Below are 114351 nucleotides of genomic sequence, written 5' to 3'. Positions count from 1 at the left end.
GAAAGCCCGCGACTCGATGATGCGGCGCCAGACCTGTAGCGGCATTCCCGCAGCCGGATGCCTAGCCGTGAAGGCGACAAGAGCGCTGGTCGAAATAAACCTTATTTCAAAGCTTATCTCAAATTGAGATAGACGCAAGGGTCCTCCGAAGAATCTACGCCTTCCTGTGACTAGCGTTCACTGCGATCGCGGCCGCTGCCGTACGGTTCTCAACGCGGAGCTTGGCGCAGATCTGTTCCAGATGTTCATCGACCTTACGCGGGCTAAGGCCCAGGATCTGGGCGATATCACGGTTGCTCTTGCCCTTGCTGAGCCATGACAACACCTCGCCTTCGCGACCGGTGAGGCCGAGGTCGCGGCTGAACTCCGACGGCAGATAGGCAGCATTGTCCTTAACCCGACCCGCGTGCCCGGCCTCGCTAACCCGCCGTTCGGCCCGACCGCCCATATGGGCCGGCTGAAAGGCGACGCCCGCGACAAGGCCGCGGCCGAGGGCGCCCGCACCGTGCCGCCGCGCGAGCATGGCGGCAATTGCGACATCCAGGATCTGTCGCGCGGCTCCAAGGTGTACCTCCCGGTCTATGTGCCGGGTGGCGGTCTCTCGATGGGAGACCTGCACTTCAGTCAGGGCGATGGCGAGATCACCTTCTGCGGCGCCATCGAGATGGCCGGCTGGCTTCACATCAAGGTCGATGTCATCAAGTACGGCGCGTCGAAATACGCTATCAAGAATCCGGTGTTCAAGCCGTCGCCGATGACGCCGAACTACAATGACTACCTGATCTTCGAAGGCATCTCGGTCGACGAGGCCGGCAAGCAGCATTACCTCGACGTCCACATCGCCTATCGCCAGGCGTGTCTGAACGCCATCGAATATCTGAAGAAGTTCGGCTATCCCGGCGCCCAGGCCTATTCGATTCTCGGCACGGCGCCGGTGCACGGCCATATCTCCGGTGTCCTCGACGTGCCCAACGCCTGCGCCACACTATGGTTGCCGACGCAGATCTTCGACTTTGATATCAACCCGTCGTCAGCCGGACCCATCAAGCACATCGACGGAAAAATCCAGATGCCGCTGTCGCCGGACAAATAGCACCTTGGGCTGCGGGACACTTGTCGCCGTCTCGTAGCCTCTTTTTTCACCGCACTATCCGCGTCATTGCGAGGAGCCCTTGCGACGAAGCAATCCAGTCTTTGCGTGCTGAAGCAAAGAACTGGATTGCCGCGTCGCTTCGCTCCTCGCAATGACGGGGATAGGTCCTTGCTTCAGCGTTGGATACTCACATGCCGGTCTATGAATATCTTTGCAATGATTGCGGCCCGTTCACCGAGATGCGGCCGATGGCCGAATGCGAAGAGCCGCATGACTGCCCGCAATGCGCTGCCGAAGCGCCGCGGGTGATGCTGATGGCGCCGGCGTTCTTCTGCATGCCCGCGGACAAACGCAAGGCCCACGCCACCAACGAACGCAGCCGCCATGCGCCGAAGAGTTCCGCGGAATACAAGGCCGCGCATGGCGCCGGCTGTGGCTGCTGCTCCGGCAAGAAGCCGTCGCGGCTGGTCAAGCAGACGTGATCGGGAGCGAAAAGCTCCCGACGGCGCGGCCGTGGATGATCAGCCACTGAGCCCCAAATGTCGTCCCGGCGAACGCCGGGACCCATAACCCCCGTCCTTCGTGAGGTGCGATGGCCTCAGCGTTTCGGCAAAGCAGGCCTGCACGGCGTTTGGATCCCGGATATGCGTTCGCTGACGCTCACTTATCCGGGATGACAGGGGAGATGGCGGCGACACGTATGGCAGAATCCGCTAGATACTGGTCCCCGTCGTCGAACATCGGACGCACGGTGCAGCGGAGGCGTGCGTGCGGCAGCAGAAATTCGGCAACGGCCCCAACGTCTCCGTCATCGGGCAGGGCACCTGGTACATCGACCGCGGCGATCTCGCCGCCGCGACGGCGGCGTTGCGTCACGGCCTCGACCTCGGCATGACCCATATCGATACCGCCGAGATGTATGACGACGCCGAACTGGTCGTGGCCGATGCCATCCAGGGCCGGCGCGACGACGTGTTCCTGGTTTCCAAGGTGCTGCCAAGCAACGCTTCTAAGCGCGGTACGATCCAGGCGTGCGAGCGTTCGCTGCAACGTCTTGGCACCGACCACCTCGATTGCTATTTGCTGCACTGGCGAGGCCAGACGCCGCTCGCCGAGACGGTCGCCGCCTTCGAGGAACTGAAAGCCGCCGGCAAGATCCGCTCTTGGGGCGTCAGCAATTTCGACGCCGACGATCTTGCCGCCGTGGCAAAGGTCGCGGACAAGGGCGCGATCGCCTGCAACCAGGTGCTGTATCACCTGCAGGAACGCGCCATCGAGCACCGCGTCATTCCATGGTGCGAACAGCATGGTGTGGCCGTCGTCGCCTATTCGCCGTTCGGTCACAATGAGTTCCCGAGCCCGCGTTCGCCGGCGGGACAAGTGCTGGCCAGCATCGCTGCCGCGCATCAGGCAACGCCGCGCCAGGTCGCGCTGGCGTTCCTGACGCGGCAACCTGCGCTATTCGCGATCCCGAAAGCCTCCTCGGCCGCGCATGCCGCCGATAATGCCGCGGCTGGCGAACTGCAGCTCAGTGCCGGAGAACAGGCCGAGATTGACAAAGCCTTTCCGCTCGGTCGCGAGCCGTCGAGCCTGCCGATGCTGTGATGGCCGCCGGTTGGTCTGTTGCGGGGCGGCGGTAACCGCGAATGGGCAGCCGGGTGCATATTAGCTGCCTGATATCGGCAGTTGTCGCGAAACCGGGATCGTCGTCTGGTGCTCTGGCATCTGATTCGGGCTGGCGCTGTGCGGCGAGCCCGCAGCCCACGATTGGTTTCCCGTGACCACCCATGTTCCGCCGCCAAAGTCCGTTGTCCGCGCCGGGGTGAAGGGCCACGCCGATCGGCCGTTCCGCGGTATCGCGATGGTGATGGGCTCGACCATCTTCCTGGCGTCATCGGACGCCATGGCGAAATATTTGTCGCGCGATCTGCCGGCGATCGAGATCGCTTGGCTGCGCTTCACGGTCTTCGTGCTGATCATGCTGCCGGTCGTGCTGGTCACGCCGGGCGCGATGCGCTCGACGCGGCCGGTGTTCCAGGTGCTACGCGGCGTAGCGATGCTGTCGTCCTCCATCTTCTTCATCCTCGCGCTCGGCGCGCTGCCGATCGCCGAAGCCACCGCCACGGCCTTCGTCGCGCCGATCTTCGTCACCGGCCTGTCGATCGTCTTTCTCGGCGAGAAGGTCGGGCCGCGGCGCTGGGCGGCGACCATTGTCGGGCTGATCGGCGTGCTGGTGATCGTGCGTCCGGGCAGCGCGGCATTCCAGACGACGGCGATCCTGCCGATCCTGTCGGCGCTGGGATGGGCCGGTGCGCTGGTGCTGACGCGGCGCATTACCGGACATGACAGCGCCGTCACCACGATGGCCTTCGCGGCATTGGTCGGTTTCCTGATCCTGTCGGTGTTCGTGCCGCTGGTCTGGGTCAATCCGGGCTGGCGCGAACTCGGCATCGGTTGCGCGATCGGCGTGTCGTCGACCATCGGCCACTGGATCGTGGTGCGCGCCTTCCGCTATGCCGACGCCTCGGTGCTGGCGCCGTTCTCCTACAGCCAGCTGCTGTGGGTCTCCATCCTTGGCTTCCTGATCTTCGGCGAGCTACCGGACCTGTGGACGCTGGGCGGTGCGGCGATCATCATCTCCAGCGGCGTCTATACCGCGCACCGCGAACGCGTCCGCCGCGCCGCCATCGCGATGCCGGCGGAGCCCTATCCAGGCGCGTAGCCGGCCGTCCCCCGAAGCCCCGCACTCAGACCGGCAGGGCGATCGTGTACTTCACCTGACTGAGCGCGAAGCTGGATTCGATCGAGGCGATGCCGTCGAGCCGCGTCAGCCTGGTCTTCAGGAAGGTCTCGTAGGACGCCAGGTCGGCGGCGACCACGCGCAGCAAATAGTCGCGGTTGCCGGTCATCAGGTAACACTCCAGCACTTCCTCCCAGCCCGAAATCGCCCTGGCGAAACGCTCGAGGTCTTCTTCCTTCTGCCGCACCAGCTTGATCGAGATGAACACGCTGACGTGAAGGCCCAGCGACTTCTGGTCGACCAGCGCCATGTAGCGGCTGATCACGCCGCGCTGCTCGAGCAGCTTGACCCGGCGGTGGCAGGGCGAGACCGACAGCCCGACCTGTTCGGCAAGGTCCTGCATGGTGGTCCGGCCATCGGCCTGCAACACCCCGAGAATCTTGCGGTCGATGGCGTCGAGCGAAGTCATGGAAAGAATTCCCGAGATTGAGGGTTGTGGCGCCCAGTTTATCCCAATTTACTGCCACTTGTCGCCGATAATTGAGAAGTTTCGCGCGGGCGCGCTGCTAGACTGGCAGCAACAACACCCACCAAGCGAGAGCGCCATGCCGATCGAGCCCCGCCGGCTGCAGACCCTGACCGCGCTGGCGCGCAAGGTGCTGTGGCTGTCGTCCTGGACCATTCACAACGCCAACCACATCCGCCCCAACGCCGATGGCCTCAAGGTCGGCGGCCATCAGGCCTCGTCCGCGTCCCTGGCGACGATCATGTCGGCGCTGTACTTCGCGGTGCTCAAGCCAGAAGACCGCGTCGCGGTGAAGCCGCACGCCTCGCCGGTGTTCCATGCCATCCAGTATCTGTTCGATCACCAGACGCGGGACAAGCTGGAGAGTTTCCGCGGCTTCAAGGGCGCGCAAAGCTATCCGTCGCGCACCAAGGACATCGACGACGTCGACTTCTCCACCGGCTCGGTCGGGCTCGGCGTGGCGCAGACGCTGTTCTCGTCATTGGTGCAGGACTACGTCAGCGCGCATGGCTGGCTGAAGGACCGCCGCGAAGGCCGCATGATCGCATTGGTCGGCGATGCCGAGATGGACGAGGGCAATATCTTCGAGGCGCTGCTGGAAGGCTGGAAACATGGCCTGCGCAACACCTGGTGGATCGTCGACTACAACCGCCAGAGTCTGGATGCCGTGGTCCGCGAGGGGCTGTGGGAAAAATTCGAATCCATGTTCCGCAATTTCGGTTGGGACGTGGTGATCGTGAAATACGGCCGGCTGATGCAGACGGCGTTCGCGGAGCCCGGCGGCGAGGCGCTGCGCCATTGGATCGATAACTGTCCGAACCAGATGTATGCGGCCTTGTGTTTTCAGGGCGGCGCCGCATTTCGCAAGCGCCTCAGTGACGAGATCGGCGATCAGGGTCCAGTGTCACGGCTGATCGAGGCGCGCTCCGATGAGGAGTTATTGGCGCTGATGTCCAATCTCGGCGGCCACGACATGGCCAGCATGGTGGAGGCCTTCGAGGCGATCGATCATGACCGCCCGGTGTGCTTCATCGCCTACACCATCAAGGGCGTCGGCCTTCCGTTCCAGGGCCACAAGGACAACCATGCCGGCCTGATGACGCCGACCCAGATGGAGAAGTGGCGCGAGACGCAGCACATCCGGCCCGGGCATGAGTGGGACAAATATGAGGGGCTGACTCAGGATGCGAGCCTGCTCGACGCGTTCCTGAAAGACGTGCCGTTCATCCAGCAGGGCAAGCGCCGCCTGAACGCGCCGGCGATCGAGGTGCCCGCGCAGCTCGCCTTCAAGCCGGCGCCGTCGATGTCGACGCAGCAGGGCTTCGGCCTGGTGCTGCATGAACTGGCGCGCGGCGACACGGAGTTGGCGTCGCGCATCGTCACGGCGTCGCCGGACGTCACCGTCTCGACCAATCTCGGTGCCTGGGTCAATCGCCGCGGGCTGTTTGCGCGCGCGGAGAAGGCCGACCTGTTCCGCAGCGAAAAGATCCCCTCGACTTTCAACTGGGATTTTTCGCCGAAGGGCCAGCATCTCGAACTCGGCATCGCCGAGAGCAACCTGTTCCTGCTGATGTCGGCATTGGGCTTGTCGTCGTCGATCAACGGCGTCAGGCTGCTGCCGATCGCGACCTTGTACGATCCGTTCATCAGCCGCGCGCTCGATCAGCTCAACTACGCCTGTTATCAGGACGCCCGCTTCATGGTGGCGGCGACGCCGTCCGGCGTGACGCTGGCGCCGGAAGGCGGCGCGCACCAGTCGATCGTCACGCCGCTGATCGGCCTCGCGCAGGATGGGCTGGCCGCGTTCGAGCCGGCCTTTGTCGATGAGTTGGCGGTGATCATGGGCTGGGGCTTTGCGCATATGCAGGCGGATGACGGCGGCGCGGTCTATTTGCGGCTGTCGACGCGGACGATCGAGCAGCCGCAGCGGATGATGACGCCGGAATTGCAGCAGGGCATCACCGACGGCGCTTACTGGCTGCGCAAGCCTGGCGCCAATTGCGATCTGGTGATTGCCTATACCGGCGCGGTGGCACCGGAGGCGATCGAGGCCACGGGCCTGCTCGGCGACAGCCACCGCGACATCGGCCTGCTGGCGATCACCTCGGCCGACCGGCTGCAGGCCGGCTGGACGGCCGCGCGAAAAATCCGCCGCGGCCGGCGCGACAAATCGCATCTCAGCCATATCGAGAAACTGCTGGCGCCGCTGCCGCGCGATTGCGGCATCGTCAGCGTGATCGATGGCCATCCGGCGACGCTGGGCTGGCTCGGCAGCGTCGGCGGCCACCGGCTCGAAGCGCTGGGGGTCGAGAGCTTCGGCCAGACCGGCACCATCGGCGATCTCTACCGCCACCACGGCATCGACGCCAATGCGATCATCGATGCGGCCGAAGGCCTCAGCGGCGTTCCGGTGCTGCACCGGAAGATGGCGGTGTAGGCGAGACGGCTGATGCTCAGCGCACCTCTCCCATAGGGAGAGGTCGGATGGCGGAGCGTAGCGAAGACATCCGGGTGAGGGGTTACGGACTATCGATGGCGCGGCGCCCCCTCACCCGGCGCTTCGCGCCGACCTCTCCCCGGCGGGGAGAGGTGAAGAGACCGTCTCAGAACGCCTTGAACGTGATGATCGTGTGGGTGTCCTGGATGCCCGGGATGGTCTGCACCTTTTCGTTGACGAAATGGCCGATGTCGGTGGCGTTATCGACGTAGAATTTCACCAGCAGATCGTAATGCCCGGCCGTCGAGTAAATCTCCGAGGCGATCTCGGCTTCGGCCAGCGCATTGGCGACGGCGTAGGACTGGCCAAGCTTGCACTTGAACTGGACAAAGAAGGGGACCATCGGGATTCTCCGCAACGTATTCGATTTCGCCGCCATCAAGCCCAAAACGGGGGGCCGTGGCAAGCCGCGGCGGCGCCCGGTTGCCGCTCCGGGCTCGCCGGGCTAGGACTCATGGATCAGGCGGTATCCGCCGGCTTTCAAGCGAGTTTCCATGCCCACGCCCGTAGCATTGACGATTGCCGGTTCGGATTCCTCGGGCGGCGCCGGCATTCAGGCCGATCTAAAGACCTTTGCCGCCTGCGGCGTCTATGGCGCCTCGGCGATCACGGCGCTGACGGCGCAGAATACACGCGGCGTCACCGGCGTGTTCCCGGTGCCGGCGGGGTTCGTCACCGAGCAGATCGATGCGGTGTTCGGTGATCTCGAGGTCGGCGCCGTCAAGATCGGCATGGTGTCGCAGCATGACGTGATCGCTGCGATCGCCGCCGGGATCGTGCGCTGGACGCCGAAGCATGTGGTGCTCGATCCAGTGATGGTCGCCACCTCCGGCGATCGCCTGCTGGCGCCCGAGGCCGTCGAGGCGCTGCGCGCACAGCTCATTCCGCTCGCCGATCTCATCACGCCCAATCTGCCGGAGGCCGCCGCTTTGCTCGACGCGGCGATCGCGGTGAGCGAGACGGAGATCGAGGCGCAGGGAAGGCGGCTGCTGACGCTCGGTTGCAAGGCGGTGCTGATCAAGGGTGGCCACGGCACGGGTGCGCAGAGCATCGATTATTTCGTCACATCCGATGCCACGCTGGCGCTGCCGGCGCCGCGCGTCGAGACGCGAAACACCCACGGCACCGGATGCTCGCTGTCCTCGGCCATCGCTGCGGCGCTGGCGAAGGGGAAGTCGCTGGAGCGCGCGGTGCGGTTCGGCAAGGCCTATGTCAGCGCGGCGATCGAGGCCGCGGATCGCTTCACGGTCGGGCACGGCCACGGGCCGGTGCACCATTTTCACAAGTATTATTAGCGCTCTTTTGTAGCCCGGATGAGCGGAGCGACATCCGGGGAAAGCGCTTCTACCGGACTGTCGACCCCGGATTTCGCTGCGCTCCATCCGGGCTACGAAGGTGCGCTGCGACATCCTGTCGTCGCTTTGTCGCACTCGCTTGATACCACCCGGTCAGCCAACGAGGTGTCCGATTCTCCCGGACCCGCTGAACGGATGGGCGCATGACGACGCTGGATCTAGATACGTCGGTAGTCGCGAACGCCTATGCGAAGTGGGCGCCGATCTATGATGCGGTGTGCGGTCCGGTGATGCTGAAGGGCCGTCGCGCGGCGGCTGCGGCGGCTCGCAGCGTCGGCGGCAAGATCCTCGAGGTCGGCGTCGGCACCGGCCTGTCGTTCGACGACTACGATGCCACGACCGAAATCACCGGCATCGACCTCAGCGCGCCGATGCTCGACAAGGCCCGTGCCAAAATGGCCAGCGGGCGCTATCCGTGGGTCCGCTCGGTGCAGCAGATGGATGCGCATGCGATGGAATTCGCTGACGCGACGTTCGAATGCGTCGTCGCCCAATTCGTCATCACGCTGGTGGAAAATCCCGAGCAGGTGCTGTCGGAGTGCCATCGCGTGGTGAAGCCGGGCGGTCGCATCATTCTGGTCAACCATCTGTATTCCGAGACCGGCCTGGCCGCCGCGGTCGAGCGCTGGGCGGCGGTAAAGACCCGCGCGATGGGGCTGCGCCCGGAATTTCCCTTCGCGCGGCTGCAGGCGTGGTCGCAGGCCACCTCGCAATCCATCCTGGTCGAGCGGCGCAGACTGGCGCCGTTCGGCATCTACACCCTGGTAACGTTCGAACGCGAGGAACAAGCGGCCTAGCGTCACCATGATGTCATGAGACTCCGCTAGTCGCTCTTTATGGAAACAGACGTGATGAGTGAAGGCAACGAACGACGCTTTCGCACCTTGTTTATCTCCGACGTCCATCTGGGCGCACGGGGATCGCAGGCCGACCGGCTACTGGATTTTCTGCGCACCCACGACGCCGACACCATCTATCTCGTTGGCGACATCGTCGATGGCTGGGCGCTGAAGTCCGGCTGGCACTGGCCGCAATCGCATAATGACTTCGTGCAGAAGATGCTGCGCAAGGCCCGCAAGGGCGCCAAGATCATCTATGTGCCCGGCAATCACGACGAATTCCTGCGCAATTACTACGGCACCCATTTCGGCGGCATCGACGTGGTCGAGACCGCGATTCACACCGGCGTCGACGGCAAGCGCTATCTGGTGATCCACGGCGATATCTTCGATCTCGTGGTGCAGAATGCACGCTGGCTCGCCCATCTCGGCGACAAGGCCTATGATTTCGCGATCCAGATGAACCGGCTGGTCAACGCCTTCCGGCGCTGGTTCGGCGTTCCCTACTGGTCGCTGTCGCAATGGGCCAAGCTGAAGGTCAAGAACGCCGTCAACTTCATCGGCGCGTTCGAGGAGACGCTGGCGACGGAAGCCCGCCGGCAGGGCGCCGACGGCGTGATCTGCGGCCACATCCACACCGCCGCCATCCGCGACAATCACGGCGTCCGCTATATGAATTGCGGCGACTGGGTCGAGAGCTGCACCGCGCTTGCCGAGCATGAAGACGGCCGCTTCGAGATCATCACCTGGACCGATCCGCTGCGGCGCGCCGTGCCGGTGCGTGCGGTCGCCACCAGGGCGGCGTGATGCGCGTCCTCGTCGCCACCGACGCCTGGCACCCGCAAGTCAACGGCGTCGTGCGGACGTTGACGATGATGGCGGAAGCCGCGAAGGGCCTCGGCGTCGAAGTGAGTTTTCTGACGCCAAAATCGTTTCGTACCTTCGCGCTGCCGAGCTACGCCGATTTGCGCGTCGCCTTTCCGGGACGTCGCAAGATTGCGCGGCTGATCGAGGAGGCTCGGCCCGACAACATTCACATCGCCACCGAAGGCCCGATTGGATTTGCCGTGCGGGCCTATTGCCGGCGCCGCCGCATTCCCTTCACCACGAGTTTCCACACCCGCTTTCCGGAATATATTTCGGCGCGGCTGCCGATCCCGGAATCCTGGATCTGGGCGGGGTTGCGTCGCTTCCATGGCGCCAGTTCCGCGGTAATGGCCGCGACGCCGGCGCTGGCCAACGAGTTGCGCGGCCGCGGCTTTCGCAACGTCGTGCTGTGGTCGCGCGGCGTCGATGCCACGCTGTTCCATCCCCGCCCGGTCGATCTCGGATTTCCGAAGCCGATCTTCCTGTCGGTCGGCCGCGTCGCCGTCGAGAAGAATCTCGAAGCCTTCCTCGACCTCGATCTGCCGGGCAGCAAGGTTGTTGTCGGCGACGGCCCGGCGCGAGCCATGCTGGAAGCAAAATATCCCAAGGCGATCTTCCTCGGCGCGCTGCAGGGCGAGGCGCTGGCCGCGGCCTATGCCGGCGCCGACGTCTTCGTGTTTCCCAGCAAGACCGACACCTTCGGGCTGGTGCTGCTCGAAGCATTGGCGAGCGGCGTGCCGGTCGCGGCATTCCCGGTGACGGGACCGCGCGACGTGATCGGCGCCGCCCCGGTCGGCGTCCTCAGCGACGACCTGCGGGAGGCCTGCCTCGGCGCCTTGCAATTGCTGCCGCAGGCCTGCCTGCGGTTTGCCGCTTCTCACACCTGGGAGGCCTCGGCCCGGGCCTTCATCGGCAATATCAGCCGGGTCCGCGCCGAGCCGGGCGGAAATGCCAAACCGTCGCCGGAGCATCCCGCGATCGCGACTTGATCGCCTGCGACGGCGCGCGATACAAAGCGGCATGACACATGCCCCAATGCCGATCTCCGTCGCCGATATCGATGCCGCAGCCGAGGTGATTGCGCCCTATGCGGTGCGGACGCCGTTGCTGACCTCGCCTGCGCTCGATGCGCTGACCGGCGGGCGCATCTTCATCAAGCCCGAAGTGCTGCAGCGGACCGGCTCGTTCAAGTTTCGCGGCGCCTTTAACAAGCTGGCCTCGATCCCGCAGGCCGCGCGCGGCGGCGGCGTGGTGGCGTTCTCGTCTGGCAACCACGCGCAGGGCGTCGCCGCGGCGGCGCAGATCCTGGGCATGCAGGCGACCATCGTGATGCCCGCCGATTCGCCCGCCTCCAAGCGCGAACGAACCCGCGGCTATGGCGCCGAGGTCGTGTTGTACGATCGCTATACCGAGGACCGCGAAGCCATCGCCAGCGCGATCGCTGGCAAGCGCGGCGCGACGCTGGTGCCGCCCTATGACGATCTGTTTGTGATGGCCGGGCAGGGCACCGTCGGCCGCGAGATCGCCGAAGACCTGGCGGTCTTGGGCGTGGCGCCGGATATCGTCTCGGCGCAAGCATCGGGTGGCGGGCTGATCGCCGGCATTGCCCTATCGGTGAAGGCGAAGTTTCCGGAGACGTCGATCATTGTTGCGGAGCCGGCCGGCTTCGACGACCACACGCTGTCGCTGCGTGCCGGCCAGCGCGTGGCGCATCCCAATGATGGCAAGACGTTCTGCGACGCGCTGATGGCCATGATGCCCGGCGAATTGACGTTTGCAGTCAACAGCCAGCTGCTTGCCGGCGGCGTCAGTGCGACGGATGAAGAAGTTGCCAAGGCGATGGCCTTCGCGTTCCGCGATCTCAAGCTGGTGGTCGAGCCCGGCGGCGCGGTGGCGCTGGCGGCCTTGATGACCGGCAAGATCGATGCTCGCGGCAAGGTCGCGGTGATCGTATTATCCGGCGGCAATGTCGATGCGGATCTGTATGCGAATGTGATCAACGCGAATTGGCCAGGCAATTGATCTTCTGGATCTAATTTCGCCGTTAGGCAGCACGGCCGACATGGACGGAGTTGCGCAGGGGGAAGTGCTGCGATTGCCCCGCAACGGACGTGCGGGCAGAGACAGCCCTGCATCGACTTCTTGAGACAGCCGGCCAGAGTTATTGCGGTCTCTTATGGTTTGCTAAGCGGGATAGCTCGGCGAAGTCCCTCAATCAGATTAGCTAGATTCGGGTCGGGTGGCCCGACCGTCGCGAGTTGTTCCGCGTAGCCGAGCGCCGCAGCTGCATCCCCGGCGTTGCGGCTGAACGAGACGAGGGCCTGAAGGACCTCGCGATCGGTCGGATGGTTGCGCAGCGCTTCCTTCAAGACGGTCATCGCTTCCTCATAACGGCCAGCGGAATGCAGCGCGACGGCATAGACGTAGCCATAGCGCGGCTGGTTCGGCTCGAGTTCCCTGGCTTGACGCAACTCGTCGAGCGCACTTTCGGGCCGTTTCAGTCGTGTCAGTACCAGGCCCAGCGCATGGTGGAGGGCTGCGTCGCGCGGTGAGACCGCGAGCGCCGTGTTCAGGACTATTTCGCCTTCACCGTCCCGGCCGCGTTGCCGATAGAGATCTGCGAGGTTGATCGCCGCCGTGGTATGGAGCGGACTGAGCCTGAGGGCAGCCCTGTATTCGTCCTCGGCTTCCTGCATCCTGGCCCGCCGCACAAGAAAATCCCCGAGCGTGGTCCGGGCTTCCGGTCTCATCGCGTTGGCGCGCTGATCGGCGATGAATTCGGCCGCGGCCTTATCAAAGCCTGCACGATCCGGTGGAGGCTGGCTTGCGGAAGCGACGCCCGCGAGCAAAGAAACCGCTCTGATGCGAACGCCCCGGACGGGATCTGACAACAGCGGTGCCACAAGCGACCAGACCGGCTCACCGGGCAAGTTTTGCAGCATGTTAAGGGCGCTGATCCGCACCATTGGATCGGGATCGACGAGCGCCGTGCGGGCCGTCGCGACGGTCTTCGGTGTAGCGCGCGAGGCCAGTTCGTCGAGTGCGCTGGAGCGCGCCACGGCCGGCGCCTGGCGATCTGCCGCCAACACCGAGAGCAGCGCGGCGGCGTCGGCCTGGTCGCTGCGGGCGGCGTGAAATGCCGCACCAAAAGCCTGGAATCCCTTGCGGTCTGGCCCGAACCATCGTTCGACGGCAGCAGCCGACCATTGCGGTGACTTGTCACGGTGGCAGTCGTTGCAGGCGTTCGGCGTTCCCAGCGTGACCGAAAGATCGGGGCGAGGGACCCTGAAGCTGTGATCGTGTCTGGTATCGACCACCATGTATGTTCGGACCGGCATGTGGCAGGAAATGCAAGTCGGCGCCGCGTCGCCCGCGGCGTGACGGCGATGTTTCAAGTCGGAATATTTGTCGGGCGCGTGACATTGCAGACAGACAGCCTCGCCCGACAGCCGAAGCTTTGCGCTGTGCGGATCGTGGCAGTCGCTGCAGGTGACGCCGGCAGCAAACATCTTGCCTTGCTTGAACGGCGTATAATTATACGGCTCCTCGATGTCGCGGATCTGCCCGTCGGCATGATAGGTGCCGCGCGCGAGCGGCTCAACCACGTGGGTTTGCGAGAGCCATTCACCGGGTATCCAGTCCTCATGAGACCCGGCCCGCCGGGCGTGACAGAGGCCACAGGTCTCGACTTCCTTGCGGAGCGTCGCCGGCTCCGCGGAGCGCCGTGCGTTTCCGGTCCGGTGATCGATTGGCCAAGTGATGCCGGATCGCTCGTCAAAACGAACCAGCAGTCCCTTGCTAGGGTCCTGGCGCTGGCGAAATACCCACCGGCTGCTTTGCTCGCGCGCCCAGGCGGCGTGGCGCGAGCCCTGCCCATGACAGGCCTCGCAACCCACGCTGATCTCCGCCCACGTCGTGGCAAAGCGGTCCGTCCGGGCATCGTAATTCTTGCGCAGGCCGGTCGAGTGACATTCCGCGCACATGAAATTCCAGTTCTGGTTCAGCCTGGTCCAATGCAGAACATCGTCGTGCTTGATTTCCTCGGCCGGAGACAGGTGCAACCAGCGTTGTCCACCGCTGTCCTTGGACCGACTGTCCCAAGCGATCGGAAGCGCCTGAATGCGACCGTCAGGGAATTCAACAAGATATTGCTGCAGCGGATCGACGCCAAAGGTGTATTTCGCCTCGAAGATGGCAAGCTTGCCATCGGGGCCGTCGGTCTCGACCAGGAATTTGTTGTCCTTGCGAAAGAAGCGCGAGCGAATTCCGTAGTGGTCGAAGCTTACATCGTTGAAATTTCCGAGCACAGTAGCGTCGGTCGCATGTTGCATCGCCGCCTTATGTTGCGATGCATTCCACAGCTTGGCCTCCCCCTGGTGACAGCCAGCGCATGTCTCACTCCCGACGAAGGTCGCGACCGAAGACTCTTTTCGGTTCAAGGCCCATTCGCTGCCGCCGAGGAAATAGAGAACAGCGCAGAAGGCGAACCCAACCGCCGCAATGACTGTCACCGCAGTCCATATCGCGCGCTTCGGCATCAACTCGCCATCTGAGTTCACTGGAGCTCGCGCTGACGCCAATACCACCGGCGACGGCTCTCCAGACGGCCCTCTCTCCGATCCAGATTTAGAGACTGATCTGCGTTTTCTGCGTGCCACGACACCGCCTAGCGCTGAGAACGGAAGGCTATGACCAAGCCGTTCCCACGAAGATCGTCCGTATCATCGGCTAACTCGGCTTCAAGTCAAGCATCGGCGCAGAGCGCTCGCGCCGGATCGTTGACACACGTCAATGTTAGGTCGTTCGGATCGTAGCAGTTTGAGAAAAAATGAAACTGGAGGTACCCAAGATGAAGCTATCAGTCGCATTTTCGGCATTTCTAACGACTGTGGTCGTCACGGGATTTGTAGCAGCGAGCACGGTAGACGCGCATGCAGTAGTATATTGCCAGTACGTTGCATACCCCGTCGGATGCATTGTGAGACCCGGCGTCGTGCTAGGGCCGCGACCGGTGGCGCGCGCTGTCGTCACTCCCGGCGTTGCGGTGCGGCGAACGCCGATGAATCGCGGCGGTCCCGTCAATCGCATTGGCCGTCGCTGATTGCTGATTCCGGTCAGTGTGTCCGTTGCCGAACTGACGAGACGCGCGAATGCGCATACTATTACTGCATATTGCGAAAAAACTTTTTGTTTATCTACATTCTGGAGGTCGCTGATATGAGACGTATTTTTATCACGTCTATCGTCGCGCTGCCCTTGCTCGCGCCATTGGGAATTCCTGCGAATGCGCAGCAAACAAAATCTCCAAGTGTCGTGTATCCGACCGATCGAACCGTGCTCCCGATTCCGGAGCCGCAGTATCCGCACTCCACTGAGTTCGACGCCCGAAATGCAACGCCGCCGCCCCGGTTCGAAGTAAAGCCACCTGCAGCAGCGCCCAACGTTCTCATCGTTCTGATCGACGATATGGGCTTTGGGCAATCCAGTGCTTTCGGCGGTCCGATCAGCATGCCGACGGTAGATCGTCTGGCTGGTGAGGGTCTTCGCTACAACGAGTTTCATACCACGGCGCTCTGTTCGCCGACCCGATCGGCGCTGCTGAGCGGCCGTAACCATCACATGAACAATTTTGGATCGATTGCCGAAACTGCGACGACCTTTCCGGGACAGACCGGGCAGCGCCCGAACAGCGTAGCCACTGTTGCAGAGATGTTGAGGCTCAATGGCTACAGCACCGCTCATTTCGGAAAAAACCACGAAACCGCGGCATGGGAAGTAAGCCCATCCGGCCCGACCGACCGGTGGCCCACCCGTCAGGGCTTCGACAAGTTTTACGGATTCATGGGCGGCGAGACCAACCAATGGGCGCCGCTGATCTATGACGGAATGACCCAGGTCGAGCCGTCGAAAGATCCCAAGTACAACTTCATGACTGACATGACAAACAAGGCGATCGACTGGATGCAGTACCAGAAGTCGCTGACACCCGATAAGCCGTTCTTCATGTACTTTGCGCCCGGCGCTACCCATGCCCCCCACCACGTGCCGAGGGAATGGATCACCAAGTACAAGGGAAAATTCGACCAGGGCTGGGACAAACTCCGCGAGGAAACGTTGGCCCGTCAGATACGTCTCGGCGTGGTTCCGGCTGGTACCAAGCTCGCTCCCAAACCCGAAGCCATCAAGGATTGGGTGACGTTAAGCCCTGACGAGAAAAAACTCTTCGCGCGCCAGATGGAAGTGTTCGCCGGCTTTGCCGAATATGCCGATACCGAAATCGGACGGCTGGTCAATGCCATCCAGGCGACTGGGCAACTCGATAACACGCTGGTGTTCTACATCCTCGGCGACAACGGCGCGAGTGCGGAAGGCGGCATGAACGGGTTGTTCAACGAGATGACCTATTTCAACGGTGTACAGGAGACGGTCCAAGACATCCTCAAGCACTACGATGAACTCGGCAGCCCGATGACCTACAGCCATTACGCGGCCGGATGGGCGGTCGCTGGTGACACGCCCTTCACATGGACCAAACAGATCGCCTCAAGCTACGGCGGGACCCGCAACGGCATGGTGGTTCATTGGCCGAAGGGAATCGCGGCGAAGGGTGAGGTGCGGTCGCAATGGCATCATGTCATAGACATTGTACCGACCATCCTCGAAGCCGCGAAGCTGCCGGAGCCGAAGAGCGTGAACGGAACGGTGCAAACGCCGATTGAAGGCGTGAGCATGGCCTATAGCTTTGCCAACGCCAGGGAACCGAGCACGCACACTACCCAGTATTTCGAGATTTTCGGCAATCGCGCCATCTACAGCGATGGTTGGCTCGCCGGCACAATCCACCGGGCGGCGTGGGAAACCAAGAATCGCAGGCCGCTCGAGCAAGATGTCTGGGAATTGTACGACACGCGGTCGGACTTCAGCCTTGCGAACGATCTGGCCGCCAGGAATCCCGACAAGCTCAAGGAGCTTCAGGAGCTCTTTCTGAAAGAAGCGGTCAAGTATTCGGTGCTGCCGCTCGACGATAGAACCTTGGAGCGTCTTAATCCGGCTCTTGTCGGACGGCCCGACCTGATGGCCGGCCGCACCTCGCTGACGGTGCACGACGGCATGCTCGGAATGTCCGAGAATGTCTTCATGAATACGAAGAACCGCTCGCACACGATCACCGCCGATGTGGAAATTCCGAAGGCAGGAGCTAGCGGGGCCATCCTTGCGCAGGCCGGCCGGTTCGGCGGCTGGAGCCTTTATATCAAGGACGGCAAGCCGACATACACTTACAATTTCCTCGGTTTGCAGCGATTTACGGTAGCAGCCAAGCAGGCGTTGCCTGCAGGGAAAGCCACGATCCGCTTTGAGTTTGCCTATGACGGCGGCGGCATCGGTAAAGGCGGGATCGGTTCGCTGTTTGTCAACGGCAAGCGTGTCGCCACCGGACGTATCGAACGTACCCAATGCTGTGGATTCTCCGCCGATGAAGGCGCCGATGTTGGCGCCGATGAAGGCACGCCGGTCACCGAAGCCTACAAGGTGCCTTTCAAATTCACCGGCAAGATCAGCCAGGTGACGATCGAGTTGAAGGAAATGAAAAAGGCCGATGGGGAAGAAGCCGTGCGGGCCGGAAAGGAAGCCGTCTTGAAGAAGGGGTTGTCCGATTGATGAGACGCGCAGCGTGCCCTGACCGGATTCTTGGCGCCGCGCATACCTTTTAGAATTGGGAGTTGGCTGGCGTTTGAAAGGCAGGATGGCGATGAAATCGATTGGACTGACATTCTCCGTACTATCGTTGATGGCGCTCTCCGGATTTCCTGTACATGGCCAGCAGTACAAGATGCAAACGCCGGTCCCTCCAGGCGTCGCTATTCCCGACAAAGTGGAAACCCGCCTTGGGACTCTGAGTTTCTTCGGCGGCTTCCCTGACGCGGCGACCGTCGACAAGCTATACGAAAATCTCGACTTCCAGCGAGCTGTCCAGGCCTATCTGCTCGCGCTTCCCGTGGTGAATCAGGTCGCCAACCGCGACAACATTCTGCAGCTCGGCCCCGCCAACAGGACTGTGCCGATCTGGGAGAAGCTGGTCGACTCTCGTACCACTGAACTCACTGCCAACAACAACACACCCTATACCTGGTTCTGGCTGAACCTTCGTGACGGGCCTGTTGTCGTCGAAGCGCCCCCCAAGGTGCTCGGGCTGGCTGATGACATTTGGTATAACTGGAATGGTGACATCGGCCTCACCGGTCCGGATCGCGGAGCAGGTGGGAAATATCTCTTCCTGCCGCCGGGCTACAAGGGTGAGGTGCCGAAAGGCTACTTCATCATTCGTCCAAACTCGTTCAGCGTCTGGACGGCATGGCGGACTTTCCTGGTGAATGGCGATCCGAAGCCGGGTGTAGAGGCCGTCAAGAAATTCACGAAGATTTACCCGCTCAAGCAGGCGGCCAATCCGCCAAAGCTGACTTTCATCGATATGTCCGGCAAGCCGTTCAACATGGTCGGACCCGCGGACTATCGGTTCTGGGAGCTTCTCAACAAGGTCGTGCAGGACGAGCCAACTGACAGCGTCGATGCGACGACGCTCGGATTCTGGGCGTCAATCGGTATTGCGAAAGGCAAGCCGTTTGCGCCCGATGACCGCATGAAGAAAATGCTGACGGAAGCCGCAGTCGTTGGCGACGCTACAGCGCGCACCATCATGTACAAGTGGCGCGGGCCAGACGGCTATTATTACCCTGACAGCAAGAGCAATTGGCGGCTTGGCTTCATTGGCGGCTATAAGTTCGCGGAAAAAGGTGCCCGCCAATTGAACGGCTACTCGGGCTTTTTCTTTTACGCCACAGGGGTCACACCAGCGATGGATTCAAGAACCGTTGGTGAAGGATCGCAATACATGGCGGCGTTCGTCGATTCGAAGGGCGATGCGCTTGATGGCGGCAAGTCGTACAAGTTGCATTTGCCGCCGAACATTCCGATCAAGAACTTTTGGTCGGTGATCCTCTACGACAACCAGACCCGGTCGATGATCCAGATCGACCAGCAATTCCCGACAGTCGGCAGCCAGACCGAAGGCCTCAAGGTGAACGCCGACAGTTCGGTTGACGTCTTCTTCGGCCCGACGGCTCCCGCGGGACTGGAAAAGAACTGGGTGCAGACGGCCCCTGGAACGAGCTGGAATACCCTTCTGCGCCTCTATGGGCCGACACAGCCGTGGTTCGACAAGACCTGGCGGCCCGGAGAAATTGAGTTGCAGAAGTAGCTTCGTCTTCGCTGACAAGGGTTAAAAGGTGGCGCTGAAGCAGAGGCCGATCCGATTGATCGCACAGAGTCTGAAAGCAGTTGATTGTGTACCAAAGGGATTAGCTAAGACCGTTAAATCTGAAAGGCGATAACCATGAAACGCGACCTTCTTAGCTGGCCACGGCTGATTGGCGCTGTTGCCGCCGCACTTGCCTTGCTTGCTCCGAAAATGTCTGTCGCCGACGAGAACGGCATTTCGTTCTGGTTGCCGGGGCTGTACGGCAGCCTTGCTGCAACACCGACGACGCCAGGATGGTCCATAGGCGCGATCTACTACCATGCGAGCCTGGATGCATCGGGCGCCACTGCGGCGTCGCGGCAATTCCAGGCCGGACGGCTTTCGCCGAACGTCAATATCAATCTGAATGTGGCATTGGGCGCTCAGGCCGACCTCGTGCTCCTTGCGCCGACCTACACCTTCGCGACCCCGATTCTCGGCGGCCAGTTGTCGGCAACGCTCGCCAGCGTCTACGGCAGGAACGCTGCCAGTCTCTCGGGTACCCTGACGTCTGCCGTTGGCCCCATCGTGACCACGCGAAATGGATTTCTGGAAGACGATCTCACATCCTATGGAGACCTCTTTCCGACCCTGAAGCTGAAATGGAATAACGGCGTTCACAACTATATGGCCTACGCTGCTGGCGGCATACCGGTCGGAGACTACAGTCCCGGCCGTCTCTCCAATATCGGTCTCGGTCACGGTGCGCTCGACCTCGGCGGAGGTTACACCTACTTCAATCCCGCAACCGGGATCGAGTTTTCCGGCGTCGGCGGCTTGACCTACAACTTCAAGAACCCGGATACGCAGTACCAGAGCGGCGTCGATTTCCATTTCGACTGGGGAGCGTCGCAATTTTTGTCGAAGCAGGTCTTCGTCGGCCTCGTCGGCTACGCCTATCAGCAGATTACGGACGACTCAGGACAGCCGGCCATTCTCGGCAGCTTCCGCTCCCGGGTTTTCGGTGTCGGCCCGCAAGTCGGCTATATTTTCCCGATCGCAAGTAATCAAGCGTTTCTCGGACTGAAAGGATATGGCGAGTTTGCCGCCGAAAACCGGCCATCCGGCTGGAACACCTGGCTGACGTTCGCGATCTCGGAGGCCGTCCCCGCCACCACAGTGACGCCGACCAAACATCTGGTGCGGAAGTAGTCCACCGCAGCCCGTGCACTTCCGACCGACTATGAAAAGAACGCGATCTTTTCGGACTGGCTCATGCGGCGGATCGCGGCCAGCGGATCGGCGGCCGGCGCGTTGGGGTTGGAGATCACGCCACTGGCGATCAGCGCCGCACCCAGCGAGGGATGATAGGCAGGCTCGGCCTGAGGCTTTGGCTGAGGCGCGGGCTCCGGGATCGGTTCGGGCGCCGGCGCCAAGGATACGATTGCGGGGATTGGTGTCGGCATGACGGCCGGCAGTCTGGCGGCAACGGCTGTGGGGGGCGCAATTTCCGGCTCGTCGATCTGCAACTCGTCGATCTCCGGAGCATCCATCTCCGGCTCGAGCGTATCGAGCTCCGAGGTTTCCGGCTCGCTCGGGTCCTGCACGGCCATTTCCATCGCTACCCGGTCGAGCACCGCGAGATCATAGGCATCGGCTTCGAGCGCCGTCTCCAACGCCGTCTCGGCTTCGGCGACGGCACTTTCACCGGCCAGTTCTGCCCGCGACGTTTCGGCGATGCTCACGGCTAGCTCGGCCGTCGATTCCGCGATCGGTGCGATGGCGGCCGGGGCCATTTCAACGGCCGGCGCGATCATCCGCTCGACCGCCGGCTCGGGCATGGCCGCCTGCTCGACGACAGACTCCGGCAGCTCCGCGGCTTCGGCGACAAGATCGGGCGCCGGCGCCTTGAACAGCGGGGTGACCGAGGCCCGCGCTTCTTCCGGCGTCGGCATCTCGGCGGCGGGTGGGGTATCGGCTTCTGCGCCCGCGGCCGTCGTGCGGCCGTCAGCGAGCTGTTCGATCGTCTGCATCAAGACGTCGTAGCTCGCCAGCACCGCTTCGCGGCCGTCGTCGCCGGCATTTGGCTGGCCGGCCTCGATCGCCGTAACCTGGGTGTCCAGCAGATCGCAGATCCGCACATCGGCGCCGCATTCGCGCAGCGTCCAGGCGATCTCGCGCACGATGCGCGCGCCGTTGCGGGCGGCCGTCAGCGTGTCGTCGATGTCATGGCGCGGCAGCGACTCGATCGCGGTGGCCTTGGCCTGGCGCAGGGCGGAACGGATGCTGCCCAGCGCCTGGCTCAGGCTGAGGCCGGCGGGCGTCTGCTTCTGCGCCTTGAGGCCGGCCTCGATCCGGGCCACGGCTTCGAGCACCATGCCGGTGTCGGCGTGGCGGTTGCGCTTGGCGTATTCATTGAGAAACCAGCGGCCCCGCGCGGTCTCCATGAAGGCCTCGCGGATCGCATCGTAATCCGCCTCGCCCGGGACGTTGGGTCGGGCGGAAATCGGCGACAGGGCAAATGCTTCTTCGGCCATGGATCAACTCGCGGCGCAGAACTTTGCGCGATATGTAACGATCACCACGATCCCCAGCGAATCGCAATGGACTGATGATAGCCGAATCCGCGCCCCCGATCGCTTCGCAAATGGCTGGCCGGCGCTTCGCCACGCGGCTGGCACTGTTCTACGGCGCGGTGTTCGGCTCCGTCGGCACTTACCTGCCATTCTTTCCGGTCTGGTTGAAGGCAGTCGGCATCGATCCGTCCTGGATCGGGCTGATCACCGCGGTGCCCTCCGTGACCCGCTTTACGGTGCTGCCGTTCATCACCGGGCTGGCCGAGCGACATCGCGCGTTGCGCGGCGCCATGATCGGCACGGCATTCCTCACCGCGCTGGGTTTTTCGGTGGTCGGCCTGCTCGAGACGCCGATCCTGATCCTGATCGCCTTTGCGCTCACCGCCTGCGCCTGGACGCCGCTGGTGCCGCTCACCGACGGCTACGCGCTCAAGGGCGTCGCGCGCTATGGCCTGGATTACGGGCCGATGCGTCTGTGGGGCTCGGCGGCCTTCGTGGTCGGCGCGCTGGCCTGCGGCCTGCTGGTCGAGGTGATTGCGGCCAGACATCTGATCTGGATCATCGCCGGCATGGCCATGCTGGGCGCGCTGGCCAGTCTGCGGCTCGAGCCGGTCTCGACACCCGGCCCGGCGCGAACGGCGGTCTCGTCCAGGTCGCTGCTGCGCGAACGTGGCTTTCTCACCATCATGGCGGCCTCGGCGATGATCCAGGGCAGCCATGCTGCCTATTACACTTTCGCCTCGATCACCTGGCAAAGCGCCGGGGTAGGCGGACTGACCATCGCCGGCCTGTGGTCGCTCGGTGTGCTGGCCGAGATCGTGGTGTTCGCGGCCTCGCCGCGCTTTACTTGGGCCCCGCCGCTGCTGGTGGTGCTGGGCGGCCTGTGCGGCCTGATCCGCTGGGTGATCACCGCGCAGCAGCCGGACATCGCAGTGCTCGCGGCCGTTCAGGCGATGCACGGCCTGACCTTCGGGCTGACCCAGGTCGGCATCATGGGGCTCTTGGTGCGGCATGTGCCGGGCCACTTCACCGCCACCGCGCAGGGTTATCTCACCGCCTGCACGGGCATCGTGATGAGTTCGGCGGCGATCGTCTCCGGCCTCATCTATGCGCGCTACGGGCAGGGCGCCTATTACGCGATGGCGGCGCTGGCGCTGGCGGGGGCCGCTGCGATGTGGTTCGGGCGGCACCGCGCCGATGCGCCCTATGTCGCCCGCGATCAGCCCCAGAGTGCAGCGTCGGGCGGATAGACGGTGCTTTCCTCGTAGCGCAGCCCGTCGTCACGGTCGGCGGCGAGTAGCAGCGGACCGTCGAGATCGACGAACCGCGCCTGCGGCGCCAGCAGCATGGCCGGCGCCATCGACAGCGAGGTCGCGACCATGCAACCGACCATGATCTCGAAGCCCAGCGCTTCTGCCGCATCCGCCATCGACAGCGCCTGGGTCAGGCCGCCGGCCTTGTCGAGCTTGATATTGATGGCATCGTAGCGCCCGCGCAGCCCGGCCAGCGACGACAATTCATGCACGCTTTCGTCGGCGCAAACCGCCATCGGCCGGCGAACATGCGCGAGTGCGTCATCCTGTCCGGCCGGCAGCGGCTGCTCGACCAGCGTGACGCCGGCTTCCTCGCAGGCGGCGAGATTGCGTTCGAGGTTCTCCGGGGTCCAGGCCTCGTTGGCATCGACGATCAGCTGGCTCTCGTGCGCTTCGCGACGCACAGCCTTGATGCGGGCGGCATCATCGTCGCTGCCGAGCTTGATCTTGAGCAGCGGGCGATACGCCGCTTTGGCGGTCGCCGCCGCCATCGCGTCGGGGGTGCCGAGCGAAATCGTATAGGCGGAGGTGCAGGGGTGCGGTTCGTTCCGGCCCAGCACGTCCCAAATCCGCCTTCCGGCCGTCTTGGCTTCGAGGTCGAGCAAGGCGCAATCCAGCGCGTTGCGGGCGGCGCCGGCTGGCATGACGGTCTGCATCGCCAGCCGGTCCAGCCCGGCGCCGAACCGGTCCTGCATCGCCAGGATCGCGGCCAGCGTCGCCTCCGGCGTCTCGCCGTAGCGCGCATAGGGCACGCATTCGCCGCGCCCGGTCACATCGCCGCGGCGGATCTCGGCGACCACGGTGACCGCCTCGGTCTTGGCGCCGCGGCTGATGGTGAAGGCACCGGCGATCGGCCAGTGTTCGATCCGGGCGGTGAGAAGGGTGAGGTTCGGCATGTCGATACCAGGCAAGGTGTGGTCTCCGAAGGAGCCCTATCGGATCACCTTTAACGTTAACAAAATAGAACTATCCATTGCGTATAGGTATGTCTGGACCGGCCGTGAACTTGTTTGGGACGCATTATCCGTGTCTGTCAGGGCGGAACCGGCCCCAGCGGCTTGAAAATCGCGGGTGCGGACGAAATCCAGGAGCAAAGTGTGAGCGGCGGGCCGAACCTTGAACAGATCGCCAGGGGCGATGGGCTGGCGCTGTGCGCTTCGGGATCGTGGACGGCGCGGTTCGCGCCGGATCTCGAGCAGATCGTCTCCGACGCCGAAAAGCTCACCGGCAGCCGCCCCAATATCTTCATCGACGTCTCGGAGGTGTCCAAGCTCGACACCTTCGGCGCCTGGCTGATCGAGCGCCTGCGCCGCAGCCTCACCAATGGCGGGGCCGAGGCGGAGATCGCCGGGCTGTCGGCGAACTATTCCAGCCTGGTCGACGAAGTCCGCCGCGTCCAGCCGGCCGGCGCCCCGGAGCCGACGCCGTCGGCGCTGACCGCCATGCTCGACCGCATCGGCCGTGCCGTGTACGGCGTCGGCGCCACGGTGATCGCGCTGGTCGGGATGATCGGCGCGGTGCTGGCTGCGCTGACGCGGGTCACCCTGCATCCGTCGCGGTTCCGCTTCACCTCGATGATCCACCACCTCGAACAGGTGTGCTGGAACGCGGTGCCGATCGTGGTGCTGATCACCTTCCTGATCGGCTGCATCGTCGCGCAGCAGGGCATCTTCCACTTCCGCCAGTTCGGCGCCGACGTGTTCGTCGTCGACATGCTCGGCGTCCTGGTGCTGCGCGAACTCGGCGTGCTGCTGGTGGCCATCATGGTCGCCGGCCGCTCCGGCAGCGCCTACACCGCCGAACTCGGCTCGATGAAAATGCGCGAGGAAATCGATGCGTTGCGCACCATGGGGTTCGATCCGATCGAGGTCCTGATCCTGCCGCGCATGATCGCGCTGGTGATCGGCCTGCCGATCCTGACCTTCCTCGGCGGCATTGCCGCTTTGTACGGCGGCGGGCTGGTGGCGTGGGCCTATGGCGGCGTCGATCCGGAAGCGTTTCTCGCCCGGCTGCGCGATGCGATCTCGATCAACCATTTCACCGTCGGCATGCTGAAGGCGCCGGTGATGGCCGCCGTGATCGGCATCGTCGCCTGCGTCGAGGGTCTCGCCGTGCAGGGCAGCGCGGAGTCGCTCGGTCAGCACACCACCTCGTCGGTGGTGAAGGGTATCTTCTTCGTGATCGTGATGGACGGCGTTTTCGCGATCTTCTTTGCCGCGATCGGGATCTGACATGCCGGCTGCGACACACGAACCCATCATTCGCGTCAACGGCCTCACGGTGAAGTTCGGCGAGCGCCGCGTGCTGGATGGCCTCGACCTCGACGTGGCCCGCGGCGAGATCCTCGGCTTCGTCGGCGCCTCCGGCGCCGGCAAGTCGGTCCTGATGCGGACCATCATCGGGTTGGTGCCGAAGCTGTCCGGCCAGATCGACGTGTTCGGCATCGACCTCGACGGCGCCGATACCAAGGAGCGCCGCGGCGTCGAGCGGCGCTGGGGCATCCTGTTCCAGCATGGCGCGCTGTTCTCGTCGCTCAGCGTGCGGCAGAACGTGCAGTTCCCGATCCGCGAATACCTCAAAGTATCGGAGCGCCTGCTCGACGAGATCACCATCGCCAAGCTGGCGATGGTGGGTCTCAAGCCGGAGGTCGCCGACCGGATGCCGTCGGAACTGTCCGGCGGCATGATCAAGCGCGTCGCGCTGGCCCGCGCGCTCGCGCTAGATCCGGAGATCGTGTTCCTCGACGAGCCGACCTCGGGCCTCGATCCGATCGGTGCCGGTGAGTTCGACGAACTGGTGCGGACGCTGCAACGAACTTTGGGCCTGACCGTATTCATGGTAACCCATGATCTGGACAGCCTGCATACCGCTTGCGACCGCATCGCGGTTCTCGGCGACGGCAAGATCATCGCGCACGGCACGATGAACGACATGCTGGCGTCGGAGCATCCCTGGCTGCGTGAATATTTTCACGGCAAGCGCGCACGCGCTGTCCTCGTTTAGTTACTGGAGTTGGTTTGATGGAAACGCGGGCGAACTTCGTCCTGATCGGAACATTCACGCTGGCGGTGATTGCCGCGGCGTTCGGCTTCGTGCTGTGGTTCCAGAATCTGCACTCGACCAAGCTGCGCACCCCGCTGCGGATCGTGTTCGAAGGCGCGGCCTCGGGCCTGCGCAACGGCGGCAGCGTCAATTTCAACGGCATCCGGGTCGGCGAGGTCGTATCGGTCAAGCTGGACAATCCTAGGCGCGTGGTCGCGCTGACGATGGTCGAGAACAACGCCCCGATCCGCAAGGACACGCTGGTCGGCCTGGAATTCCAGGGCCTCACCGGCGTGGCCGCGATCTCGCTGAAGGGCGGCGACGAAGCGGCGCCCGCCGTGCCGACCGACACCGATGGCGTCCGCGTGCTCACGGCGGATCCGGATTCGGTGCAGGACATCTCGCAGGCCATCAAGGCGACGCTGCAGAACGTCAACCGCATGGTCAACGAGAACCAGGAATCGCTGAAGAACTCGCTGCGCAACGTCGAGACCTTCACCGCCACGCTGGCGCGCAACTCCGAAGTGATCGACGGCATCATGCTGAAGATCGACAGCGTGATGGGCAAGACCGACGGCATCATGAGCAAGGCGGACGGCGTCGTCGCGCGCACCGACAACATCCTGCTCGGCCTCGATACGCTGGCCGGCGGCAAGGATGGCGGCCAGCTGACGGCGGCGGTGAAGTCGTTCTACGAGCTGACGGAAAATCTCGACAAGCGCTCCGGCGCGCTGATCCTCGACGGCCGCCGCACGCTCGCCGACATCAGCCGCGCGGTGAACAATCTCGACCGCAATCCGACGCGCCTGCTGTTCGGTGCCAGTACCGGTTCTGGCACCCAGCCTGCGCCGGCCGCGGCGCCGCCGTCGCAGGCGGCTGAACCTGCTCCGCCAAGAAGGCGGCGACAATAATTTGGGGTGACGCATGGATGAGATGGACCGATACACCATCAGTAACGGCCGTGTCACCGCGACCATCAAGGCCAATGGCGCCGAACTCTGCTCACTGAAGAACATCAACGGTTTTGAAGTTCTGTGGCAGGCCGGTCCGGAATGGCCGCGCCACGCGCCGATCCTGTTTCCGATCGTCGGCCGCCTCAACGGCGACGTGCTGCGCCACCGCGGCCAGACCTATGCGATGACCCAGCACGGCTTCGCCCGCGACCAGCGCTTCGCCTGGGCCGGGCAGGGACGTACCTCCTGCTCGCTGGTGCTGCGCGACAACGAGGCCAGCCGCGCCAAATACCCTTTCGCGTTTCAGTTCGACGTCACTTACGCGATCGAGGGCGACTATCTCGTCATCACTTACGCGATCACCAACTCCGGCCACGAGATGATGCCGGCCTCGATCGGCACTCATCCGGCGTTCAACTGGCCGCTGATGGCGGGCGCCGACAAGGAGGATCATTGCATCACCTTCGGCACCGCCGAGCCGGCGCCGATCCGTCGCCTCACGGACGGGCTGCTGCGCGCCAGGTCTGAGCCGACGCCGGTGCAGGGCGGCGCGCTGGCGCTGTCGGAAGCGCTGTTTGCGCAGGACGCGGTGATCATCGACCAGCTTGCCTCGACCTCGCTGAGCTATAGCGGGCCGGGCGGCCCGACCATCCTGATGGACTGGCAGGGTTTCCACGAGCTCGGCATCTGGTCGAAGCCGTCGGGCGCGCCGTTCATCTGCATCGAGCCGTGGCAGGGCTGGGCGAGCCCGGTGGACTTCGACGGCGAGTTCGCCGACAAGCCCGGCGTGATGCACATCGCGGTGGGCCAGACGCGGAATTTCACCCAGCGCATCGGGTTTTTGTAGGCGCGATTGCTTCGGCAATTGGAGCGCGAACGACTCCGCGAGCGCGGATCTTTTCCCATCCCCCTTGCGGGGAGGGTGGCGCGTTGAGATCCACCGGGTCCGGCTTCGCCGGCCCGATGATAAACTCCGCGAACAAACGTGACGGGTGGGGGTAGCCACAAGCTCTGTCGCCCCGTGGCACCCCCACCCCGGCCTCCACTCTCGATGATGCTATTGCATCATCGCTCGTTCGGCCGACCCTCCCCGCGAGGGGGAGGGGGACCATGCGCCGCGGCGCGTTCCATGTTTTCGAATGTCTACGACACAAAAAAGCGGAGGCATCGCTGCCTCCGCTTTTGCATTTGATAGTTGCGCCGAACTTAGCCCAGCCGGCCCGCGGAATGCGCGAGCAGCGTGTAGACGAGCCCGGTTTCCGAGGTCAGGTGGCTGCGCAGCGCCGCCGGGCCGCGTTCGTCGCGGGCGACTTCGTCGAGCAGGCGTTCGAACTCGGTGATGTAGCGGTCCACCGTCTGCTTGAATGGGCGGTCGGCGCGGTACTTGCGGCTGACTTCGTCGAACGCCTTCTGGCCGGCCGGCGTGTAGAGCCGCTTGCTAAACGCCTTGCGCTCACCGCGCTGGTAGCGATCCCACATCTCGGCCGCCAGCGTACGGTCCATCAGCCGGCCGATGTCGAGCGACAATGAATCCAGCGGATTGGCAGAGGCGGCGGGCTGCGGCGCCGGCGCGCGACGCGGCGGCTCGCGGTCTTCCTCGCCATGGTCGGCGCGGCCAAGCAGGTCCGACAGCCAGCCGTCACGGCCCTCGTCGGAGCCTGAGGGGGCGACCGGCGGCGCTTCGGTGCGGCGCGGCGCGGGGCCGCCGATATCCGGCATCGGCAGGCTCGAAGAGCTTCCCATCGCCGGCCGCGGCGCCGGACGCGGGGCCGGCTCGTTGCGGGCCACCGGCTCGCTGCGCGCGTTGGCGATAGCCATCACCGGCTCTTCTTCTCGCATCACGCTGGCCCGATTGGTCTGCACAACATCGGCGCCGCGGCCGTGGCGGGCGACGATCCGGTTCAGTTCGGCCAATGCCTCGATCTGGTCGACTATCACCTTGCGCATCTGCGCGGTGCTTTCGGCGGCCTCCTGCGGCATCTCGAACACGCCGCGGCGCAATTCGCTGCGGGTGTTCTCCAGCTCGTTATGCATTTCGGCGGCCATCGACTTCATGCTCGCCACCATCGAGGCGAACTTGTCGGCCGACTGCTTGAACATCGCATCGGCTTCCTGGGTGCCTTGCTGGTAGATCTCGGCCATCGCCTGCGAGGTCAGGCGACGCTCTTCCTCGGCGGCGCTGCGCACGGCCTCGAACTGGCGGTTGATCGCGGTCGAGCCGGCGCCGGCGGTTTCGGCGACGACGCGGGCGATGTCACGGGCGCGCTCCTCGGCGGCGGCCAGCGATTCATCGAGCAGGCCGGTGAAGCGGGTCAGGCGCTGATCGAGGTCGTTGGTGCGGGCGTCGATGGTGGTGACCAGCGATTCCAGCGCCGCCTTGCGCTCGTTTACCGAGACCGAAGTGGTGCGGTTGCTCTGCTCGACCAGGCTCGAGGCATCGACCAGCGCGCGGCCGTGGCTTTCGAACTCGGTCGACAGCGAACTCAGATCTTCCAGCGCGCGCGAGGTCTTCGCGGTGAAGGTGGTGAGTTGATCGTCCAGCATCTGCGTCGCCACGCCATTGCGCGAGGTGACGTCGTTCATGGTCGAGACGAAGTCGGCGACGCGGGTGACCAGCGCACGCTCCAGCGAGTTGAGGTTGTCGTGCGCGCCGGTCAGGACTTCCTGCAGCAGGATGTTGCCCTCGCGCAGCCGCTCGAACAGCGCAACGGTATCGGTGCGCAGGATCTTGCTGGTTTCCTGCATCTCGGTCACGGCCGCGATCGACACCTGGCGGGACTGCTCGATCGCCGCACGCGAACTGGACTCGAGGTCCTTCAGCGACTTGTTGACGGCGCCGGAGGCCAGTTCGCCGGCAGTGGTGATGCTGCGCGCGACATCCGAGGAGTTCGTCACCATCGATTGCGCAAAGGTGTGGCCGCGGCTCTCGATCGCCTTCAGCGCATCGGCGGTGACGCGATCGATATCGATCGTGAGCTGATTGGCCTTGGAGCCGAGCGCCTCGACCAGCGAGCCGCGCTTGGCATCGACCATCTGCGACAGCCGGTCGGTCTGCTGCTGCACGTAAGAGACGATCTCGTCGGTCTTGCCGGTCATCGTGGTGCCGAAGCTGCCCGAGGCGGCGAACACCGAACGCTCGATCTCCGACGAGGTGGTCTTGATCTTGGTGCTGATCTCGTTGGAAGCGGCGACCAGCGAGGTCTGCGCGGCGAGGGCGCTGGCCTGGATGTTTTCCGTCGTGCTGGCGGTGGTGGCCGAAAGCAGACGCTGCATCTCGGCGGAGATTGCCTTCATCTGTTCGGCGGTATCGGCGGAAGAGGTGGTCAACGAGGATTGCGCGTCGCGGGCGCTGCCGACGATCGAGGCGGCAGCATCCGCGCCTGCGGCGGCGAGGCTGCGCTCGACGTCGATCGCCAGCGACCGGACCTGGGTGGTGGCGTCCGAGGAGGCATTGACCAGCGTGGTCTGCGCTTCGCGGGCACCGGCAACGATGGACTCCGCGGTGGCGTTGCCGGCCGCGGTGAGGCTGCGTTCGACGTCCGCGGCGAGGTTGCGAACGTGGTCGGCGGCTTCGGTGGAGACCTCGGCCAGCACCGACTGCGCTTGGCGGGCGCTGGCGATGATTGCATCGGCGGTGGTGCTGCCGGCGCCGGTCAGGCTGCGCTCGATGTCGGCGGCGAGGTTGCGGACGTGGTTGGTAGCTTCCGACGAGGCGTCGATCAGCGACGTCTGCACATTGCGGGTGCTGGCGAGGATCGACTCCGCGCTGGCGTTGCCGGCAGCGATCAGCGTGCGTTCGACATCGGCGGCCAGTGTCCGGACCTGCTGCGAGGTGTCGGTCGAGGCGGTGACCAGGGTGCTCTGCGCGGCGCGGGCGCCGGCGAGGATGGAGTCGGCGGTCGCGGAGCCGGCGGCGGTCAGGGTGCGCTCGACGTCGGCCGACAGCGACTGGATCTGCTGGGCGACCTCGGTGGTGGTGGCCAGCAGGGTAGACTGCGCGTCGCGGGCGCCGCTGGTGACGGACATCGCGGTGGCGGCGCCGGCCGCGGTCAGGGTGCGCTCGACATCGGCCGACAGCGACTTGATCTGCGCCGACGCCTCGGACGAGGAGTCGATCAGCGTGGCCTGCGCTTCGCGGGCGCTGGACAGGATCGAGCTCGCAGCATTGGCGCTGACGGTCGATAGCGTGGTCTCGACATCGGTCGCCGTCAGGCGGAGCTGGGAGCCTACATCGCCGGCCACCGACAGCAGCGAATCCTGCGCGGCGCGGGTACCGGCCTGGATGGTTTCGCTGGTCGATACCACGAGCTGCGTGAGCGAGCGTTCGGCGCTCTCGACATGGCTCTTGATCCCCGTCGAGAGTTCTTCGGCGCGGGCCATGAGCTGGTCGCTCGCGGTGCGGCCGGAGGTTTCGATGCGTCCGGCGACCGCCTCGATGCGCGAGCCGAGCAGCTCCTCGAACTGGCCGACGCGGGTATCGATCTCGGTGGCGACGACGCCGATCCGGCCCTCGAAGCCGTGGTGGATCGCCTGGAAGCGCGCCGTGACGCTGTCGGTCAGGTGATTGCTGCGATCGTCGATCGTCTCGCTGACGCTGGCGATGCGTCGGTCGATGGCTTCGATCGCCTGCGTGGTGCCTTCGGTCAGGGTCGTGGTGAAGTAGCTGAGACGATCGTCGATCGCATGGATCGCATGCACGGCGCCTTCGGTCAGCGACGACGTCAGATGGGTGAGGCGGGCATCGACGGTGCTGACGGCGTGGTTGGTGCCTTCGGTCAGCGTCGAAGTGAGGTGGGTCAGGCGGGCATCGATCGAATTGACGGCCTGGACCGCGCCATCCGACAGCGACACCGAGAGATTCTCAAGGCGGTTGTCGATGGTCTCGGTCACCGACTGCGCGCGGGCATCGAAGGCCTGTTCGAGGTTCTTGAGGCGGCCATCGACGGTCTCGTCGAAGGTCCGGATCTTGTCGTCGAGCGAGGCGTCGAGCGTGGTGACGCGCGAACCGAACACGGTCTCGAACTCCACGAGGCGGGCATCGAGCGTCGCGGAGAGCGCGCCGCTGTTCGAGGTGACGCGGGTGTCGAAGGTGTCGACATAGGTCTTCAGCGTTTCGTTGATGTCCTGGGTGCGCTGGCCCAGGCGATCGACGACTTCGCCGCCGAAGGTTTTGACGGTGCGGTCGAATTCGGAGATGTGGCGGGTGATCAACGCACCCAGCGTGCCCGAGTCGCGCGAGAACTTCTCGGCGAGTTCGGAGCCCTGGTCGCGCACCAGTCCGTCGAACGCGCTCATCTGCAAAGCCAGCGAGTCGTGCGCGGTTTCGGTCTGGCTGACGACCTTGGCGACCAGCGCGTTGACGGTGACGTCGAGCGCTTCGGAAGCCTTGTCGCCGCTGTTGAGGACCTGGGTCGCCAGCCGGTTGCCGGCCTCGTCGATCTTGCTGACCAGATCGCCGCTGCGCAGCTCCAGTTCCAGTAGCAGCGAGTCGCTCGAATTACGCAGCGAATCGTGCATGAGTTCGGTGCGGTCGGAGACGCGATCGACGATGCCGGTGGAGCGTGCCTCGAAATCGCTGGTGATGCGGTCCAGGCGCTCGTTCAGCATGTCGTGGACGCGATCGGCAAGGTCGACGAATTCGTCGTGGACGTGGCCGGTCTTGAAGTTGAGGCTGGAGGTCAGGCGTTCGCTGGCATCGAGCACGGCGCGCGTGGTTTCCGCGCTGGCTTCCTCGAGCCGGTCGAGGAGGTCGCCGCCGCGCTCGCCGAGCGCCAGGATCATGTTGTCGCCGGCGTGGCTCAGCGCCTGGGTGATGTGGGTGCCGCGCTCTTCCAGCGCGCCGGTGATCGACTTGGCGACCTCATCGACGCGCGAGGCGATGGCGTCCGAGATCAGCGCGATGTCGTGGCGCAGATCGATCTGCACGCCGGAAATCGCCGAGCGCACCTGCTCGGCCTGGCCGACCAGGTTGTCGCGTTGATGCGCGATGTCCTGCAGCAGCGCGCGGATGCGGACTTCATTGTCGGAGTAAGCGCGTTCCAGCGCGGAGACTTCGTTGGTGACAAGCGCTTCGAGTTCGCCGGCGCGCGCGATCGCGCGTTCGACGCCGTCGCCCATGGCGGCTACTTCGCGGCGGATCGCCTGGCCGACGGTGACCATCGAATCGCTGGCGGCCCCTTCGGGTTCGGAGAACCGGATTGCGACCTGCGCCATCGACTGCGCGATCATGCGCAGTTCCTGGCCGCGCCACGCCAGACTGGCGAGGAAGTAGAACAGCAGGACCGGCGCGAAGAACAAGACGGCAAGGCCGGCCAGCGCCAGCGTGCCGCCGGAACCCTGGCCGATGAAGGCCTGCAGCGACGGCAGGAACGCGACGGTGAGCAACCCGGCGCCGGCCACCCAGACGCCGGCAAACAACGTCGCCAGCGTGTAGACGTTGCGGGCGGGGCGGCCCTTCTGGATCGCCTGCAGGATCTGGCCGATGGTCTCGCGATCGTCATTGGCCGGGCGGCGCGAAAACCGCGCCTCGTCGGGCGCGTCGAAACTCGGCCGGTCGGTGATGCGCGGCTCAAAGGCGCTCTCGTCGTAGGCGGAACTGGAAATCGGACTGTCGTGGCGAACCGCCGGAGCATCGCGATCGACCGGCGCGTCGCTGATGTTCAAGGCTTCCTGAATGGCAGACAGCGCAACTTCCGTCGGATCCTTGGCCTTCTTTGTGTTGTTTGCCATCTTCGTCCCACGCCCCTTGTTTACGCATCCGGAACACCGCGCAATTCTCGCTACACAAGGGAACTTGCCCCATGTACCCCGCGAGAGATTGCCGCGAACGGCCGGTCGCTCGGCTTGTCCGCTATTCCCGCAAACATCCTATTGGCTTGGTCGCGCGAATGAAATGGATTCGGTTAAGACATTCTTAATCATCGTTAACAGGACAGACCGGTAACGCATTGCCGCCGCTGGATTAACGCCGATCCAAGCGCAATCGTGGCGAGTTTTCGGCAAAACCGCGTCCAAGCTGCGGCATGTACGTGAAACGTTCCGTTAACCAATTCCGTGGTTCGCTGCCGAAATCGCAGCGCGTGTGCGCCGCGGCGGATCATCCGGGGCATAACATGGCGTTGCACATCGAACAGGTCCAATGGATGCCGTCGCCGCCGCTCGCCCCCGATGATGGTCCGATCGACCTTGCGCACCTGCGCCGCATGACGCTCAGCGACGCCAGCCTCGAGCGCGAAGTGCTGGCGCTGTTCGCCGCGCAGTCCGTCGGCCTGATGCGGGAATTGTCCGGCATGCCCGGCAATGTCGGCGAACTCGCGCACAAGCTCAAAGGTTCGGCGCGCGCAATTGGCGCGTCACGGGTGGCGGACGCCGCCGAGTGGCTGGAAACCGCCGGCCATGATGCCGCGCAGGCGCTGCGGGCGCTGGACGAGGCGGTTTACGAGGCGCGGGCGGCGATCGACGGTATTCTCAAGCGCTCCTGAACGCACAGCAGCTTTTCGCGCAGGCCCGCTGGCGCGATCCGGATCGAGCCGTTATACGACAATCGTATCTTCCTTCCGGCAGCGCGAGCATCATGGCCAAGATAAACTTCATCGACCATTCCGGCGAAACCCGCAGCGTTGACGCCGAAGTCGGCTCCACGGTGATGGAGGTGGCGATCCGCAATTCGATCCCGGGTATCGAAGCCGAATGCGGCGGCGCCTGCGCCTGTGCGACTTGTCACGTCTATGTCGATGAAGCCTGGCGCGAGAAGGTCGGCGCGCCGACGCCGATGGAAGAGGACATGCTGGACTTCGGCTACGACATCAAGCCGAACTCGCGGCTGTCGTGCCAGATCAAGGTCACCGATGCGCTCGATGGCCTCGTCGTCATCACGCCGGAGCGTCAGGCCTAGTTTCATTTGACGGAATGCCGCGGCGATCAGGTCGCCGTGGAATGATGCAGCATCCAGGGTTGGAAACGCGCGATTACCGCATCGGGGATCGGCGTCGGCTGCCGGCTCTCGAGACCGACCATCACGGTGGTCGATGTCGCCGAGGCCACGCATTTGCCTTCCGAGAACACCACTTGCGAAAACGTCGCCGAGGTCCGGCCGAGCTTGCTGACGCCGAGGCCGAGTTCGATCGTGCCCGGCCAGTGCAGTTCCGCACGATAGTGGATGTCCAGCCGGACCAGTACCCAGCTCAACCCCGACGGCATCAGCCCGTGGCGCGGATCCTTTACCAGCATCACCCGGCTGGTCTCGAAGTAGCTGGCATAGACCGCGTTGTTGACGTGCTGGTTGGGATCGAGATCGGCGAAGCGCACATTGTCGCTGAGGCGGTAAGGAAAGTCCTCGAGCAGAGGTTGCGGCGCGCGGGCAGGTGCATTCACGAAAACGTCTCCAGTCTATAGTTCTTCAGATCCCGTTCGAGCGGGGATGAGACCGGATCCGCCGCATGATGTGGCGAAGCCGTGGCATGTCACAATTGGAAATATGCGGTAATCTTGTAAAAGCCATTAAATCCCTCCACCCTGCTACCAGCATTGATAGTGGATGTAACCGCTTGGACGTGGTTACGCTTTCCAAGGGGATGATTATGATACGAGTTCAATCCCGGCTGGCCGTCACGGTCGCTTCCGGTATCGCCGTTCTGGCCACCCTCGCCAGCCCGTTGAAAGCTGCCGAACCGACCGCTGCGGGTCTCTGGCAGAAGGTCGAAAAAGGCAAGCCGGTGGCATGGTTTCTCATGATCGACCGCGGCGGCGTCTTCGAAGGGGCGATTGCCAAGACGTTTCCGAAGCCCGAAGAGCCCGCCAACCTCACCTGCGTCAAGTGCGTGGACGACCGCAAGGATGCGCCGGTGCTCGGCATCTCCTTCATTCGCGACATGAAGCAGGACGGGCTGAAATACGAGAACGGCAACATTCTCGATCCGCGCGATGGCAAGATCTACAAGGCCAAGATGAGCGTCAGCGAAGATGGCCAGGAGCTGACCGTGCGTGGCTTCTGGGGTATTTCGTTGCTGGGCAAGAACGAGGTCTGGTTTCGGCTGCCCGACACCATGACCGCGCAGCTCGATCCCGCCGTGATTGCAAAATACCTGCCGGCCCAGGCCGCTGCGATGAAGCCGGTCGCTCCGACCAAGCCGACGGTGGCTGTCGTCAAGAAGAACGTGGCGCCCGCTGCCCCGCACTGAGTCCGTTGCCCCCGCTGTGCTAGCCCGCGCCTGCGCCGAAGCCGTAGCCCGGATGCCAATCCGTGGCCGACTCATCCACCATGAAAGCTGTGCCCCGGATTACGTCGCCCCGCCGCAGGGCGGCGGGACTACTTCATCCGGGCTAGGCCTTTAATACTACCGGGTCTGCACCGGCTCGCCGAGCGGCTCGCTGGTGACTTCGGCCTCCGCGCCGAGCCTCAGCACGGCGGCGGCGGCGGGCAAAGCGGCGTCGGCCATGGCCGCGTGGCCTTCGGCGGTCGGATGGATCGCGCCGCCATAGACTGCCGACAGGATGCCCCAGGTGGCGTCGTGGATATCCGCCGGCTGGATCGTCGCCGAGATGCCCTGCGGATAGGTCATCGCCGCGAAGTAGCTGTCATTGGCGTCGCGGATCCAGCGGGCGCGCGGCAGATAGGCGCGGAACTGGCTGGCGCCCAGGCCGCACAGCATCGGCTGCGAAGATGCGGCCACGATGTCCGGATCGAAGCTCTGGCCCTTCGGAGAGAAACAGGCGCGGTCGAATTCCGGATCGGTCGATGCGCGGGCGCAGAAACCGTGCGTCGCAAAGGCTTGCTGGTGCGCATCGACATAGGTCATGCGATCGGCTTGCGGGTTGCGGCACAGCACGCCGCCCTGGCACAGCGCAATGGCCTTGAGCTGTGGCAGAAACTCGCTCTCGACGAAATTGGCGACGTTGGCGAGCCGCCGCGGATTGGCATTGAACGCGGGGTGCACGTCGAAGCCGGCAGGGCCGCCGGGGCAGGGCGCCCCATTCGAGAACGTCGGGTTGGCATAGGCCGTGAAGATCACGCGCGACAGGTCGCCGGACAACAGCGGCTTCAGCGCCTCGCGCAGCTTGCCGAATCCGGCCGGCAGTTCGCGCACCAGCGCGCTGCGGGAATCGTCGACCGATCCAAGGATGCCGCCGCGCTTGAACAGTGCGCGCTCGGTATCGTTTTCGACGATGACGTCAGCGACGAGATTGGAGAAGCCAATGTCATTGGCGCCGATCGACAGCAGTACGAGATCGAGCTTGCGGCCGGGCTGGCGTTTCTTAACGGCCGCCATCGCCTCGCGCAATTCCGTCATCTGCGCGGCGACACTGCCCTGGCAATTGGTCGATGTCTTGGTGGTCAGGCATTCCTTGGCCTGCTGCTTGCCGAGCAGCCCTTCGGCAATCGTTGCACCGGAGCAGGCGAGCGGCAGATAGGTCACGGCGATGTGCGGGTATTGCACCGCCATCGCGATCGCGGTGCGGGTCTGGTAGCTGTATAGCGAGCGATGGCACGGCGCGCTCAGCCACTGCGCGCCCTGGGCCTGCCAGGCCTGTAGCGATTCATAGCTTTCACAGGCGCGTCCGCCCTTGAATCCGGCGCGGCTCGGCCGATAATATTGTCCCGTGTCGGAACCGATATAGGAACGGTAGCAGAAGCCTTCGTCCGACAGCGCCACCGGGCGGTCCGGATTGCCTTCGCCGGAGGCGATGGAATCGCCAAGGCCGGCGATCAATACGTCGCGCACCGTGATGTCGGTGGTGACGCGCTGCGGCGCCTCGGCGCCGGAGGTGACATCGACGATCGCCACCGTGCGCTTGCCGTAGACAGCGCGGAAGTTCACCGGCTCGGCGCAGTCGAAATTGGATTGCCGGGGGCCGTCGCCATCATCGAACGTCCAGGCGCACACCGCGCCGACCGGCACTTCGCCGGTGAGCCGCACCGTGACCGGATGCTCGGTCGGCGTCAGGTAGCTTTCCTTGACGCTGTCGCGGGTGCAGGGCTCGCTGAACTTGCCGGCCATGTCGACACACAGCCGACCCACCGTATTGCGCGCCCAGCCGCGGCCGTCGCTCTGGACGCCCAGCGTCTGTTCGGACGCCAGGATGGTCTGGTTGCGCAGCGTGTCGGCGTGGAGCTGGAAATCGCGCTCCTCGCGGAACAGCCGAAAACGATTGCGGACTTCCCAACTGATCTGCATCGAGCCCGTGGTCCCCTGTGCGGCGGCCCATTCGACCGGCAGGGCTGCGCAGGCGGCTAGCAACAGAAGGGAGTGGAGCACGAGACGTCGGATGCGAACAAAGGTCATAACGCGTTTCAACGTCACATATGGGGCGGAAGTAAGAGGCGCTGACCAGTGAGTGATATCGAGCCGGGTTTCAGAGCTGAGCCTGGCGTTTCGTCGGCCGGGTCGGAACCGTGGCCGCTGCCGTGGTGGCGAGCGCTTCGGCCTGTGCGACGGCGCGGCCCCGTTGCCATGGGAGCACGACGTTCAGCCAGAGCTCGCGGGTTCCCATGATGGCGATCGCAACGGCGAACGGAATCATGAAATACAGGATCCGGAACATCACCAGGGTCGCCACCAGTTGTTCCCTGCCGAACTGCGGCAGCGCCACCAGCATCGCGGCGTCGAACACGCCAAGGCTTCCCGGCGCATGGCTGGCAAAGCCGAGCAGGGTGGCCAGGATGAACACCACCGCCAGCGAGACGAAATCGATGCCGGGCTCGTTCGGCATCAGCAGGTACATCGCCAGCGCACAAAATCCGAGATCGACGACGCCGATCAGGATCTGCAGCAGCGTGACCCGCGCCGAGGGCAGCACGACCTTCCAGCCGTTCTGGCCGAGTTCGCGGCGCTGCTTGCCGACCGACAGCCAGACCATGTAGGCGGCGATGCCGGCGAGGCCGGCGGCGCCGATCAGCCGGTTCACGGCATCCGGCAGCATGTTCATCGCCGACGCCGCCGCCGGATGCCAGATCATGCCGATGCCCAGCACGAATGTATTGCCGAGCCAGAACGTCAGGCCGGAGATGAAGCAGATCTTGGCGACGTCGATGGCGCTGAGCCCGTAATCCGAATAGATCCGGAACCGGATTGCGCCGCCGGTAAAGACGGTGGCGCCGAGGTTGTGGCCGATCGTGTAACTGGTGAAGGAGGACAGCGCCGCGATCCGGTAGGGGACGTGATTCTTGCCGAGCGTCCGCAAGGCGAAGAAGTCGTAGAACGTCAGGGTGCCGAAGGCGCCAAGCACGCACAAGGCGGCGAGCGCGATCTGGAGCGGCGGCTTTTCAGCCATCGCCGCCAGGATCACCGCCAAGTCCACGCCCTTCAGCGTGCGTACCAGATGCGTAATCGCCAGGCCGATAATGATGACGCTCGCCACCACACCGAGCCGTTTCCAGCCGATGTGCTGCCTGAAGCCGCGCCCGAGCGCGGTCAGCATACGTTGCATTCGTCCTCCCGGCGGAGCGCGAACAGGTGGAAAGCTGATCGGGTCAGAAGATGGCAATGGGCGACCAGTTCACTCATACGCGACGTTCATTCATGTCCGGAAACCCTTACGGCAAAAACGGCGCGTTGTGCAGTCCTTGACAAGCCGGGTTGGTGTCCGCTGCCGCGCCATCTTGCCGCTGCGGGCGATCCGGTTCGTCATATAGGCCCGAAAAGCGCTATTCCCTGCCGCAAATCAAAGCCCGCCAGGAACATCGATCGGTTCCGATCGCACGGACGAACGGCCGCGATCTTTTGTTACGCCTTGCGCAAGGCGAAGTGTGCGCCGCAAAACGCCATCAGGCCGCCGAGTAGCAGAGCAGCGAGACCGGCCACCACGCCCGCAACGGTCGGCACCGGGCTCGGCGCCGAGGCTGCCTGTCCGGCACCGGCAAGGACCAGGACACCGACCGTAATCAGAAACTGGCGCATCCGCGGCGGGATCGCGCCGCCCGCGGCGCTGTGCAGCAGCGTGGCGGTCACGTAGCCACCGACAAAGCCCATCGCGGCGATCAGCCACCAGGCGACCGCGGCGCCGGCCGGCATGAAGTCGCGGGCATCGCTGCGCCACAACCCGCCGAGGTCGAGCCCGAACCGCTGACCCAGCATGTGCACGGCCAGCGCCAGCAGCAGTCCTGACATCATTGCGCCGGCGAGGATCAGGTGGCGCGGAAAGGGGCTGGTCTCGGCCATCGGGGAACCCTGCTGCGGGGCGCGTCGCCTTGCGCGCACGGCCCTCTCCATGGCTTGTAAGGGACGTCGTGGCGCACAGGCAAGCGCCCCCCGGCGGCGACGATAGGACAGGCTCTGTTCAGGACGCTTTTCACGGCAAGGAACGCGCCGGTGGCCGAGGCTGCCGAGCCGGGCCATGCCTATGCCTACAAGGCGTCGCTGATCGGCGCCGCGCATCGCTATGAGCTGACCGCTGACGGGCTGTCGTGGCGCACCGGCCGCCGGACCGGGCTGTGGCGCTATGGCGACATCGCGGAGGTGCGGCTGTCGTACCGGCCGATGGGGATGCAGGTGAAGCGGTTCCGCGCAGACTTGCGCCACGACGATGGCAGCCGGATCGTGATCATGTCGACCTCGAAGCAGACGGTGGCCCTGATGCAACCGCAGGCCGAATACCGCGATTTCATCTTTGAATTGCACCGGCAAATGGCGGCGGCAGCAAGCACGGCGTCGCTGCGCGCCGGACTGCGGCCGGTTCTGTACCGGGCGATCGTGGCTGCGTTGGTGCTGGTCGCTTTGGCCATGGCGGCGTTGCTGGTGCGCGCGCTCGTGACCGGCGAATTCGCGGGCGCGGCGTTCCTCATCGGCTTCTGTATATATGCGGGTTGGCAGCTCCGCGGCGTGCTCCGCCGCAACCGGCCGCGGGACTACACGTTTGCAGATGTGCCTGTTGATCTGCTGCCGTGAGCTGCTATCTGCTGGTTCAAGCGCGTGCGGCCTGGATGTAGTGGGTGAAGTTCGTGGAGCTGTAGCCTGCTTTGAGAGCTGCGACATGCAGGGCAACGTCCGCTGTGAGAAGATGGACGTCATGTTTTGCGAATTCTAGAAGCGCGCAGTCGGTCAACCCAAGCCATTTGAACTCCGGGCGTCTCGCGGCGTCGGCACTGACGATGTACTTTTCTTTGGCGCGCGACAGGAAGATGGAGAATTTATTCAGAATACTGCGCGCGTGTTCATCACCCTCAAAGCTGAGTAGGTTGGAAGCTTCGGAAAGTGCATTTGGGATGACGGCGACTTCAGGGATACTCCGAGATAAATTCCGTCAACAACCTGAAGTCATCGATTGTGTAAGCCCGTGTTCTCTTGTGATTGATCACAGCTTTCTCGTCAGCCAGTCCTACGACAAGCAATACGATCAGGTTTGTATCGATCAGCAGAGTTGAACTCATCTAATCCTCGGAAACGGCCTTCCGCTGCATGGCTTTGACTTCGCCGTTTCGATCGTCAACGACAATCGTGCGATAGGCGCGCTTGTGAAGGGGGGGGCTCCGTAGCAGCAATGGCGAGCAGATTATTGAGTGGGCTTCTAGGGGAATTCCAGGGCCTCGAGAAGCCAAGGGTAATCTTCCAGACGCGCTTCTCGTCGTTGTATTCGACCTCTTCCAGACCGAGGTTTGAGGGATGCTCATCCTCCATCACATCCATTATCCAGGTCTTGGCGGCCCTGACGGCCTCTTTCACATCCATGACGCTCTCCGGAACCGAGCTATTTAAGACTTACAATAGCTCACCTGTAAAAGACGGGAAGTCTATTTTCCCTGTTGTTTAGTGCCGTCAGGCCGCCCCGCGTCCGACGCCTTCATACACAAACCCCGCCGCCGCCATTTCCTCCGGCCGGTACACATTGCGCAGGTCGACGATGACAGGCTGCTTCATGGTCGCCTTCAGCCGGGGCAGATCGAGCGCGCGGAATTGGACCCATTCGGTGACGATCACCAGCGCGTCGGCACCTTTGGCGCAGTCATAGGCGTCCTCGCAATAGGTGATATCGGGCAACTCGCTTTTCGCCGGCTCCATGCCGACCGGATCGTAGGCGCGCACGTTCGCGCCCATGTCGAGCAGGCCGGTGACCAGCGGGATCGACGGCGCCTCGCGCATGTCGTCGGTGTCCGGCTTGAAGGTGAGACCCAGCACCGCGACGGTCTTGCCGCGCAAATGGCCGCCCAGCGCATGCGAGACTTTTCGCGCCATCGCGCGCTTGCGGTTGTCGTTGACGGATAGCACCGCCTCGACGATGCGCAGCGGCGCGTCATGGTCGAGCGCGATCTTGACCAGCGCGCGGGTATCCTTGGGAAAGCATGAGCCGCCGAACCCCGGGCCGGCATGCAGAAATTTCGAGCCGATGCGATTGTCCATGCCGATGCCGCGGGCGACGTCCTGGACGTCGGCGCCGACCTTTTCTGCGAGATCCGCGATCTCGTTGATGAAGGTGATCTTGGTGGCGAGGAAGGCATTCGCCGCGTATTTTATCAGTTCGGCGGTGCGGCGCGCGGTGTACATCACCGGCGCCTGGTTCAGCGACAGCGGCCGGTAGATCTCGCCAATCGCCTTGCGCGCGCGATCGTCGGAGGTGCCGACGACGATGCGGTCGGGAAACTTGAAGTCGCGGATCGCCGCGCCCTCGCGCAGGAATTCGGGATTGGAGGCGACGGCCACGTCGGCGTCGGGGTTGGCCTCGCGGATCAGCCGCTCGACTTCGTCGCCGGTGCCGACCGGCACGGTGGATTTGGTGATGACCACCGTAAAGCCTCTGACCGCCGCGGCGATTTCCTTGGCTGCCGCGTAGACATAGGACAGATCCGCATGGCCGTCGCCGCGCCGCGACGGGGTGCCGACGGCGATGAACACGGCGTCCGCTTCGGCGACCGGTTTGGTGAGGTCGGTGGTGAAATCGAGCCGGCCGGCCTTCACATTGGCGGCGACCAGCGCATCCAGGCCGGGCTCGAAGATCGGGATCAGGCCGCGATGCAGCGCCTCGATCTTGGAGGCATCCTTGTCGACGCAGGTCACATGATGGCCGAAATCGGCAAAACAGGCGCCAGACACCAGGCCGACATAGCCGGTGCCAATCATCGCGATACGCATAAGAAGACCTGAATCTGGAGGTGTCGGGCAGGGTCGATGCGTCGGGTCTTAGCAGATGCGGAAGTCTGTCACACGACGCTGCATCAAAATAACGGCGGATATCATCAGTGGGCAGGACGTGCTAGAGAGTGGGCCAGACCTCTTTCTGCCCACTCCCGTCTCTTTGAGAATTCCGCGCCATGAAACACGACCAGCTGCTCGGCCAGATTCAGGACTATTGCCGCCAGGTCGATATGGCGGAATCGACGTTTGGCCGCCGCGCCGTCAATGACGGCAAGCTGGTCAACCGGCTGCGCGAGGGCAAGCGCATTACCATCGACACGCTCGACCGTATCCACGCCTTCATTGCCGCCTCGCTGCCGGAAGGTCTGACGCCGCCGCGGCGGCCCGATCTTCCGCTGGAAAGGCGCGATCCGCGCAGCAATTTCCGCTTCTTCGAAAACCGGCAGAAATATCTGCTGTTCGTCCATACCTGCTCGGAAAAGCGGGTGATTGCCGAGCGGGTCGGGCTGGAACTCGGCAATATCCACCCGCGCCCGCCGGCGCTGCGGGTGTTCGATGCCGGCGTCGGCGACGGCACCGTATTGGCACGGGTGATGCGAACCATGCACGGCCGTTTCCCGCACATGCCGTTCTATATCGCCGGCAAGGAATTGAGCCTGGAGGACGTCCGGCTGACGCTGGACAAGGTGCCCGACCGGTTGTTCGAGCATCCCGCCACGGTATTCGTGCTGACCAATATGCATTACGCCGAGGCGCCCTGGCTGACGCCGGCGTCGCCTGCGGCGGCGGCCGGCATGATCTGGCATGAAGTGGCGCTTCGCGGGGCGTCGTCCGGCGAATTCGAGACGCAGATTGCCGAACTCGGCGGGTTTCTGGAGGATAATTGGCGCGCCAGCATCAATCCGCGCTCGGGCATGCCGACCTATGAGCGGCCGGTGGCGCTGGTGGTCTACCGCGAGGATCACCGCTTCCTGCTCGATTCGATCATCCCGCGCGCCGGTCGCACCGAGGCGAATTTCGACCTGATCATTGCCTCGCAGCCCTATCGGGCCAAATCATCCGTGACCTTTCGGGCCAAGCGGATCATTGCCCCCCTGGCCCGGGCGTTGCGCGCCGGGGGACGGCTGATCGGCATCCATTCGCATGGGCAGGACCCAGGTATGGAGATCGTGCAAGCCGTCTGGCCCAAAGAAAACCCTTTCGCTGTGAGCCGTCATGAGCTATTGCGCGCAGTGAAATACGAGCTGGGCTCCGCGGGGCGCGATTTGAACTTCAATGCCTATTCCGACCACCGGTCGATTTTTCGCTACGCAATGGAAGCATTGCCGAACGAGGTCACCGGCCTGATCGGAACATCGACGGCTTTTGCAGCATGGAACGCGGCGGTCTACGTGGCCCAGATCGAAGACGACCGCTTGACGGAAGTCACCCAGAGCGGCCGCTACCTCGATGCGACACGAGAGGTTCTGCGCAAGCATAACGGGCTCTGGTTCTACGACGAATCCTACGTCATCTCGCGGCGTCGCGACTGACATTTCTGGACAATTTGACGAAAGGCCGCCGATGCATGGCGGAACAAAGGGGTTAGTTGATGCGCGCGTCTTATCTCTTCACCAGTGAATCCGTCTCCGAAGGTCATCCGGACAAGATTTGCGACCGGATTTCCGACGAAATCGTCGACCTGTTCTTCCGCGAAGGCGCGAAGGCCGGCATGGATCCCTGGGCGATCCGGGCCGCCTGCGAAACGCTGGCCACCACCAACAAGGTCGTGATCGCCGGCGAGACCCGCGGTCCCGCCTCGGTCACCAACGAGCACATCGAGGCCGTGGTGCGCGCCGCGATCAAGGACATCGGCTACGAGCAGGCCGGCTTCCACTGGAAGACCGCCGACATTGAGATCCTGCTGCATCCGCAGTCGGCCGACATCGCGCAGGGCGTCGACGCGCTGCAGCCCGGTACCAACCAGGAAGAGGGCGCCGGCGACCAGGGCATCATGTTCGGCTACGCCACCAACGAGACCGCCGAGCTGATGCCGGCCCCGATCTTCTACGCGCACAAGATCCTGCGCCTGATCTCGGAAGCCCGTCACGCCGGTATCGAGAAGGTGCTCGGCCCGGACTCCAAGAGCCAGGTCACCGTGCAGTACGAGAACGGCAAGCCGGTCGGCGTGCGCGAGATCGTCGTCTCGCACCAGCATTTGGTGGAAGACATGACTTCGAGCCAGGTGCGTGACTGCGTCGAGCCCTACGTCCGCAAGGCGCTGCCGGAAGGCTGGATCTCCGACAAGACGATCTGGCACATCAACCCGACCGGCAAGTTCTTCATCGGCGGTCCCGATGGTGACGCCGGCCTGACCGGTCGCAAGATCATCGTCGATACCTACGGCGGTGCTGCCCCGCACGGCGGCGGCGCGTTCTCCGGCAAGGATTCCACCAAGGTCGATCGCTCGGCCGCCTATGCCGCACGCTACGTCGCCAAGAACATCGTTGCCGCCGGCCTCGCCGACAAGGCGACGCTGCAGCTCGCTTACGCCATCGGCGTGGCGCGTCCGCTGTCGATCTACGTCGATACCCACGGCACCGGCAAGGTCGCCGATGAATTGATCGAAAAGGCCGTCGCCGAATCGATGGACCTGACGCCGCGCGGCATCCGCAAGCACCTCGACCTCAACAAGCCGATCTACGCCCGCACCGCGGCCTATGGCCATTTCGGCCGTACGCCGGATGCGGATGGCGGCTTCTCGTGGGAGAAGACCGACCTTGTCGACAAGCTGAAGGCTGCGGTTTAACGCGACTGCTTCATCATACGCCGATGCGTTAGCGTAACGTTCAGGGTGTTTGGAAGTTGAAGTAAGCTTTGGCGTCACGACCATGTACGACGCGCTCTCCCCCTGTTGCGGGGGAGGGCTGACGCGGACGACCACCGCAACGACCGCAGCGATTTCGGTATCTGCCTCCTCCGCCGAAGGGGAGCGGCCAGACCGCCACGAACTGCCCCAATTCGCTACCTATTGATAAGTCCAGATAACTCCGTTCCAGGAACAGATCACATGACCACCGCGCCCAAGGGTTTCACCGACTACATCGTCAAGGACATCGCGCTCGCGCCGTTCGGCCGCAAGGAAATTTCGATCGCCGAGACCGAGATGCCGGGCCTGATGGCCACCCGCGAGGAGTTCGGCCCGCAGCAGGTGCTGAAGGGCGCCCGCATCGCCGGCTCGCTGCACATGACGATCCAGACCGCCGTGCTGATCGAGACGCTGGCTGCGCTCGGCGCCGACGTGCGCTGGGTATCATGCAATATCTATTCGACGCAGGATCACGCCGCCGCGGCGATCGCCGCCGCCGGCATTCCGGTGTTCGCCATCAAGGGCGAGAGCCTGGAAGATTACTGGGACTACACCGCACGGATGTTCGACTGGCATGGCGGCGGTCATCCCAACATGATCCTCGATGACGGCGGCGACGCCACGATGTACGTCCACCTCGGCCTGCGCGCCGAGAACGGCGACACCGCCTTCCTCGACAAGCCGGAATCGGACGAAGAAGTGATCTTCTTCGCGCTGCTCAAGAAGCAGCTCAAGGAGAAGCCGAAGGGCTACTTCAAGGGCATTGCCGAGAGCATCAAGGGCGTCTCCGAAGAGACCACCACGGGCGTTCATCGCCTGTACGACATGCAGAAGTCCGGCAAGCTGCTGTTCCCGGCCATCAACGTCAATGACAGCGTCACCAAGTCGAAGTTCGACAATCTGTACGGCTGCCGTGAATCGCTGGTCGACGGCATCCGCCGCGGCACCGACGTCATGATGTCCGGCAAGGTTGCGATGGTCGCCGGCTTCGGCGACGTCGGCAAGGGTTCGGCGGCGTCGCTGCGCCAGGCCGGCGCCCGCGTCATGGTGTCCGAAGTCGATCCGATCTGCGCGTTGCAGGCGGCGATGGAAGGCTATCAGGTCGTGACCATGGAAGACGCGGCGCCGATCGCCGACATCTTCGTCACCGCCACCGGCAACAAGGACATCATCACCATCGAGCACATGCGCGCGATGAAGGATCGTGCCATCGTCTGCAACATCGGCCACTTCGACAACGAGATTCAGATCGCGCATCTGAAGAACATGAAGTGGGACAACATCAAGCCGCAGGTCGACGAGATCACCTTCCCGGACGGCAAGCGGATGATCCTTTTGTCGGAAGGCCGCTTGGTGAACCTCGGCAACGCGACCGGCCACCCGTCCTTCGTGATGTCGGCCTCCTTCACCAACCAGACGCTGGCGCAGATCGAACTCTACGCCAACAACAAGGACGGCAAGTACAAGAAGGAAGTCTACGTGCTGCCGAAGGCGCTGGACGAGAAGGTTGCGCGCCTGCATCTCGCCAAGATCGGCGTGAAGCTCTCCGAACTCAGCCCCGAGCAGGCCGCCTATATCGGCGTCAAGCAGCAGGGCCCGTTCAAGACCGACCAGTACCGCTACTGAGTCCAATCGCTTCGGCGATGGATCACTGAACGACAAAGCCCCGGAGCGATCCGGGGCTTTTTGTTGGCTCGTACTATCCCAGAGCTCCCATGTCGTCCCTGCGAACGCAGGGACCCATAGCCTCCGGGTTTCGGCTTCTGCCGAGCTATTGCCGGCTGAGATCGATCAAGGCGACAGCGTGTATGGGTCCCTGCGTTCGCAGGGACGACACGGAGTGTCAGCGCACGATGCGCGGCTTCAACGCGGCCACGGCCTTCGCGGCAGGGGCTACGGACAGCTCCGCGCCCTCAGCCGCATAGGGCGCCAGCACATCCAGCAGATCGCGGCCGCGCGCCGGCATCGGCGTCACCAGCGCGCGGGTCGCGACCTGGTCGAGATGCGAGTGCATCAGCGCCATGGCGCCGGCGGCGTCGCTGCGCTCCAGCGCGTCGATGATGCCGATATGCTCGTTGACGCCGCATTCCGACGAATGCGGCCGGCTGTACAGCGACAGCGTGAGGCAGCAGCGATAGGCGATCTCGCTGACATAGCGCACCATGACCGGGCTGTTGGTCATGGTCGCCAGCAGCACATGGAATTCGGTGGCCAGGCGAATTGAGACAGCGTCTGGGCCCTCGCGTGCGGCGCTCTCGGCCTCGACATGGGCTTTGAGGCGCGCCACCTGCGCCCTGCTGAGCCGGCCGGCGAGCTGGCGCATCACCAGCCGTTCTAGCTCCATGCGGATGTCGAAGGTGTCGCGGGCGTCCTGCCAGCTCGGCGTCACCACCACGGCGATGCGGTTGCGGCGCAGTTCGACCAGGCCCTCGGAGGCGAGCTGGCCGAGCGCATGGCGGGCGATGGTGCGGCTGACGCCGAAGCGTTCGCCGAGCGCGTCCTCGGGCAGCTTGGCACCGGGCTCGAGCGCCTGTTCGATGATCGCGCGCCGCAGCGCGCGACAGATCGTCCCGACTTTGTCCGATGATTTCAATGGCTTCGCCGTATCCAACGCCATAGGCTCCAAGGTGAGCGCGACAGCCGGCAGGCCGGTGCCCGAATTGCATGCACGTTGTCGAGGCACTGCCCAACAAACTTCCAGCGGTATCAGCGATAATCCGAAACGATCCGGAATTCCAGCGGAAGCAGGCTGGCATCGCAATTGCATGCACTTTAAGCCATGAACAGTATGCAAACTGCCGTGGCGCCTGCCGCGCCCGTCAAATCCGGACCGATCGCCGTCGAACTATCGGCGACTTCCGTGACCTTCGGCCGCGGCCCGACCGCGACCCCGGCGCTGGCCGAAACCAACATGATCATCCCTGACGGCGAGTTCCTCGCGCTGGTCGGGCCGTCCGGCTGCGGCAAGTCGACGATCCTGCGGCTGGTCTCAGGCCTGGTACGGCCGACCTCCGGCGTGGTGATCGTCGGTGGGCGTGAAGTGGCGGCGCGGGCGCTGCGGGTCGGCATGGCATTCCAGAACCCGACCATGCTGCCGTGGCTGACCATCGAGCAGAACATCATGCTGCCGCTGAAGATCGTCGAGCCGTTTCGCTCGCAGTTCAAGAAGCAGCGCAAGCTGGCGTTTCGCGACAAAGCGCATGCGCTGCTGGCGCAGGTCGGGCTCAAGGGCTTCGCCAACAAGTTTCCCTGGCAATTGTCCGGCGGCATGCTGCAGCGGGCCAATCTGTGCCGTGCGCTGATCCACGAGCCGCGCATGCTGCTGCTCGACGAGCCCTTCGGCGCGCTCGACCAGTTCACCAAGGAAGAGCTGTGGACCATCCTGCAGAACCTCTGGCTGGCCCATAAGCCCACCGTATTGCTGGTGACGCATGATTTGCGCGAGGCGGCGTTCCTGGCCAGCCGGATCTGCGTGATGAGCCCGCGGCCGGGGAGGGTGATCGACGACAGCAAGGTCGATTTTGCGCGTCCCCGCACCATCAAGATGACCTTCGAGCCGGACTTCGTGGCGCTGAACCAGCGGCTGCGCGACCTGATCGTCGTCGCTCGCGCCGACCCGGCGGATGAAACCTCGGAGGCGACGTCATGAATCTCGCATTGCGCCAGAAAGTCTCGTCCTTCGCGCTGATCGCGATCTTCTTCATCGGCTGGCAGTTGTTCTGCATGGCCTCGGGCATCTCCGACCTCGTGCTGCCGAAGCCGACCGAGATCGTCACCACGCTGATCGCCAAGTTCCCGATCTTGTGGCCGCACATTCTGCAGACGCTGGGCACCACGATGGCCGGCTTCGTGCTCGGCGTCGGCCTCGGCGTCGCGCTCGGCGCCATCATCGGCGTGTCGAAGGTGGCCTACGACACCGCCTATCCGCTGCTGGTCGGGTTCTCGTCGATCCCGAAGGTCGCTGTGGTGCCGATCTTCGTGCTGTGGTTCGGCTCCGGCAGCGTGCCGGCGATCCTCACCGCGCTGTCGATCTGCTTCTTCCCGATCGTCGTCAACATCGCGACGGGGCTTGCTACCACCGAGCCTGAACTGGAAGACGTGTTGAAAGCGCTCGGCGCCAGCAAGCTCGATATCCTGTGGAATGTCGGCCTGCCGCGCACCATGCCGTTCTTCTTCGCCTCCTTGAAGGTCGCGGTCAGCTACGCCTTCGTCGGCGCGGTACTGGCGGAGACCGTGGCCTCCAACCGCGGCATCGGCAATGTGATGATGAGCGCGTCGTCGAACTTCAACGTGCCACTGGTGTTCGCCTGCCTGTTCATTCTCGCGGTGCTCGGCGTCGCGCTCTACGTCGTCTTCTCCCTGATCGAGGCCCGTGTCACCGGCTGGGCCACGCGTAAGAACGATCTCGTCGTCACCTAACTCACCACCACAACCCAGGAGAATGTCATGTTGAAGCGATTGAGTGCGGTTCTGGTCGGCAGCGTTCTGCTCACGAGTGCTGCGTCTGCCCAGGAGACCACGATCAAGTTCACGCTCGGCTGGAAGACCCAGGGCTCTGACGCCGCGTTCTTCTACGCCAAGGACAAGGGCTACTTCAAAGAAGAAGGCCTCAACGTCGTCATCGACCAGGGCGAAGGCTCCGGCGCCACCGTGACCCGCATCATGTCGGGCGCGTGGGACGCCGGCTTCGGCGACGTCAACGCCATCATCCAGAATGCCTCGACGCGGCCGGCCGACGCGCCGGTCATGGTCTACATGATCTGGAACCAGCCTCCCTTCGCGATCGTCGCCAAGAAGACCAGCAACATCAACTCGATCAAGGATTTCGAGGGCCGCACGCTGGGCGGCGCGCAGGGCACCCCGACGACGCGTCTGCTGCCGGTATTCATCCAGAAGAACAGACTGGAGGCCGACAAGATCAAGGTCACTAACATGGCGCCTAACCTGCAGGAGCCGATGCTGATCAAGGGCGACATCGACGCCGCTTTGGTGTTCAACATCACCAGCTACTTCAACCTGGTGCTGAACCGCCAGGATCCCGACAAGGACTTCAAGTGGTTCTCGTTCGGCGACTACGGCATGGACCTGTATTCCAACGGCGTCATCGTGTCGCAGAAGATGATCGCGCAGAATCCGAAGGCCGTCGCTGGCCTGGTGCGCGCCATCAACAAGGGCATGATCGCGGTCGCCAAGGACCAGAACGCGGCGATGGCCTCGGTGGTCGCCTTCGACAATCTGATCGATGCGCCGGTCGAGAAGCGCCGCCTGCAGTACTCGTTCGACAAGCTGATCGTCTCGCCGGAGATGAAGGAAATCGGCGTCGGCGACATCAAGGACGACCGCATGACCCGCGCCATCGGCATGGTGGTCGAAGGCTACGACCTCAAGCGCACGCCGGTGGTCAAGGAAGTGTTTTCGCGCGAATTCCTGCCGCCGCGCGCCGAGCGTGAGCTGACCTACACCGCGAACTGAGACGGCGCTCGGGAATGACCACGCGCCTGCTCGCGACGAATATCTTCACCGGCACCGATCGCGGCGTCGTGTCATCTGCAGCCGTCTGCTACGACGGCGGGATGATTACGGACGTCGCGGCCGATGCCGGGGAGGCGTCGGGCAATACGCTGGTCATTCCGGCGCTGATCAACGCCCACGACCATGCCCGGCCGTCGATCACCTCGTTCGGTGCGTCGGGCATGCCGCTGGAAACCTGGATCGCGCGCTCCGCCTTCGGCACCCCGCCGGATCCCTATCTCGCGGCGGCGGTGTCGCTGGCGCGCTCGGCGCGGGCGGGCTGCGGCGGCGTGATGATCCACTACACGCGGCCGAGCGGCACGATGCCGATCGTCGATGAGGCGGTCGCCATCGCGAAAGCCGCTTCCGATGTCGGCGTGCGGCTGGCTTTCGCGCTGGCAGTGCGGGACCAGAACCCGATCGTCTATGGCGACGAGACCGACGTGCTGGCGACATTGCCGGCAGCGGCGCGAAGCACGATCGAGGAGATGTTCGTCCGGCCCGCTACGAAGCCATCGGACTATATCGAGCGTGTCGAAGCCATCGATGCCGCGATTGCCGGGCCGATGGTCGACGTGCAGTTCGGCCCGGCCGGTGTGCAATGGTGCTCGCGCATGCTGCTGGAGGCGATCGCGGAGCGTTCCGCGGCCACCGGGCGGCGCGTCCACATGCATTTGCTGGAGACCATCTACCAGCGCGCCTGGGCGGATCGCGCCTTTCCGGACGGCATGGTGCGCTATCTGCGCGACATCGGCCTGTTGTCGCCGCGGCTGACGCTGGCGCATGGCATTCACGCCCGGCCCGACGAACTCGACATGATCGCGGAATCCGGCGCGACCCTCGTCACCAATTTTTCGTCCAACCTCCACCTGCGCTCCGGCCGCGCACCTATCGCCGATGCGTATCGTCGCGGCTGCGCCGTCACCTTCGGCATCGACGGCGTGGCGCTCGACGAGGATGACGACGCGATCCGCGAGATGCGATTGGTACGGATGTTCCACGATGGCGAAGGGTTCGAGCGCACCTGGAGCAATGCCGGGTTTCTCGAGCTGACGGTGCGCAACGGTCGCCGCGCGATCGGCGCGCCGGGCAGCGGCGCGCTGCAGTCGGGCAACGCGGCGGACTTTGTCGTGCTCGACATCGGCCAGCTCGACCGCGACGCCATCCTGCCGGTCGATCCGCTCGCCATGCTGTTTGCGCGCGGCAATACGGGCTGCGTGCGCGACGTCGTGGTCAATGGCTGCGTCATCAGCCGCAACGGCCAGCCGACCGGGGTCGATCTTGACGCGATGGAAACCGAACTGCGAAAGATGTACCGCGCCAATGTGCCGCGTTACCGCGAATTCGAGCAGGCGTGGACGCCGTTCGAAGGCGTGGTATCGCAGTGGTTTCGCAGCCAGGGCTGCTGCTAGATTAGCTTTTTGAGGAGATTCGACATGGCCGACCCGATCGACGAAACCGCGCAGGCCGCCGATATTGTGGAGCGCTATCTCGTGGCGTCGATGATCCCCGACCCGGAGACAGCAGCGACCTTCATGAGTGACGACGTTCGCATCACCTTTACCGGCGGACGGAAAATGTCGCATCCGCGCGAGACCGCGGGCTTCAATGCCAAGCGCTACAAATGGGTGAAGAAGAAGATCGAGCGCAGCGACGTCTCCCCCGGCGTCAGCGAGACCATCGTCTACAATATCGGCACGCTATATGGCGAATGGCCGGACGGCACGCCGTTCGAGGGCAATCGCTACGTCGATCGCTTCGTGGTTCGCGGCGGCAAGATCGTCGAGACCGATGTCTGGAACGACAGCGCCGAACGCATTCTGACCCGTCACGGCATCGACGGCTGACGCTTCACCACCACAGATAGGTTTTTCATGTTGTTCGACTACGTGCTGCGCAATGGGCGCATCGCCGGTGCTGGCGCCGATCCCGTCGATATCGCGGTTGCTGACGGCCGCATTGCCGCGATCGAGGTGCACTCCACGATGGCGGCGCGCGACGCCTCGCGCGACATCGCGCTAAATGGCCGGTTGCTGGTGCCGGGCTTCATCGAGACGCATATCCATCTCGACAAGTCCTGCATCTCGGAGCGCTGTACCTGCCGTACCAATACGGTTTCGGAGGTGATCGCTTCGGTGGCCGCCGCCAAACGCGATTTCACCGAGGAAGACATTTACGAGCGCGGCAGCCGCACTCTGCAGAAGGCGATCGTGCAGGGCACGACGCGGATGCGGACCCATGTCGAGGTCGATCCGCGCATTGGTCTCATGGGCTTTCACGCCGTCGCAAAATTGAAACGCGATTTCGCCTGGGCAATCGATCTCGAACTCTGCGTGTTTCCGCAGGAGGGCCTGCTCAACGATCCCGGCTGCGACGAACTGCTGGTCGAGGCCTGCGAGACCGGCGCCGGTTCGATCGGCGGCGCGCCCTATATCGACAGCGATCCCAACGGCCAGATCGCGCGCATCTTCGAACTCGCCAAGCGCTACAATCTCGACATCGATTTCCATCTCGATTTCGATCTCGATCCCTCCTGGATGCATCTCGACGACGTCTGCCGGCAGGCCGACGCCTATGGCTGGGGCGGCCGCGTCGCGATCGGCCATGTCAGCAAGCTCTCGGCGCTGGCTGCGCCGGCGCTGAAGCAGGTCAGCTTGAAACTGGCGCGCTCCGGCGTCGCTTTGACGGTGCTGCCGGCGACCGATCTCTATCTGATGGGCAGGGGCTCCGACCACCTTGTGCCGCGCGGCGTGGCGCCGGCGCATCTCCTGCTGGCGGACGGCGTGACCTGTTCGATCTCCACCAACAACGTGCTGAACCCGTTCACGCCGTTCGGCGATTGCTCCTTGGTGCGGATGGCCAATCTCTATGCCAACGTCGCGCAGGCCGGCCAGGCGGATGAACTCGCGGCCTGCCTCGACATGGTGACGTCGGGGCCGGCGAAGCTGATGAATTTGACGGACTACGGAATCGTGGTCGGCAATCCGGCTGACATCGTCGTACTGGACTCGATGAGTGCCTCGGCCGCCATAGCCGAACTCGCGCAGCCGCTGATGGCCATGAAAAACGGCCGCATGAGTTTCACGCGGCCGGTGCCGGAAATTTACTGGCCGCAGTAGATCGCTTAGTGCAGCGACGCGCCGGCTTCGCGCTCCCTCTCCCCGTCGGGGAGAGGGCTGGGGTGAGGGGGCGCCGGCCCATCATTGGAAACGAAGAGCCCTCACCCGACCGGCTACGCCGGTCGACCTCTCCCCAACGGGGAGAGGTCAACGGAGTGCTGTCGCTAAAGTAAGTTTATACAGCGTTCTACTTCGCGGCTGTGATCTCGAACTTCAGCGTGCCGATGCCATCGACGCCGCATTCGACCTTGTCGCCGGGCTGCAAGGCGGCGACGCCGGCCGGGGTCCCGGTGAGAATCACGTCGCCGGCGCCGAGTTCGACCTGCAGCGACAGCTTCGCGATGATCTCGGCGATGTTCCAGATCATCTCGGAGAGATCACCCTTCTGCCGCTCGGTGCCGTTCACCGACAGCCAGATCTTGCCCGCGGAGGGATGGCCGACCTTGGCGGCCGGCACCAGCGCGCCTGTGGGCGCCGACATGTCGAACGACTTGCCGATCTCCCAGGGCTGCTCTTTCTTGCGCGAGATGGTCTGCAGGTCGCGGCGGGTGAGATCGACGCTGACGCCGTAGCCCCAGACATGGTCAAGCGCCTTGTCGGCGGAAATGTTGAGCCCGCCGCTCTTCAGCGCGACCACCAGCTCGACCTCGTGCTGCATGTCCTTCGTCAGGGTCGGGTAAGGGATGCTGCTGCCATCCGGCACGACCATGTCGGCATGTTTGGCGAAGAAGAAGGGAGGGTTGCGCTCGTCATTGCCGAGTTCGCGAATGTGCTCGAGATAATTGCGACCGACGCACCAGACGCGGCGGACCGGAAACTTCTTGTCGTCGCCCTGAATGGCGATGGCGGCCTGCGGCGGCGGATCGATCACGAAGGATGTCGTCATGGACGGTCTTTCACAGATTTGAACAGGGGAGTTACGTTACGTCGGCGCGTCGAGCGGGGCCAGCGAACTGGCATCCCGATGCTGCAATCGGAAGAACGAGGCGTAGCGGCCATTCTTCCTCAGCAGATCATCATGCCGGCCGCTCTCGACGATCTCGCCGCCTTCGACCACCAGGATGGCGTCGGCGTGCATGATGGTGTGCAGCCGATGCGCGATCACGATGGTGGTGCGGTTGCGGCAGAGATGCTCGATGGCTTCCTGCACCGACTTCTCCGATTCCGAATCGAGTGCCGCGGTGGCCTCGTCGAGCAGGATGATCGGCGCGTTCTTCACCAGTGCGCGGGCAATGGCAACGCGCTGGCGCTGGCCGCCGGAAAGCTGCGCGCCGTGCTCGCCGACCGGGGTCTGGTAGCCCAGCGGAAAGCCCATGATGAAATCATGCGCGCAGGCGGCCTTGGCCGCGGAGATGATCTCGTCTTCGGTGGCGCCGTCGCGGCCGAACGCGATGTTCTCGTAGATCGTGCCGCGGAACAGATAGACGTCCTGGCCGACATAGGCGGTCTGCTGCCTGAGAGAGCGCCGCGACACCGTGGAGATCGACTGGCCGTCGATGGTGATGTCGCCCTCGTTGAGGTCGTAGAGCCGCAGCACCAGCGCCAGCACGGTCGACTTGCCGCCGCCGGAGGGGCCGACCAGCGCCGTGACGCGGCCGGGCTCGGCGACGAAGCTCATGCGGTTGAGCACGATCTCGTTGGGACGATAGCGGAAGGTGACGTCGTGCAGCTCGACGCGGGCCTCGTTGAGCTTCAGCGCCGGCTTGTGGTCGTCATTCGGCTCCGAGGCCGGGCTGTCGACGATCTCGAGCAGCATCTGCGCGCCGATCAGGCTGGAATTCAGATCGATGTTGAGCCGCGCCAGCCGCTTGGCCGGCTCGTAAGCGAGCAGGAAGGCGGTGAGGAACGAGAAGAACTGGCCCGGCGTGGCGCCCATCGCCACCACGCGGTAGCCGCCATACATCAGCGATCCCGCAATCGCAAAGCCGCCGAGCGTCTCCATCAGCGGGCTGGAGCGGTTGGAGACCCGCGCCATCTTGTTGGCGTTCTTTTCCACCGCGGTGATGCTGGCTTCCATGCGCTCCTGCATGGTCTGCTCCAGCGTGAACGCCTTGACGGTGCGGATGCCCTGCAGCGATTCCTGCATCGTCTCCATGATGTCGGCGGTCCCGGTGAACTGGGTGCGGGCGAGGCCCTTGATGCGGCGCACCAGCTTGCGCAGGATCAGCATCGCCGGCGGCGCGATCAGGAAGCCGAACAGCGCCATATAGGGATCCTGCATCAGCATCACGCTGACCAGCGCGATCAGCGACAAGAGATCGCGGCCGATGGCATTGATCAGCAGGCTGAGCACCTGCGTCACCGACGCGGCGCCGGCATTGAGCCGGTTGAGGAATTCCGAGGAGTGCCGCTCCGAGAAGAAGCCGATGCTCTCGCTCATCAGCTTGGCGAACAGCCGGCGCTGGTTGTTGGCGAGAATAGCGTTCGAGATTTGCGACAGGATCACGGTATGGCCGTAGGTCGCAGCCCCCTTCAGGATGAAGATCAGCAGCGTGACGCCGGACAGGATCGCGATGCCGCGGACATTCTTGTCGACATAGGCCTGGTTGATGACCTCGCCGAGCAGATAGGCCGCGCCCGCCGTGGTGGCGGCCGAGACGCCCATCAGCGCGAAAGCGAGCAGATAGCGGCGCCAGTAGGCGGTCGCCTGTTCCATGACCAGGCGGCGAATCAGGATCAGCGCGCCATACGGGTCGTCGGTAATTTTCTTGCGAGAGATGGTGGCCATCCGCGTTCCAGCGACGGGCGCGGGCAGGGATTTGCCGGGGCGCCGGAGCAGGCTCTGAAGCAGCCGTCTCATTGCCCGCTAAATCGGTGACTTTCAAGCCGAAACCCGTCGGGGGGACCCGGCGGACGCGGCCAATCAGGCGGATTTCGCCAATCTTTCAACGCCATGGCGGTCCTGGTGGAGCTTTTCCTCCCATGCCAGCGCGTGCCGGGCGATGGTCGCAAGATCGTCGTAGCGCGGCGTCCAGTCCAGCGTGGCGCGGATCCGGCTTGTGTCGGCGATCATGGTGACGATGTCGCCGTCGCGGCGCGGCGCGTATTGCACGGCAAAGTTTCGGCCCGAGGCCCGGCGCACCGCCTCGATCGTTTCCAGCACGGAATGGCCGCGGCCGTAGCCGCAGTTCAGGGTGGTCGAGGGGCCGCCCTGGCGCAGGTAATCCAGCGCCGCGCGATGCGCCTCGACAAGGTCGCTGACATGGATGAAATCGCGGATACAACTGCCGTCCGGGGTCGGGTAATCGGTGCCGAACACGTCGATCTTGCTGCGCTGGCCGGTGGCGGCCTCGACCGCCATCTTCAGCAGATGCGTGGCGCCAACGGTGGCCAGCCCGGTGCGGCCGAGCGGATCGGCACCGGCGACGTTGAAATAGCGCAGCACGACGAAATCCATGCCATAGGCCGGCGCGATGTCGTGCAGCATGATCTCGGTCATCAGCTTGGACGAGCCATAGGGCGACAGCGGCCGGGTCGGCGCATCCTCGGCGACCGGGGTCTTATCGGGGTTGCCATAGACCGCCGCGGTCGAGGAAAAGATGAAGCGGCGCACGCCGGTCTTGACGGCGACGTTGAGCAAATTGCGCGTCGTCATGGTGTTGTTGCGGTAATAGCTGAGCGGATCGCGCATCGATTCCGGCACCACGATCGAGCCGGCGAAATGGATGATGGCATCGACGCCATGCGCGGCGATCACGCCCTCGACCAGGTTCTCGTCGGCGACGTCACCGATGAACAGCGGCACGCCTTCCGGGAGGTACTGCGAGAAGCCGGTCGACAGATTGTCGATCACGATCACGCTCTCGCCGGCTTCCACCAGCGTGTGAACCATGTGACTTCCGATGTAGCCGGCGCCGCCGGTGACAAGAATGGTCATTGCTCGTTCCCACTTTTCAATGTCGGACGCAGGCTAGCCATTCCCGGGTGAAGAGTGGGTTTCGACGGATGGTAACTGGCGGCTATGCTTAAGGATGGGTATAGCGGGTGCGTCGAAATGGAGTGATGTGTGCCGATCGCGAGCAAAATGGCCGACAGGCTGCAGGTGGTTGTCACCAACCTGCACTGGCGCTATTCCGGCGTGACCGCCACCAACCGGATGGTGGCCCCGCATCTGGCGAGCCTGATCCGCGCCGGCTGGCTCGGTTCCGACGCGCCCGAGGGCATTGCGCGGCTAGGCTGGCGCGATCTGCTGCGGCTGTGGCTGCGCCGCCAGCCCTTGATCTGGCACGCAAGGCGCAATGACGAGATGATCGCGGGCGTCCTGTTGAAGGCGCTGGGCTGGCCCTTCAAGCTGCTGTTCACCTCGGCTGCGCAGCGCCATCATAGCTGGATCACGCGCTGGCTGATCCGGCAGATGGACGCCATCATCGCGACATCAGAGATTTCGGCGTCCTATCTGAAGCGGCCGGCGACCGTCATAACCCACGGCGTCGATACGCAGACCTATGCGCCGGCCCCCGACCGCGCTGCGGCCTTTGCACAGGCCGGTCTGCCGGGCCGCTACGCGATTGGCTGCTTCGGCCGCGTTCGCGCGCAGAAGGGCACCGATCTGTTCGTGGACGCGATGTGCCGGCTGTTGCCGCTGTACCCGGATTTCACGGCGGTGATCGTCGGCGAGATCACGCCGGAGCACAGCGGCTTCGCCAATGGTCTGCGGCAGCGCATCGCCGCGGCAGGCCTGCAGTCGCGCATCATCATCCTCGGCGAGTTGCCGATCGCGGACGTCCAGCGCTGGTACCAGCGGCTGACGATCTACGCCTTCACCTCGCGCAACGAAGGCTTTGGCCTGACGCTGATCGAGGCGATGGCCGCTGGCGCCGCGCTGGTGGCGACGCGGGCGGGCGCTGCGGAGATCGTGGTGGAAGACGGCGTCAGCGGCGTGCTGGTGCCGATCGACGATGCCGCAGCACTGGCGCAGGCGATCGAACCCTTGATGCGCGAGCCTGCGGCCGCCGAGGCGATGGGGGCGCGCGCGCGAACGCGCGTTCTGGAGCAGTTCAGCGTCGAGGCGGAAGCAAAGGCGATCGCCGAGGTCTACAAGACGTTGATCTAGGCGCGGTCCGTTCCCCGGACGCGATGCGATACGAAGTATCGCCTCGCAGATCCGGGGCCACGCTTGGCGCGGAAGCAACCGGGATCCCGGATCTGCGCAGCAGCGTGAAGAACGCTGCAGCGCGTCCGGGAAACGAGACGCAGGCTAAACCTTCGCCAGTATCTCCGCGACGAACGCATCCAGATCGCCGCCGGCGAACAGGTAGCCCGGCAGCTTCGCCGCTAAGGCCGCCTCGATGTCCGTGTCGCGGTCGCCTATCACGAAGCTGCCGGCGTGCTGCACCGGCCAGTGCTGCATCAGGTCGAGGATCATGCCCGGGCTCGGCTTGCGCCAGGGGTGGTCTTCGAGATAGCCGGCGACCGAACCGCCGGGATAATGCGGGCAGTAGCGGACGTCGTCGATGCGGGCGCCCTGCGTGAGCAGCTCGGCGCGCATCCAGTCGTGCAGCCTGTGCAGGTCCGCTTCAGTGAACAGGCCGCGCGCGATGCCGGACTGGTTGGTGAACACGAACACATGGTAGCCGGACTCGTTCAGGCGGCGGATCGCCCGGGCCGCATTGGGCATCCAGCGGATCGCTTCCGCCTGGAAGACATGATGGTCGTCGTGATTGATGACGCCGTCGCGGTCGAGGAAGGCGGCGGGTTTGGCTTGACTCATTGCTCGCCCATTCCATTCGGGAAGTCGGCCAGCACGCGCGCGGTGATGTCAGCGACATCGGTCGCCGGAATGTCGCGCATGCAGGCGTGGTTGTTGGCGGTGCAGACCGGGCGGTGGCACGGCTGGCACGGCACGAAGGTTTTGGTCTGGACCGTCGCCGCCAGCGGATTGAGCGGCCCCCAGAGCTGCGGCGAGGTCGGCCCGAAAATGCCGATGGTCGGCGTGCCCAGCGCAGCCGCGATATGCATCAGCCCGGAATCATTGGTGACGGCGACGCCGGCGGCGGCCATCGCCACCACGCCGTTGCGCAGGTCGGTGCCGGTAAGATCGCGCACTTTCGGGCCGCCCGCGGCCGAAATCTCATCGGCCAGGCCTTTTTCGCCGGGGCCGCCGATCACCCAGACGTCGAGCCCGCGTTCGACCAGCAGTTTTGCGGCCTCGGCATAATAGCTCCAGCGCTTGGAGGGGCCGACCGAGCCCGGGCCCAGCGCCACCGCGGGGGCGGTGCCAAGGCCGTGCGCCTCGCGCCAGCGGGCGATCTCCTCGGCCGGCACGCGCAGCTGCGGCACCGGCCATTCCGGTGGCAGCCTGGTGCCTTCCGGCAACGCCAGCGCGCATTTCTTGTCGATCATGCGCGGCAGCTTCTTCTCGCCCCAGCGCCACTGGTTGATCAGCCCGAACCGGACCTCGCCGACAAAGCCGACGCGCTCGGGAATCCCCGCCAGCGCTGGCGCCAGCGCCGATTTCCAGGTCCGCGGCATCACCAGCACGGTGCCGTAGTTTTCCGCGCGCAGCTTCGCCGCCAGTTCCCACTGCTTCGCCAGCGCCAGCCGGCGGCGCGGCAGGTCCCACAACACGCCACGGCGCACGCCGGGCATGTAATCGACCAGCGACTGCACCTGCTTGTTGACGAGAATATCGACCGGCCGGTTCGGCCAGCGCTCCTTGAGCACCCTCACCACCGTATGGCCGCGGACGAAATCGCCGATCCACATATAGGGAATGATCAGGATCGGATTTGTGTCGTCCGGATCCACCCTCACGCCATCATATTGTGAATTCTGATTCATGAAATCAACTGCGCTGTCGCAAATGTTGCCAAAGTCGGTAGCTTTTCCGGTCCCGCAGGACAAGCCACCCGGAGAATGCTTCCCGAAGTGTCGCCTATCGTCACCCCCATGGCCGCCGGGACGTTGCCTGCGGGCCGGTACTGGGGCAAAGGTGGCGGCGCAAAACAGAGGCGGGGATTTCATGCTGCTGGTGACCGGAGGGGCCGGTTTTATCGGATCGAACGTCGTGGCCGCGCTCAATGACGCCGGCCGGGCGGACGTCGCGGTGTGCGATTTTCTCGGCCATGATGGCAAATGGCGCAACCTCGCCAAGCGCCAGCTCGCCGATGTGGTGCCGCCGGGCGAGCTGATGGCCTGGCTGGCCGGCCGCAAGCTTGATGCCGTCATCCACCTCGGCGCCATTTCCGAGACCACCGCCACCGACGGCGACCTCGTCATCGAAACCAACTTCCGCCTCTCGATGCGGTTGCTGGACTGGTGCACGCAGAACGCCGTGCCCTTCATCTACGCCTCCTCGGCATCGACCTATGGCGATGGCGCGCAGGGTTTTCGCGACGACGACAGCGTCGAGGCGCTGAAGGCGCTGCGGCCGATGAACCTGTACGGCTGGAGCAAGCATCTGTTCGACATGGCGATCGCCGAGCGCGCGGCGCGCGGCGAAAAGCTGCCGCCGCAATGGGCCGGGCTGAAATTCTTCAACGTGTTCGGGCCGAACGAGTACCACAAGGGCTCGATGATGTCGGTGCTGACGCGGCGCTTCGATGACATCAAGGCCGGCCGCGGCATCCAATTGTTCAAGTCGCACCGCGACGGCATTGCCGATGGCGACCAGCGCCGCGACTTCATCTCAGTCGAGGACGTCGTCCGCGTCATGATGTGGCTCTTGGCATCGCCGCACATCAGCGGCATCTTCAATGTCGGCACCGGTGAGGCACGCAGCTTCAAGGACCTGATGCAGGCCGCCTATGCCGCGCTCGGTACGGCGCCGCTGATCAGCTACATCGACATGCCCGAGCAGATTCGCGACAGCTACCAGTATTTTACGCAAAGCGAAGGCGACCGGTTGCGCGAGGCCGGCTATAATGGCGGCTTCACGTCGCTGGAGGATGCGGTCGGCGCTTATGTCAGGGGCTATCTCGATCAGCCCGATCGCTTCCGCTGAACGCAACAGGTACCCGTTTGATGTTCGATTTCGACGCCCTGTCGCATGCGATTGCCCGCCAGACCGTCCTGTGCGTCGGCGATCTGATGCTCGACGAATTCGTCTATGGCGAGGTGTCGCGGATTTCGCCGGAAGCGCCCGCACCGGTGATCGCGGTCCAGCGCAGCGAGATCACGATCGGCGGCGCCGGCAATGTCGCGCGCAACATCGCGGCGCTCGGCGCCACCTGCATTTTTGTCGGCCTGATCGGCGACGACGAGGCCGGGCGGGTGCTCACGGACAAGCTCAAGCAGGAGGACCGCATCGAGGCGCTGCTGGTCACCGATCCCTCGCGGCCGACGACGCGAAAAGTGCGCTTCGTGTCGGAGCATTTCTCCACCCATATGCTGCGCGCCGACTGGGAGCAGGCCTCGCCAGCCTCGGCCGCGATCGAGCAGCGGCTGATCGACACCATCCTGCCGCAGCTTGCGCGCGCCGACATCGTGCTGCTGTCGGACTACGCCAAGGGCGTGCTGACCGCGCGGTTGCTGCGCAATGTCATCGACGCGGCCAGGAAGCTCGGCAAGCGCGTCATCGTCGATCCCAAGAGCGCGAATCTGGCGATCTACCGCGGCGCCACGCTGCTGACGCCGAATCGCAAGGAATTTGCCGAAGCCACCCGCAGCCGCGCCGACACCGATGCCGGCATCGCGACCGCCGCGCAGGAGGCGATGATCCTTGCGGATTGCGAGGCGATGCTGATCACCCGCAGCGAGCACGGCATGACCTTGGTGCCGCGCGACGGTGCTGCGATCCACGTGCCCGCATTGCCGGTGAAGGTGCGCGACGTGTCCGGCGCCGGCGACACCGTGGCGGCGATGCTGGCGGTGGCGCTGGCCGCAGGCGCGGATTTCGAGACGGCGTTGCGCGCGGCCACCGCGGCTGCCGCCGTCGCCGTCGGCAAGACGGGCACCGCGGTGGTGACGCCCGGCGAATGGCGCCGCAAGATCCTGCCGCATGCGTTTCTGGCCGCCGAGGAAAAGATCGTCGCCGCCGCCGATCTCGACGCGCAACTGGCGGAATGGCGGGCGCAGCAATTGCGCATCGGTTTCACCAATGGCTGTTTCGACATATTGCATCCCGGCCACGTCAAGGTGCTGACCGCGGCGCGCGCGACCTGCGACCGGCTGATCGTGGGCCTCAACTCCGACGCCTCGGTGAAGCGGCTGAAAGGCCCCGAACGCCCGGTGCAGGACGAGCGCGCCCGCGCCGAAGTTCTGGCGGCGCTGGAGGCGGTCGATCTCGTCGTGATTTTCGAAGACGACACGCCGCTCGCGCTCATTACGCAGATCGCCCCGGCCACCCTGGTCAAGGGCGGCGATTACACCCGCGAGCAGGTGGTCGGCCACGAAGTCGTCGCCGCCAATGGCGGCGAGGTCATCCTGGTCGATATCCTCAAGGGTTTCAGCACGACCTCGCTGGTCGAGCGCGCCCGCGGAGGGCAGCGATGAACGACAATCACTTGTTAGATCGGTTTGCGTCCTGATGTCCCGGATTTTCAACTTCACCTGGCGTAACTGGATCATCGCGCTGCATGACGCGCTGGTCACGGCACTCGCCGTGATCCTCAGCTTCGTGCTGCGCTTCGACGGCGAGAACCTGTGGGACCGGCTGCCATTGCTGCTGACGATCCTGCCGTACTTCCTGATCTTCAGCTTTTTCGTCTGCTACATGTTCAGTCTGACGACAACGAAATGGCGGTTCATTTCGCTGCCGGACCTGTTGAACATCCTTCGCGCGGCTTCCGTGCTGTCGGTGGCGCTCTTGGTGCTCGACTACATTTTCCTGGCGCCGAACGTCTACGGCACCTTCTTCCTCGGCAAGACGACCATCGTCATCTACTGGTTCATCGAGGTCGCCTTTCTCTCGGGGCCGCGGCTGGCCTATCGCTATTTCCGCTACACCCGCACCCGCAATCTGGCGCGGACCATGGACGCGGCGCCGACGCTGCTGATCGGCCGCGCCGCCGATGTCGAAGTGTTTCTGCGCGGCGTCGAGAGCGGCGCGGTGAAGCGACTGTGGCCGGTCGGCATCCTGTCGCCGTCGCCATCGGACCGCGGCCAGACGTTGCGCGGCGTGCCCGTGCTGGGCGGCATCGACGACCTGCCCAACGTGGTCGAAGACTTCAACGGCCGCGACCGGCCCATCGAGCGCGTGGTGATGACGCCGTCGGCGTTCGAGACCGATGCGCAGCCGGAATCGGTGTTGATGCGAGCGCGCAAGCTGGGCCTGATCGTCAGCCGGCTGCCGTCGCTGGAAGAGAGCCGCGACACGCCGCAGCTGGCGCCGGTCGCGGTCGAAGACCTGCTGCTGCGCCCCAGTGTCAAGATCGACTATGCCCGGCTGGAAAACTTCGTGCGCGGCAAGGCGATCGTCGTGACCGGCGGCGGCGGCTCGATCGGCTTTGAAATCTGTGACCGCGTCATCACCTTCGGCGCGGCACGCCTGCTGATCATCGAGAATTCCGAGCCGGCGCTGCACGCCGCCACCGAAAAGCTCGCCGCCAAGGTGACGCATGCGGTGATCGAGGGCCGGATTGCCGATGTCCGCGACCGCGAGCGCATCCACGCGTTGATGCTGGCGTTCAAGCCGGAAGTCGTGTTTCACGCCGCGGCGCTGAAACACGTGCCGATCCTCGAGCGCGACTGGGGCGAGGGCGTCAAGACCAACATCTTCGGCTCGGTCAATGTCGCCGACGCCGCGCTGGCGTCTGGCGCTGATGCCATGGTGATGATCTCGACAGACAAGGCGATCGAGCCGGTGTCGATGCTCGGCCTGACGAAGCGCTTTGCCGAGATGTACTGCCAGGCGCTCGACGGCGATGCCTCCAGCGGCAGCGAAGCCAAGTCGCCGATGCGGCTGATCTCGGTGCGGTTCGGCAATGTGCTGGCGTCCAATGGCTCGGTGGTGCCGAAGTTCAAGGCGCAGATCGAGGCCGGCGGCCCGGTGACCGTCACGCATCCCGACATGGTGCGCTACTTCATGACCATCCGCGAAGCCTGCGACCTCGTGGTGACGGCGGCGACGCACGCCATGAACGCGCAGCATTCGGACGCCTCTGTCTATGTGCTCAGCATGGGGCAACCGGTGAAGATCGTCGATCTCGCCGACCGCATGATCCGGCTGTCCGGCCTGCAGCCGGGCTACGACATCGACATCGTGTTTACCGGCGTGAGGCCGGGCGAACGGCTCAACGAAATTCTATTCGCCAAGCAGGAGCCGACATCGGAAATCGGCATCGCCGGCATTCTGGCGGCGCGGCCGCACGAACTGCCGCTGGATACGCTGAAGACCTGGCTGGCGACGCTGCGCACGGCCATCGACGCCGACCAGCACGAGGCCGCCGTGGCGATCCTCAAGGACGCCGTGCCGGAATATCAGGCGGGGGCGGAGTAGCTGGGTAGCCCGGATGACAATCCGGGGCCGGCCTGTCCGTCGTTGGCGTTTTACCCGGATTGCATCGCCTTACGCTCCGCGTACGCCGATTTCATCCGGTCTATAGGTTAACGTGGCGTCAAAAACGCCCGCAGAACCATAGCAACCGCAATGGCGCCCAGCGCCAGCAGGATCACGTTCGCCATGGTCGACGTGAAAGACACCGAAAACCCCGCCAGCACCGCCAGAGCGATGTTCAGCCCGAACACCGTTCGCACCACCTCGATCACCGCAAAGCCGTTATCCGTCGCGCGCTGATAGAAGTGCGAGCGATGGGCCATCCATACCGCCTCGCGCCTGGCTGCCCGGCGCAACAGCGTCAAGGTCGCGTCGGCAAGATAATACAGCGGCAGCAGGATCGCCGCGACGAGGTGGCCGGCAAAGGCCAGTTCGACGAAGCACCAAGCCAGCAGCAGCCCGATCGGCAGACTGCCGACATCGCCGAGAAAAATCTTCGCCACCGGCCGGTTGAACGGCGCGAAGCCGAGCATGGCCCCGCCAAGCGCGCCCGCCACCAGCGCGGCCGCCGGCGACAGCGCGCCGAACAGGCCGAACAGCGCCAGCGCCGCCGTGACCGGGATCACTTCGGCGGCCGTGATCCAGTCCAGCCCGTCCATGAAGTTGACGAGGTTGACGAACCACAGGCCGGCGACCAGCAGCACGAGGCGTTCCAGCCATAGCGGGCAGGCCGGTACGATCTGCAGACCGGTGGGCAGGGCGTAGAGTACCGCGCCGACCGCCGCGGCCTGCAGCAGCAGTCGCGGCGCCACCGGAATTGGCCGGATATCGTCGATCGCGCCGATGACCGCCATCAGCACCGTGGCGGCAAACAGAACGCCCAGCGACGGCAGCGCCTCAGGCAAGGCCATGGCGATGGTTGAGCCGGCCACGGCCAGCGCCGCGGCGATCACGGCCACGCCGCCGCCCTGCGGGGTCGGGATCCTGTGCGAAGAACGCGCATTCGGCCGGGCCAGCGCATAGCGCGCCAGCAGCGGGCGGATCGCGATCAGGATCACCGCCGACAGCAGGGCCGCAGCGACCACGGCGCCCGCAAGCGCGATCATGACAAGTGAAGACATCGGGACATACACAGGCGAAGAATGAGATGGATCGGCAGGCTGCCGCTGTTCTATCGCGTTTTGCCGGGATAGCCACTGCCCGGGAGCCGCCTTGGGGCCGTCGCATTGCCAACATCTCCGCCGGCTACCTCTTGCAGTGTCGCCGATCGCGGCTAGAAGGACGGGGGGCCGTTCTGCCGACCGTTGCCGGTCGAGGCGCATTCTCTGGAGAATCGATGTCGGACTCATCCATCCTCGTCACCGGTGCCGCGGGCTTCATCGGCTTCCACGTCGCCCGCCAGTTGCTGGCGGAGGGGCATCGCATCGTCGGGCTCGACAGCCTCAATGATTATTACGATCCGGCGCTGAAGCTGGCGCGGCTCAAGCTGCTGCAGGACCATTCGCAGTTCGAATTCATCAAGGCCAACCTCGCCGACCGCCCGGCGATGGCCTCGCTGTTCGCCGAGCGAAAATTCCCGGTGGTGATCCATCTCGCAGCCCAGGCCGGCGTGCGCTATTCGATCGACCAGCCGCATGCCTATGCCGACGCCAACCTCGAAGGCTTCCTGAACGTGCTGGAGGGCTGCCGGCACAATGAATGCCAGCATTTGATCTATGCATCGTCATCGTCGGTGTATGGCGCCAACAAGAAGAAACCGTTTGCGGTCACCGACCGCGTCGACAACCCGATCAGCCTGTACGCCGCGACCAAGAAGGCCAACGAACTGATGGCGCATTCCTACAGCCATCTGTACCGGCTGCCGACCACGGGCTTGCGCTTCTTCACGGTGTACGGCCCGTGGGGCCGGCCGGACATGGCGATCTTTCTGTTCACCAAGGCGATCCTCGACGGCGTGCCGATAAAACTGTTCAACCACGGCCACATGCGCCGCGATTTCACTTACGTCGATGACGTCGCCGCGGTGATCGGGCGGTTGATCGGGCATGTGCCGACGGGCAGCGACGATGCCGCGCCGGCGCGGCTCTACAATGTCGGTAACCACAGCCCGGAAGACCTGTTGCATGTCGTCACGGTTCTGGAGAAGCAACTGGGGCGCGAGGCGTTGAAGACCATGCTGCCGATGCAGCCCGGCGACGTGCCCGAGACCTTTGCCGACGTCGACGATCTGATGCGCGACGTCGGCTTCAAGCCGGACACCTCGATCGAGGACGGCATCCGGCATTTCGTGACGTGGTATCGCGGCCATTACGGCATCTAGCAGGGGACTGGTCAGGCCATGAACAAGCGTATCATTCCGTTAATCATGTGCGGCGGCGCCGGCACGCGGTTGTGGCCGTCGTCGCGCGAGGGCCGGCCGAAGCAGTTTCTGCCGCTGTTCGGGCCGCGCTCGACCTTCCAGGACACCATGCGGCGGGTCTCGGACGCGGAGCTGTTCGAGCGGCCGATCGTCATCACCAGCGCCGCCTATCGTTTCATGGTGCGCGAGCAGCTCGCCGAGATCGGGCTGGAGGCCGACGTGCTGCTGGAGCCGATGCGGCGCGATTCCGGTCCGGCGATCGCGGCGGGTGCCGCCTTCGCGCAGACCCGCGACGAGCAGGCTGTGGTGCTGGCGCTGGCCGCCGACCACGTCGTCAAGGATACGCCCGCTTTCGTCGCGGCCTGCCGGCAGGGGCTCGCCGTGGCAGACGAGGGTCATATCGTGACCTTCGGCGTCAAGCCGGAACGGCCCGCCACCGAATACGGCTATATCAGCCCCGGCGCGGCGATCGCCGGCGAGGTCCACAAGGTCGCAAAATTCGTCGAGAAGCCGGATCTGGCGACCGCGACAGAATACATCGCCAGTGGCTATCTGTGGAACAGCGGCAACTTCATGTTTCGCGCCGCGATGCTGCTGGAGGAATACGCCCGCGTCGATGCCGACAGCGTGCAGACAATTACTGAGGCGGTCGCCCGGGCCGGCCGCGATCTCGGCTTCGTCACGCTGGACAATGAGGCGTTCGGCCGAGCCCGGTCGATCTCGATCGACTATGCCGTGATGGAAAAGACGAAGCACGCCGCCGTGGTCCCGGTGTCCTGCGGCTGGTCGGATGTCGGCTCGTGGCTGGCGGTATGGGAATTGTCCGACAAGGACGGCTCGGGCAATGCTGCGCAGGGCACCGCGGTGTTCGAGGATTCGCGCAACTGCAACGTGGCGACCGACGGCGTCGTGGTGGCACTGGAGGGGGTCGATGACCTCGTCGTGGTGGCGACGCAGGATGCCGTGCTGGTATCGCGGCAGAAGGACGCCAACGGCCTGAAGCGGCTGGTGGCCAAGCTGAAGCTCACGGCGCCCAAGGTCACCGAGGATCACCTCAAGGTGCATCGTCCCTGGGGCTCGATCCAGGCGCTGGAAGACGGCGAGCGCTATCAGGTGAAGCGCCTCGTCGTGCGCCCCGGCGAACGATTGTCGCTGCAGATGCACCACCACCGCTCCGAGCACTGGATCGTGGTCCGCGGCACGGCAAAGGTGACGCTCAACGACGCCGAGAAGATCGTGCACGAAAACGAGTCGATCTATATCCCGCTCGGCGCCACGCACCGTCTGGAAAACCCCGGCAAGATCCAGCTCGAGCTGATCGAGGTGCAGACCGGCAGCTATCTCGGCGAGGACGACATTGTGCGTATCGAGGACGACTACAAGCGGGTCTAGTTAGGCGTGGCTGGCAGCAACGGCCGGCAGCCACGTCAGGCGCGATAGCCTTCCGGATTGGTGCGTTGCCAGTTCCAGGCATCGCGGCACATGTCGTCCAGACCGCGCGTGGCCTGCCAGCCCAGAACGTCGGACGCCAGCTTTGGACAGGCGTGATAGCTGGCGATGTCGCCCTCGCGCCGCGGCGCGAACTCCACCGGAATTGCGCGCCCGCTCGCTTTGGCGAAGGCTTCGACCATCTCGAGAACGCTGCTGCCGCGGCCGGTGCCGAGATTGAGTCGGACGAGCTCCTGCGTCTCGAGGCACTGCAGCGCCTGCAAATGTCCTGTTGCCAGGTCCATGACATGGACGTAATCGCGGATGCCGGTGCCGTCCGGCGTGTCGTAGTCGTTTCCGAATATCTTGAGCGACGGGCGGCGCCCGACCGCGACCTGCGCAATGAACGGCATCAAATTGTTGGGCACGCCATTTGGATCTTCGCCGATCAGGCCGCTCTCATGGGCGCCGACCGGATTGAAATAGCGCAGGATTGCGACCCGCAGCGCCGCGGAAGAAGCGGCGATGTCGCCCAACATGTCCTCGGCCATTTTCTTCGTTCGGCCATACGTGTTGAACGGCGCGAGCGGGTGGTCTTCCTGCAGCGGCAGCGATTGCGGTTCGCCGTACACCGTCGCGGATGAGGAAAACACCAGGTTGCGGACATTGGCGATCCGCATGGCTTCGACAAGATGCAAGGTACCGGCGACATTGGTGTCGTAATACAGCGCCGGCTGGCTCGCCGACTCGGCAACCGATTTCAGGCCGGCAAAGTGAATGACGGCGTAACAGCGATGGCCGGTCAGTGCGGCGACCAGCGCCTCGCGGTCCCGCACGTCGCCGGTCACCAGCGCCGGCGTGACGCCGGTGATGCGCCGGATCCGGTTCAGGACCTCGGGATGGCTGTTGCAGAAATTGTCGTAAATGACGACGGCATGGCCATGCCGGATCAATTCCACGCAGGTGTGCGATCCGATGAAACCGGCTCCGCCTGTGATCATCACGGTCATCGCTGCAGTCTAGAGCAAGCCGTCCTCATTGGTACAATTTGAGGATTTTAACCTTACTGTTTGCGGGGCTGAGCTGGTTGTTAGGGGGGCGTCTGCGTGGCTGGCCTCCATTCGGATGGCGGGATCCGCCTGCATCAGCGCGCCGCCAGCAGCCGTTTCTCCCTGTAATTCTTTGAATCAAAACGTGTTTGGATGATTGACGGGCACCATCGCCACATTTGTGGCACCATGCTAGGAGAACCCGTGCGCCGAAGGGCGCTTCTGTTCGGGGTTTGAGCGATGGTTTCCAAGATCGGCGACAAGTTAACGGCTGCGGGTTCACATGGCCTCGATGCGGACCGCGTGCTGCGTGTCGGCGTCGTCGGTGCCGGCGTGATGGGCACCAACCACGGCCGCGTCATGGCCGGGTTGCCGGGCATCGAGCTGGTCGGCATCGTCGATCCCCTTGCCGAGCATCGCGCCCGCGCCGCCAAGATGATCGGCTGCCCGACCTTCACGGATCTCGATCAACTGCTCGAGGCCGGCGTCGATGCGGTGACGATCGCCGCGCCGACCCATCTGCACCATCAGGTGGCGCTGGCCTGCATCGCCCGCGGTATTCATGTGCTGGTCGAAAAGCCGATTGCCTCCACCGTGGCCGAGGGCCGTGAAATCGTCGAGGCCGCCCGCCAGGCCGGCGTGACGTTGATGGTCGGCCATGTCGAGCGCTTCAATCCCGCGGTCGCCGCCGTCAAGCAGGCGATCAAGGGCGAGGACATTCTGTCGATTGCGATTACCCGCGTCGGACCGTTTCCGCCGCGGATGTCGGACGTCGGCGTCGTCATCGATCTTGCCGTGCATGACATCGACCTGATCCGCTGGTTCACCGAATCCGACATCGTCGATGTGCAGTCGCAGCTTGCCTCCGCCATCGCCGAGCGCGAGGACATTGCGCTGCTGCAGTTCCGCACCGAGTCCGGCGTGCTGGCGCATATCAACACCAACTGGCTGACGCCATTCAAGGCGCGCACCGTCACCGTGGCGACGCGCGGCAAATATGTCATGGGCGATCTCCTGACCCGTCAGGTTACCGAATGCTTCGGCTTCCAGACCGATGGCTCCTACTCGATGCGGCATCTGCCGGTCGCACAGGACGAGCCGCTGCGTGCCGAATTGACGGCGTTCCTCGGCGCCATCCGTACCGGTGGCGTGCCCGCCGTGACCGGCGAAGAGGGCGTCGCCTCGCTCGAAATCGCGATCCAGTGCCTGGACGCGCCTAAGAAGCCCGCCGCCACCGCGGCCCGCCCGGCGCCTCGCAAGGTCGTCGGCTAGCCATCCCGTCCGGCGCGCCCGCGCGCCGCTGTCCACCGTAAATTTCTGCAGGCCTCCCATGAACCAGCATACCCGCGTCACTCCCGTCCCGTTCATCGACATCGGCGCGCAGCGCCGCCGGCTTGGCCCGGCGATCGACGAGGCGGTGGGTCGCGTCCTGACGCATTGCCAGTTCATCGGCGGCCCGGAAGTCACCCAGCTCGAAGCTGCACTCGCCGCCTATAGCGGCGCCAAGCATGTGATCAGCTGCGCCAGCGGCACCGATGCGCTCTTGATGGTGCTGATGGCCAAGGGGGTGGGCCCCGGCGACGCGGTGTTGTGCCCGTCCTTCACCTATTGCGCCACCGGCGAGGCCGTGGCGCTGACCGGCGCGACGCCGGTCTTCGTCGATGTCGACGAGGCTACCTACAATATCGACATCGCCTCGCTGAAGCGCGCCGTCGTCACCGCCAGACAGCTCGGCCTTAAGCCCAGGGCAATCATTCCCGTCGATCTGTTCGGCCAGCCTGCCGATCACGATGCCGTCGCAGATGTCGCCCGGGCAGAGGGCCTGTTCGTGCTCGACGATGCCGCGCAGGCATTCGGCGCGACCTACAAGGGCAAACGCCTCGGCACGGCGGCGCTCGCCACCGCCACCAGCTTCTTTCCTGCCAAGCCGCTCGGTTGCTATGGCGATGGCGGCGCCATCTTAACCGATGACGATCAGCTGGCCGACGTCCTGCGCAGCATCCGCGTGCACGGTCAGGGCACCGACAAATACGACAATGTCCGCCTCGGCCTCACCGGTCGCCTCGACACCATCCAGGCCGCGGTGCTGCTGGAGAAGCTGAAAATCTTCGACGACGAGATCGCCGCGCGCAACAAGGTGGCCGAGCGCTACGCCCGCAGCCTCGGCAACATCGTCACCGTGCCCCGCGTCACCGAAGGCAACACCTCGATCTGGGCCTGCTACACCATCCGCCTGCCGAAGGGCACCGACCGTGCCGCCTTCGCCGCCGCGCTGCAGGCGCAGGGCGTGCCGTCCGCGATCTATTACGTGAAATCCGTGCACATGCAGACCGCCTATGCCGGCTATCCGGTCGCCGACGGCGGCCTGCCGGTCTGCGAGGCACTGTCGTCGGACGTCATCAGCTTGCCGGTGCACGCCTATCTCGACGAGCCGACCCAGGAGCGGGTCATCAAGGCCGTGCGCGACGCGCTGGCGTAACGCGACCGAGCGTCGCTGCGAGAGTCCCCACCCCGGCCCTCTCCCGCTTGCGGGGGAGGGCCGGGGTGGGGGCCGCCACATACTCAGCAAATTCATTTGGCCTCCGCGCCGCATGCTGTAGAAGCGGCTGATGCTCGGACGTATTTTCACCGTTGGCGGATACACGCTGCTGTCGCGGATCACCGGATTCGCGCGCGATATCCTGCTTGCGGCGATCCTCGGCGCCGGCCCCGTCGCCGACGCCTTCTTCGTGGCGCTGCGGCTGCCGAATCATTTTCGCGCGATCTTTGCCGAAGGCGCCTTCAACGCCGCCTTCGTGCCTGCCTATGCCCACGTCCATGGTGAAGGCGGCCCGGCTTCGGCGCGGTTGTTTGCCAACCGCATCTTCACGTTGCTGTTCGTCTCGCAGGTCGTGCTCCTCGCGATCGCACTGGCATTCATGCCGCAGGCGATGAGCCTTCTCGCGCCGGGCTTTTCCGACGAGCCCGAGCAGCGACGGCTGGCGATCGAACTGACGCGCATCACTTTTCCCTATCTGCTCCTGATCACTTTGGTGACGCTGTATGGCGGCATGCTCAACGTCGTGAACCGCTTCGCCAGTGCCGCCGCCGCCTCGATCTTCCTCAACATTTCGATGATGGCCACGCTGGCGCTCGCCGTGTTCTTTCCGACCGCCGGTCATGCCGCCGCGTGGGGCGTGCTGATCTCCGGCTTTCTGCAGTATTTTCTGCTGGCCGGCGATCTCTCCCGCCATGGCGGCCTGCCGCGCTTCGCACCATTGCGGCTCGATGAAGACGTCCGTGCCTTCTTCCGCGCGCTGGGACCTGCGACCCTGGGCTCGATGGGCACGCAGGTGGCGCTGTTCGCCGACACCATCATCGCCACCTTTCTGCCGGTCGGTGCGCTGTCAGCGCTGTATTATGCCGACCGCCTCAACCAGTTGCCGATCGGCGTGATCGGCATCGCGATCGGCACCGTGCTGCTGCCGGAAATGTCGCGGCGGATCACCTCCGGCGATCATGCCGGTGCGATGGCCTCGCAGCGCCGCGCCTTCGAATTCACGCTGTTGTTCTCGGTGCCGTTCGTCGCCGCCTTCCTGGTGGTGCCCGACGTGATCATGCGGGCGATGTTCGCCCGCGGCGCCTTCACCAAGGCCGATGCGGTGGCGGCCGGCGCCACGCTGGCGGCCTATGCGATTGCGCTGATCCCGTTCGTGCTGATCCGCAGCGCGGTGGCAACGTTCTATGCCCGCAAGGATACCGCGACGCCGGTGAAGGCGTCGCTGACCGGCATTGCCGTCAACGTGCTGTTGAAGATCCTGCTGATGGGATCGCTGGCGCAGGTCGGGCTGGCGCTGGCCACCGCGGTCGGGGCTTGGGTCAACCTGCTGCTGGTGATCGGCTTTGCGGTCCGCGCCGGCTATCTCGAGTTCGATCGCGGCTTCATTGTGTCGCTGGTCAAATTCCTGCTGATCGGCCTCGCGCTGGCGGCTGCGCTGTGGGGGGCCGCGCGATATGCCGCGCTGCAACTCGCTTCCTGGACGACGTTGCGCGACGAGGCGGCGCTCGGCGTGTTGATCACCGTCGCCGTGGTCGTCTATGCCACGCTGGTGCTGCTGCTTTTCGGTCGCAAATGGCTACGGTCGCTGGTGCGAAGCTAGGCCGCAATTGCGCTATGCTGATTTCGGCTGCACAATAGAACAAATCTAAGTGCAGTCGGAGGAAGTATGGCTCCCATCAAGTTCGGCGTCGGCCAAAGCGTGTTGCGCAAGGAAGACGATGCGCTGATCCGCGGCCATGGCCGCTACACCGACGACCATGCGCCGCAGACCCTGCATGCCTTGATGCTGCGCTCGCCGCACGCGCACGCAAGCTTTACGCTCGACGCCACGCGCGCCCGCGCGCTACCCGGCGTCGCCGCGATCCTCACGGCCGACGACGTCAAGGATCTGGGCGGATTGCCGTGCCTGTTCAATCTGCCGGACACGCCCTTCACCGGCCCGGACTATCCGATCCTCGCCGCCCGGGAAGTGCGCCATGTCGGCGACGCCGTGGCCTTTGTGGTCGCCGATACCATCGATCAGGCGCGCGACGCCGTCGAGGCGATCGAGGTCGATTGGACGCCGCTGCCGTCGGTCAACGGTCTCGCCCATGCCGTGAAGAAGGATGCGCCGCAGGTATGGAAAAAACATCCCGGCAATGTGCTGTTCGACGTGCCGATCGGCGACAAGAAGGCCGTCGATGCGGTGTTCGCCAAGGCGCCGCTCACGGCCGAGGTCAGGATCGTCAATCCGCGCGTGATCATCAACTACATGGAGACCCGCGCCGCGGTCTGCGAATATGACGCCAAACGCGATCACATGACGCTGACGATCGGCAGCCAGGGCAGCCATCGGCTGCGCGACATCCTGTGCGATAACATCCTCAAGATCCCGCATGACAAGATGCGGGTGATATGTCCGGATGTCGGCGGCGGTTTCGGCACGCGGCTGTTTCCGTACCGCGAATATGCGCTGGTGGCGGTGGCGGCAAAGAAGCTGCGCAAGAACGTCAAATGGGCCGCGGACCGTGCCGATCATTTCGTCGGCGACGCGCAGGGCCGCGACAACGTCACTTATGCCCGCATGGCGCTGTCCGAGGACGGCAAATTCCTGGCGATGGATGTCGATCTGATGGCCGACATGGGCGCCTATCTCTCGACCTTCGGGCCCTACATCCCGCATGGCGGCGCCGGCATGCTGCCGGGGCTCTATGACATCCAGAAATTCCACTGCCGGGTTCGCACCGTGTTCACCCATTCGGTGCCGGTGGACGCCTATCGCGGCGCCGGGCGGCCCGAGGCGGCCTATGTGGTCGAGCGTCTGGTCGATGCCTGCGCGCGCAAATTGGGCATGACGCCGGATGCGATCCGCCGCAAGAATTTCATTTCGCCCAAGGCGATGCCGTACACGACCGCCACGGGCAAGGTCTACGACTCCGGCGACTTCACCGCGCATATGAAGCGGGCGATGGACGTCGCCAACTGGAAAGAGTTTCCGAAGCGCGCCAAGGCGGCGAAGAAGCTCGGCCTGGTGCGCGGCATCGGCATGGCGACCTATGTTGAGGTCTGCGGCACGATGGGCGACGAGACCGCCAATGTCGCGCTCGACCAAAGCGGTGACATCACCATCCTGATCGGCACGCAATCGACCGGGCAGGGACATCACACCGCTTATGCGCAGATCGTCGCCGAACAATTCGGCGTGCCCCCCGACCGCGTCCATATCATTCAGGGCGATACCGCCAAGGTGGCCACCGGCCTCGGCACCGGCGGCTCGGCCTCGATCCCGACCGGCGGCGTCAGCGTGCAGCGCGCCACGCGCAAACTCGGCGACTATCTCAAGGAACTGGCCGCCGACGTGCTGGAGACCAGCCTCGGGGATATCGAAATTTCCGACGGCACCGCCCGCGTCGCCGGCACCGACCGCGCGATCAGCTTCACCGACCTCGCCAAAAAGGCCGACCCGTCGAAGCTCAATGCCTCCGAAACCTTTTCCAGCGCCGACGGCACCTTTCCGAACGGCACCCATCTGGTCGAGGTCGAGATCGATCCCGCGACTGGCAAGATTGCCATCGTCAATTACGTGATCGTCGATGATTTCGGCGTCACGCTGAACCCTCTGCTCTTGGCCGGGCAGGTTCACGGCGGCACCATGCAGGGGATCGGCCAGGCGCTGATGGAGCAGGCGGTCTATGATCCGAACGACGGGCAGCTGGTCACCGGCAGCTTCATGGATTATGCCCTGCCGCGTGCGGCGGATGGCGCCTCGATCTCGTTCGAGACGCACAACATTCCCTGCACCACCAATCCGCTGGGCGTAAAGGGGGCCGGCGAGGCCGGCGCGATCGGCTCCTGTCCCGCGGTGATGAACGCCATCATCGAGGGCCTGCACCGCGAATACGGCATCTCCCATATCGACATGCCCGCCACGCCGGAACGTGTCTGGATGGCGATCCGCGAGCACGACCGGCTGCATAATCTTTGAAAAGCTCGCCGGGAATAGACGCCCGGCGGCGGTGTTTGGTTGTCAGTTGCGCCTTCGTCTTAATCGAATTCCAATGGGGATAAACGCATGAAACGCTCGATCATCGTTCTCGGGGCTATGTTGCTGGGTGCCAGCGCCGTCATGGCGCAGCAGGATATCGTCAAGGATCGTCAGGCCACGATGAAGGCCAACGGCCGCGCGCTCGGCGGCACGCTCAGCGCCATGGCCAAGGGCGACAAGCCCTACGACCAGGACGCGGTCGACGCCGCGCTCGTCGTGCTGGACGATACCGCCAAGAAGCTCCCGGCGCTGTTTCCGGAAAGCACCAAGGGCATGAAGGCGGAAGGCGACTACAGCACCTCGCCGAAGCTGTGGGAAGACAAGGCCGGCTTCGACGCCAAGGTCGCGAGCTTCACCAAGGTCGTCACCGAAGCCAAGGCCAAGATCAAGGATCTCGACAGCCTGAAGGCGAATGTCGGCGGCATCGGCAAGGAATGCGGCAGCTGCCACGAGGCGTTCCGGCTGAAGATCTGAGACCGATCTCCATAGACAGACAAACGCAACTGTCGTCCCGGACAAGTTCGCGTTAGCGAACGCAAATCCGGGACCCATGCCCTCCGAAGTCATTCGGCAACAACAGTTTAGTCTCTCTGCTCTCAATCGATGAGATGAAGGCTATGCATCCCGGCTTGCGCTCACAAGCTCGCTTGCCGGGATGACATAGTTATTACTGTTACTTCGTCACCTGGCCGCGGATCTCGCCGCCTTTGTTGGCCTCGGTGTGCACGTTGACGTAGTACTTGCCGGCGACGAGGTCGGCGGCCTGTGCGTCTGTCAGCGTCACGCTGCCTTCGCTCGGGCTGGTGGCGGGCGCGATCGGCACCGCGACGCCGGCGTTCTTGCCGGGCTCGGCGGGGCCATGAAAATGCGCCATCGTCGCCGGACCGGTCAGGCCCGAATAGCTCAGCTTCCAGGTCAGCTTCTTGGTGGCCGGGTCGAAATCGATGTCGGCGGTGCCAGTACCGGTGCTGGTATTGGCCGGCACCTCGCTGGCGCTGTTCAGCGTGGCTTTCATTTTGTCGGCAAAGGCCGGTGCGGATATCGCGATGGTCGTCAGCGCGAGCGTGGCGAACATGGTCTTGGCAATGGACATGGTTTTCTCCCTGTAGATGTCGTTATAGGAACGTCCGCCCTTCGGTTTTATTCCCACGATATAACAGTCGCGGATCACGATTTCGTTCCGCACATCGCCGCCGCGTTCGGCATAATAGGGAATCGTGATCATGGGGGCGGACCGGTCGTGCTGAAACGGATTTTCGCAGTTGCGGCAGCCGCCATCGCGATCGGCCTTGCGCTGTTCTGGTGGCTGACGATTCCCGCCACCGTCGCCGCCAGCGCGCTGGGGTCGTACACGCCGGATCCCGCCAAGGGCCAGGCCGTGTTCTACGCCGGCGGCTGTGCATCGTGTCACGCCACGCCGGCGCAGCCCGACCGGCTGCGGCTCGGCGGCGGCCTGCCGATCGGCTCGCCATTCGGCACCTTTCACGTGCCGAACATTTCGTCGGATCCGCAAGACGGCATAGGGAACTGGAGCGAGGCGCAGTTCGTGACGGCGATGCAGAAGGGCACCTCGCCGGACGGCGCGCACTACTTCCCGGCGTTTCCCTACGCCGCCTATCAGCACGCCAAAGTCGAGGACATCCGCGACCTGTTTGCCTACCTCAAGACATTGGCCCCGGTCGCCGGCCGTGCGCAGCCGCATACCGTTCCGTTCCCGTTCAACATCCGCCGCAATATCGGCGTCTGGAAGCTGCTGTTCCTCGACGCCGATCGCCGGATTGCGGACGCCGCGCGCAGTCCGCAGTGGAACCGGGGCTCCTATCTGGTCAATGCGCTCGGCCACTGCGCGGAGTGCCACAGCCCGCGCAACGCGCTGGGCGGCATCGTCGCGAAGCAGCGCTTTGCCGGCGGTCCCAATACCGAGGGCGAAGGCTGGGTGCCGAACATCACCCAGAAGGGCCTCGCCGACTGGAGCGAGAAGGACATCGCCTACCTCCTGGAAACCGGCCAGACGCCGGAAGGCGACACCGTCGGTGGCTCGATGGCCCCGGTGATCCGCAACACCTCGAAGCTTTCGGCCGAAGATCGCCTGGCGATGGCGACCTACCTGAAGTCGCTGCCGGCCGTGGAAGGGCCGCCCCGGCCGAAGAAGAAGGGGTAGGGCAGAACAGCATCCTTCGAGGCTCGCCAAAGACGGCGAGCGCCTCAGGACGACGGCGCTGGAGCCTGCGCATGGATTCGCCGCGAGCCATGCTGCATCGGTAGTTTTCCCGGCGGCGCTCGCGTGGTTCTGTAGAAATACATTCCACGATCCCCGAATCCCCGATCCCATGAACATCCTCAAGGCCGTGTCGCTGAAGATTGCCAGCACGCTGGCCTTTGCGCTGATGGGCGCGCAGGCCCGCTATCTTGGCTCGACGCTGCCGGTCGGCGAGATCGTGTTCGCCCGCGGCCTGTTCGCGCTGATCCCGATCGTGCTGTTCTTCGGCTGGCGTGGCCAGTTGCGCGGCGCCCTGAAAACCGAACGGCGCAAGGCGCATCTGGTGCGCGGCGCCTTCAGCGTGGTCGGCACGTTCTGCACCTTCGGCGCGCTGGCGCGGCTGCCGATCGCCGACGTCACCGCGATCGCCTTCATCGCGCCGCTGATCACCGTGGTGTTCGCGGCGGTGATCCTGAAGGAGCACGTCCACGCCTATCGCTGGTCGGCAGTCGGCGTCGGCTTCTGCGGCGTGATCCTGATGCTGTCGCCGTATTTCGGCAACCATGCCGCGTTGACGACATCGATGATGATCGGGCTGTCGCTGGCGCTGCTCAATGCCGTGTCGTCCGGCGGCGCGACGATTCAGATCAGGCGCCTGACCGCGACGGAATCCTCCGCCGCGATCGTGATCTTCATGACGCTGACGGTGATGGCGGTATCGCTGCTGACGGCGCCGTTCGGCTGGCGGATGCCAGCCACGGGCCCGGAGATCGGATTGCTAATCGGCATCGGCATCGCCGGCGGGCTTGGCCAGATGCTGTTCACCGAGAGCTATCGCTTCGCCCCGGCCTCGTTCCTGGCACCGTTCGATTACACCGCGATGCTGTGGGCGTTCCTGCTGGGGTTCTGGATGTTCGGCGAGGTGCCGACACCCTACGTCGTCGGTGGCGCGGTGATCGTGGCCGCAGCCGGCATTTTCGTCATCCTGCGCGAGCGCCATCTCGGCCTGAAGCGGCTGCGCGACACGCCGATGTCGCCGATCTCCACGATGGCCGACGACGAAATCGACCCGGACGCGCCGGTGAACCGACCGTTGAAGACGATCCGCGAAGTCGCCTGACGGAATATGCTGCATTGCACCGCGCGATGCGGTCGCAAGCGCCCCTGCGGCATGGCAGAAGCGGGGTTGCCGGGCCTTGCTCCGGCCACGCCGCTGCTTTTATATGCGCCGTCGCGCTCACGCGGCGCCCCGCGTGTGGCGGGTCCAATTCGCGCGACGACGGGCAAGGTGCTTGCCCGATGTCACGTGCCTTCCGACGACGCTTCCGACAATCAAAGAGGTTACCAATGGTCAACCGCCTGCAGTTCTACATCGACGGCGCCTGGGTCGACCCCGTCGTCCCGAAGACGACCGATGTCATCAATCCGGCGACCGAAGACGCGCTGTACCAGATTTCGCTGGGCTCCAAGGCCGACGTCGACAAGGCGGTGATCGCCGCGCGTCGTGCTTTCGAGACGTTCTCCGTCACCACCCGCGAGGAGCGCATCGCGCTGTTCGAGAAGATCATCGCTGCCTACAAGGCGCGCATGAAGGACATCGCGGTCGCGGTCTCCGACGAGATGGGCGCGCCGCTGCCGATGGCCGAGAAACTCCAGGCCGGCGCCGGCCTCGGCCATCTGGTCGCCACGCTCGACGTGCTGAAGACCTACAAGTTCGACGAGATGCACAATGCCGCGATGATCACCCGCGAGGCGATCGGCGTCGTCGGCATGATCACGCCGTGGAACTGGCCGCTGAACCAGATCGCCTGCAAGGTCGCGCCCGCACTCGCCGCCGGCTGCACCATGATCCTGAAGCCGTCGGAATTCACCCCGTCCTCGGCGCTGATCTTCGCGGAAATCCTGCATGAAGCGGGCGTGCCGAAGGGCGTGTTCAATGTCATCAACGGCATGGGCACCGACGTCGGCGTGGCAATGTCCGAGCATCCCGACATCGACATGATTTCGTTCACCGGCTCGACCCGCGCCGGCATCGACGTCGCCAAGCGTGCTGCCAACACCGTCAAGCGCGTCAGCCAGGAACTCGGCGGCAAGTCTCCGAACGTGATCCTCGATGGCGCCGACTTCGTGAAGGCCGTCACCGGCGGCGTCGCGCACATGTTCAACAACTCCGGACAGTCCTGCAACGCGCCGTCGCGGATGATCGTGCCGCAGGCCAAGATGAAAGAGATCGCGGCCATCGCCAAGGCGCAGGCCGACAAGACCAAAGCCGGCGATCCCCGTGCCGACGGCACCGTGATCGGCCCGGTGGTCAATCGCGGCCAGTGGGAGAAGATCCAGGGCCTGATCCAGAAGGGCATCGAGGAAGGCGCCACGCTGGTCGCCGGCGGCCCCGGCCTGCCGGAAGGCGTCAACAAGGGTTTTTACGTCCGCCCGACCATTTTTGCGGATGTCACTGAAAACATGACCATCGCGCGCGAGGAGATCTTCGGGCCGGTGCTGGTGATCATGGGCGCCAAGGACGAGTCCGAGGCGCTGCGCATCGCCAACGACACGCCCTATGGTCTGGCCGGCTACGTTTCCGCCGACACCATCGAGCATGCCCGCAGCTTCGGCCGCAAGATCCGCGCCGGCAACGTCAACCTGCAGGGCGCCCCCAACGACCGCACCGCGCCGTTCGGCGGCTACAAGCAGTCCGGCAATGGCCGCGAATGGGGCAAATACGGCCTCGAGGACTTCCTCGAGGTCAAGGCGATTGCCGGCTACGACGCCGCGTAAGCCGAGCCACTAACGAAACGCCGGCGCGGAGCAGTCCACGCCGGCGTTTTTGTTTTTATTCTGCGAGAGAATCTCACCTGTCATCCCGGACAAGTGAGCGAAGCGAACGCAGATCCGGGATCCATACCCTCCGAGCTTGAGGCGAAGAAGCAGGCGGCTGTCACAGCGTCTCATTACGTCGGCACGGCGTATGGGTCGCGGCTCGCGCTCGCAAGGGCTCGCTTGGCCGGGACTACAGCGGAGATCATCCTCCCACCGCCCCCTGGGTGTTGACATAGAGCGCGTAGATCGACTGGCTCGACGCCATGAACAGCCGGTTGCGCTTGAGCCCGCCGAAACACAGATTGGCGCAGCGTTCGGGCAGGCTGATGCGGCCGATCAGATCGCCGTCGGGCGCGAACACGAAGACGCCGTCGAGCTCGGCATTGCCCATGCCCCAGCCGCACCACAAATTGCCATCGATGTCGCAACGCATGCCGTCCGGCGTGCCTGGGCCCGCATCGATCAGCACGCGCTTGTTCGTGATCGTGGTACCGTCCGCGCTGACGTCATAGGCCAGAATCTTGCGGTTCGGCGCGCCGCGAGATTCGACGACGTACAGCAGCTTTTCATCGGGCGAGAAGCACAGCCCGTTGGGGCCGAGCACGTCGTCGGCGACGATGGTCGGCTGCAACGTCTCGCCATCGATCCGATAGACGTTCTGCCCGATCTCGGACGGCGCCTTGTGGCCTTCGTAATCGCTCATCAGGCCGAATGGCGGATCGGTGAACCAGATCGAGCCGTCCGATTTCACCACCACGTCGTTCGGCGAGTTGAGCCGCTTGCCCTCGAAGCGGTCCATCAGCACGGTAATGCTTCCGTCATATTCGGTGCGGATCACGCGGCGGCCGCCGTGCTCGCAATGGATCAGCCGGCCCTGGCGGTCGCGGGTGGCGCCGTTGGCGTAGTCGGAGGGTTTTCGATAGTTGCTGACCGCGCCGGTCTCCTCATCCCACCGGATGATACGGTTGTTGGGAATATCGCTGCAGAGCAGATAGCGGCCATCGCCAACCCATACCGGTCCCTCCGCCCAGCGCAGCCCGGTGGCGATGCGCTCGATGGCGGCGAGCTTGATCCAGTATTTCTCGAAACGCGGATCGACCGCCTGGATTGCGGGGTCGGGATAGTAACTGGCCGGCTGCCAGCCGCGGCACGGTTTTATATCGGACATCATTGGTCCTTCGTTGTCTTTCCTCGCCTGGCGCTTGCTACCATTGGCGTGTTTGCGCGGCAAGCAAGTCTCCGCCATACTTGCCGTAACGTTGCAAGCAACGAGGAACGGGAATGCCAAGGATTTTGATGACGGGCGCGTCGGGCGGCATCGGCACGCGGCTGCGCGAGTTGCTGCCGAAGATCTATCCGGATCTGGTGCTCAGCGACCTCACCGAGCCCGCCAACTTGTCATCTAACGAGACCTTCAAACAGGCCGATCTTGCCGACCTCGCGGCCGTGGAATCAATCTGCGAAGGCGTCGACGGCATCCTGCATTTCGGTGGCTTCTCGGTCGAGGGCCCGTGGGACACCATCCTGCAGGCCAATATCATCGGCACCTATAATCTGTTCGAATCCGCGCGAAGACAGGGTGTCAAGCGCGTGGTGTTCGCATCGTCGAACCACACGATGGGCTTCTATCCGCGCCATAGCCGGATCGGCACCGACGTCACGCCGCGGCCGGACAGCCGCTACGGCGTCAGCAAGGTGTTCGGCGAAGCCGTCGGCGCGCTCTATGCGGACAAGCATGGATTGGGCGTGACCTGCCTGCGGATCGGCAATTTCGGCGATCGACCGCTCGATCAGCGCCGGCTATCGATCTTCCTGACGCCGGAGGATCTGGTGCAGCTGTGCCAGATCGGGCTGGAACATCCCGGCATCCATTTCGAGGTATTTTACGGCGCTTCCTACAATGAGCGGGCCTGGTGGGATAATTCCCGCGCCTATGAATTCGGCTATCGTCCATCCGGCCGCGCCGAAGACTTTCGGGAGCACGCGACGGCGGAGCAGGCGAAGCTGCCCGCCGATCCGGTCGGCGATTTCTATCAGGGCGGGGCGTTCTGCAGCACCGAATTCGACGGCGACGCCAGCCGCGTCTGGAAGCCGTAGGGGGCAAAGGCGCTGTTGCGCCGTGCCCACCTTTGATCGCCAAGCGCGCGGTGGTGGGCACGCTACGCTTTGCCCACCCTGCGGCCATGCGTTGACTTCTCTCTCTGCGGCTTCATAACAAGCGTTCAAAACAACAGGCGGGAAACGCGATATGGCCGATGGATTGCGCAAGGGTCTCACCAGCTATGGTGATGCAGGTTTCTCTCTGTTCCTGCGCAAGGCCTTCATCAAGGCGATGGGCTATTCCGACGACGCGCTGGATCGCCCGATCGTCGGCATCACCAACACCCACAGCGACTACAATCCCTGCCATGGCAACGTCCCGCAGATTATCGAAGCTGCCAAGCGCGGCGTGATGCTCGCCGGCGCGCTGCCGATGGTGTTCCCGACCATCTCGATCGGCGAAAGTTTCGCGCATCCGACCTCGATGTATCTGCGCAACCTGATGGCGATGGACACCGAGGAGATGATTCGCGCCCAGCCGATGGATGCGGTGATCGTGATCGGCGGCTGCGACAAGACGCTGCCGGCGCAGATCATGGCAGCGCTCTCCGTCGATCTGCCGACGGTGGTGATCCCGGTGGGACCGATGGTGGTCGGCCATCACAAGGGCGAGGTGCTGGGCGCCTGTACCGACTGCCGTCGGATGTGGGGCAAGTTCCGCGCCGGAGAGATCGACCAGCAGGAGATCGATGCGGTGAATGCGCGGCTGGCGCCCTCGGTCGGCACCTGCATGGTGATGGGCACGGCCTCGACGATGGCCTGCATTACCGAGGCGATGGGGCTGTCGCTGCCGATGAGCGCCACCATTCCCGCGCCGCATGCCGAGCGGTTTCGTTCGGCGGAAGCCAGCGGCCGGGTCGCGGCGGAACTCGCGAAAAACAAGGGGCCGAAGCCGAGCGAGGTGCTGACGCCGGCTTCGTTCCGCAATGCGCAGGTCGTGCTGCAGGCGATCGGCGGTTCCACCAACGGGCTGATCCACCTCACCGCGATGGCCAACCGCTCGGTGCACCGCATCGACCTCGCCGCCTTCGACGAACTCAGCCGCGAAGTGCCCGTCCTGATCGATCTCAAACCGTCGGGCGATCACTACATGGAGCATTTTCATCACGCCGGCGGCGTGCCGAAGCTGATGGCGCAGCTTGGCGATCTGATCGATCTCGACGCCAGCACGGTGTCAGGCGCGATCTTGCGCGAGATCGTGGCGCAGGCGGAGGAGGTGCCGGGACAGAACGTCATCCGTTCGCGCGACAATCCGATCAAGCCGGAAGGCGCGATGGCGGTGCTGCACGGCAACCTCGCGCCGCGCGGCGCGGTCATCAAGCATTCGGCGGCGTCGCCGAAACTATTGCAGCACACCGGGCGCGCCGTGGTGTTTGAATCCGTGGAAGACATGACGCTGCGCTGTGACAGCGCCGATCTCGACGTCACGGCCGACGACGTGCTGGTGCTGCGCAACGCCGGGCCGAAGGGCGCGCCGGGCATGCCGGAGGCGGGCTACCTGCCGATCCCGATGAAGCTGGCGCGGGCAGGGGTCAAGGACATGGTGCGGATTTCGGACGCGCGGATGAGCGGCACCGCGTTCGGCACCATCGTGCTGCACATCACGCCGGAGAGCGCGGTCGGCGGGCCACTGGCGCTGGTCCAGAATGGCGATTTGATCCGGCTGGATGTCGCCGCGCGCCGCATCGATCTGTTGATCGACGACGCCGAGATGGCGAAGCGCCAGGCCGCGCTGCCGGCGGCGGTAACACCGGACTGGGCGAAGCGCGGCTACGCGCAGCTATTTTACAACACGATCCTGCAGGCCGACGATGGCTGCGATTTCGACTTCATGACGCGGGAAGGGAAGAGCGAGGGCTAGCGCGCGTCTCTCCCCTTGTGGGAGAGGGTGGATCGAACCGCGAAGCGGTTCGAGACGGGTGAGGGGTGCCACAAGCGCGGAGCCCGCCATCACCCCTCATCCGTCGCGGACTTCGTCCGCGCCACCTTCTCCCACAAGGGGAGAAGGAAGTAAGAAAAGAGCTACACCGCCGCGGCGAATTCCTGCCTGACGGCGGCGATATCCGGCAGCGTCGGCAGGCCGGCTTCGTTGCCGAGCCGCTGGATCTTGTAGGTCGAAGCCGCGCGCGCGAAGTCGAAGTGCTCGGCCCAGCTCTGGCCGGGATTGGCGAGATAGGAATACACATAGGCGCCATGAAATACGTCGCCGGCGCCGTTGGTATCGATCACGCGGTCGCGTGGGATCGATAGCGCCGGCAGCGTGCGCACCGTGCCGCTCTCGTCGTACCACAGCAGTCCGCGCTCGCCCTGGGTGATGCCGCCGACGCGGCAGCCGCGGCTCTTCAAATAGTCCAGCATTCGCTCAGGCGTGAGGTCCATCTGTTCGCACAACCGCTCGGCGACGATCGCGACGTCGATGAATTCCAGCAGCTCATGGGTATTGGTGCGCATGCCGCCGCCATCCAGCGACGTCAAAATGCCAGCCTCGCGGCACAGCTTGGCGTAATGAATCGCTGCGTCGGGCTGGTGGCCGTCGACATGCAGCGCGCGGCATTTGCCGAGGTTGAGCAGCGGAAACGGATGGATATGTTCGTCGTCGCGGCAGCGCACGATAGCGCGTTTGCCATCCTTCGGCATAATGAACGACAGTGACGAGCTGGCGACCTTGCGCGGGTGAATCTCGATGGCATATTTCGCGCTCATGTCCATGAACATGCGGCCGAGCCAGTCATTGGCCACGGTGGCGATCAGGTCGGGCACGATGCCGAGCTTGGCGCAGCAGAACGCGGCGGTGACGGCATTGCCGCCAAACGACACTGCATAGTCGGATGCCACGTGCTTCTCGTCGCCGGTCGGCATATGGTCGGTGATGAAAGTGACGTCGATATAGGTCTGGCCGATGAAGAGCGCCTGCATGTCGTGTCCGTCTCCCGAGAGGGTCGTCCGACCCATCGTCGTCATGAGTCATCGCCATGCCACTTTAGCAGCCGACAGCATGACGGCCACTCAATTGTGCGTTGCAGGATTTCGCTGGATGCGCGGTTTCGAGCGCCTTACCCTGCCATTCTGGCCCAGGCGACCCCGATAGGCAGAACGGCCCCCCGAGGGAGATAGTCATGACGGTTTATTCCGGCCCGGTTTTCGAGATGGCGGTCAACCAGTTCGGCGTCATCGCCGACCATCTGGAGATTCCGCTGGACGAGCGCGACCGGCTGTTGCTGCCGAAGCGGGCCATCGTTGTGTCGTGCCCGATCCACCGCGACGATGGCACCGTCGCTGTCTATGAAGGATACCGGGTGCAGCACCACCTGACGCTGGGCCCCACCAAGGGCGGCACGCGCTTTGCCAGAAGCGTCGATCTCGGCGAGGTTGCGGCATTGGCGATCTGGATGAGCTGGAAATGCGCGCTTGTCGGTCTGCCCTATGGCGGCGCCAAGGGCGGCATTGCAGTCGATCCCTCCGCGATCTCCAGGCGTGAGCTGGAAGCGCTGTCACGGCGCTATATGCAGGAGATGATCCCGTTCGTCGGCCCGCACACCGACGTGATGGCGCCGGACATGGGCACCAACGAGCAAGTGATGGCCTGGTTCATGGACACCTATTCGATGTATCAGGGCCGCACCGTGACCGAGATCGTCACCGGCAAGCCGGTGGCATCCGGCGGCACGCTGGGGCGGCGCGAAGCTACCGGGCGCGGCGTCGCGCATCTCGCCCGGCGCGTGCTCAGGGAGCTGGCGATCGATCTAGACGGCGCCACCGCCGTGATTCAGGGATTCGGCAATGTCGGCTCCTATGCCGCGCTGGAGCTGCATCGCTTTGGTCTGAAGATCATCGCCGTCAGCGACCACACCGGCGCACTGTACAACCATTCCGGGCTCGATATCGCCGCCTTGATGCGCCACACCGCGGCACATGGCAGCCTCAAGGGCTATTCCAGCGAGCTGCAATACGACCCTGCCGACATCTTCACGCTGCCCTGCGACGTGTTGGTACCGGCCGCGATGGAGCGCGCCATCGATGGGCCGATGGCCGAGAAGTTGCGCTGCCGGGTGCTGGCGGAGGGCGCCAACGGCCCGACCACGCCGGAGGCCGATCTGGTGCTGGAGAAACGTCAGGACGAGATTTTCCTGCTGCCCGATATTCTCTGCAACTCAGGAGGCGTGGTCGTCAGCTATTTCGAATGGGTGCAGGACCTGCAGCAATTGTTCTGGGAGGAAGAGGAGGTGATGCGGCGGGAATATCAGATCCTCGACCGCGCCTTCGACGCGATGGTGATGCGAGCCCGGGTCGACTGCATCCCGCACCGGACCGCCGCGATGGCGATCGGCGTCGAGAAGGTGCGCGCCGCCAAGAATACGCGCGGACTGTTTCCGTGAGGTAGCCCGGATGGAGCGAAGCGCAATCCGGGGCCGGCCTGTTGTCACGATCGCTTTCCCCGGATGTCGCTGCGCTCATCCGGGCTACACGTGGTCGGGCGCGCGTGCTACATTAGAATCTAATCATCGCGCGACAGGTCACCGCATTGCCCAAAGTAACAGCCGGATCGAGCAAGAAAGTATTGAAGTGGCAGCGCGATCCCGAGGGCATGCGGATCCGCATCCTGGAGGCTGCGAAAAAGGAATTCGCCGCGCACGGACTGGCCGGCGCGCGCGTCGATCGTATCGCCGCGGAGGCGGGCGCCAACAAGCGCATGCTGTATTATCACGTCGGCAAGAAGGACGATCTGTATCTGGCGGTGCTGGAAGCCAGCTATGAGAAGATCCGCAATGAGGAGCGCACGCTCGATCTCGAACACCTCGCGCCGCCCGATGCCATCGAGAGCCTGATCGCCTTCACCTGGAATTACTTCATCCGCAACCCGGAGTTCCTGGCGTTGCTCAATACCGAGAACCTCGAACAGGCCAAGCACCTGAAACGCTCCGACAAGGTGAAGTCGATGCACTCGCCGTTCGTTGAGATGATCCGCACGGTGGTCAATCGCGGCGTCGCGTCCGGCGACTTCAAGGTCGCGATGGACCCGGTGCAACTCTATATCTCGATCGCCGCCCTGAGCTTCTTCTACCTCGCCAACAACGCCACGCTGAGCGTGATTTTCGGCCGCGATTTGCTGGCGCAGCCGGCAAAGGACGAGCGACTCGCCCACATGGTGGCGCTGGTCCTGGCGGCGCTGACCGGCCGCTCGGTGGCCGAATTCCTGGCGCCGACGCCGCCGGCCGCATTGCCGCCCTCCCGGAAAACCGCCTGATTTCATTCAATAATCTGGTTTAACGGGCGGCCCAATTGACATTGGGAAAGGTCTGGATAGTATTTATCCAACAAGTTAATTGTTCCGCAAAAACGGTATCAGGGAGAGGCATGTGAGTGAAACCAAGGGCCGAGGCGCCGCAGCCCGCGTGCTGAATGCCGCCTGGCTGCGCCCGTTCATTCTGCTTGTCATGATCATCGTGGCCTGGGATCTGGCGATCCGCCTGTTCAACATTCCCGCCTATCAGATCCCGGCGCCCGGCGATGTGGTCAAGGTGCTGTGGACCGACTGGCCGGAGCTGCTGAGCCAGACCTGGCCGACGACCTACGCGACCATCGCCGGCTTCCTGTTGTCGGCGCTGTTCGGCATTCCCATCGCGATGCTGATCGCCGGCTCGCGCACGGTGGAAAGCTACGTCTATCCGCTGCTGGTATTCTCGCAATCGATCCCCAAGGTCGCGATCGCGCCGTTGTTCGTGGTGTGGTTCGGCTTCGGCATCGTGCCGAAGATCATCGCGGCCTTCCTGCTCGGCTTCTTTCCCGTCGTTGTCTCCGCCGTGCAGGGCTTCAAGTCGGTCGATCCCGACATGGTCGATCTGGCGCGCGCCATGAAGGGCAGCCGTTTCAGCGTGTTCTGCGCCGTCAACCTGCCGCACGCGCTGCCGGCGATCTTCTCCGGCCTCAAAGTCTCGGTGACGCTCGCCGTCGTCGGTGCGGTAGTCGGCGAATTCGTCGGCTCCAATTCCGGCATCGGCTATGTGCTGCAGCGCTCGATCGGCACCTTCGATCTGCCGACCATGTTTGCGGCGCTCGTCATTCTTGCGCTGCTCGGCGTCCTGTTGTTCTGGATCGTCGATCGCATCGAACGTTTTACGATTCCCTGGCATGTCAGCCAGCGCGCGGACGTCTTCATCGCCGCTTAGGGGCGGCGCCAAACTGTCAAACAAGCGGCCCGCTCAAGGGCTGCATTTTCAAGGGAGGCTAACATGCTGAAATGGATTACGACCTGCTCGACCGCGCTGATCTGGACCGCGATCGCCACCGCAACGCCGGCGGCCGCCGCCGACAAGGTGACGCTGATGCTGAACTGGTACGTCTACGGCGAGCACGCGCCCTTCTATTATGGCAAGGCCAAGGGCATCTATGAGGCCGAGGGCATCGATCTCGACATCCAGGAAGGCCGCGGTTCGGCCGCGACCGTGCAGGCTGTCGCCGCCAAGTCCGTGAACTTCGGCTATGCCGACGTCCCCACCATGATGCGCGCCGCCGTCAAGGGCGCCCCGGTGATCGCCACCGGCGTGCTGCTGCAGACCACCGCGATGTCGGTGATGGGTTTTGTCGACAAGAACATCAAGAAGCCGGACGACATCAAGGGCAAGACCGTGGCGATCACGCCGGCGGATTCGATGACCCAGATCTGGCCGCTGTTCCTCAAGAAGGCCGGCCTGAAGGAATCCGATTTCAAGACCGTGGCGGGCGACGGCCAGACCAAGCTCAACGCCGTCATCAACGGCCAGGCCGATCTGCTGCTCGGTTACGTGATGGACCAGTCGATGAAGATCAAGGACGCCACCGGCAAGGACGTCTATCCGATCAAGTTCGCCGACTACGGCATTCATCTCGTGTCGTCGGGCATCGTCACCAACACCGATTACGCCAAGGCCAATGCGGATCTCGTCAAGCGCTTCATGTCGGCCACCACCAAGGCCGTCGAAGCCGCGTCGAAGGAGCCGAAGGCCGCCGCGCAGTCGATCCTCGATGCCAACCCGAAGGGCGGCAAGATCGAGACCCTGACCCAAGGATTCGAGCTGACCATCCCGTTCTACTCGACACCGGAAACCAAGGGTAAGCGCCCGTTCCAGGTCACCGACCAGAACATGAAGGATTCGGTCGAGCTGATGGTCGAATATGGCGGCCTGGAAGCCAAGGCCAAGGAAAATCCGAGGGCGTTCTACACCAACGATTACCTGCCGAAGTAAACGCAGGCCGTCATTGCGAGGAGCGAAGCAATCCAGAAGCCACAAGCAAGAACTGGATTGCTTCGTCGCAAGGGCTCCTCGCAATGACGAACACGATGACGTGCCAAGGACCGATTTTGATGACTGCAGCGACGATGAAGGCCAAAGGGTTGGATATGAGCGTGGATCCAGCGACCGCACATCTTCGCGTGGTGTCAGAGCAGCCCGTCAACACGGCGTCGGGGATCAATCTCTCCGGCGTCTCCAAGACCTACGGGACCGGCGACGGCCGCGTGCAGTCGCTGCGTCCGCTGGACTTTCACATCGACGAGGGCAAGTTCTTCGTTGTTGTGGGCCCGTCCGGCTGCGGCAAGTCCACGCTGCTCAAGCTGATCTCGGGGCTGCTGCCGCCGACCACCGGGGAAATCCTGGTCGACGGCAAGAAGGTTACCGAGCCGCATGGCGACGTCGGCATCGTGTTCCAGAATGCGCTGCTGCTGCCGTGGCGCAACATCCTGTCGAACGTGATGCTGCCGATCGACATGAAGAAACTGCCGCGCGAGAAATTTCTCGAGCGGGCAAAATCGCTGCTGAAGATGGTCGGACTCGAGGGCTTCGAGAACAAGCTGCCGTGGCAATTGTCCGGCGGCATGCAGCAGCGCGCCTCGATCTGCCGCGCGCTGGTGCACGATCCGAAGATCATGATGATGGACGAGCCGTTCGGCGCGCTCGATGCCATGACACGCGAGAAGATGAATGTCGAGCTGTCGCGGATCCAGCGGCAGACCGGCAAGACCATCCTGCTGATCACCCATTCGATCCCGGAAGCGGTTTTCCTCGCCGACAAGGTGCTGGTGATGACCGAGCGGCCGGGCGGCATCGAGGCGATCTACGACGTGCCGCTTGGCCGCGATCGCAACCTCGACACCATGGCCAACCCGGTGTTCACCGAACTGGTGGCGCGCGTTCGCAAGCATTTCTTCACCCAGAGCGCGCTGGACTAAGGCTGCTCAAGATGACCGCTCCCCGCATCGCCTTGCGCGAGATCGCGCTGTATGAACGCCCGGTTGCGTTCGTGCGGCCGTTTCGTTTTGGCGCGGTGACGGTCAATGCCGCGCCGCAGGCCTTTGTGCGCGTCGTCATCGAGCTGGAAGGAAAAGGTGTCTTCACCGGCGCCAGCGCCGAGCTGATGGTGCCAAAGTGGTTCGACAAGCGCCCGCATCTGGCGATCGCCGACACCGTCGATGAGCTCCGGCGGTCGCTGGCAATCGCCCGCGATTTGTATTTGGCTCACACCGGGTTTCACACTGCGTTCGACTTTCACGCGGCCTGCATAGGCGACCAGCTCAAGGCCTGCGCCGAGGCCGACATTCCGCCGCTCGCCGCCGCCTTCGGTCCTGCCGAAATCGACAAGGCGATCTGCGATGCGCTGCTGCGCGCGCTGGATCTGAATTTCTTCGACGGCATGGCGGCCAATGTCGCCGGCCTTGACGCTCGGCTGGCGCCGGATGTCGCAAGCGATGACGTCACGGCGTTCCTCGCCGGCCGCACGCCGCTGGGGCGCGTCGCGCTGCGCCACACGGTCGGTCTCGACGACGCCATCGACGGTCAGGGTGGTGTCGCCGACGCAAATGAAAACAGCGGCGCGCGCTATTTCAAGCTGAAGATGAACGGCGATCCCGAAGCCGACGCCGCACGGCTGACGAAGATCGGGAACGCGCTCGCTACGCTGCCCTACGACTACAAGCTGTCGCTCGACGCCAATGAGCAATATGCGGACCTCAGCGCGCTCGGTGCGCTGGTCGATCGCCTCGACCATGACGCGGCACTGAAGCCGATCGCGTCAAAGCTGCTCTATATCGAGCAACCGATGCCGCGCGATATCACGCGGGCGTCGCCGCTCGGCGCGTTGTCTAAGCGCAACTTCATCATCGACGAGGCCGACGATAGCTGGGATGCATTTCCGGCCGCGAAGGCGCTCGGCTATCGCGGCATCTCGTCAAAATCCTGCAAGGGGTTCTACAAGTCGATCGTCAATGCCGCGCGCGCGGCGAAGTGGAGCGAAGGCGGCAACGCCTACTTCATCACCGGCGAGGATCTGACCTGCCAGGCCGGGCTCGGCGTGCAGCAGGATCTCGCACTGGGCGCGCTGATCGGCGTGACCCATGCCGAGCGCAACGGCCATCATTACGTCGATGGGTTTGGCACGGCGCCCGTCGCGGAAGCTGAAGCATTCCTCGAAGCCCATCCCGACCTCTATCGCCGCGATGGCGATGTCATCCGGCTTCGCATTCACGACGGCGATCTCCTGACGGGATCGCTGACCTCTGCCGGATTCGCATCCGGCGCCCATCCGGACTGGGCGGCGCTGTCGCCGCTTGCGCGTCCGACTACCAAAATGCTCCTGGAGAACTGACTATGGCTGTCCACCGTCTCGGCATCATCATGAACGGCGTCACCGGCCGCATGGGCCTCAACCAGCATCTGGTGCGCTCGATCGTCGCGATCCGCGCGCAGGGCGGCGTGACCCTCAAGAATGGCGACCGCATGATGCCGGATCCGATCCTGGTCGGCCGCAACGCTGAGAAGATCGAGGGCCTCGCGAAGAAGTACGGCATCGATCGCTGGACCACCGATCTCGACAAGGCGCTGGAGAACAAGGATGACACCATCTTCTTCGACGCCGCGACGACGCAGGCGCGGCCCGGCCTGCTCAACAAGGCGATTGCCGCCGGCAAGCACATCTATTGCGAGAAGCCGATTGCGACCAATCTCGCGGCGGCGCTCGACGTGATCCAGAAGGCCAATGCCAAGGGGCTCAAGCACGGCACCGTGCAGGACAAGCTGTTCCTGCCCGGCCTGAAGAAGCTGGCGATGCTGCGCGACTCGGGCTTCTTCGGCAAGATGCTCTCGGTGCGTGGCGAGTTCGGCTACTGGGTGTTTGAGGGCGACTGGCAGGAAGCGCAGCGCCCCTCGTGGAACTACCGCGCCGAAGACGGCGGCGGCATGATTTTGGACATGGTCTGCCACTGGCGCTACGTGCTCGACAATCTGTTCGGCGAGGTCGAGAGCCTGACCTGTCTCGGCACCACCGACATTCCGGCGCGCTGGGACGAGCAGGGCAAGAAGTACAAGGCCACGGCTGACGACTCCGCCTACGCCACCTTCAAGCTGAAGGACGGCGTCATCGCGCATATGAACATGTCGTGGGCGACGCGCGTCTATCGCGACGATCTCGTCACCTTCCAGGTCGACGGCACGCATGGTTCGGCGGTCGCTGGCCTCACCGAATGCATGATCCAGGCCCGCCAGGCGACGCCGCGGCCGGTGTGGAATCCCGACGAGAAGCGCACCCACGATTTCTACGCCGACTGGCAGAAGGTGCCGGACAACGCCGTCTACGACAACGGCTTCAAGGAACAGTGGGAGATGTTCATCCGCCACGTCTGCGAGGATGCGCCGTACAAGTATACGCTGCTGGAAGGCGCCAAGGGCGTGCAGCTCGTCGAATGCGCGCTGGAAAGCTGGAAAGAACGCCGCTGGGTCGATGTGCCCAAGCTCTCGGTCTGAGGTTACGCCATGAACAAGCCAGTCCAACCGATGTCTACCTTGTCGCTGAAACTGCCGAAGGCCGATCGTTCGATCGAGACCTATAGGCTTGCTGCCTCGCGGGCATTCCCGTCCAAGCTCGAGGGCTCGCTGAATCGCATCGCGTTCTCGGCCGCCCATGTGGTCGCCGATCCGCTCGCGGAGTGCGATCCCTGGGTGTCCGGCAAGATCGACTGGGACCGCACCATCGCGTTTCGCGAACACGTCTGGGACCTCGGTCTCGGCGTTGCCGAGGCGATGGACACTGCGCAACGCGGCATGGGCATGGACTGGCCGACCTCGCTCGAACTGATCCAGCGCTCGGTGGCGGCCGCGAAGCCGCGCAATGCGCTGGTATTCTCCGGGGCGGGGACCGACCATCTCGCGGTAGAAGATGCCAAAACACTGGACGACGTGATCCACGCCTATGAAGAGCAGATCGCGGCGATCGAGAAGGCCGGCGGCCGCATCATCCTGATGGCGTCGCGCGCGCTGGCCAAGCTCGGCAAGAGCGCCGAGGACTATGGCAAAGTGTACGACCGCGTGCTGTCGCATTGCAGCCAGCCGGTGATCATCCATTGGCTCGGCGACATGTTCGATCCGGCGCTGGCGAATTACTGGGGCACGACCAGCCTCATTGAGGCGATGGACATCGCGGTCGACGTCATCAACCGCAACGCCGCCAAGGTCGATGGCGTGAAAGTCTCGCTGCTCGATGCGCAGCGCGAAATCGACATGCGGCGCCGGCTCAAGCCGGAAGTGAAGATGTATACCGGCGACGACTTCAACTACGCCGAACTGATCGCCGGCGACGACAAGGGCTTTTCGCACGCGCTGCTCGGCATTTTTGATGCCATCGCGCCTGCGGCGTCCTACGCGCTGTCGCGGCTCGCGGCCGGCGACGAGAAGGGCTTTCATGACGTGCTCGGACCCACGGTGCCGCTGTCGCGCCACATCTTCAAGGCGCCGACGCGGTTCTACAAGACCGGCATCGTGTTCATGGCCTATCTCAACGGCCACCAGGACCACTTCACCATGATCGGCGGGCAGGAGAGCACGCGCTCGACGCTGCATCTGGCCGAATTGTTCCGGCTGGCCGATCGAGCCGGTTTGTTGGCGAACCCCGAACAGGCGACGCAGCGCATGAAGGCGATTCTTTCGGTGCGCGGGGTCGAGGCCTGATGCGCGATTTCTCGGGGGATCATCGCTGGCTGTCGCTGAACACGGCGACGGTACGCAAGCAGGGCGACTTCGTGGCGATCGCGCAGGCTTGCGCGAAGCACGGCATCCGCGGCGTCAGTCCGTGGCGCGACCAGGTCGCGACCGTCGGGCTCGACAATGCCGTTAAGGCGGTCCGCGACAATGACCTCGAACTGTCCGGCTATTGCCGCGGAGGGATGTTTGTCGGCGATGCCTCGCGCCATGCCGAGATCCGCGACGATAACCGCCGCTGCGTCGACGAGGCGGTGGCGCTGGGTGCGCCCTGCATCGTGCTGGTGGTCGGCGGCCTGCCGCAATATTCGCGGCCGGGAAGCGCGCCGTCGAAGGACATCATCAATGCGCGGGCGCAGGTCGATGACGGCATTGCCGAGATGATGGAATATGCAAAGCAAGCGAAAATGCCGCTGGCGATCGAGCCGCTGCATCCGGCCTATGCAGCGGACCGCGCTTGCGTGAACACCACCGAGCAGGCGCTCGACATCTGCGACCGGCTCGATCCGAACCGCACCGGCATGCTCGGTGTGGCGCTCGACGTCTATCACATCTGGTGGGACCCGCAGCTGCTGCCGCAGATCGCCCGCGCTGGCCGGGACCGCCTGCTGGCGTTCCACGTCTGCGATTGGCTGGTGCCGACCACGGATATCCTGAACGACCGCGGCATGATGGGCGACGGCGTCATCGATATCAGATCGGTGCGCGCCGCTGTGGAAGCGGAGGGCTTTGCCGGCTATTCGGAGATCGAGATCTTCTCGCACGATTGGTGGGAAAGACCGATCGACGAGGTGCTGGCCACCTGCATCGAACGGCACAAGAGCGTGGTGTAGTTCTTTCTTACTTCCCTCTCCCCTTGTGGGAGAGGGTGGCCGCGCGAAGCGCGGACGGGTGAGGGGTGCCGCAAGCTCCGCACGCTATAACCCCTCATCCGACGCCGACTGCGTCGGCGCCACCTTCTCCCACAAGGGGAGAAGGAAGAAGTACAGCGCGCGGTGCTATTACCTTACATCTTCGCGCCGATCTCGGCGTAGTTGCCCTTGGCGTCCCATTTGTAGACGACGTAGTCGATCGCCTTGATGTCGCCCTTGGCGTCGAAGGCCATCTTGCCGAGTACGGTGTCCCACTCGCCGGCCTTGATCGCATCGACGACCTTCTTCGGGTCCGTCGAGCCGACCTTGGCGACCGCCTGCGACCACACCTGGAACGCGGCGTAGGTGTACAGCGTGTAGCCTTCGGGATCGATGTTCTTGGCCTTGAACTTCTCGACGATCGCTTTGGCGGTCGGCTTGTTGCGGGGGTCGGGGCCGAAGGTGAACAGCGTGCCTTCGGCGGCCGGGCCGGTGATCGAGGCAAATTCCTTGTCGTTCATGGCGTCGCCGGCCATCATCGCGGTCTTGAGGCCCTGGTCGCGCATCTGGCGCAGGATCAGGCCTGCTTCCTGATGGTAGCCGCCGATATAGACCAGATCGATATTGTCGCGCTTCAGGCGCGAGACGATCGAATTGAAATCCTTGTCGCCCTTGTTGTAGCTCTCGAACATCTTCTCGGTGACGCCGGCCTTGTTGAGCGCCTTCTTGGTCTCGTCGGCGAGACCCTTGCCGTAGGTGGTCTTGTCGTTGAGGATCGCAACGTTCTTGCCGGCGAAATTCTTGGCGATGTAGTCGGCGGCAATCAAGCCCTGCTGGTCGTCGCGGCCGCAGACGCGCAGCACATTCCACAGCTTGCGCTCGGTGAACAGCGGGTTGGTCGAGGCCGGCGTGATCTGCAACACGTTGCCGTCGGCATAGGCTTCCGAGGCTGGGATCGAGGACGACGAGCAGAAATGTCCGGCGACGAATGGCACGCCGCCCGAGGCGATCTTTTCGGCCACCGAGCGCGCCTGCTTGGGATCGCAGGCATCGTCGGAGACCTGCAGAGCCAGCTTCTTGCCGAGCACGCCGCCGGCGGCGTTGAGATCGACCACGGCCTGTTCGGCGCCGTTCTTCATCTGCCGGCCGAAGGCGGATTCGCCGCCGGTCATCGGGCCGGCGACGGCGACGTTGATGGCCTGCGCGAAAGCGCCCTGCGATAGCAGCGCTGTTGAAAGTAATGAGGCGGCGAAGGCCAGGCCAAGGAGCTTGATGGGTTTCATGATGATCCTCGCGAGGTGGGTCGGCCGGGGCCGGGGCAATTGCGCTGGTATTGTCCGCTGAATTCGCGGGTGTGTCATCGGCAAAGTTCGTATAGTGCGGCGCTTGGCCGCGCATTTCGTAACAAAGGCGGATCAGGCCTTCCGCCCGCCTTCGAGATAGGCCGAGCGGATTTCCGGCGCCTGCAGCAATTCGGCGCCGGTGCCTGACAAGGTAATCAGTCCGTTGACCATGACGTAGCCGCGATGCGCCAGGCGCAGCGCATGGTTGGCGTTCTGCTCGACGATCAGCACCGTCAGATCGCCGGTCTTGTTGAGCACGCGGATCGCCTCGAAAATCTGTTTGGCGATCAAGGGCGCCAGCCCGAGCGAGGGCTCATCCAGCAGCAGCAGGCGGGGCCGGCTCATCAGCGCGCGGCCGATCGCCAGCATCTGCTGTTCGCCGCCGGAGAGTGTGCCGCCGCGCTGGAACAGGCGTTCCTTGAGCCGCGGAAACAGCGTCAGCACTTTCTCCAGGCTTTCGGCGCGCTCCGCCGGGCTGCCCTCGATGACGTCGGCGCCCATCTGCAGGTTTTCCGCCACGCTCATGCGCGGGAAGATGCGGCGCCCTTCCGGCGACTGCGCGATACGCATTCGCGCGATCTCATGGGTCGGCAGGCCGGTGATATCATGGCCGTCCACTTCGATGGTGCCGGCGCGGGCGCGCGGCCGGCCGAAGATGGTCATCATCAGGGTCGACTTGCCAGCACCGTTGGCGCCGATCAGCGCCACGATCTCGCCCTTGGCAATTGTGAGATCGATGCCGCGCAAGGCTTCGATCTTGCCGTAGGAGGCGTAAAGGCCGCGGATATCGAGCATGGGGGTCGTCACGCGCCGCCCTCCATCATTGCGATGGCTTCGTCCTCGTCGGAGCCAAGATAGGCGGCGATCACCTTGGGGTCGTCGCGGATCTGCTGCGGCGTGCCGTCGGCGATCTTGACGCCGTAGTCCAGCACGACGATGTGGTCGGAAATTTCCATCACCACCGACATGTCGTGCTCGATCAAGAGGATCGAGGTGCCGTGCTCGGCGCGGATCCTCAGCAGCAAGTCGCTCAGCGCCGCGCTTTCGCGGGCGTTGAGGCCGGCAGCGGGTTCGTCGAGGCAGAGTAGCGCCGGCTCCGTACACATGGCGCGTGCGATCTCAAGGCGGCGCTGGTCGCCGTAAGGTAGTTCGCCGGCGGCGTCGTCCGCGCGGGCCAAGAGGCCGATCTGGTCGAGCCAGTAGCGCGCCAGGTCCATCGCCGCTTTCTCCGCAGCACGGTAGGACGGCGCTCCGAACAGGCCGAGGAACGTATAGCCGGACGCTTTCATCAGCGCGTTGTGCTGCGCCACCATCAGGTTCTCCAGCGCGGTCATGCCGGGAAACAACCGGATGTTCTGGAAGGTGCGTGCGACCTTGGCCAGCTTGGAAATGCGAAAGTCGTTAAGCTTCTCCAGCCGCATCTCCTGGCCGGCATGGTTGAGCCGCATGGTGCCGGCGGAGGGTTTGTAGAAACCGGTGATGCAGTTGAAAACGGTGGTCTTGCCGGCGCCGTTCGGGCCGATCAGCGCGGTGATCTTGCCGCGCTCGGCGCTGAAAGAAAGATCCTTGACGGCGACGATTCCGCCGAAGCGCATCGCCAGGTTCTCGACGCGGAGGATGTCGTCGCGGCTCATGCGCGGGCATCCTCGACGAGTTCGGCGGAGATCACCTTTTCCTGCTGCAGAAACATGGTAGGGGCGCGGTGGCCGATCAGGCCGCGCGGCCGCCAGATCATCAGCAGCACCATCGCGACGCCGAACACCAGCATGCGGTACTGGTCGAGGCCGCGGAATAATTCGAAGCCGCCGATCAGCGCCACGGCCGCGAGCGCCACGCCGAGCTGCGAACCCATGCCGCCCAGCACGACGATCGCCAGCACCAGGGCCGATTCCTGAAACGTAAAGCTCTCCGGGCTGATGAAGCCCTGCCGCGTCGCAAAGAACGCCCCCGCAAAGCCGGCGAACATCGCGCCGGTGGCAAAGGCGGTGAGCTTGGTCGTGGTGGTGTTGATCCCCAGCGCACGGCAGGCGACCTCGTCCTCGCGCAGCGCCTCCCAGGCACGGCCGATCGGCAGCCGGCGCAGCCGGATCGTGACCCAGTTGGTCACCAGCGCCAGCGCGAGAATGACGTAGAACAGGAACACGATGCGGTGCGTCGGCGAGAACGCGATGCCGAGCAGGGCGGCGAGGCCGTCGGGGCCGGGCGTCAGCGGGATGCCGAAGAAGCTCGGGCGCGGGATGCCGCTGATCCCGTTGGGACCGCCGGTGAGATGCTGCCAGTTGATGATGACGAGGCGGATGATCTCGCCAAAGGCCAGCGTGACGATGGCGAGATAGTCGCCGCGCAGCCGCAGCACTGGAAAGCCGAGCAGCACGCCGAAGAACGCCGCCAGGATGCCCGCCAGCGGCAGGCAGATCCAGAACGACAGGCCATAGGTGGTCGCCAGCAAAGCGTAGGAATAGGCGCCGACGGCGTAGAAGGCGACATAGCCGAGGTCGAGCAGGCCGGCGAGGCCGACCACGATATTGAGGCCCCAGCCGAGCATCACATAAGTGAGGACCAGGATACCGAGATCGAGAATGTAGCGCTGGTCGTAGAAGATCACCGGGACCAGCAAGGTGAACACCAGCAGCACCGGCACAATGGCGCGGCGGCCGATCGCCAGCGCCCTTGTCGCGCCATCAGGCACGATGCGAATCGTCTCGACCGGCCCCCACCAATAGCGCAGCAGCTCGACCACGATCGAGCCACCGAACACTCCGGCGACCATCAGGCCGAGATCGCCGAACCGCGTCCACCAGATCAACTGCCCGGAGGGGCCGGCCTCGGTGCGGATGCCGATCATCAGCGAGAACAGCACCAAGGCGACGATCGCCGAGATCAGCGCCTTCTTGAAGATGAACGCGACATCCGGGCCGCGCGTGGCTTGGGCTGTGGGCACGGTTGCTGCCACGTTGCCCATCAAACTTTTTCGACTTCCGGCCGGCCGAGCAGGCCGGTGGGAAGGAAGATCAGTACCACGATCAGGATCGAGAACGCCGCGACGTCTTTATATTCCGTGGAGAAGTACGCCGCCCACATCGTCTCGATCAGGCCGATCAGCAACCCGCCGAGCATCGCGCCGGGCAATGATCCGATGCCGCCCAGCACCGCGGCGGTGAACGCCTTGATGCCGGCGACGAAACCCATGAAGAAATCGACCAGGCCGTAATACAGCAGGTACATCATGCCGGCGACGGCGGCGAGCGCCGCGCCGATCACGAAGGTCATCGAGATGGTGCGGTCGACATCGACACCGAGCAAAGCGGCCATGGTCTGGTCCTGCTCGCAGGCGCGCATGTCGCGGCCGAGCCGCGTCTTCGCCACCAGCCAGGTGAAGATGCCGAGCAAAATCACGGTGGTGACGACGACGACGATCTGCACGTTGGAAAGTTGCACCGCGAAGCCGCCGGCGCCTTCATGCAGCGTGTAGCCGCCGGTGATGATCGGCGGCACCGGCTTGACGCGCGCGCCCTGCGCGATCTGCGAATAGTTGATCAGCACGAACGACATGCCGATAGCCGACAGCATCGGCGCGAGGCGAAACGAATGCCGCAGCGGGCGGTAGGCGATGCGCTCGATGGTCCAGCCATAGAGCGCCGTGACGGCCATCGACACCAGCAGCACCAGCAACAGGATCACCGGGACGGCGGTCAGGCCGATCGAGACCAGAATCAGGAAGGTGATCAGGGCAATGAAACCGCCGATCATGAAGATGTCGCCATGGGCGAAATTGATCATGCCGACGATGCCGTAGACCATCGTGTAACCGATCGCGATCAGGCCGTAGATCGAGCCGAGCACGAGGCCGTTGATCATTTGCTGGGCGAAATAATCCATGCGCTGCCGTGTTCGCGTGAGGGCGAGATCCGTCTCCGATGCCGGAGACGTTGCGTCGCCGATCAATTTCTAACAGTGCGATGGGAGGCGGGCAACCGGCCCGGCTGCGGCTAAGTAGATCTGTACATGACGATTTTCGCGCCGGCCGGGCTGATTTCCGGGGCCGCGGGAGGGGAACGGGCTCCAGTTAGGGTTAACAAATGGTTTAGATTGTCGGTCGAATGCCGCCGGCCTTATGTTCCGCTGCGGCCTGTCGCCGCCCAGGACGGCGGCCCGCGACATGATCCAGAACTGGCGAATCTCGAGTTTCAACGGCGCGCTGCTGGCGTGTTATTTCATCCCGACCTGGACCATCGCCGCCTTTCGCATCATGATCTCGCCGCTGCAGGGCGTCTATGAGCGCCCCAACGTCGCTCTGGTGCTGTTCCTCAATGACCACCTGCAGCTCGGCACCATGAGCACGGTGCGCTACGCTTGGCTGATGGCGCTGGGCAAGCTGACCGTGGTGGCGTTCTTTGCGGTGTTCCTGATGTTCACGACGCGCGCCTCGATCCGCCAGAGCGGCGGTTGCGACGAGGCGCTGTCGATGGCGCTCGGGCTTGGCAGCTTCATCAGCTTCGCCAGCATGATCATGGCCGCCAAGGTCGGTCAGGCTGCCGTGGTGCAACTGCACGCCACCGAGCTGCTGCTGATGCTCGGCACCGTCGTGCTGATCGTGTTCGAGCCGCCGCTGCTGCGCCTGCCCGCGGCCGGGGGCCGCGCGCAGCCGGCGCGCGACACCGGTTTCTATGGCTTGAGCAGCCCGAGTTCCTGAATGATGCTGGCGGCTTCCTTGGTGGCGTGGTTGGCCGCCGGCACGCCGCAATAGATCGCCTGCTGCAGCAGGATCTCCTTGATGTCGTCCGGCGTGAAGCCGCCTTCGGCCAACGCCGCACGGACGTGCAGCCGGAACTCGTCCCATTGCCCGAGCGCCACCATGGTGCCGATCACCAGCACCCGCCGCGTCCGTTCCTCGAAATGCGGCCGCGTCCATATCTCGCCCCAGGCGTAGCGGCTGATCAGATCGAGAAAGTCGGCGTTGAAGGCATTCTTGCCGGCCGCCGATTTGTCGACCCAGGCATTGCCGAGAACTTTGCGGCGTTGGGCGGTGCCGTTGTCGGCGCGTTGTTTGTCGTCCATGTCATTTTCCGTTTTGATCCTGGGATAACACGCCGGCGTTGCGCCCCCTCTCGCCGTTGGGGAGAGGGCTGGGGTGAGGGGACACCGGCCTGTCGATGGCGCCCAACCCCCTCACCCGACCGGCTTCGCCGGTCGACCTCTCCCCGGCGGGGAGAGGTGAGAGCGCGCGCGCCGCGAACGATTCATCGCTGCGTGAGGAACCCGACCACGGCGTCGGTGAAGGCATGCGATTGCTCGACGTTGGAGATGTGCGCGGCATCCAGGATGGTCAGGCTGGCGCCGGGGATCTGGCTGCGGATGTATTCGCCCGCGGCGACCGGCGTCGCCATGTCCTGGCGGCCGGCGATCACCAGCGTCGGGCTTTTGATTTTGGGTAGCAACGAGCGCTGGTCGAGCGTGCTGAGCGCCTCGCAGGCGGCGAGGTAGCCCTCGACCGGCGAGGCCAGCAGCATCGCCTTGAGATGCGCGGTGACGGCCGGTTCGCGCTCGCGGAAATCGGCGGTCAGCCAGCCCGCGATGACGGCGTCGGCGACCCCGGCCAGGCCGCCTTCGCGAACCGCCTTGATGCGGTTGTGCCAGTTGGTCGGGTCCGGATAATAGCTCGACGTGTTCGACAGGATGATGCGGTCGAAGCGCTCCGGCGCGTTGGCGCCGAGCCATTGCCCGACCATGCCGCCCATCGACAAGCCGCACCAGTGCACGCGGTCAATGTTGAGGTCGTCGAGGATCGCCAGCACATCCTTGCCATAGCGCTCCATCGAGGTGGTGCCGGCCGGGCCGGACTTGCCGTGGCCGCGACGGTCGTAGCGCACCACGCGGAACAATTTGGTCAGCGTCGCCATCTGCGGCTCCCACATCTGCATCGTCGTGCCGAGGGAGTTCGACAGCATCAAGGTCGGGCCGCCGTCGCGGCCTTCGACCGATACGTTGAGCAGGCATCCGTCGGCGTCGATCATAGGCATGGGGCGTCTCCGTATTTTTTAATGGTTGAGCGAGGCGAGCAGGCGGTCGATCAGGGCCTGCGAGGCACCCTGATAGGACATAGGCTCGAAGAGTTTGGCGAGTTGCGCCGCGTCGAGTTGCGCGCAGACAAGGGCGTCCTCGATCAGGACGTCGCGCAAATGTTTCTTGTCCGCGAGCGCCCGCCGGGTGGCGGCCTCGACCACATGATGGGCGTCGCTCTTGCCGAGCTTTTCGGCGAGCGCGAAGGTCACGGCTTCGGCCATGATCAGCCCGTGGGTGGCATCGAGATTGCGCCGCATCCTGTCGGCATCGACCTCAAGCCCCTCGGCGATATCGACGATGGCGGCGAGCGCGCCGGAGGTGACCAGCAGCAGCGTCGGCAGCGTCGGCCATTCGGCGTGCCAGGGGCCGGCGCTGCGCTCATGGTCCTGCACCTGCGCCGCCAGAATCGTGGCGACGAGATTCGGCGCCATGGTCGCGGCGGACAGCGCGATCGCGGAGGCCACCGGGTTGCGCTTGTGCGGTAGCGTCGAGGAGCCGCCGCGGCCTTCGCCGGCGGGCTCGAATGCCTCGCCGACATCGGTCTGCATCAGCAACGACACGTCGCGGGCGATCTTGCCGCAAGTGCCGGAGAGAATCGCCATGACGGACGCGATCTCGGCGATGCGGTCGCGGTGGGTGTGCCACGGCGCTTCCGGCAGCGGCAAATTGAGCTCCTGCGCCAGCCGGTCGGCGACGGCGAGGCCGTGGTCGCCCAGCGCGGCCAGCGTACCGGCGGCGCCACCGAACTGCAGCGCCAGGCCTTCATGGCGCAGCCGCCGCAGGCGCAGCCGGGTGCGGTGCAACGCGGCGGCATATTCGGCGAGCTTGAGGCCGAACGGCATCGGCAGCGCGTGTTGCAGCCAGGTGCGGGCGACCGCGGCGGTGTCGCGGTGCTTTTGCGCGAGCACCGCGAAGCCGGCGACGGCGCGGTCGAGATCCGCCAGCAACGCGTCGATCGCCGCGCGCAGGCCGAGCATGGTGGCGGTATCGATGACGTCCTGGGAGGTCGCACCCCAATGCACGTAGCGGGCGGCGTCCTTGTCGGCTTTCGCAACTTCGGCGGTCAGCGCCTTTACCAGCGGGATCGCCAGATTTCCGGCGCGGGTCGCGGCCAAGGCTAAGTCGGCGATGTCGAATCGGGAGGCCGAGCAGGCGGCTTCGATGGCCGCCACGGCGCTGCCGGGAATGACGCCAGTGGCTGCCTCGGCCCGCGCCAGTGCGGCCTCGAAATCGAGCATGTGCGTGAGCGTGGCAGCGTCATCGCAGACGGCGCGCATCGCGGAGCTGGACAACAGCGGGGCCAATAAAGGGGAGAGGGAGGTGCTCATTTGCGCGCGACCTAATCATCCCCGGCCGCCGCTGCCAAGTGCGTCGCATGTTGCGGTGCGATGATGCATTGCTTCTGCGCAGGAGGTACCCTTTCCTTTGTGCCGCCCGTGGTTTACTTGGGATCACCCGTCAGTTTGGGACGGCGACAATTCAGGAGATGTCCGATGGCCATGACGATGTCAGGCGAAGTGCAACTCGCTGCACCGCGCGAAGTGGTTTGGGCCAAGCTCAACGATCCCGCCGTGCTGAAGGCCTGCATCCCCGGTTGCGAGGAGCTCGAGACCACCGAAGAGGGCGGCTTTCGCGCGACGGCCAAGATCAAGGTCGGGCCGGTATCGGCGCGGTTCAAGGGCAAGGTGACGCTCAGCGACCTCGATCCGCCGAACGGCTACAAGATCACGGGCGAAGGCGAGGGCGGCGTCGCCGGCTTCGCCAAGGGCGGCGCCGTGGTCGGCCTCACCGACCAGGATGGCGGGACGCTCCTGACCTACAATGTCGAGGCACAGATCGGCGGCAAGCTGGCCCAGCTCGGTCAGCGCCTGATCAACGGCTCGGCCAAGAAGATCGCCGACGAGTTCTTTTCCAACTTTGCCAAGGCCGTTCAGGGCGAAGCCGAAGCTTAGCTCACGCCATCAGCAACGGAGGATCACCTCTCCCCGTTGGGGAGAGGTCGGCATCGCGCGCAAGCGCGTTGCCGGGTGAGGGGGCGGCGCTCCGTCGATGGATCGTGACCCCTCATCCGGATGTCTTCGCTGCGCTTCGCCATCCGACCTCTCCCTATGGGAGAGGTGAAGAAGGTCCGAGTTTACGTTCGCCAAAACACATAGCTCGCCATCCCGGCATGAGGTTGCTCATTGCCGGGATGGGCCATAATATGCCTTTGGAATGGTTTTAATGACGCGAGGCCACGCGATGGCGGCGCGGATGAAGAGAGTGCATATGGCCAAAGTATCCATGATCGTGAACGGCAATCCCGTCACCGGAAACATCGACCCGCGCACGCTGCTGGTGCAGTTCCTGCGCGAGAATCTGCGCCTGACCGGGACGCATGTCGGCTGCGACACCTCGCAATGCGGCGCCTGCGTCGTGCATCTCGACGGCAAGGCCGTGAAGTCCTGCACCACGCTCGCCGTGATGTGCGAGGGCCAGGAGGTCAGGACCATCGAAGGTCTGGCCGCCGACGGCGCGCCGCTGCACCCGATGCAGGAAGCGTTTCGTGAGCATCATGGCCTGCAGTGCGGCTTCTGCACGCCCGGCATGATCATGACCGCGGTCGATCTGGTGCATCGCAAGGGCCACGACCTCTCGGATCATTTGATCCGCGATGAGCTCGAAGGCAATCTCTGCCGCTGCACCGGCTACCAGAACATCGTCGAATCGATCGCTGCCGGCGCGAAAGCGATGGCGAATTCCGACCTCGCCTAACCGTACGACGATCAGGGACACCCCAGGGAAACCTCATGTACGAATTCAAATATCATCGTCCGGAAACCGTGCGTCAGGCCGCCAATCTCCTGCTCAAGAATGAAGACGCCAAGCTGGTCGCCGGCGGCCACACGCTGATCCCGGTGATGAAGCAGCGCCTCGCCGCGCCGCCGCACATCGTCGATCTCTCGCGCGTCCCCGGTCTCGACGGCATCGAGATGCAGGGCCGTTCGCTGGTGATCGGCGCGCTCGCCAAGCATGCCGCCGTGGCCGACTCCGCGCTCGTTCAGGAAGCCTTCCCGGCGCTCGCCGAACTGGCCGCGCTGATCGGCGATCCCGCCGTGCGCCACAAGGGCACCATCGGCGGCTCGCTCGCCAATAATGATCCGACCGCGGACTATCCCGCCGCCGTGCTCGCGATGGGGGCCACCATCGTCACCAACAAGCGCAAGCTGAAGCCGGAGGAATTCCTGCAGGGCCTGTTCACCACGGCGCTGGAGCCCGACGAGATCATTACCAAGGTGCAGTTTCCGCTGCCGAAGAAGGCCGCCTATATCAAGTTTCGCAACCAGGCCTCGCGCTACGCGCTGGTCGGCGTGTTCGTCGCCAAGCGTCCGTCGGACGTCCGCGTCACCGTGACCGGAGCCGGCTCCGATGGCGTGTTTCGGGTCGAGGCGTTCGAACAGGCGCTGCAGAAGCGGTTCTCGCCGAAGGCGCTGGACGGGATCACGGTGCCCGCCGAAGGCCTCAACAGCGATCTGCACGGTAGCGCGGAATATCGCGCCCACCTGATCGGCGTGCTGGCCAGGCGCGCGGTCGAAGCCGCCAACGCCCGGACCTGATCCGTCAGGTCCGTCCTACCCCGACTATTTCTGCGAGATCGGTTTTCCCATGACGGCGACAGCGGCGATCCCTACCTCCGTCGATGCGACGCTCGAGATGCTGACCTCGCGCGGCTACCTCGCCGAGCGCTCGCTGGCGACGGTGGTGTTTCTGGCGCTGAAGATGGGCCGGCCGCTGTTCCTGGAAGGCGAGGCCGGCGTCGGCAAGACCGAGATCGCCAAGGTGCTGTCAGCTGCACTCGGTCGCAAGCTGATCCGGCTGCAGTGCTATGAGGGCCTCGACGTCGCCTCCGCGGTCTATGAGTGGAACAGCGCGGCGCAGATGATCGCGATCCGGCTGGCCGAAGCCGCCGGCGATACCGACCGCGACCAGCTCTCCAGCGACATCTTTGCCGAGCGCTATCTGATCAAGCGCCCGCTGCTGCAGGCGCTGGAGCCCGACGTGGGCGGTGCGCCGGTGCTCCTGATCGACGAACTCGACCGCGCCGACGAGGCGTTCGAGGCCTATCTCCTGGAAATCCTCAGCGACTTCCAGGTCACGATCCCCGAATTCGGCACCGTGAAGGCGCCGGCGCCGCCGATCGTGATCGTCACCTCGAACCGCACCCGCGAGATCCACGACGCCCTGAAGCGTCGCTGTCTGTATCACTGGGTCGATTATCCCACCGCCGAACGCGAATTGGCGATCGTGAAGTCGCGGGTGCCGAACATTTCCGCCAAGCTGTCCGCGCAGGTGGTGAAGTTCGTGCAGGCGCTGCGCAATCAGGATTTCTACAAGTCGCCCGGCGTCGCCGAAACGCTGGACTGGGCGACGGCGTTGACCGAACTCGACGCGCGCTCGCTGACACCGGAAGTGGTCGGCGACACGCTGGGCGCGCTGCTGAAGTATCAGGATGACATCCAGCGGATGCAGGGCGACAATCTGCAGAAGGTGCTGAAGGAAGCCACCAGCGATTGATACAACTGTCATTCCGGGGCGCGGGCGGCGCGAGCCGAACGCGAACCCGGAAACCTGAGATGTTCTGCAGCAAAACATTCCGGGATCCCGGGTTTGCTCGCAGCTTGCGCTGCTCGCGCCCCGGGATGACAATGGACAGGCCATGACCATCGATCACCTCAACCCGCCGACGGGCCTGATGGCCGACAATATCACCGGCTTTGCGCGCGCACTGCGCGCCGCCGGCCTGCCGGTCGGACCGGGCGCGGTGATCGATGCGCTGAACGCGCTGCAGGTGATCGAGATCGGCAACCGCGCCGACGTGTTCGCGACGCTGCAGGCGATCTTCGTCAAGCGCCACGAACATGCGTTGATCTTCGCGCAGGCCTTCGACCTTTTCTTCCGCGCTGCCGAGGAATGGAAGCACTTGCTCGATTCCGTGCCGCTGCCCGACCAGGCGAAGAAGCCGCCGCCGCCGGCCTCGCGCCGCGTCCAGGAGGCGATGGCCAAGCCGGCGATGCGCGACGCCGAGGAGCAGCCGCCGCAGGAGCAGGAGATCAAGCTGTCGGTGTCCGACCGCGAGGTCCTGCAGAAGAAGGATTTTGCGCAGATGTCTGCGGCCGAGATCGCGCAGGTCACCCGCGCCATCGCGCAGATGAGCCTGCCGCAGGCCGAGCTGCGCACGCGACGCACGCAGCCGGACAAACGCGGCCTCAAGCTCGATTTGCGCCGCACGTTGCGCAGCAGTCTGCGAACCGGCGGCGACATCGTCGAGATCCGTCGCCTCGGCCTGATCGACCGACCCGCGCCGATCGTGGCGCTGCTCGATATCTCCGGCTCGATGAGCGAATATACAAGGCTGTTCCTGCATTTTCTGCATGCCATCACCGACGCCCGCAAGCGCGTCTCGGTGTTCCTGTTCGGCACGCGGCTGACCAATGTCACACGCTCGCTGAAGGCGCGCGATCCGGACGAGGCGCTGGCGAGCTGCTCGTCCTCGGTCGAGGACTGGGCCGGCGGCACGCGGATCTCGGAGTCGTTGCACACGTTCAACAAGCTCTGGGGCCGCCGCGTGCTGGGCCAGGGCGCCATCGTGCTGCTGATCTCCGACGGGCTGGAGCGTGAGGCGGATGCCCGCCTGACCTTCGAGATGGACCGGCTGCACCGTTCCTGCCGGCGGCTGATCTGGCTCAACCCGCTGCTGCGCTTCGACGGCTTCGAGGCCAAGGCGCAGGGCATTAAAATGATGCTGCCGCACGTTGACGAATTCCGTCCCGTACATAATTTGAGTTCGATCGAGGGCCTGATCAAGGCGCTGGCCTCCCCGCCATCGGCGCACCATCGCAGCCTGATCCGCCCCGCTGCTTGAAAGAGGCCACCATGCTCAACCGCGACGAAGACATTTTGCAGGCCGCAGAGGCCTGGCAGAAGGCGGGCCACGGCGTAGCGCTGGCCACTGTGGTCGAGACCTGGGGCTCCGCGCCGCGCCCGGCCGGATCCAGTCTGGTGATCAACGATGACGGCACGTTTCTGGGCTCGGTGTCCGGCGGCTGCGTCGAGGGCGCCGTCGTGACGGAAGCGCTCGACGTGATCGCCTCCGGCGCGCCCAAGCTGCTGGAATTCGGCGTCGCCGACGAGACGGCCTGGAATGTCGGCCTGTCCTGCGGCGGCACGATCCGGGTGTTCGTCGAGAAAGTCGGCCAGTCGTGAAGCTCGAGACCTTAAGTGCCGTCAACGCCGAGCGCGCCGCGCGCCGCCCGGTGATGGTGATTACCGATGTCGCCAATGGCGACCAGCGGCTGGTGAAGGCGGCCGACTTCGCCGCCGATCCGCTGCATGCCGAACTCGACAAGCAATTGCGCATGGGCAAGAGTGCGATGGTGGAGGTGGACGGCAAGAAGCTGTTCCTCAACGTCTACGCGCCGACCGCGCGGCTGATCATCATCGGCGCCGTCCATATCAGCCAGGCTTTGGCGCCGCTGGCGCGGTCGCTGGATTACGATGTCACCGTGATCGACCCGCGCACGGCGTTCGCCAGCCCGGAGCGCTTTCCGGACGTGTCGCTGGTGGCGGAATGGCCGGACGTGGCGCTGCCGCCGCTCAACGTCGATCACTACACCGCGTTCGTCGCCGTCACCCACGATCCGAAGATCGACGATCCCGCGCTGCTGCACGCATTCGAGCGCAATTGCTTTTATATCGGCGCGCTCGGCTCGCGAAAGACGCATGCCAAGCGCGGCGACCGCCTGAAGGCGCAGGGCGTGTCGGAGGCCGACTTTGCGCGCATCAAGGCGCCGATCGGCCTCAACATCGGCGCGGTGTCGCCATCGGAGATTGCGGTCGCGATCATGGCCGAAATCACTGCCGAACTGCGGCTGCCGAAGGGGAATCCAACGGATTCCCCTCAAACGAGCGCGGCGTGAAGTTCGGGCCGGCCAGCCCGGACGAGGCCCTGGGCGGCGTTACGGTCCATACGTTGCGGCAAGGCGACCTTGTCCTCAAGAAAGGCACCACCGTCGGTCCCGTTGAGGTCGCTGCGCTGAAGCGCGCCGGCGTCAGCGAAGTCGTCGTCGTGCGATTGGAGGACGGCGATGTCTCCGAGGACACAGCGGCTGCCTCCGTCGCGCAGGCGGTGGCGGGCGAGGGCGTCCATGTCGAGCGCGCCTTTACCGGCCGCGCCAATCTGTTCGCCGAACATGCCGGCGTGCTGGTTGTCGACCGTGCCATCGTCGACCGCATCAACGCCGTTGACGAGGCGATCACGTTTGCCACGCTCGCCGCTTACAAGCCGGTCGTGGAAGGCGAGATGATCGCCACGGTGAAGCTGATTCCCTTCGGCACCGCCGGCGCGTTGCGTGACGCCGCCGTGAAGGCGGCGTCGGGCGGCGCGTTGCGGGTCGCGCCCTACACGGTCCACAAGGTCGGCGTGGTTTCGACGCTGCTACCCGGCCTATCGCCCAAGGTCATCGACAAGACCCTGCGCGTCACCGCTGAGCGCCTCGCGCCGGCCGGCGCCAAGATCGTCGCCGAGCGCCGTGTCGCGCACGATAAGCATTTGCTGGCAAATTCGATTCAGGAACTGCTCGGCCTTGGCGCCGAACTGGTGATCGTGTTCGGCGCCTCCGCCATCGCCGACCGTCGCGATGTGATCCCGGTCGCGATCGAGCGGGTCGGCGGCGCGATCGAGCATTTCGGCATGCCGGTCGATCCCGGAAATCTCCTGCTGATCGGCAGGATCGGCGCCGTGCCGGTGCTGGGCGCGCCGGGCTGCGCGCGTTCGCCGGTGGAGAACGGGTTCGACTGGGTGCTGATGCGGCTGCTTGCCGGCATCCCGGTGACGCGCGCCGATCTGACCGGCATGGGCGTGGGAGGATTGCTGATGGAAATCATCACCCGGCCGCAGCCGCGCCTGCCGGTGAGCAGCGACGGCAGCCGCAACGTCGCCGCCATCGTTCTGGCCGCCGGCCGCTCGACCCGGATGGGCGGACCCAACAAGCTGCTGGCCGAACTGAATGGCAAGACGCTGGTGCGGATCGTCGCCGAGCAGGTGGCGGCTTCGAAGGCCAGCAGCGTCACGGTGGTGACCGGCCATCAGGCCTCAGAGGTCGAGACGGCGCTGGCCGGGCTCACGGTCAAGTTCGTGCACAATCCGGATTTCGCCGAAGGCCTCGCCAGTTCGGTGAAAGCTGGTATCGCCGCGCTTCCGGCGGATGCCGACGGCGCCGTGATCTGCCTGGGCGACATGCCGCTGATCGACACCCGCCTGATCGACCGGCTGATCGAGGCCTTCGCGCCCGACCAGGGCCATCTGATCGCGGTGCCGGTCAACGAGGGGCGCCGCGGCAATCCGGTGCTGTGGTCGCGCCGCTTCTTTGCCGAGCTGATGACGCTGGATGGCGACATCGGCGCGCGCCATCTGATCATGAAGCATGCGGAGGTCGTGGCTGAAGTGCCGGTCGAGGGCCATGGCGCCTTCCTCGATATCGACACGCCGCAGGCATTGGCCGACGCGCGGCGCGGCTGATCGGCATTGGCGATCCGTTCACCAAGTTGAAACGCCTGTTGTGTAGCTTGTAGCGATATTGAACCTCGGGGGAGGGATATTTGTCGTATCGGGCTGCGCGGTTTCGCGCGTTTTTTGTCGCTGCTATCATGGTCATGCTGACGCCGCAGGCCTCATTCGCCGCGGGTGCGCTCGCCGTCGGCCAATGTGGCGCCTATGGTCAGGCCTTCGATTTTGCCGGCCAGGCCGCGGCCACGGCTGCCGCGAAAAAGCAGTGCAAAGGCGATTGTACCACCGTCAACATGAGCCGGGCCTGTGCGGCGTTTGCCGTCGACATGGCAAATCCCTGCGGCGCGCATGCCTATGCGGTGGCGCCGAAGATCTCGGCTTCGCTCAATGCGGCCACCAAGAAGTGCTACGAGTTCGGCGGCAAGGAATGCGTCATCCGCGCCTGGGCGTGCGACGCCAAGGGCTAGGTCTTTCAGTGGCCGGCCTGATCAGTTCTCGTGCAGCAGCGCCCGCGGCGGGCGCAGCAGCAGGGAGATCCGCGCATAGACGCCGTCGCGCTGAAAACTGTCCGCGATGTGACCGGCCGCGATCGTCCATTCATAGTCACCGGTGCGCAGTCCCGTGAGATGCGCGCCGATGCGGGTTTGCCGGCTGTAATGATCGCGCGATCGTGCCGCTTCCGGCCCGATCCAGAACCGGTCGAACAGCCGCCATCCGGCCGCGGCCCGCGCGCTGATGGCGTCGTCGATCGACGAGCCGGACAGCGAGCCTTGAAGCATCAGCAAGGTCGTCGGCTCCCACCAGACGTCGGTGGTGAAGCGCGTGCCGAGGCGGGCGCGGGGTGTCGCCAGGCGGCCATTGACTAGCAGGAAGTCGGCCTGGACTTCATAACCGACGAGGAATTGAACATCGGCGTGGTTGCCGCTAAATTTCAGGCCGGCCATCAGCGAGCCGCGCGTGATTTCGGTCACGTAACGCTGTGTCGGTGTGGTGTAGCGATCGAGATTGTCCGACAAGGCCGCCCGCAGGATGAAGCCGTCTCTGTGGATGCCCATCGGCGCCCATTGGAAACCGGC

General features: G+C 64.5%; 97 protein-coding genes and 3 pseudogenes (2 of these 100 only partly in view). 66 read left to right on the top strand and 34 right to left on the bottom strand.

What is annotated here, in order from left to right; all coding sequences use genetic code 11:
* Positions 1-138: the 5' end (the start) of a type II toxin-antitoxin system HigB family toxin gene (locus FIU28_RS18475; protein WP_246660729.1), read on the bottom strand. The gene continues 156 nt to the left of window position 1, outside the view; the window shows 138 of its 294 coding nt (coding positions 1-138); it begins with the start codon at positions 136-138; the stop codon falls past the left edge of the window.
* 16 nt (positions 139-154) lie between these two features.
* Positions 155-373 (bottom strand): annotated as a pseudogene (locus FIU28_RS18470) (helix-turn-helix domain-containing protein); the annotation flags it as partial.
* A 12-nt stretch (positions 374-385) separates the two neighbouring features.
* On the opposite strand from FIU28_RS18470, the pseudogene FIU28_RS18465 reads away from it, so the two are divergent.
* From FIU28_RS18465 to FIU28_RS18450, 4 genes and pseudogenes are all read left to right on the top strand, one after another.
* Positions 386-1093, top strand: a pseudogene (locus tag FIU28_RS18465) (acetamidase/formamidase family protein); the annotation flags it as partial.
* A gap of 191 nt (positions 1094-1284) precedes the next feature.
* Positions 1285-1625 (top strand): annotated as a pseudogene (locus FIU28_RS18460) (FmdB family zinc ribbon protein).
* Positions 1626-1861: 236 nt separating this feature from the next.
* Entirely contained in the window at positions 1862-2698 is an 837-nt protein-coding gene (locus tag FIU28_RS18455; protein ID WP_143574639.1) for an aldo/keto reductase, read from the top strand.
* 172 nt (positions 2699-2870) lie between these two features.
* Positions 2871-3815 (top strand): DMT family transporter, encoded by a 945-nt coding sequence (locus FIU28_RS18450; protein WP_441351238.1) that lies wholly within the window; start codon positions 2871-2873, stop codon positions 3813-3815.
* Positions 3816-3840: 25 nt separating this feature from the next.
* Here FIU28_RS18450 and FIU28_RS18445 read toward each other — a convergent pair whose 3' ends face one another.
* Positions 3841-4302: an Lrp/AsnC family transcriptional regulator gene (locus FIU28_RS18445; RefSeq protein ID WP_143574638.1), complete on the bottom strand. Its 462-nt coding sequence runs from the start codon at positions 4300-4302 to the stop codon at positions 3841-3843.
* Positions 4303-4438: 136 nt separating this feature from the next.
* Here FIU28_RS18445 and FIU28_RS18440 point away from each other — a divergent pair, with 136 nt between their 5' ends.
* A complete protein-coding gene (locus FIU28_RS18440; RefSeq protein ID WP_143574637.1) occupies positions 4439-6796 on the top strand; it encodes a transketolase in 2358 nt (785 codons plus the stop codon).
* A 166-nt stretch (positions 6797-6962) separates the two neighbouring features.
* Here FIU28_RS18440 and FIU28_RS18435 read toward each other — a convergent pair whose 3' ends face one another.
* On the bottom strand, positions 6963-7199 hold the full coding sequence (locus FIU28_RS18435; RefSeq protein ID WP_068735543.1) for an Lrp/AsnC ligand binding domain-containing protein: 237 nt from the start codon (positions 7197-7199) through the stop codon (positions 6963-6965).
* 151 nt (positions 7200-7350) lie between these two features.
* Between FIU28_RS18435 and thiD the strand changes: the two genes are divergently transcribed.
* From thiD to FIU28_RS18410, 5 genes are all read left to right on the top strand, one after another.
* Positions 7351-8151, top strand: a complete 801-nt coding sequence (gene thiD, locus FIU28_RS18430; protein WP_143574636.1) for a bifunctional hydroxymethylpyrimidine kinase/phosphomethylpyrimidine kinase — start codon at positions 7351-7353, stop codon at positions 8149-8151.
* A gap of 203 nt (positions 8152-8354) precedes the next feature.
* Positions 8355-9008: a class I SAM-dependent methyltransferase gene (locus FIU28_RS18425; protein ID WP_143574635.1), complete on the top strand. Its 654-nt coding sequence runs from the start codon at positions 8355-8357 to the stop codon at positions 9006-9008.
* Between the two features lie 54 nt (positions 9009-9062).
* A complete protein-coding gene (locus tag FIU28_RS18420) occupies positions 9063-9857 on the top strand; it encodes a UDP-2,3-diacylglucosamine diphosphatase (protein ID WP_246661016.1) in 795 nt (264 codons plus the stop codon).
* Entirely contained in the window at positions 9857-10906 is a 1050-nt protein-coding gene (locus FIU28_RS18415) for a glycosyltransferase family 4 protein (RefSeq protein WP_143574633.1), read from the top strand. The genes FIU28_RS18420 and FIU28_RS18415 overlap by 1 nt, the downstream gene beginning before the upstream one ends.
* Positions 10907-10937: 31 nt before the next feature.
* Entirely contained in the window at positions 10938-11939 is a 1002-nt protein-coding gene (locus FIU28_RS18410) for a threonine ammonia-lyase (RefSeq protein ID WP_143574632.1), read from the top strand.
* 152 nt (positions 11940-12091) lie between these two features.
* Here FIU28_RS18410 and FIU28_RS18405 read toward each other — a convergent pair whose 3' ends face one another.
* The gene (locus FIU28_RS18405) at positions 12092-14455 is read right to left on the bottom strand and encodes a tetratricopeptide repeat protein (protein WP_168202968.1); all 2364 of its coding nucleotides are present in this window, start codon (positions 14453-14455) and stop codon (positions 12092-12094) included.
* A 649-nt stretch (positions 14456-15104) separates the two neighbouring features.
* On the opposite strand from FIU28_RS18405, the gene FIU28_RS18395 reads away from it, so the two are divergent.
* The 3 genes from FIU28_RS18395 to FIU28_RS18385 all read left to right on the top strand — a co-directional run bounded on the left by FIU28_RS18395 (position 15105) and on the right by FIU28_RS18385 (position 20364).
* The gene (locus FIU28_RS18395; protein ID WP_246660728.1) at positions 15105-17576 is read left to right on the top strand and encodes an arylsulfatase; all 2472 of its coding nucleotides are present in this window, start codon (positions 15105-15107) and stop codon (positions 17574-17576) included.
* Between the two features lie 85 nt (positions 17577-17661).
* A complete protein-coding gene (locus tag FIU28_RS18390) occupies positions 17662-19173 on the top strand; it encodes a DUF1254 domain-containing protein (protein ID WP_246660727.1) in 1512 nt (503 codons plus the stop codon).
* Between the two features lie 135 nt (positions 19174-19308).
* A complete protein-coding gene (locus FIU28_RS18385) occupies positions 19309-20364 on the top strand; it encodes a SphA family protein (protein ID WP_143574631.1) in 1056 nt (351 codons plus the stop codon).
* A gap of 29 nt (positions 20365-20393) precedes the next feature.
* On the opposite strand, the gene FIU28_RS18380 is transcribed toward FIU28_RS18385, so the two are convergent.
* On the bottom strand, positions 20394-21689 hold the full coding sequence (locus tag FIU28_RS18380) for a hypothetical protein (protein WP_143574630.1): 1296 nt from the start codon (positions 21687-21689) through the stop codon (positions 20394-20396).
* A gap of 74 nt (positions 21690-21763) precedes the next feature.
* Between FIU28_RS18380 and FIU28_RS18375 the strand changes: the two genes are divergently transcribed.
* Complete coding sequence (locus FIU28_RS18375; protein WP_143574629.1) at positions 21764-22978, top strand: MFS transporter; 1215 nt, start codon at positions 21764-21766, stop codon at positions 22976-22978.
* Here FIU28_RS18375 and dgcA read toward each other — a convergent pair.
* Positions 22948-23937: an N-acetyl-D-Glu racemase DgcA gene (gene dgcA / locus FIU28_RS18370; protein WP_143576267.1), complete on the bottom strand. Its 990-nt coding sequence runs from the start codon at positions 23935-23937 to the stop codon at positions 22948-22950. The genes FIU28_RS18375 and dgcA overlap by 31 nt on opposite strands.
* A gap of 201 nt (positions 23938-24138) precedes the next feature.
* Between dgcA and FIU28_RS18365 the strand changes: the two genes are divergently transcribed.
* Genes FIU28_RS18365 through FIU28_RS18350 form a run of 4 tightly spaced genes read left to right on the top strand, consistent with a single transcriptional unit; the run spans position 24139 to position 27883 of the window.
* The gene (locus FIU28_RS18365) at positions 24139-25272 is read left to right on the top strand and encodes an ABC transporter permease (RefSeq protein WP_143574628.1); all 1134 of its coding nucleotides are present in this window, start codon (positions 24139-24141) and stop codon (positions 25270-25272) included.
* A 1-nt stretch (position 25273) separates the two neighbouring features.
* A complete protein-coding gene (locus tag FIU28_RS18360; protein ID WP_143574627.1) occupies positions 25274-26044 on the top strand; it encodes an ABC transporter ATP-binding protein in 771 nt (256 codons plus the stop codon).
* A gap of 17 nt (positions 26045-26061) precedes the next feature.
* Positions 26062-26994 (top strand): MlaD family protein, encoded by a 933-nt coding sequence (locus FIU28_RS18355; protein WP_143574626.1) that lies wholly within the window; start codon positions 26062-26064, stop codon positions 26992-26994.
* Positions 26995-27007: 13 nt separating this feature from the next.
* A complete protein-coding gene (locus FIU28_RS18350) occupies positions 27008-27883 on the top strand; it encodes an aldose 1-epimerase family protein (protein ID WP_143574625.1) in 876 nt (291 codons plus the stop codon).
* A 359-nt stretch (positions 27884-28242) separates the two neighbouring features.
* Here the strand turns inward: FIU28_RS18350 and FIU28_RS18345 are convergent, their stop codons facing one another.
* The gene (locus FIU28_RS18345) at positions 28243-33765 is read right to left on the bottom strand and encodes a hypothetical protein (protein WP_143574624.1); all 5523 of its coding nucleotides are present in this window, start codon (positions 33763-33765) and stop codon (positions 28243-28245) included.
* 383 nt (positions 33766-34148) lie between these two features.
* Between FIU28_RS18345 and FIU28_RS18340 the strand changes: the two genes are divergently transcribed.
* Complete coding sequence (locus tag FIU28_RS18340) at positions 34149-34517, top strand: Hpt domain-containing protein (protein WP_143574623.1); 369 nt, start codon at positions 34149-34151, stop codon at positions 34515-34517.
* Between the two features lie 92 nt (positions 34518-34609).
* Positions 34610-34930, top strand: coding sequence for a 2Fe-2S iron-sulfur cluster-binding protein (locus FIU28_RS18335; protein ID WP_143574622.1), 321 nt, complete (start codon positions 34610-34612; stop codon positions 34928-34930).
* 26 nt (positions 34931-34956) lie between these two features.
* Here FIU28_RS18335 and FIU28_RS18330 read toward each other — a convergent pair whose 3' ends face one another.
* Positions 34957-35409, bottom strand: a complete 453-nt coding sequence (locus tag FIU28_RS18330; protein WP_143574621.1) for an acyl-CoA thioesterase — start codon at positions 35407-35409, stop codon at positions 34957-34959.
* A gap of 206 nt (positions 35410-35615) precedes the next feature.
* Here FIU28_RS18330 and FIU28_RS18325 point away from each other — a divergent pair, with 206 nt between their 5' ends.
* Positions 35616-36215, top strand: coding sequence for a DUF2147 domain-containing protein (locus FIU28_RS18325; RefSeq protein WP_143574620.1), 600 nt, complete (start codon positions 35616-35618; stop codon positions 36213-36215).
* A gap of 156 nt (positions 36216-36371) precedes the next feature.
* Here the strand turns inward: FIU28_RS18325 and FIU28_RS18320 are convergent, their stop codons facing one another.
* The 3 genes from FIU28_RS18320 to FIU28_RS18310 all read right to left on the bottom strand — a co-directional run bounded on the left by FIU28_RS18320 (position 36372) and on the right by FIU28_RS18310 (position 40193).
* Positions 36372-38318, bottom strand: coding sequence for a hypothetical protein (locus FIU28_RS18320; RefSeq protein ID WP_143574619.1), 1947 nt, complete (start codon positions 38316-38318; stop codon positions 36372-36374).
* 70 nt (positions 38319-38388) lie between these two features.
* Positions 38389-39462 carry a lysylphosphatidylglycerol synthase transmembrane domain-containing protein gene (locus FIU28_RS18315; RefSeq protein WP_143574618.1) on the bottom strand — a complete coding sequence of 358 codons (1074 nt, stop codon included), beginning with the start codon at positions 39460-39462 and terminating at the stop codon, positions 38389-38391.
* Between the two features lie 296 nt (positions 39463-39758).
* Positions 39759-40193, bottom strand: a complete 435-nt coding sequence (locus FIU28_RS18310) for a hypothetical protein (protein ID WP_143574617.1) — start codon at positions 40191-40193, stop codon at positions 39759-39761.
* 150 nt (positions 40194-40343) lie between these two features.
* On the opposite strand from FIU28_RS18310, the gene FIU28_RS18305 reads away from it, so the two are divergent.
* The gene (locus tag FIU28_RS18305; protein ID WP_143574616.1) at positions 40344-40919 is read left to right on the top strand and encodes a hypothetical protein; all 576 of its coding nucleotides are present in this window, start codon (positions 40344-40346) and stop codon (positions 40917-40919) included.
* Positions 40920-41456: 537 nt separating this feature from the next.
* Here FIU28_RS18305 and FIU28_RS18300 read toward each other — a convergent pair.
* Both FIU28_RS18300 and FIU28_RS18295 read right to left on the bottom strand, forming a co-directional pair.
* Positions 41457-41699: a hypothetical protein gene (locus FIU28_RS18300; RefSeq protein WP_143574615.1), complete on the bottom strand. Its 243-nt coding sequence runs from the start codon at positions 41697-41699 to the stop codon at positions 41457-41459.
* An 87-nt stretch (positions 41700-41786) separates the two neighbouring features.
* On the bottom strand, positions 41787-43097 hold the full coding sequence (locus tag FIU28_RS18295) for a UDP-glucose dehydrogenase family protein (RefSeq protein ID WP_143574614.1): 1311 nt from the start codon (positions 43095-43097) through the stop codon (positions 41787-41789).
* Between the two features lie 179 nt (positions 43098-43276).
* Between FIU28_RS18295 and FIU28_RS18290 the strand changes: the two genes are divergently transcribed.
* The 3 genes from FIU28_RS18290 (at position 43277) to ahcY (ending at position 47574) form a co-directional block, all read left to right on the top strand.
* Complete coding sequence (locus FIU28_RS18290) at positions 43277-44632, top strand: hypothetical protein (RefSeq protein WP_143574613.1); 1356 nt, start codon at positions 43277-43279, stop codon at positions 44630-44632.
* A 59-nt stretch (positions 44633-44691) separates the two neighbouring features.
* A complete protein-coding gene (gene metK, locus FIU28_RS18285) occupies positions 44692-45888 on the top strand; it encodes a methionine adenosyltransferase (protein ID WP_143574612.1) in 1197 nt (398 codons plus the stop codon).
* A 261-nt stretch (positions 45889-46149) separates the two neighbouring features.
* Positions 46150-47574, top strand: coding sequence for an adenosylhomocysteinase (gene ahcY / locus FIU28_RS18280; protein ID WP_143574611.1), 1425 nt, complete (start codon positions 46150-46152; stop codon positions 47572-47574).
* Positions 47575-47791: 217 nt separating this feature from the next.
* Here the strand turns inward: ahcY and FIU28_RS18275 are convergent, their stop codons facing one another.
* Positions 47792-48565: a GntR family transcriptional regulator gene (locus FIU28_RS18275; RefSeq protein WP_143574610.1), complete on the bottom strand. Its 774-nt coding sequence runs from the start codon at positions 48563-48565 to the stop codon at positions 47792-47794.
* Positions 48566-48727: 162 nt separating this feature from the next.
* Here FIU28_RS18275 and FIU28_RS18270 point away from each other — a divergent pair, with 162 nt between their 5' ends.
* The 6 genes from FIU28_RS18270 to FIU28_RS18245 are packed head-to-tail and all read left to right on the top strand — an operon-like array spanning position 48728 to position 54578.
* Positions 48728-49597 carry an ABC transporter ATP-binding protein gene (locus FIU28_RS18270; RefSeq protein WP_143574609.1) on the top strand — a complete coding sequence of 290 codons (870 nt, stop codon included), beginning with the start codon at positions 48728-48730 and terminating at the stop codon, positions 49595-49597.
* The gene (locus FIU28_RS18265; protein ID WP_143574608.1) at positions 49594-50367 is read left to right on the top strand and encodes an ABC transporter permease; all 774 of its coding nucleotides are present in this window, start codon (positions 49594-49596) and stop codon (positions 50365-50367) included. Before FIU28_RS18270 ends, FIU28_RS18265 begins: the two co-directional genes overlap by 4 nt.
* Positions 50368-50394: 27 nt before the next feature.
* A complete protein-coding gene (locus tag FIU28_RS18260; RefSeq protein WP_143574607.1) occupies positions 50395-51420 on the top strand; it encodes an ABC transporter substrate-binding protein in 1026 nt (341 codons plus the stop codon).
* A 14-nt stretch (positions 51421-51434) separates the two neighbouring features.
* Positions 51435-52871, top strand: a complete 1437-nt coding sequence (locus tag FIU28_RS18255; protein WP_143574606.1) for an amidohydrolase family protein — start codon at positions 51435-51437, stop codon at positions 52869-52871.
* 24 nt (positions 52872-52895) lie between these two features.
* Entirely contained in the window at positions 52896-53306 is a 411-nt protein-coding gene (locus FIU28_RS18250; RefSeq protein ID WP_143574605.1) for a nuclear transport factor 2 family protein, read from the top strand.
* Between the two features lie 27 nt (positions 53307-53333).
* The gene (locus FIU28_RS18245; RefSeq protein WP_143574604.1) at positions 53334-54578 is read left to right on the top strand and encodes an amidohydrolase family protein; all 1245 of its coding nucleotides are present in this window, start codon (positions 53334-53336) and stop codon (positions 54576-54578) included.
* Positions 54579-54765: 187 nt separating this feature from the next.
* On the opposite strand, the gene FIU28_RS18240 is transcribed toward FIU28_RS18245, so the two are convergent.
* From FIU28_RS18240 to galE (FIU28_RS18230), 3 genes are all read right to left on the bottom strand, one after another.
* The gene (locus tag FIU28_RS18240; RefSeq protein ID WP_143574603.1) at positions 54766-55464 is read right to left on the bottom strand and encodes a fumarylacetoacetate hydrolase family protein; all 699 of its coding nucleotides are present in this window, start codon (positions 55462-55464) and stop codon (positions 54766-54768) included.
* Between the two features lie 36 nt (positions 55465-55500).
* Positions 55501-57306 carry an ABC transporter ATP-binding protein gene (locus tag FIU28_RS18235; protein WP_143574602.1) on the bottom strand — a complete coding sequence of 602 codons (1806 nt, stop codon included), beginning with the start codon at positions 57304-57306 and terminating at the stop codon, positions 55501-55503.
* 135 nt (positions 57307-57441) lie between these two features.
* Positions 57442-58455, bottom strand: coding sequence for a UDP-glucose 4-epimerase GalE (galE, locus tag FIU28_RS18230; protein ID WP_143574601.1), 1014 nt, complete (start codon positions 58453-58455; stop codon positions 57442-57444).
* Positions 58456-58602: 147 nt separating this feature from the next.
* Between galE (FIU28_RS18230) and FIU28_RS18225 the strand changes: the two genes are divergently transcribed.
* Complete coding sequence (locus FIU28_RS18225; RefSeq protein WP_143576266.1) at positions 58603-59631, top strand: glycosyltransferase family 4 protein; 1029 nt, start codon at positions 58603-58605, stop codon at positions 59629-59631.
* 144 nt (positions 59632-59775) lie between these two features.
* Here FIU28_RS18225 and FIU28_RS18220 read toward each other — a convergent pair whose 3' ends face one another.
* Together FIU28_RS18220 and waaF are read right to left on the bottom strand one after the other, a co-directional pair.
* Positions 59776-60288, bottom strand: coding sequence for a D-glycero-alpha-D-manno-heptose-1,7-bisphosphate 7-phosphatase (locus FIU28_RS18220; protein ID WP_143574600.1), 513 nt, complete (start codon positions 60286-60288; stop codon positions 59776-59778).
* On the bottom strand, positions 60285-61358 hold the full coding sequence (gene waaF, locus FIU28_RS18215; RefSeq protein WP_143574599.1) for a lipopolysaccharide heptosyltransferase II: 1074 nt from the start codon (positions 61356-61358) through the stop codon (positions 60285-60287). Before waaF ends, FIU28_RS18220 begins: the two co-directional genes overlap by 4 nt.
* A 181-nt stretch (positions 61359-61539) precedes the next feature.
* Here waaF and rfaD point away from each other — a divergent pair, with 181 nt between their 5' ends.
* The 3 genes from rfaD to FIU28_RS18200 are packed head-to-tail and all read left to right on the top strand — an operon-like array spanning position 61540 to position 65955.
* Complete coding sequence (gene rfaD / locus FIU28_RS18210) at positions 61540-62520, top strand: ADP-glyceromanno-heptose 6-epimerase (RefSeq protein ID WP_143574598.1); 981 nt, start codon at positions 61540-61542, stop codon at positions 62518-62520.
* A gap of 20 nt (positions 62521-62540) precedes the next feature.
* A complete protein-coding gene (rfaE1, locus tag FIU28_RS18205; RefSeq protein ID WP_143574597.1) occupies positions 62541-64010 on the top strand; it encodes a D-glycero-beta-D-manno-heptose-7-phosphate kinase in 1470 nt (489 codons plus the stop codon).
* Positions 64011-64044: 34 nt separating this feature from the next.
* On the top strand, positions 64045-65955 hold the full coding sequence (locus FIU28_RS18200; protein WP_143574596.1) for a polysaccharide biosynthesis protein: 1911 nt from the start codon (positions 64045-64047) through the stop codon (positions 65953-65955).
* Between the two features lie 107 nt (positions 65956-66062).
* Here FIU28_RS18200 and FIU28_RS18195 read toward each other — a convergent pair whose 3' ends face one another.
* Positions 66063-67073, bottom strand: a complete 1011-nt coding sequence (locus FIU28_RS18195; protein ID WP_143574595.1) for an MraY family glycosyltransferase — start codon at positions 67071-67073, stop codon at positions 66063-66065.
* A gap of 215 nt (positions 67074-67288) precedes the next feature.
* On the opposite strand from FIU28_RS18195, the gene FIU28_RS18190 reads away from it, so the two are divergent.
* Positions 67289-68272 (top strand): NAD-dependent epimerase/dehydratase family protein, encoded by a 984-nt coding sequence (locus FIU28_RS18190; RefSeq protein WP_143574594.1) that lies wholly within the window; start codon positions 67289-67291, stop codon positions 68270-68272.
* Positions 68273-68290: 18 nt separating this feature from the next.
* Positions 68291-69703: a mannose-1-phosphate guanylyltransferase/mannose-6-phosphate isomerase gene (locus FIU28_RS18185; protein WP_143574593.1), complete on the top strand. Its 1413-nt coding sequence runs from the start codon at positions 68291-68293 to the stop codon at positions 69701-69703.
* 35 nt (positions 69704-69738) lie between these two features.
* Here FIU28_RS18185 and galE (FIU28_RS18180) read toward each other — a convergent pair whose 3' ends face one another.
* The gene (galE, locus tag FIU28_RS18180; RefSeq protein ID WP_143574592.1) at positions 69739-70749 is read right to left on the bottom strand and encodes a UDP-glucose 4-epimerase GalE; all 1011 of its coding nucleotides are present in this window, start codon (positions 70747-70749) and stop codon (positions 69739-69741) included.
* A 279-nt stretch (positions 70750-71028) separates the two neighbouring features.
* Between galE (FIU28_RS18180) and FIU28_RS18175 the strand changes: the two genes are divergently transcribed.
* The 5 genes from FIU28_RS18175 (at position 71029) to FIU28_RS18155 (ending at position 77825) form a co-directional block, all read left to right on the top strand.
* Entirely contained in the window at positions 71029-72060 is a 1032-nt protein-coding gene (locus FIU28_RS18175; protein WP_143574591.1) for a Gfo/Idh/MocA family protein, read from the top strand.
* Between the two features lie 58 nt (positions 72061-72118).
* The gene (locus tag FIU28_RS18170) at positions 72119-73267 is read left to right on the top strand and encodes a DegT/DnrJ/EryC1/StrS family aminotransferase (RefSeq protein ID WP_143574590.1); all 1149 of its coding nucleotides are present in this window, start codon (positions 72119-72121) and stop codon (positions 73265-73267) included.
* Positions 73268-73397: 130 nt separating this feature from the next.
* The gene (gene murJ / locus FIU28_RS18165) at positions 73398-74927 is read left to right on the top strand and encodes a murein biosynthesis integral membrane protein MurJ (protein ID WP_143574589.1); all 1530 of its coding nucleotides are present in this window, start codon (positions 73398-73400) and stop codon (positions 74925-74927) included.
* A gap of 66 nt (positions 74928-74993) precedes the next feature.
* Positions 74994-77291, top strand: a complete 2298-nt coding sequence (locus FIU28_RS18160; protein WP_143574588.1) for a xanthine dehydrogenase family protein molybdopterin-binding subunit — start codon at positions 74994-74996, stop codon at positions 77289-77291.
* Positions 77292-77378: 87 nt separating this feature from the next.
* Positions 77379-77825 (top strand): c-type cytochrome, encoded by a 447-nt coding sequence (locus FIU28_RS18155; RefSeq protein WP_143574587.1) that lies wholly within the window; start codon positions 77379-77381, stop codon positions 77823-77825.
* 199 nt (positions 77826-78024) lie between these two features.
* On the opposite strand, the gene FIU28_RS18150 is transcribed toward FIU28_RS18155, so the two are convergent.
* A complete protein-coding gene (locus FIU28_RS18150; RefSeq protein WP_246661015.1) occupies positions 78025-78426 on the bottom strand; it encodes a CHRD domain-containing protein in 402 nt (133 codons plus the stop codon).
* A 165-nt stretch (positions 78427-78591) separates the two neighbouring features.
* Between FIU28_RS18150 and FIU28_RS18145 the strand changes: the two genes are divergently transcribed.
* The 3 genes from FIU28_RS18145 to FIU28_RS18135 all read left to right on the top strand — a co-directional run bounded on the left by FIU28_RS18145 (position 78592) and on the right by FIU28_RS18135 (position 82329).
* The gene (locus FIU28_RS18145; RefSeq protein ID WP_143574585.1) at positions 78592-79512 is read left to right on the top strand and encodes a c-type cytochrome; all 921 of its coding nucleotides are present in this window, start codon (positions 78592-78594) and stop codon (positions 79510-79512) included.
* A 169-nt stretch (positions 79513-79681) separates the two neighbouring features.
* Entirely contained in the window at positions 79682-80671 is a 990-nt protein-coding gene (locus FIU28_RS18140; RefSeq protein WP_143574584.1) for a DMT family transporter, read from the top strand.
* A 227-nt stretch (positions 80672-80898) separates the two neighbouring features.
* Positions 80899-82329 (top strand): aldehyde dehydrogenase family protein, encoded by a 1431-nt coding sequence (locus tag FIU28_RS18135; RefSeq protein WP_143574583.1) that lies wholly within the window; start codon positions 80899-80901, stop codon positions 82327-82329.
* A 244-nt stretch (positions 82330-82573) separates the two neighbouring features.
* Here FIU28_RS18135 and FIU28_RS18130 read toward each other — a convergent pair whose 3' ends face one another.
* Positions 82574-83539 carry an SMP-30/gluconolactonase/LRE family protein gene (locus tag FIU28_RS18130; protein WP_143574582.1) on the bottom strand — a complete coding sequence of 322 codons (966 nt, stop codon included), beginning with the start codon at positions 83537-83539 and terminating at the stop codon, positions 82574-82576.
* Positions 83540-83652: 113 nt separating this feature from the next.
* On the opposite strand from FIU28_RS18130, the gene FIU28_RS18125 reads away from it, so the two are divergent.
* Positions 83653-84468 carry an NAD-dependent epimerase/dehydratase family protein gene (locus FIU28_RS18125; protein ID WP_143574581.1) on the top strand — a complete coding sequence of 272 codons (816 nt, stop codon included), beginning with the start codon at positions 83653-83655 and terminating at the stop codon, positions 84466-84468.
* A 151-nt stretch (positions 84469-84619) separates the two neighbouring features.
* Positions 84620-86332 carry an IlvD/Edd family dehydratase gene (locus FIU28_RS18120; protein WP_143574580.1) on the top strand — a complete coding sequence of 571 codons (1713 nt, stop codon included), beginning with the start codon at positions 84620-84622 and terminating at the stop codon, positions 86330-86332.
* Positions 86333-86493: 161 nt separating this feature from the next.
* Here FIU28_RS18120 and FIU28_RS18115 read toward each other — a convergent pair whose 3' ends face one another.
* Positions 86494-87387: a sugar kinase gene (locus tag FIU28_RS18115; RefSeq protein ID WP_143574579.1), complete on the bottom strand. Its 894-nt coding sequence runs from the start codon at positions 87385-87387 to the stop codon at positions 86494-86496.
* Between the two features lie 200 nt (positions 87388-87587).
* On the opposite strand from FIU28_RS18115, the gene FIU28_RS18110 reads away from it, so the two are divergent.
* From FIU28_RS18110 to FIU28_RS18070, 9 genes are all read left to right on the top strand, one after another.
* The gene (locus tag FIU28_RS18110) at positions 87588-88847 is read left to right on the top strand and encodes a Glu/Leu/Phe/Val family dehydrogenase (RefSeq protein WP_143574578.1); all 1260 of its coding nucleotides are present in this window, start codon (positions 87588-87590) and stop codon (positions 88845-88847) included.
* A 209-nt stretch (positions 88848-89056) separates the two neighbouring features.
* On the top strand, positions 89057-89716 hold the full coding sequence (locus FIU28_RS18105) for a TetR/AcrR family transcriptional regulator (protein WP_143576265.1): 660 nt from the start codon (positions 89057-89059) through the stop codon (positions 89714-89716).
* A gap of 190 nt (positions 89717-89906) precedes the next feature.
* On the top strand, positions 89907-90638 hold the full coding sequence (locus FIU28_RS18100; protein WP_441351305.1) for an ABC transporter permease: 732 nt from the start codon (positions 89907-89909) through the stop codon (positions 90636-90638).
* Positions 90639-90701: 63 nt separating this feature from the next.
* Entirely contained in the window at positions 90702-91694 is a 993-nt protein-coding gene (locus FIU28_RS18095) for an ABC transporter substrate-binding protein (RefSeq protein ID WP_143574576.1), read from the top strand.
* Positions 91695-91849: 155 nt separating this feature from the next.
* Positions 91850-92677, top strand: coding sequence for an ABC transporter ATP-binding protein (locus tag FIU28_RS18090; protein ID WP_246661014.1), 828 nt, complete (start codon positions 91850-91852; stop codon positions 92675-92677).
* An 11-nt stretch (positions 92678-92688) separates the two neighbouring features.
* Positions 92689-94089, top strand: a complete 1401-nt coding sequence (locus FIU28_RS18085) for a hypothetical protein (RefSeq protein ID WP_143574575.1) — start codon at positions 92689-92691, stop codon at positions 94087-94089.
* A 2-nt stretch (positions 94090-94091) separates the two neighbouring features.
* Positions 94092-95243 (top strand): Gfo/Idh/MocA family protein, encoded by a 1152-nt coding sequence (locus FIU28_RS18080; RefSeq protein ID WP_143574574.1) that lies wholly within the window; start codon positions 94092-94094, stop codon positions 95241-95243.
* A 9-nt stretch (positions 95244-95252) separates the two neighbouring features.
* Positions 95253-96443, top strand: a complete 1191-nt coding sequence (locus FIU28_RS18075) for a dihydrodipicolinate synthase family protein (RefSeq protein ID WP_143574573.1) — start codon at positions 95253-95255, stop codon at positions 96441-96443.
* Complete coding sequence (locus FIU28_RS18070; protein WP_143574572.1) at positions 96443-97306, top strand: sugar phosphate isomerase/epimerase family protein; 864 nt, start codon at positions 96443-96445, stop codon at positions 97304-97306. The genes FIU28_RS18075 and FIU28_RS18070 overlap by 1 nt, the downstream gene beginning before the upstream one ends.
* A gap of 173 nt (positions 97307-97479) precedes the next feature.
* Here the strand turns inward: FIU28_RS18070 and FIU28_RS18065 are convergent, their stop codons facing one another.
* The 5 genes from FIU28_RS18065 to FIU28_RS18045 all read right to left on the bottom strand — a co-directional run bounded on the left by FIU28_RS18065 (position 97480) and on the right by FIU28_RS18045 (position 102546).
* Positions 97480-98607 (bottom strand): branched-chain amino acid ABC transporter substrate-binding protein, encoded by a 1128-nt coding sequence (locus FIU28_RS18065; protein WP_143574571.1) that lies wholly within the window; start codon positions 98605-98607, stop codon positions 97480-97482.
* A gap of 132 nt (positions 98608-98739) precedes the next feature.
* Positions 98740-99462 carry an ABC transporter ATP-binding protein gene (locus tag FIU28_RS18060; protein WP_143576263.1) on the bottom strand — a complete coding sequence of 241 codons (723 nt, stop codon included), beginning with the start codon at positions 99460-99462 and terminating at the stop codon, positions 98740-98742.
* Positions 99463-99470: 8 nt separating this feature from the next.
* Positions 99471-100301 carry an ABC transporter ATP-binding protein gene (locus FIU28_RS18055; protein WP_143574570.1) on the bottom strand — a complete coding sequence of 277 codons (831 nt, stop codon included), beginning with the start codon at positions 100299-100301 and terminating at the stop codon, positions 99471-99473.
* Positions 100298-101629: a high-affinity branched-chain amino acid ABC transporter permease LivM gene (gene livM / locus FIU28_RS18050; protein WP_143574569.1), complete on the bottom strand. Its 1332-nt coding sequence runs from the start codon at positions 101627-101629 to the stop codon at positions 100298-100300. The genes FIU28_RS18055 and livM overlap by 4 nt, the downstream gene beginning before the upstream one ends.
* Positions 101629-102546, bottom strand: a complete 918-nt coding sequence (locus tag FIU28_RS18045; RefSeq protein ID WP_143574568.1) for an ABC transporter permease subunit — start codon at positions 102544-102546, stop codon at positions 101629-101631. The genes livM and FIU28_RS18045 overlap by 1 nt, the downstream gene beginning before the upstream one ends.
* A 280-nt stretch (positions 102547-102826) precedes the next feature.
* On the opposite strand from FIU28_RS18045, the gene FIU28_RS18040 reads away from it, so the two are divergent.
* A complete protein-coding gene (locus tag FIU28_RS18040) occupies positions 102827-103360 on the top strand; it encodes a hypothetical protein (protein ID WP_210247736.1) in 534 nt (177 codons plus the stop codon).
* On the opposite strand, the gene FIU28_RS18035 is transcribed toward FIU28_RS18040, so the two are convergent.
* From FIU28_RS18035 to FIU28_RS18020, 3 genes are all read right to left on the bottom strand, one after another.
* Positions 103333-103725 carry a carboxymuconolactone decarboxylase family protein gene (locus FIU28_RS18035; RefSeq protein ID WP_143574567.1) on the bottom strand — a complete coding sequence of 131 codons (393 nt, stop codon included), beginning with the start codon at positions 103723-103725 and terminating at the stop codon, positions 103333-103335. The two genes, FIU28_RS18040 and FIU28_RS18035, sit on opposite strands and share 28 nt — an antisense overlap.
* A 182-nt stretch (positions 103726-103907) precedes the next feature.
* Positions 103908-104687, bottom strand: a complete 780-nt coding sequence (gene pcaD / locus FIU28_RS18025) for a 3-oxoadipate enol-lactonase (protein ID WP_143574565.1) — start codon at positions 104685-104687, stop codon at positions 103908-103910.
* An 18-nt stretch (positions 104688-104705) separates the two neighbouring features.
* Positions 104706-106058, bottom strand: a complete 1353-nt coding sequence (locus FIU28_RS18020; RefSeq protein ID WP_143574564.1) for a 3-carboxy-cis,cis-muconate cycloisomerase — start codon at positions 106056-106058, stop codon at positions 104706-104708.
* 165 nt (positions 106059-106223) lie between these two features.
* On the opposite strand from FIU28_RS18020, the gene FIU28_RS18015 reads away from it, so the two are divergent.
* From FIU28_RS18015 to FIU28_RS17975, 9 genes are all read left to right on the top strand, one after another.
* Positions 106224-106682 (top strand): SRPBCC family protein, encoded by a 459-nt coding sequence (locus FIU28_RS18015; protein ID WP_143574563.1) that lies wholly within the window; start codon positions 106224-106226, stop codon positions 106680-106682.
* Between the two features lie 316 nt (positions 106683-106998).
* Positions 106999-107484 carry a (2Fe-2S)-binding protein gene (locus tag FIU28_RS18010; RefSeq protein WP_143574562.1) on the top strand — a complete coding sequence of 162 codons (486 nt, stop codon included), beginning with the start codon at positions 106999-107001 and terminating at the stop codon, positions 107482-107484.
* Between the two features lie 35 nt (positions 107485-107519).
* Positions 107520-108326: an FAD binding domain-containing protein gene (locus tag FIU28_RS18005; protein WP_143574561.1), complete on the top strand. Its 807-nt coding sequence runs from the start codon at positions 107520-107522 to the stop codon at positions 108324-108326.
* 49 nt (positions 108327-108375) lie between these two features.
* Positions 108376-109284 carry an AAA family ATPase gene (locus FIU28_RS18000; protein ID WP_143574560.1) on the top strand — a complete coding sequence of 303 codons (909 nt, stop codon included), beginning with the start codon at positions 108376-108378 and terminating at the stop codon, positions 109282-109284.
* Between the two features lie 142 nt (positions 109285-109426).
* Complete coding sequence (locus FIU28_RS17995; protein WP_143574559.1) at positions 109427-110632, top strand: vWA domain-containing protein; 1206 nt, start codon at positions 109427-109429, stop codon at positions 110630-110632.
* An 11-nt stretch (positions 110633-110643) separates the two neighbouring features.
* Positions 110644-110973 (top strand): XdhC family protein, encoded by a 330-nt coding sequence (locus FIU28_RS17990; RefSeq protein ID WP_143574558.1) that lies wholly within the window; start codon positions 110644-110646, stop codon positions 110971-110973.
* Entirely contained in the window at positions 110970-111686 is a 717-nt protein-coding gene (locus FIU28_RS17985) for an XdhC family protein (RefSeq protein ID WP_143574557.1), read from the top strand. Before FIU28_RS17990 ends, FIU28_RS17985 begins: the two co-directional genes overlap by 4 nt.
* Positions 111683-113287 carry an NTP transferase domain-containing protein gene (locus tag FIU28_RS17980; RefSeq protein WP_143574556.1) on the top strand — a complete coding sequence of 535 codons (1605 nt, stop codon included), beginning with the start codon at positions 111683-111685 and terminating at the stop codon, positions 113285-113287. The genes FIU28_RS17985 and FIU28_RS17980 overlap by 4 nt, the downstream gene beginning before the upstream one ends.
* 128 nt (positions 113288-113415) lie before the next feature.
* Positions 113416-113742: a DUF4189 domain-containing protein gene (locus FIU28_RS17975; RefSeq protein ID WP_143576262.1), complete on the top strand. Its 327-nt coding sequence runs from the start codon at positions 113416-113418 to the stop codon at positions 113740-113742.
* Positions 113743-113763: 21 nt separating this feature from the next.
* Here FIU28_RS17975 and bcsS read toward each other — a convergent pair whose 3' ends face one another.
* Positions 113764-114351, bottom strand: partial view of a cellulose biosynthesis protein BcsS gene (bcsS, locus tag FIU28_RS17970; protein ID WP_168202967.1) — the 3' portion only. Its footprint extends 207 nt past the window's final position; 588 of the gene's 795 nt are visible here — the last part of the coding sequence; its start codon lies beyond the right edge, outside the window; the stop codon is at positions 113764-113766.

The organism is Tardiphaga sp. vice154 (assembly GCF_007018645.1).
In the GTDB taxonomy this organism is placed as follows: Bacteria; Pseudomonadota; Alphaproteobacteria; order Rhizobiales; family Xanthobacteraceae; genus Tardiphaga.
This window is presented reverse-complemented; position numbering and strand designations above follow the sequence as displayed.

Excerpts from the sequence above, each read along its gene's own strand:
- galE (WP_143574601.1), bottom strand. The coding sequence starts at position 58,455 with ATGACCATTCTTGTCACCGGCGGCGCCGGCTACATCGGAAGTCACATG.
- FIU28_RS18010 (WP_143574562.1), top strand. The coding sequence starts at position 106,999 with ATGGCCAAAGTATCCATGATCGTGAACGGCAATCCCGTCACCGGAAAC.
- FIU28_RS18310 (WP_143574617.1), bottom strand. The coding sequence starts at position 40,193 with ATGGCCGAGACCAGCCCCTTTCCGCGCCACCTGATCCTCGCCGGCGCA.
- FIU28_RS18250 (WP_143574605.1), top strand. The coding sequence starts at position 52,896 with ATGGCCGACCCGATCGACGAAACCGCGCAGGCCGCCGATATTGTGGAG.
- FIU28_RS18220 (WP_143574600.1), bottom strand. The coding sequence starts at position 60,288 with ATGAGTCAAGCCAAACCCGCCGCCTTCCTCGACCGCGACGGCGTCATC.
- FIU28_RS18320 (WP_143574619.1), bottom strand. The coding sequence starts at position 38,318 with ATGACCTTTGTTCGCATCCGACGTCTCGTGCTCCACTCCCTTCTGTTG.
- FIU28_RS18290 (WP_143574613.1), top strand. The coding sequence starts at position 43,277 with ATGAAACACGACCAGCTGCTCGGCCAGATTCAGGACTATTGCCGCCAG.
- FIU28_RS17990 (WP_143574558.1), top strand. The coding sequence starts at position 110,644 with ATGCTCAACCGCGACGAAGACATTTTGCAGGCCGCAGAGGCCTGGCAG.
- FIU28_RS18405 (WP_168202968.1), bottom strand. The coding sequence starts at position 14,455 with ATGCCGAAGCGCGCGATATGGACTGCGGTGACAGTCATTGCGGCGGTT.
- FIU28_RS17975 (WP_143576262.1), top strand. The coding sequence starts at position 113,416 with ATGGTCATGCTGACGCCGCAGGCCTCATTCGCCGCGGGTGCGCTCGCC.
- FIU28_RS18055 (WP_143574570.1), bottom strand. The coding sequence starts at position 100,301 with ATGAGCCGCGACGACATCCTCCGCGTCGAGAACCTGGCGATGCGCTTC.
- FIU28_RS18065 (WP_143574571.1), bottom strand. The coding sequence starts at position 98,607 with ATGAAACCCATCAAGCTCCTTGGCCTGGCCTTCGCCGCCTCATTACTT.
- FIU28_RS18245 (WP_143574604.1), top strand. The coding sequence starts at position 53,334 with ATGTTGTTCGACTACGTGCTGCGCAATGGGCGCATCGCCGGTGCTGGC.
- FIU28_RS18000 (WP_143574560.1), top strand. The coding sequence starts at position 108,376 with ATGACGGCGACAGCGGCGATCCCTACCTCCGTCGATGCGACGCTCGAG.
- FIU28_RS18375 (WP_143574629.1), top strand. The coding sequence starts at position 21,764 with ATGATAGCCGAATCCGCGCCCCCGATCGCTTCGCAAATGGCTGGCCGG.
- FIU28_RS18135 (WP_143574583.1), top strand. The coding sequence starts at position 80,899 with ATGGTCAACCGCCTGCAGTTCTACATCGACGGCGCCTGGGTCGACCCC.
- waaF (WP_143574599.1), bottom strand. The coding sequence starts at position 61,358 with ATGAATCAGAATTCACAATATGATGGCGTGAGGGTGGATCCGGACGAC.
- FIU28_RS18140 (WP_143574584.1), top strand. The coding sequence starts at position 79,682 with ATGAACATCCTCAAGGCCGTGTCGCTGAAGATTGCCAGCACGCTGGCC.
- FIU28_RS18070 (WP_143574572.1), top strand. The coding sequence starts at position 96,443 with ATGCGCGATTTCTCGGGGGATCATCGCTGGCTGTCGCTGAACACGGCG.
- rfaE1 (WP_143574597.1), top strand. The coding sequence starts at position 62,541 with ATGTTCGATTTCGACGCCCTGTCGCATGCGATTGCCCGCCAGACCGTC.
- FIU28_RS18425 (WP_143574635.1), top strand. The coding sequence starts at position 8,355 with ATGACGACGCTGGATCTAGATACGTCGGTAGTCGCGAACGCCTATGCG.
- thiD (WP_143574636.1), top strand. The coding sequence starts at position 7,351 with ATGCCCACGCCCGTAGCATTGACGATTGCCGGTTCGGATTCCTCGGGC.
- FIU28_RS18235 (WP_143574602.1), bottom strand. The coding sequence starts at position 57,306 with ATGGCCACCATCTCTCGCAAGAAAATTACCGACGACCCGTATGGCGCG.
- FIU28_RS18095 (WP_143574576.1), top strand. The coding sequence starts at position 90,702 with ATGCTGAAATGGATTACGACCTGCTCGACCGCGCTGATCTGGACCGCG.
- galE (WP_143574592.1), bottom strand. The coding sequence starts at position 70,749 with ATGACCGTGATGATCACAGGCGGAGCCGGTTTCATCGGATCGCACACC.
- FIU28_RS18110 (WP_143574578.1), top strand. The coding sequence starts at position 87,588 with ATGACGGTTTATTCCGGCCCGGTTTTCGAGATGGCGGTCAACCAGTTC.
- FIU28_RS18090 (WP_246661014.1), top strand. The coding sequence starts at position 91,850 with ATGAGCGTGGATCCAGCGACCGCACATCTTCGCGTGGTGTCAGAGCAG.
- FIU28_RS18170 (WP_143574590.1), top strand. The coding sequence starts at position 72,119 with ATGAACCAGCATACCCGCGTCACTCCCGTCCCGTTCATCGACATCGGC.
- FIU28_RS18410 (WP_143574632.1), top strand. The coding sequence starts at position 10,938 with ATGACACATGCCCCAATGCCGATCTCCGTCGCCGATATCGATGCCGCA.
- FIU28_RS18335 (WP_143574622.1), top strand. The coding sequence starts at position 34,610 with ATGGCCAAGATAAACTTCATCGACCATTCCGGCGAAACCCGCAGCGTT.
- rfaD (WP_143574598.1), top strand. The coding sequence starts at position 61,540 with ATGCTGCTGGTGACCGGAGGGGCCGGTTTTATCGGATCGAACGTCGTG.
- FIU28_RS18340 (WP_143574623.1), top strand. The coding sequence starts at position 34,149 with ATGGCGTTGCACATCGAACAGGTCCAATGGATGCCGTCGCCGCCGCTC.
- ahcY (WP_143574611.1), top strand. The coding sequence starts at position 46,150 with ATGACCACCGCGCCCAAGGGTTTCACCGACTACATCGTCAAGGACATC.
- FIU28_RS18315 (WP_143574618.1), bottom strand. The coding sequence starts at position 39,462 with ATGCAACGTATGCTGACCGCGCTCGGGCGCGGCTTCAGGCAGCACATC.
- FIU28_RS18350 (WP_143574625.1), top strand. The coding sequence starts at position 27,008 with ATGGATGAGATGGACCGATACACCATCAGTAACGGCCGTGTCACCGCG.
- FIU28_RS18360 (WP_143574627.1), top strand. The coding sequence starts at position 25,274 with ATGCCGGCTGCGACACACGAACCCATCATTCGCGTCAACGGCCTCACG.
- FIU28_RS18355 (WP_143574626.1), top strand. The coding sequence starts at position 26,062 with ATGGAAACGCGGGCGAACTTCGTCCTGATCGGAACATTCACGCTGGCG.
- FIU28_RS18445 (WP_143574638.1), bottom strand. The coding sequence starts at position 4,302 with ATGACTTCGCTCGACGCCATCGACCGCAAGATTCTCGGGGTGTTGCAG.
- FIU28_RS18130 (WP_143574582.1), bottom strand. The coding sequence starts at position 83,539 with ATGTCCGATATAAAACCGTGCCGCGGCTGGCAGCCGGCCAGTTACTAT.
- FIU28_RS18195 (WP_143574595.1), bottom strand. The coding sequence starts at position 67,073 with ATGTCTTCACTTGTCATGATCGCGCTTGCGGGCGCCGTGGTCGCTGCG.
- FIU28_RS18150 (WP_246661015.1), bottom strand. The coding sequence starts at position 78,426 with ATGTTCGCCACGCTCGCGCTGACGACCATCGCGATATCCGCACCGGCC.
- FIU28_RS18385 (WP_143574631.1), top strand. The coding sequence starts at position 19,309 with ATGAAACGCGACCTTCTTAGCTGGCCACGGCTGATTGGCGCTGTTGCC.
- FIU28_RS18265 (WP_143574608.1), top strand. The coding sequence starts at position 49,594 with ATGAATCTCGCATTGCGCCAGAAAGTCTCGTCCTTCGCGCTGATCGCG.
- FIU28_RS18020 (WP_143574564.1), bottom strand. The coding sequence starts at position 106,058 with ATGAGCACCTCCCTCTCCCCTTTATTGGCCCCGCTGTTGTCCAGCTCC.
- metK (WP_143574612.1), top strand. The coding sequence starts at position 44,692 with ATGCGCGCGTCTTATCTCTTCACCAGTGAATCCGTCTCCGAAGGTCAT.
- FIU28_RS18435 (WP_068735543.1), bottom strand. The coding sequence starts at position 7,199 with ATGGTCCCCTTCTTTGTCCAGTTCAAGTGCAAGCTTGGCCAGTCCTAC.
- pcaD (WP_143574565.1), bottom strand. The coding sequence starts at position 104,687 with ATGCCTATGATCGACGCCGACGGATGCCTGCTCAACGTATCGGTCGAA.
- FIU28_RS18060 (WP_143576263.1), bottom strand. The coding sequence starts at position 99,462 with ATGCTCGATATCCGCGGCCTTTACGCCTCCTACGGCAAGATCGAAGCC.
- FIU28_RS18085 (WP_143574575.1), top strand. The coding sequence starts at position 92,689 with ATGACCGCTCCCCGCATCGCCTTGCGCGAGATCGCGCTGTATGAACGC.
- FIU28_RS18270 (WP_143574609.1), top strand. The coding sequence starts at position 48,728 with ATGAACAGTATGCAAACTGCCGTGGCGCCTGCCGCGCCCGTCAAATCC.
- FIU28_RS18260 (WP_143574607.1), top strand. The coding sequence starts at position 50,395 with ATGTTGAAGCGATTGAGTGCGGTTCTGGTCGGCAGCGTTCTGCTCACG.
- FIU28_RS18275 (WP_143574610.1), bottom strand. The coding sequence starts at position 48,565 with ATGGCGTTGGATACGGCGAAGCCATTGAAATCATCGGACAAAGTCGGG.
- dgcA (WP_143576267.1), bottom strand. The coding sequence starts at position 23,937 with ATGCCGAACCTCACCCTTCTCACCGCCCGGATCGAACACTGGCCGATC.
- FIU28_RS18240 (WP_143574603.1), bottom strand. The coding sequence starts at position 55,464 with ATGACGACATCCTTCGTGATCGATCCGCCGCCGCAGGCCGCCATCGCC.
- FIU28_RS18160 (WP_143574588.1), top strand. The coding sequence starts at position 74,994 with ATGGCTCCCATCAAGTTCGGCGTCGGCCAAAGCGTGTTGCGCAAGGAA.
- FIU28_RS18185 (WP_143574593.1), top strand. The coding sequence starts at position 68,291 with ATGAACAAGCGTATCATTCCGTTAATCATGTGCGGCGGCGCCGGCACG.
- FIU28_RS17995 (WP_143574559.1), top strand. The coding sequence starts at position 109,427 with ATGACCATCGATCACCTCAACCCGCCGACGGGCCTGATGGCCGACAAT.
- FIU28_RS18380 (WP_143574630.1), bottom strand. The coding sequence starts at position 21,689 with ATGGCCGAAGAAGCATTTGCCCTGTCGCCGATTTCCGCCCGACCCAAC.
- FIU28_RS18295 (WP_143574614.1), bottom strand. The coding sequence starts at position 43,097 with ATGCGTATCGCGATGATTGGCACCGGCTATGTCGGCCTGGTGTCTGGC.
- FIU28_RS18420 (WP_246661016.1), top strand. The coding sequence starts at position 9,063 with ATGAGTGAAGGCAACGAACGACGCTTTCGCACCTTGTTTATCTCCGAC.
- FIU28_RS18190 (WP_143574594.1), top strand. The coding sequence starts at position 67,289 with ATGTCGGACTCATCCATCCTCGTCACCGGTGCCGCGGGCTTCATCGGC.
- FIU28_RS18040 (WP_210247736.1), top strand. The coding sequence starts at position 102,827 with ATGATCCAGAACTGGCGAATCTCGAGTTTCAACGGCGCGCTGCTGGCG.
- FIU28_RS18345 (WP_143574624.1), bottom strand. The coding sequence starts at position 33,765 with ATGGCAAACAACACAAAGAAGGCCAAGGATCCGACGGAAGTTGCGCTG.
- FIU28_RS18035 (WP_143574567.1), bottom strand. The coding sequence starts at position 103,725 with ATGGACGACAAACAACGCGCCGACAACGGCACCGCCCAACGCCGCAAA.
- FIU28_RS18225 (WP_143576266.1), top strand. The coding sequence starts at position 58,603 with ATGGCCGACAGGCTGCAGGTGGTTGTCACCAACCTGCACTGGCGCTAT.
- FIU28_RS18125 (WP_143574581.1), top strand. The coding sequence starts at position 83,653 with ATGCCAAGGATTTTGATGACGGGCGCGTCGGGCGGCATCGGCACGCGG.
- FIU28_RS18325 (WP_143574620.1), top strand. The coding sequence starts at position 35,616 with ATGATACGAGTTCAATCCCGGCTGGCCGTCACGGTCGCTTCCGGTATC.
- murJ (WP_143574589.1), top strand. The coding sequence starts at position 73,398 with ATGCTCGGACGTATTTTCACCGTTGGCGGATACACGCTGCTGTCGCGG.
- FIU28_RS18440 (WP_143574637.1), top strand. The coding sequence starts at position 4,439 with ATGCCGATCGAGCCCCGCCGGCTGCAGACCCTGACCGCGCTGGCGCGC.
- FIU28_RS18080 (WP_143574574.1), top strand. The coding sequence starts at position 94,092 with ATGGCTGTCCACCGTCTCGGCATCATCATGAACGGCGTCACCGGCCGC.
- FIU28_RS18415 (WP_143574633.1), top strand. The coding sequence starts at position 9,857 with ATGCGCGTCCTCGTCGCCACCGACGCCTGGCACCCGCAAGTCAACGGC.
- FIU28_RS18105 (WP_143576265.1), top strand. The coding sequence starts at position 89,057 with ATGCGGATCCGCATCCTGGAGGCTGCGAAAAAGGAATTCGCCGCGCAC.
- FIU28_RS18255 (WP_143574606.1), top strand. The coding sequence starts at position 51,435 with ATGACCACGCGCCTGCTCGCGACGAATATCTTCACCGGCACCGATCGC.
- livM (WP_143574569.1), bottom strand. The coding sequence starts at position 101,629 with ATGGGCAACGTGGCAGCAACCGTGCCCACAGCCCAAGCCACGCGCGGC.
- FIU28_RS18075 (WP_143574573.1), top strand. The coding sequence starts at position 95,253 with ATGAACAAGCCAGTCCAACCGATGTCTACCTTGTCGCTGAAACTGCCG.
- FIU28_RS18015 (WP_143574563.1), top strand. The coding sequence starts at position 106,224 with ATGGCCATGACGATGTCAGGCGAAGTGCAACTCGCTGCACCGCGCGAA.
- FIU28_RS18100 (WP_441351305.1), top strand. The coding sequence starts at position 89,907 with ATGATCATCGTGGCCTGGGATCTGGCGATCCGCCTGTTCAACATTCCC.
- FIU28_RS18155 (WP_143574587.1), top strand. The coding sequence starts at position 77,379 with ATGAAACGCTCGATCATCGTTCTCGGGGCTATGTTGCTGGGTGCCAGC.
- FIU28_RS18390 (WP_246660727.1), top strand. The coding sequence starts at position 17,662 with ATGGCGATGAAATCGATTGGACTGACATTCTCCGTACTATCGTTGATG.
- FIU28_RS18200 (WP_143574596.1), top strand. The coding sequence starts at position 64,045 with ATGTCCCGGATTTTCAACTTCACCTGGCGTAACTGGATCATCGCGCTG.
- FIU28_RS18175 (WP_143574591.1), top strand. The coding sequence starts at position 71,029 with ATGGTTTCCAAGATCGGCGACAAGTTAACGGCTGCGGGTTCACATGGC.
- FIU28_RS18300 (WP_143574615.1), bottom strand. The coding sequence starts at position 41,699 with ATGGATGTGAAAGAGGCCGTCAGGGCCGCCAAGACCTGGATAATGGAT.
- FIU28_RS18005 (WP_143574561.1), top strand. The coding sequence starts at position 107,520 with ATGTACGAATTCAAATATCATCGTCCGGAAACCGTGCGTCAGGCCGCC.
- FIU28_RS18120 (WP_143574580.1), top strand. The coding sequence starts at position 84,620 with ATGGCCGATGGATTGCGCAAGGGTCTCACCAGCTATGGTGATGCAGGT.
- FIU28_RS18115 (WP_143574579.1), bottom strand. The coding sequence starts at position 87,387 with ATGCAGGCGCTCTTCATCGGCCAGACCTATATCGACGTCACTTTCATC.
- FIU28_RS18045 (WP_143574568.1), bottom strand. The coding sequence starts at position 102,546 with ATGGATTATTTCGCCCAGCAAATGATCAACGGCCTCGTGCTCGGCTCG.